Source organism: Parachryseolinea silvisoli, assembly GCF_021190955.1.
Lineage (GTDB): Bacteria > Bacteroidota > Bacteroidia > Cytophagales > Cyclobacteriaceae > Ohtaekwangia > Ohtaekwangia silvisoli.
In genome coordinates this window covers 57672-173014 of the sequence record NZ_JAIOAO010000004.1, presented here as the reverse complement: position 1 = coordinate 173014, position 115343 = coordinate 57672, and the positions used below count along the sequence as shown (strand labels likewise).

100 protein-coding genes and 1 pseudogene (1 of these 101 only partly in view) are annotated in these 115343 nt (G+C 52.3%); 37 read left to right on the top strand and 64 right to left on the bottom strand.

The features are described from left to right. The 3 genes from K7P01_RS23745 to K7P01_RS23735 form a co-directional block, all read left to right on the top strand. A protein-coding gene (locus tag K7P01_RS23745) for an ATP-binding protein (RefSeq protein ID WP_267297075.1) crosses the window boundary here: on the top strand, positions 1-351 show its 3' portion. 1929 nt of this gene lie to the left of the window's left edge; 351 of the gene's 2280 nt are visible here — the last part of the coding sequence; the start codon falls outside the window, past its left edge; the stop codon is at positions 349-351. 103 nt (positions 352-454) lie between these two features. Continuing rightward, a complete protein-coding gene (locus tag K7P01_RS23740) occupies positions 455-1918 on the top strand; it encodes a redoxin domain-containing protein (RefSeq protein WP_267297074.1) in 1464 nt (487 codons plus the stop codon). 185 nt (positions 1919-2103) lie between these two features. Then, positions 2104-2571 (top strand): hypothetical protein, encoded by a 468-nt coding sequence (locus tag K7P01_RS23735; protein WP_267297073.1) that lies wholly within the window; start codon positions 2104-2106, stop codon positions 2569-2571. A 73-nt stretch (positions 2572-2644) separates the two neighbouring features. On the opposite strand, the gene K7P01_RS23730 is transcribed toward K7P01_RS23735, so the two are convergent. Then, on the bottom strand, positions 2645-3619 hold the full coding sequence (locus K7P01_RS23730) for a polyprenyl synthetase family protein (RefSeq protein ID WP_267297072.1): 975 nt from the start codon (positions 3617-3619) through the stop codon (positions 2645-2647). A 113-nt stretch (positions 3620-3732) separates the two neighbouring features. Here K7P01_RS23730 and K7P01_RS23725 point away from each other — a divergent pair, with 113 nt between their 5' ends. Together K7P01_RS23725 and corA are read left to right on the top strand one after the other, a co-directional pair. Continuing rightward, positions 3733-4587 (top strand): mechanosensitive ion channel family protein, encoded by an 855-nt coding sequence (locus tag K7P01_RS23725; protein ID WP_267297071.1) that lies wholly within the window; start codon positions 3733-3735, stop codon positions 4585-4587. Next, a complete protein-coding gene (gene corA / locus K7P01_RS23720) occupies positions 4584-5597 on the top strand; it encodes a magnesium/cobalt transporter CorA (protein WP_267297070.1) in 1014 nt (337 codons plus the stop codon). Before K7P01_RS23725 ends, corA begins: the two co-directional genes overlap by 4 nt. Before the next feature lie 6 nt (positions 5598-5603). Here the strand turns inward: corA and K7P01_RS23715 are convergent, their stop codons facing one another. From K7P01_RS23715 to K7P01_RS23685, 7 genes are all read right to left on the bottom strand, one after another. After that, entirely contained in the window at positions 5604-6917 is a 1314-nt protein-coding gene (locus tag K7P01_RS23715; RefSeq protein ID WP_267297069.1) for an amidohydrolase family protein, read from the bottom strand. 11 nt (positions 6918-6928) lie between these two features. Then, on the bottom strand, positions 6929-8296 hold the full coding sequence (locus tag K7P01_RS23710) for an amidohydrolase (RefSeq protein ID WP_267297068.1): 1368 nt from the start codon (positions 8294-8296) through the stop codon (positions 6929-6931). A gap of 13 nt (positions 8297-8309) precedes the next feature. After that, complete coding sequence (locus tag K7P01_RS23705) at positions 8310-9977, bottom strand: amidohydrolase family protein (RefSeq protein ID WP_267297067.1); 1668 nt, start codon at positions 9975-9977, stop codon at positions 8310-8312. Between the two features lie 107 nt (positions 9978-10084). After that, positions 10085-10435, bottom strand: a complete 351-nt coding sequence (locus K7P01_RS23700; RefSeq protein ID WP_267297066.1) for a translation initiation factor — start codon at positions 10433-10435, stop codon at positions 10085-10087. A 1-nt stretch (position 10436) separates the two neighbouring features. Further along, positions 10437-11228 (bottom strand): J domain-containing protein, encoded by a 792-nt coding sequence (locus K7P01_RS23695; protein WP_267297065.1) that lies wholly within the window; start codon positions 11226-11228, stop codon positions 10437-10439. A gap of 70 nt (positions 11229-11298) precedes the next feature. Continuing rightward, positions 11299-11868 (bottom strand): LPP20 family lipoprotein, encoded by a 570-nt coding sequence (locus K7P01_RS23690; protein ID WP_267297064.1) that lies wholly within the window; start codon positions 11866-11868, stop codon positions 11299-11301. 91 nt (positions 11869-11959) lie between these two features. Then, positions 11960-13327 carry an LPP20 family lipoprotein gene (locus K7P01_RS23685; RefSeq protein ID WP_267297063.1) on the bottom strand — a complete coding sequence of 456 codons (1368 nt, stop codon included), beginning with the start codon at positions 13325-13327 and terminating at the stop codon, positions 11960-11962. A 180-nt stretch (positions 13328-13507) separates the two neighbouring features. On the opposite strand from K7P01_RS23685, the gene K7P01_RS23680 reads away from it, so the two are divergent. Then, complete coding sequence (locus tag K7P01_RS23680) at positions 13508-14026, top strand: hypothetical protein (protein WP_267297062.1); 519 nt, start codon at positions 13508-13510, stop codon at positions 14024-14026. Between the two features lie 76 nt (positions 14027-14102). Here the strand turns inward: K7P01_RS23680 and K7P01_RS23675 are convergent, their stop codons facing one another. Genes K7P01_RS23675 through K7P01_RS23665 form a run of 3 tightly spaced genes read right to left on the bottom strand, consistent with a single transcriptional unit; the run spans position 14103 to position 17525 of the window. Next, positions 14103-14873 (bottom strand): succinate dehydrogenase/fumarate reductase iron-sulfur subunit, encoded by a 771-nt coding sequence (locus tag K7P01_RS23675; protein WP_267297061.1) that lies wholly within the window; start codon positions 14871-14873, stop codon positions 14103-14105. Between the two features lie 9 nt (positions 14874-14882). Further along, positions 14883-16808, bottom strand: coding sequence for a fumarate reductase/succinate dehydrogenase flavoprotein subunit (locus tag K7P01_RS23670; protein ID WP_267297060.1), 1926 nt, complete (start codon positions 16806-16808; stop codon positions 14883-14885). A 33-nt stretch (positions 16809-16841) separates the two neighbouring features. After that, a complete protein-coding gene (locus tag K7P01_RS23665; protein WP_267297059.1) occupies positions 16842-17525 on the bottom strand; it encodes a succinate dehydrogenase cytochrome b subunit in 684 nt (227 codons plus the stop codon). A gap of 648 nt (positions 17526-18173) precedes the next feature. Between K7P01_RS23665 and dnaE the strand changes: the two genes are divergently transcribed. The 6 genes from dnaE to K7P01_RS23635 all read left to right on the top strand — a co-directional run bounded on the left by dnaE (position 18174) and on the right by K7P01_RS23635 (position 27243). Continuing rightward, positions 18174-22367 (top strand): DNA polymerase III subunit alpha, encoded by a 4194-nt coding sequence (gene dnaE / locus K7P01_RS23660; protein WP_267297058.1) that lies wholly within the window; start codon positions 18174-18176, stop codon positions 22365-22367. Positions 22368-22498: 131 nt separating this feature from the next. Further along, a complete protein-coding gene (trxA, locus tag K7P01_RS23655; RefSeq protein ID WP_267297057.1) occupies positions 22499-22822 on the top strand; it encodes a thioredoxin in 324 nt (107 codons plus the stop codon). 424 nt (positions 22823-23246) lie between these two features. Then, complete coding sequence (locus tag K7P01_RS23650; protein ID WP_267297056.1) at positions 23247-23822, top strand: helix-turn-helix domain-containing protein; 576 nt, start codon at positions 23247-23249, stop codon at positions 23820-23822. Between the two features lie 53 nt (positions 23823-23875). Then, positions 23876-25171 (top strand): DUF5690 family protein, encoded by a 1296-nt coding sequence (locus K7P01_RS23645; protein ID WP_267297055.1) that lies wholly within the window; start codon positions 23876-23878, stop codon positions 25169-25171. A 36-nt stretch (positions 25172-25207) separates the two neighbouring features. Further along, positions 25208-26980 carry a chloride channel protein gene (locus K7P01_RS23640; RefSeq protein ID WP_267297054.1) on the top strand — a complete coding sequence of 591 codons (1773 nt, stop codon included), beginning with the start codon at positions 25208-25210 and terminating at the stop codon, positions 26978-26980. Between the two features lie 11 nt (positions 26981-26991). Then, positions 26992-27243 carry a DUF3820 family protein gene (locus K7P01_RS23635; RefSeq protein WP_267297053.1) on the top strand — a complete coding sequence of 84 codons (252 nt, stop codon included), beginning with the start codon at positions 26992-26994 and terminating at the stop codon, positions 27241-27243. Here the strand turns inward: K7P01_RS23635 and K7P01_RS23630 are convergent. Genes K7P01_RS23630 through K7P01_RS23620 form a run of 3 tightly spaced genes read right to left on the bottom strand, consistent with a single transcriptional unit; the run spans position 27185 to position 29358 of the window. Continuing rightward, positions 27185-28474, bottom strand: a complete 1290-nt coding sequence (locus K7P01_RS23630) for an MFS transporter (protein ID WP_267297052.1) — start codon at positions 28472-28474, stop codon at positions 27185-27187. The two genes, K7P01_RS23635 and K7P01_RS23630, sit on opposite strands and share 59 nt — an antisense overlap. A gap of 24 nt (positions 28475-28498) precedes the next feature. Further along, complete coding sequence (locus tag K7P01_RS23625; protein ID WP_267297051.1) at positions 28499-28738, bottom strand: hypothetical protein; 240 nt, start codon at positions 28736-28738, stop codon at positions 28499-28501. 26 nt (positions 28739-28764) lie between these two features. Beyond that, on the bottom strand, positions 28765-29358 hold the full coding sequence (locus K7P01_RS23620) for a TetR/AcrR family transcriptional regulator (protein ID WP_267297050.1): 594 nt from the start codon (positions 29356-29358) through the stop codon (positions 28765-28767). A gap of 155 nt (positions 29359-29513) precedes the next feature. Between K7P01_RS23620 and K7P01_RS23615 the strand changes: the two genes are divergently transcribed. Then, positions 29514-30293 (top strand): NIPSNAP family protein, encoded by a 780-nt coding sequence (locus K7P01_RS23615; protein WP_267297049.1) that lies wholly within the window; start codon positions 29514-29516, stop codon positions 30291-30293. A gap of 106 nt (positions 30294-30399) precedes the next feature. On the opposite strand, the gene K7P01_RS23610 is transcribed toward K7P01_RS23615, so the two are convergent. Then, a complete protein-coding gene (locus tag K7P01_RS23610; protein ID WP_267297048.1) occupies positions 30400-30825 on the bottom strand; it encodes a PRC-barrel domain-containing protein in 426 nt (141 codons plus the stop codon). 211 nt (positions 30826-31036) lie between these two features. Between K7P01_RS23610 and K7P01_RS23605 the strand changes: the two genes are divergently transcribed. The 3 genes from K7P01_RS23605 (at position 31037) to K7P01_RS23595 (ending at position 34473) form a co-directional block, all read left to right on the top strand. Next, positions 31037-32392, top strand: a complete 1356-nt coding sequence (locus tag K7P01_RS23605; protein ID WP_267297047.1) for an acyl-CoA dehydrogenase family protein — start codon at positions 31037-31039, stop codon at positions 32390-32392. A gap of 24 nt (positions 32393-32416) precedes the next feature. Next, positions 32417-32842, top strand: a complete 426-nt coding sequence (locus tag K7P01_RS23600; protein ID WP_267297046.1) for a nuclear transport factor 2 family protein — start codon at positions 32417-32419, stop codon at positions 32840-32842. Between the two features lie 476 nt (positions 32843-33318). Next, a complete protein-coding gene (locus K7P01_RS23595; RefSeq protein WP_267297045.1) occupies positions 33319-34473 on the top strand; it encodes a hypothetical protein in 1155 nt (384 codons plus the stop codon). A 29-nt stretch (positions 34474-34502) separates the two neighbouring features. Here K7P01_RS23595 and K7P01_RS23590 read toward each other — a convergent pair whose 3' ends face one another. The 13 genes from K7P01_RS23590 to dnaA form a co-directional block, all read right to left on the bottom strand. After that, positions 34503-35741 carry a DUF3999 domain-containing protein gene (locus K7P01_RS23590; RefSeq protein WP_267297044.1) on the bottom strand — a complete coding sequence of 413 codons (1239 nt, stop codon included), beginning with the start codon at positions 35739-35741 and terminating at the stop codon, positions 34503-34505. Continuing rightward, entirely contained in the window at positions 35738-38275 is a 2538-nt protein-coding gene (locus K7P01_RS23585) for a DUF2339 domain-containing protein (protein WP_267297043.1), read from the bottom strand. Before K7P01_RS23585 ends, K7P01_RS23590 begins: the two co-directional genes overlap by 4 nt. Before the next feature lie 137 nt (positions 38276-38412). After that, positions 38413-39270 (bottom strand): universal stress protein, encoded by an 858-nt coding sequence (locus tag K7P01_RS23580; RefSeq protein WP_267297042.1) that lies wholly within the window; start codon positions 39268-39270, stop codon positions 38413-38415. Between the two features lie 284 nt (positions 39271-39554). Beyond that, positions 39555-40136, bottom strand: a complete 582-nt coding sequence (locus K7P01_RS23575; RefSeq protein WP_267297041.1) for a hypothetical protein — start codon at positions 40134-40136, stop codon at positions 39555-39557. A gap of 364 nt (positions 40137-40500) precedes the next feature. After that, positions 40501-40815 (bottom strand): hypothetical protein, encoded by a 315-nt coding sequence (locus K7P01_RS23570; protein WP_254083881.1) that lies wholly within the window; start codon positions 40813-40815, stop codon positions 40501-40503. Positions 40816-41064: 249 nt separating this feature from the next. Beyond that, positions 41065-41655 carry an LON peptidase substrate-binding domain-containing protein gene (locus tag K7P01_RS23565; protein WP_267297040.1) on the bottom strand — a complete coding sequence of 197 codons (591 nt, stop codon included), beginning with the start codon at positions 41653-41655 and terminating at the stop codon, positions 41065-41067. 35 nt (positions 41656-41690) lie between these two features. Further along, positions 41691-42224 (bottom strand): adenine phosphoribosyltransferase, encoded by a 534-nt coding sequence (locus K7P01_RS23560; protein WP_267297039.1) that lies wholly within the window; start codon positions 42222-42224, stop codon positions 41691-41693. 48 nt (positions 42225-42272) lie between these two features. Beyond that, entirely contained in the window at positions 42273-43778 is a 1506-nt protein-coding gene (locus tag K7P01_RS23555; RefSeq protein WP_267297038.1) for an NAD(P)H-hydrate dehydratase, read from the bottom strand. 3 nt (positions 43779-43781) lie between these two features. Next, complete coding sequence (locus K7P01_RS23550; protein ID WP_267297037.1) at positions 43782-45002, bottom strand: NADH-quinone oxidoreductase subunit D; 1221 nt, start codon at positions 45000-45002, stop codon at positions 43782-43784. A 14-nt stretch (positions 45003-45016) separates the two neighbouring features. Further along, entirely contained in the window at positions 45017-45499 is a 483-nt protein-coding gene (locus tag K7P01_RS23545) for an NADH-quinone oxidoreductase subunit C (protein ID WP_267297036.1), read from the bottom strand. Further along, a complete protein-coding gene (locus K7P01_RS23540; protein ID WP_267297035.1) occupies positions 45496-46038 on the bottom strand; it encodes an NADH-quinone oxidoreductase subunit B in 543 nt (180 codons plus the stop codon). The genes K7P01_RS23545 and K7P01_RS23540 overlap by 4 nt, the downstream gene beginning before the upstream one ends. Before the next feature lie 5 nt (positions 46039-46043). Further along, on the bottom strand, positions 46044-46571 hold the full coding sequence (locus tag K7P01_RS23535) for an NADH-quinone oxidoreductase subunit A (protein ID WP_267297034.1): 528 nt from the start codon (positions 46569-46571) through the stop codon (positions 46044-46046). A 92-nt stretch (positions 46572-46663) separates the two neighbouring features. Further along, positions 46664-48091 (bottom strand): chromosomal replication initiator protein DnaA, encoded by a 1428-nt coding sequence (dnaA, locus tag K7P01_RS23530; RefSeq protein WP_267297033.1) that lies wholly within the window; start codon positions 48089-48091, stop codon positions 46664-46666. A gap of 188 nt (positions 48092-48279) precedes the next feature. On the opposite strand from dnaA, the pseudogene K7P01_RS32255 reads away from it, so the two are divergent. The 3 genes and pseudogenes from K7P01_RS32255 to K7P01_RS23515 all read left to right on the top strand — a co-directional run. Further along, positions 48280-49332 (top strand): annotated as a pseudogene (locus tag K7P01_RS32255) (methylmalonyl-CoA mutase family protein); the annotation flags it as partial. 42 nt (positions 49333-49374) lie between these two features. After that, entirely contained in the window at positions 49375-51483 is a 2109-nt protein-coding gene (gene scpA / locus K7P01_RS23520; protein WP_267297390.1) for a methylmalonyl-CoA mutase, read from the top strand. A 365-nt stretch (positions 51484-51848) separates the two neighbouring features. Beyond that, on the top strand, positions 51849-52622 hold the full coding sequence (locus K7P01_RS23515; RefSeq protein ID WP_267297032.1) for an SAM-dependent methyltransferase: 774 nt from the start codon (positions 51849-51851) through the stop codon (positions 52620-52622). A gap of 15 nt (positions 52623-52637) precedes the next feature. Here K7P01_RS23515 and K7P01_RS23510 read toward each other — a convergent pair whose 3' ends face one another. Then, a complete protein-coding gene (locus K7P01_RS23510) occupies positions 52638-53609 on the bottom strand; it encodes a cation diffusion facilitator family transporter (protein ID WP_267297031.1) in 972 nt (323 codons plus the stop codon). A 139-nt stretch (positions 53610-53748) separates the two neighbouring features. On the opposite strand from K7P01_RS23510, the gene K7P01_RS23505 reads away from it, so the two are divergent. After that, a complete protein-coding gene (locus K7P01_RS23505) occupies positions 53749-57978 on the top strand; it encodes a CHAT domain-containing protein (RefSeq protein WP_267297030.1) in 4230 nt (1409 codons plus the stop codon). Positions 57979-58057: 79 nt separating this feature from the next. Here K7P01_RS23505 and K7P01_RS23500 read toward each other — a convergent pair whose 3' ends face one another. After that, complete coding sequence (locus tag K7P01_RS23500; RefSeq protein WP_267297029.1) at positions 58058-58540, bottom strand: YkgJ family cysteine cluster protein; 483 nt, start codon at positions 58538-58540, stop codon at positions 58058-58060. Positions 58541-58567: 27 nt separating this feature from the next. On the opposite strand from K7P01_RS23500, the gene K7P01_RS23495 reads away from it, so the two are divergent. The 3 genes from K7P01_RS23495 to K7P01_RS23485 all read left to right on the top strand — a co-directional run bounded on the left by K7P01_RS23495 (position 58568) and on the right by K7P01_RS23485 (position 61901). Further along, positions 58568-59152 (top strand): Crp/Fnr family transcriptional regulator, encoded by a 585-nt coding sequence (locus tag K7P01_RS23495; RefSeq protein WP_267297028.1) that lies wholly within the window; start codon positions 58568-58570, stop codon positions 59150-59152. A gap of 143 nt (positions 59153-59295) precedes the next feature. After that, the gene (locus K7P01_RS23490; RefSeq protein WP_267297027.1) at positions 59296-59823 is read left to right on the top strand and encodes a YceI family protein; all 528 of its coding nucleotides are present in this window, start codon (positions 59296-59298) and stop codon (positions 59821-59823) included. Positions 59824-59984: 161 nt separating this feature from the next. Continuing rightward, complete coding sequence (locus K7P01_RS23485; protein ID WP_267297026.1) at positions 59985-61901, top strand: beta-1,3-glucanase family protein; 1917 nt, start codon at positions 59985-59987, stop codon at positions 61899-61901. Positions 61902-62013: 112 nt separating this feature from the next. Here the strand turns inward: K7P01_RS23485 and K7P01_RS23480 are convergent, their stop codons facing one another. The 4 genes from K7P01_RS23480 to K7P01_RS23465 form a co-directional block, all read right to left on the bottom strand. Next, positions 62014-63780 carry an OmpA family protein gene (locus K7P01_RS23480; protein ID WP_267297025.1) on the bottom strand — a complete coding sequence of 589 codons (1767 nt, stop codon included), beginning with the start codon at positions 63778-63780 and terminating at the stop codon, positions 62014-62016. 51 nt (positions 63781-63831) lie between these two features. Beyond that, positions 63832-64794, bottom strand: a complete 963-nt coding sequence (locus K7P01_RS23475; protein WP_267297024.1) for a PspA/IM30 family protein — start codon at positions 64792-64794, stop codon at positions 63832-63834. 799 nt (positions 64795-65593) lie between these two features. Beyond that, positions 65594-67381 (bottom strand): arginine--tRNA ligase, encoded by a 1788-nt coding sequence (gene argS, locus K7P01_RS23470; protein ID WP_267297023.1) that lies wholly within the window; start codon positions 67379-67381, stop codon positions 65594-65596. Between the two features lie 16 nt (positions 67382-67397). After that, entirely contained in the window at positions 67398-68375 is a 978-nt protein-coding gene (locus tag K7P01_RS23465) for a deoxyhypusine synthase family protein (protein ID WP_267297022.1), read from the bottom strand. Between the two features lie 97 nt (positions 68376-68472). Between K7P01_RS23465 and K7P01_RS23460 the strand changes: the two genes are divergently transcribed. Next, positions 68473-69120, top strand: a complete 648-nt coding sequence (locus K7P01_RS23460; protein WP_267297021.1) for an SRPBCC family protein — start codon at positions 68473-68475, stop codon at positions 69118-69120. Here the strand turns inward: K7P01_RS23460 and K7P01_RS23455 are convergent, their stop codons facing one another. Then, positions 69121-70083, bottom strand: coding sequence for an arginase (locus K7P01_RS23455; protein ID WP_267297020.1), 963 nt, complete (start codon positions 70081-70083; stop codon positions 69121-69123). A gap of 346 nt (positions 70084-70429) precedes the next feature. Between K7P01_RS23455 and K7P01_RS23450 the strand changes: the two genes are divergently transcribed. Next, the gene (locus K7P01_RS23450; RefSeq protein WP_267297019.1) at positions 70430-71821 is read left to right on the top strand and encodes a type III PLP-dependent enzyme domain-containing protein; all 1392 of its coding nucleotides are present in this window, start codon (positions 70430-70432) and stop codon (positions 71819-71821) included. Positions 71822-71898: 77 nt separating this feature from the next. On the opposite strand, the gene K7P01_RS23445 is transcribed toward K7P01_RS23450, so the two are convergent. Then, the gene (locus K7P01_RS23445) at positions 71899-72741 is read right to left on the bottom strand and encodes a DUF4412 domain-containing protein (RefSeq protein ID WP_267297018.1); all 843 of its coding nucleotides are present in this window, start codon (positions 72739-72741) and stop codon (positions 71899-71901) included. Positions 72742-73082: 341 nt separating this feature from the next. On the opposite strand from K7P01_RS23445, the gene K7P01_RS23440 reads away from it, so the two are divergent. Beyond that, on the top strand, positions 73083-73847 hold the full coding sequence (locus K7P01_RS23440) for a polyprenol monophosphomannose synthase (RefSeq protein WP_267297017.1): 765 nt from the start codon (positions 73083-73085) through the stop codon (positions 73845-73847). Positions 73848-73934: 87 nt separating this feature from the next. Here the strand turns inward: K7P01_RS23440 and K7P01_RS23435 are convergent, their stop codons facing one another. Both K7P01_RS23435 and K7P01_RS23430 read right to left on the bottom strand, forming a co-directional pair. Beyond that, entirely contained in the window at positions 73935-74492 is a 558-nt protein-coding gene (locus K7P01_RS23435) for a hypothetical protein (protein ID WP_254083909.1), read from the bottom strand. Between the two features lie 91 nt (positions 74493-74583). Continuing rightward, positions 74584-75804 (bottom strand): ABC transporter permease, encoded by a 1221-nt coding sequence (locus tag K7P01_RS23430; protein WP_267297016.1) that lies wholly within the window; start codon positions 75802-75804, stop codon positions 74584-74586. Positions 75805-75897: 93 nt separating this feature from the next. Between K7P01_RS23430 and K7P01_RS23425 the strand changes: the two genes are divergently transcribed. Continuing rightward, entirely contained in the window at positions 75898-77145 is a 1248-nt protein-coding gene (locus K7P01_RS23425; RefSeq protein WP_267297015.1) for an exo-beta-N-acetylmuramidase NamZ family protein, read from the top strand. Between the two features lie 12 nt (positions 77146-77157). Continuing rightward, on the top strand, positions 77158-77793 hold the full coding sequence (gene nth / locus K7P01_RS23420) for an endonuclease III (protein ID WP_267297014.1): 636 nt from the start codon (positions 77158-77160) through the stop codon (positions 77791-77793). Between the two features lie 219 nt (positions 77794-78012). On the opposite strand, the gene ftsZ is transcribed toward nth, so the two are convergent. From ftsZ to K7P01_RS23350, 14 genes are all read right to left on the bottom strand, one after another. Beyond that, a complete protein-coding gene (ftsZ, locus tag K7P01_RS23415) occupies positions 78013-79617 on the bottom strand; it encodes a cell division protein FtsZ (RefSeq protein ID WP_267297013.1) in 1605 nt (534 codons plus the stop codon). Positions 79618-79712: 95 nt separating this feature from the next. Beyond that, positions 79713-81020, bottom strand: a complete 1308-nt coding sequence (ftsA, locus tag K7P01_RS23410) for a cell division protein FtsA (protein WP_267297012.1) — start codon at positions 81018-81020, stop codon at positions 79713-79715. 42 nt (positions 81021-81062) lie between these two features. After that, positions 81063-81827, bottom strand: coding sequence for a cell division protein FtsQ/DivIB (locus K7P01_RS23405; RefSeq protein WP_267297011.1), 765 nt, complete (start codon positions 81825-81827; stop codon positions 81063-81065). Beyond that, entirely contained in the window at positions 81817-83211 is a 1395-nt protein-coding gene (murC, locus tag K7P01_RS23400; protein ID WP_267297010.1) for a UDP-N-acetylmuramate--L-alanine ligase, read from the bottom strand. The genes K7P01_RS23405 and murC overlap by 11 nt, the downstream gene beginning before the upstream one ends. Continuing rightward, complete coding sequence (gene murG / locus K7P01_RS23395) at positions 83208-84320, bottom strand: undecaprenyldiphospho-muramoylpentapeptide beta-N-acetylglucosaminyltransferase (protein ID WP_267297009.1); 1113 nt, start codon at positions 84318-84320, stop codon at positions 83208-83210. Before murG ends, murC begins: the two co-directional genes overlap by 4 nt. 2 nt (positions 84321-84322) lie before the next feature. Continuing rightward, positions 84323-85513, bottom strand: coding sequence for an FtsW/RodA/SpoVE family cell cycle protein (locus tag K7P01_RS23390; RefSeq protein ID WP_267297389.1), 1191 nt, complete (start codon positions 85511-85513; stop codon positions 84323-84325). A 2-nt stretch (positions 85514-85515) separates the two neighbouring features. Beyond that, positions 85516-86868, bottom strand: coding sequence for a UDP-N-acetylmuramoyl-L-alanine--D-glutamate ligase (gene murD, locus K7P01_RS23385; RefSeq protein WP_267297008.1), 1353 nt, complete (start codon positions 86866-86868; stop codon positions 85516-85518). Positions 86869-86908: 40 nt separating this feature from the next. Continuing rightward, the gene (gene mraY, locus K7P01_RS23380) at positions 86909-88150 is read right to left on the bottom strand and encodes a phospho-N-acetylmuramoyl-pentapeptide-transferase (protein WP_267297007.1); all 1242 of its coding nucleotides are present in this window, start codon (positions 88148-88150) and stop codon (positions 86909-86911) included. 16 nt (positions 88151-88166) lie between these two features. Beyond that, a complete protein-coding gene (locus K7P01_RS23375; RefSeq protein ID WP_267297006.1) occupies positions 88167-89630 on the bottom strand; it encodes a UDP-N-acetylmuramoyl-L-alanyl-D-glutamate--2,6-diaminopimelate ligase in 1464 nt (487 codons plus the stop codon). Between the two features lie 101 nt (positions 89631-89731). Beyond that, the gene (locus K7P01_RS23370; protein ID WP_267297005.1) at positions 89732-91822 is read right to left on the bottom strand and encodes a penicillin-binding protein; all 2091 of its coding nucleotides are present in this window, start codon (positions 91820-91822) and stop codon (positions 89732-89734) included. Next, positions 91812-92210 carry an FtsL-like putative cell division protein gene (locus K7P01_RS23365; RefSeq protein ID WP_267297004.1) on the bottom strand — a complete coding sequence of 133 codons (399 nt, stop codon included), beginning with the start codon at positions 92208-92210 and terminating at the stop codon, positions 91812-91814. The genes K7P01_RS23370 and K7P01_RS23365 overlap by 11 nt, the downstream gene beginning before the upstream one ends. Positions 92211-92234: 24 nt before the next feature. Next, positions 92235-93155, bottom strand: a complete 921-nt coding sequence (gene rsmH, locus K7P01_RS23360; protein ID WP_267297003.1) for a 16S rRNA (cytosine(1402)-N(4))-methyltransferase RsmH — start codon at positions 93153-93155, stop codon at positions 92235-92237. Between the two features lie 2 nt (positions 93156-93157). Then, positions 93158-93601 (bottom strand): division/cell wall cluster transcriptional repressor MraZ, encoded by a 444-nt coding sequence (gene mraZ / locus K7P01_RS23355; protein ID WP_254083924.1) that lies wholly within the window; start codon positions 93599-93601, stop codon positions 93158-93160. Positions 93602-93973: 372 nt separating this feature from the next. Next, positions 93974-94279 (bottom strand): hypothetical protein, encoded by a 306-nt coding sequence (locus tag K7P01_RS23350; RefSeq protein WP_267297002.1) that lies wholly within the window; start codon positions 94277-94279, stop codon positions 93974-93976. A 177-nt stretch (positions 94280-94456) separates the two neighbouring features. Between K7P01_RS23350 and K7P01_RS23345 the strand changes: the two genes are divergently transcribed. Both K7P01_RS23345 and K7P01_RS23340 read left to right on the top strand, forming a co-directional pair. Further along, complete coding sequence (locus K7P01_RS23345) at positions 94457-95170, top strand: response regulator transcription factor (protein ID WP_267297001.1); 714 nt, start codon at positions 94457-94459, stop codon at positions 95168-95170. Next, complete coding sequence (locus tag K7P01_RS23340; protein ID WP_267297000.1) at positions 95167-96501, top strand: sensor histidine kinase; 1335 nt, start codon at positions 95167-95169, stop codon at positions 96499-96501. Before K7P01_RS23345 ends, K7P01_RS23340 begins: the two co-directional genes overlap by 4 nt. 5 nt (positions 96502-96506) lie before the next feature. Here K7P01_RS23340 and K7P01_RS23335 read toward each other — a convergent pair whose 3' ends face one another. Continuing rightward, positions 96507-98939 (bottom strand): ABC transporter permease, encoded by a 2433-nt coding sequence (locus K7P01_RS23335; protein WP_267296999.1) that lies wholly within the window; start codon positions 98937-98939, stop codon positions 96507-96509. Positions 98940-99121: 182 nt separating this feature from the next. On the opposite strand from K7P01_RS23335, the gene K7P01_RS23330 reads away from it, so the two are divergent. Both K7P01_RS23330 and K7P01_RS23325 read left to right on the top strand, forming a co-directional pair. Continuing rightward, complete coding sequence (locus K7P01_RS23330; RefSeq protein ID WP_267296998.1) at positions 99122-100486, top strand: sigma-54-dependent transcriptional regulator; 1365 nt, start codon at positions 99122-99124, stop codon at positions 100484-100486. Beyond that, positions 100476-101840, top strand: a complete 1365-nt coding sequence (locus K7P01_RS23325; protein ID WP_267296997.1) for a sensor histidine kinase — start codon at positions 100476-100478, stop codon at positions 101838-101840. The genes K7P01_RS23330 and K7P01_RS23325 overlap by 11 nt, the downstream gene beginning before the upstream one ends. Positions 101841-101971: 131 nt before the next feature. On the opposite strand, the gene K7P01_RS23320 is transcribed toward K7P01_RS23325, so the two are convergent. Together K7P01_RS23320 and K7P01_RS23315 are read right to left on the bottom strand one after the other, a co-directional pair. Then, positions 101972-102694 carry a LytR/AlgR family response regulator transcription factor gene (locus tag K7P01_RS23320; RefSeq protein ID WP_267296996.1) on the bottom strand — a complete coding sequence of 241 codons (723 nt, stop codon included), beginning with the start codon at positions 102692-102694 and terminating at the stop codon, positions 101972-101974. Further along, positions 102672-103805, bottom strand: a complete 1134-nt coding sequence (locus tag K7P01_RS23315) for a sensor histidine kinase (RefSeq protein WP_267296995.1) — start codon at positions 103803-103805, stop codon at positions 102672-102674. Before K7P01_RS23315 ends, K7P01_RS23320 begins: the two co-directional genes overlap by 23 nt. 247 nt (positions 103806-104052) lie before the next feature. On the opposite strand from K7P01_RS23315, the gene K7P01_RS23310 reads away from it, so the two are divergent. The 3 genes from K7P01_RS23310 (at position 104053) to K7P01_RS23300 (ending at position 106365) form a co-directional block, all read left to right on the top strand. Then, entirely contained in the window at positions 104053-104664 is a 612-nt protein-coding gene (locus K7P01_RS23310; protein WP_267296994.1) for a retropepsin-like aspartic protease, read from the top strand. Next, positions 104661-104867, top strand: a complete 207-nt coding sequence (locus tag K7P01_RS23305; RefSeq protein ID WP_267296993.1) for a hypothetical protein — start codon at positions 104661-104663, stop codon at positions 104865-104867. The genes K7P01_RS23310 and K7P01_RS23305 overlap by 4 nt, the downstream gene beginning before the upstream one ends. 70 nt (positions 104868-104937) lie before the next feature. Further along, entirely contained in the window at positions 104938-106365 is a 1428-nt protein-coding gene (locus tag K7P01_RS23300) for an APC family permease (RefSeq protein WP_267296992.1), read from the top strand. 356 nt (positions 106366-106721) lie between these two features. On the opposite strand, the gene K7P01_RS23295 is transcribed toward K7P01_RS23300, so the two are convergent. The 7 genes from K7P01_RS23295 to K7P01_RS23265 form a co-directional block, all read right to left on the bottom strand. Beyond that, the gene (locus tag K7P01_RS23295) at positions 106722-107366 is read right to left on the bottom strand and encodes a response regulator transcription factor (RefSeq protein WP_267296991.1); all 645 of its coding nucleotides are present in this window, start codon (positions 107364-107366) and stop codon (positions 106722-106724) included. Beyond that, complete coding sequence (locus K7P01_RS23290; protein WP_267296990.1) at positions 107359-108126, bottom strand: sensor histidine kinase; 768 nt, start codon at positions 108124-108126, stop codon at positions 107359-107361. The genes K7P01_RS23295 and K7P01_RS23290 overlap by 8 nt, the downstream gene beginning before the upstream one ends. 81 nt (positions 108127-108207) lie before the next feature. Beyond that, a complete protein-coding gene (locus tag K7P01_RS23285) occupies positions 108208-108861 on the bottom strand; it encodes a hypothetical protein (RefSeq protein ID WP_267296989.1) in 654 nt (217 codons plus the stop codon). Positions 108862-108870: 9 nt separating this feature from the next. Then, the gene (locus tag K7P01_RS23280; protein WP_267296988.1) at positions 108871-109446 is read right to left on the bottom strand and encodes a hypothetical protein; all 576 of its coding nucleotides are present in this window, start codon (positions 109444-109446) and stop codon (positions 108871-108873) included. Between the two features lie 177 nt (positions 109447-109623). Then, on the bottom strand, positions 109624-110163 hold the full coding sequence (locus K7P01_RS23275; protein WP_267296987.1) for a hypothetical protein: 540 nt from the start codon (positions 110161-110163) through the stop codon (positions 109624-109626). A gap of 109 nt (positions 110164-110272) precedes the next feature. Beyond that, positions 110273-111526, bottom strand: coding sequence for an Hsp70 family protein (locus K7P01_RS23270; RefSeq protein ID WP_267296986.1), 1254 nt, complete (start codon positions 111524-111526; stop codon positions 110273-110275). Between the two features lie 120 nt (positions 111527-111646). Beyond that, positions 111647-112489, bottom strand: a complete 843-nt coding sequence (locus tag K7P01_RS23265; RefSeq protein ID WP_267296985.1) for a universal stress protein — start codon at positions 112487-112489, stop codon at positions 111647-111649. Positions 112490-112777: 288 nt separating this feature from the next. Between K7P01_RS23265 and K7P01_RS23260 the strand changes: the two genes are divergently transcribed. Continuing rightward, positions 112778-113398: a cupin domain-containing protein gene (locus tag K7P01_RS23260; protein WP_267296984.1), complete on the top strand. Its 621-nt coding sequence runs from the start codon at positions 112778-112780 to the stop codon at positions 113396-113398. Here K7P01_RS23260 and K7P01_RS23255 read toward each other — a convergent pair whose 3' ends face one another. Then, positions 113399-113902, bottom strand: coding sequence for an SRPBCC family protein (locus K7P01_RS23255; protein WP_267296983.1), 504 nt, complete (start codon positions 113900-113902; stop codon positions 113399-113401). Positions 113903-113970: 68 nt separating this feature from the next. Continuing rightward, positions 113971-114444 carry an OsmC family protein gene (locus K7P01_RS23250; protein ID WP_267296982.1) on the bottom strand — a complete coding sequence of 158 codons (474 nt, stop codon included), beginning with the start codon at positions 114442-114444 and terminating at the stop codon, positions 113971-113973. A gap of 115 nt (positions 114445-114559) precedes the next feature. On the opposite strand from K7P01_RS23250, the gene K7P01_RS23245 reads away from it, so the two are divergent. Next, positions 114560-115312, top strand: coding sequence for an MBL fold metallo-hydrolase (locus tag K7P01_RS23245; RefSeq protein WP_267296981.1), 753 nt, complete (start codon positions 114560-114562; stop codon positions 115310-115312). Positions 115313-115343 lie beyond the last annotated feature (31 nt).

The window sequence follows — 115343 nt, the reverse complement described above, 5'->3', positions numbered from 1 at the left end:
CGGCAACTGTTTTTTAACCTGATTGCCAATGCCCTGAAGTTTTCCGCTCCCGGAAAGCCACCCGTCATCCAAATACACTATACCCGGATGGCCGCCACAGAAACTGGCGTACATCGCATTACACTCGCCGACAATGGCATTGGCTTTAGCCAGGAGCATGGCGAAAAGATCTTCCAGGTGTTTCAACGCCTCCACACGCAGGAGAAATATGCTGGTACCGGCATCGGCCTGGCCATCTGCAAAAAGATCATGGCCAACCACCAGGGCACCATTGTGGCTACAGGCCACGAAGACAAAGGCGCAACGTTTATCCTGGAGTTCCCCGAGATACCCGCCCACAGGCCATTTTAAGAACTTTTTAACACGTTTTTCAGAATCCCCAGTGTTACAAACCCCGGCAGGCCGTCATTAAGGTATTGACCGGAACAGTGGAATTCCGGAAATTTACCCTTCAATGAAACGTATTATGCGCTACCTCGCTTTTGTCTGCTTTCTTCTTACATCCATCTATTGCTCGGCTCAAACCGGCTATAACTTTAAGTTTAAGGTCACCGGTTGGAAAGACACCACCGTGTACCTGGGCCACTATTACGGCGAAAGCACGTACATCAAAGACACCGCGCGCGTGAGCGCCGCGGGTGAGTTCGTGTTTGACAACAAAAAGCCCCTGGACCAGGGTGTATACTTCCTGGTGCTGAACAAAAACAAGATCTTCGAATTCCTCGTGGGCACCAACCAGCGGTTCACTCTCGACACCAAAGAAGAGGACTACATCAAGAACATGAAGACCAGCGACCCCGACAATAAGCTGTTCTTTGAAAACATGCTCTTTAACATGGAGCGGCACAAGGAAGCCGAACCGCTTTTAAAAGTACTGCAGGACAGCACACTGACGGAAGATCAAAAGAAAGACGCCCGTGCGGATTTTAACAAGATCAACGACAAGGTCATGGCCTACCAGGCAGAGATCATTGCCAAACATCCCAAGACGCTCACCGCAACCATCTTCAAATCGAACACGGCCGTCAAAATCCCCGACGCCCCGAAGAAAGCCGATGGCAGCATCGACTCCACCTTCCAGCTGCGTTGGTATCGCGAACACTTCTTTGACAACTTCGACCTGAGCAACGATGCACTTATCCGCATGCCGCGCCCGGTGTACCGTGAGAAGATAAAAGAATATACCACCAAGCTGTTTGTGCCCCAGGCAGACTCCGTCATCAAGGCGGTTGACAAAGTCGTTGCCCTGGCGAAGAAAAACAAAGAAACGTATAAGTACTCCGTTTTTGTATTCATCCAGGAATATCAACAGCCCGAAATCATGGGCCTGGACGCCGTGTTTGTACACCTGTATGACACGTACTTCGCCACCGGCGAAATGGACTACTGGGCCACCAGCCTGAAGAAAACGTTGAAAGAACATGCCGAGCGTCTGCGCAAAAGCATGATTGGCAAGGTGGGGCCCAACCTCATCATGCAGGACGCCAACTTTAAGCCGCGGTCGATGTATGACATCAAAAACAAGTATACCATTCTGTATATTTTCGATCCCGATTGCGGCCACTGCAAAGTGGAGACACCCAAGCTCGCAGACTTCTATAAACAGAACAAAGCGAAGTTTGACGTTGAGGTATACGCCGTGAGTACCGATACGTCCATGGCGAAAATGCGCGAATACATGAAGAAGATGGACATGAAATGGATCACGGTGAATGGCCCGCGTACCTATGTAGGACCTCACAGCGATCTGTACGATTCGCCTACGACACCTACACTGTACGTCCTCGACGATAAGAAAAAGATCATTGCCAAGAAGGTGCCGGCCGAAAGCCTGGCGGAGTTTTTTACCAACTACGAGAAGTTCCTGAAGACCCGCGCGGCCAACCAGGCCAAACCCAAAACGCCCTCTAAAACCTAGGCGCTAGCGGACACCGCTCCGTACGGAAGTGAACAGTTTCTCCAGTTCGTACGGAGCAAAAGCAGCTTTGGAAGCTAAAAAACGGGGTTTGTAACTTTTTGCCCCATTTTTGAGTCTTATATGCAACCATTCACCCGATGCGCGGTATCTAGTGAAGTAGGGACGTAATTTAAACCAATACCTGTATGGCCTTTTTTGATAAACTCCTCGGCAAAAAGAAACCGGAATTGAAAGCTCGCTGCCCCATTACCCGGGAGCCGATTGAAAACGGCTTTGGGTACTTGCTCACCACGTCACAGATCATTGCCTCGAAAAAGTACTGGGATATGATCATGACGGAGCCGGAGACCATGTCGTATACAGTATCGCATTTCAAAAACGTCGCCAGTGGCACGCAAATGCGTAACATGATCTTTGAAAAATACAGCAACATCGATAAACCGTGGATGATCTCCGACTCGTGCATCAACTTGTTTGAGAACGTCGACAAAAAGTCTGCGCGTGAAAATGCACGCAAATGGTGGGAGCACGCCGGCCAGTTTATACCCGAGCAATCCGGCCCCGCCTCGAATGCGCTGGACACCCAAACCTTCCAGGTCTGGAAAGACTATGCGGTGCTGGAAGCCGGCCGCTCAAGAATAGTTTTACAGTAGTTTTAAATAGTTTAAAGTAATGGAAAGGCTGCGCTGAAGAACGCAGCTTTTTCTTTTTTATAGGCTTACCCTATTAATTATTCCGATCGATCGTATACTGCACCAGTTGGATCAGCGAACGCTTATAGCTAGACTCGGGGAAATTCGCTAACAGTACAAGCGCATCCTGGTGGAACTTGTTCATCGCGGTGGTGGCATACTGAATGCCGCCTGACTTTTTTACAAACTCGATTACTTCGCGCACCTTGGCCGGCTTGCTGCCTTCGTTTTTGACAATGCGAATGATACGACGCTTTTCCAGCCAACCGGCCTTTGACAAGGCATGGATCAGCGGCAGCGTCATCTTCTTTTCCTTAATGTCGATGCCCACCGGTTTGCCGATCTCGTCTTCGCCATAGTCGAAGAGATCGTCTTTGATCTGAAAGGCCATGCCGATCTTTTCACCAAACTGGCGCATGAGGCCAACGGTCTCGGCACTGACGCCCGATGAGCTGGCGCCTACGGAACAACACGAAGCAATCAGCGAGGCCGTTTTCTGCCGGATGATTTCGTAATACACTTCTTCGGTGATATCGAGGCGACGGGCCTTTTCCATTTGCAGCAGCTCGCCTTCGCTCATGTCGCGTACGGCGTTGTTGACGATGCCTAGCATGTCGAAGTCGCGGTTTTCGATGGAAAGGTGCAGCCCCCGCGAAAGTAAAAAGTCGCCTACCAGTACCGCTATCTTATTCTTCCACAGTGCGTTTACCGAGAAGAAACCCCGGCGGTAATTGGCCTCGTCTACCACGTCATCGTGCACCAGCGTGGCCGTGTGCAGCAGCTCGATGAGTGCCGCGCCGCGGTGGGTGGACTCGTCGATGCGTCCACAGGTGCCCGCGCTCAGGAAGACAAACATGGGCCGCATCTGTTTACCCTTGCGCTTGACGATGTAGCTCATGATCTTGTCCAGCAGCATAACACGGGTCTTCATCAAGGCCCGGAATTTCTGCTCGAACTCCTCCATTTCCCGCTCAATCGGGGCTTTGATATCGACCAACTTCAAAGACATGGCCGCAATAATACGGAAATAAGGCTCTATTCTCTAATACCCCCGGGCCGATTTAATACAGTTCCGAGGCAAAAGCTATTGACTATTGCGCAGGTACTGCCGTATTTCGGGCCATGGATTTTCTACCAGGATTTTGGGGCTATATACTCTTTTCGGCTATCGTCATGACCGTCGCCGTGATCGTGGCCCGCTCGATACGCTTTATCATGGGCCGGCTCATCCGGGGCGCCTCCACCAAGTTAAAAGTAGACCCTACCAAGTATAATTTCCTGAAAAACGCGGTGGAGTTTATTGTGTACATCATCGCGCTGATTGTACTTTTCAACTCCATTCCCACCCTGAAAAGCTACGGAGCCGCCCTCTTTGCCGGTGCCGGTGTGCTGGCCGCCATTGTCGGTTTTGCTTCGCAGTCGGCCTTCTCCAATATCATCAGTGGTATCTTCATCGTGATTTTCCGCCCCTTCAGCGTCGGCGACCGAGTGAAGGTAGGCTTGCTCTACTCCGGCGATGTAGAAGACATCACCCTGCGCCATACCGTGATCAAAGACTTTGAGAACCGGCGCATTGTCATTCCCAACAGCGTTATTAACAACGAGACCATTATCAATTCGACCCTGGAGAACGAGGTCTTGTGTATGTTTATCGAGCTCGGCTTGTCCTTTGACTCCAACCTGGACCAGGCCCTGCGCATTATGCAGGAGGAGGCGATGAAACATCCCGACTGCCTGGACAACCGCACCGCCGAAGAAATCGAAAGTGGCGTGCCCCAGGTACGCGTGCGGCTGGTCAATATTTCGGAAACGGCGCTCCAGCTACGGGCCGGTGCCTGGGCCAAAGACCCGGCTACAGGGTTTGCCATGAAATGTGATCTGCTGCGCAGCATCAAGCTCCGGTTTGATGAAGCGGGCCTGTCGCTTGCACGGCCGCAGCAAACGGTTTATATTAAACACCAGACACCAGACGCATGACCATAACACCCGCTGCTGCTACCCACGCCGATGGCCGGGAAATTCTCGAGCTCATCTCCTATAACCGGGAAAGCCATGACAAGATCGACTGCATGCCCGTCAACGAGCTTTTGCAGCAGCTCAAGCCGGAGCGCGTCAACTGGATCAACGTCGACGGGCTCAACAACCAGGATGTTATTGAAAAAATCCAAAGCCACTTCTGCCTGCACTCGCTGCTGATCGACGATGTGCTCAGCGACCAGCGCCCCAAAGCAGAAGAGTTTGACGACTACCTGTTCTTTACCATGAAGATGCTCCACCGCATCGACGGCACTGGTATATATTACGAGCAGATCAGCTTTGTGCTGGGCAAAAACTTCCTGGTATCGTTTCAAGAAAAGGAAGGCGATCTTTTTGACGGCTTCCGCGAACGCATTCGCCTGGACCTGGGCCGTGTGCGCAAGCGCCAGGCTGATTACCTGTTATACCGGCTTATCGACATCATTGTCGAGAACTATTACAACGTCCTGGACAAAGTAGGCGACCTGGTAGAAGACATTGAAGAAACGGTCTATGAAGCCCCCACCAACCAGACCTTTCACCGCATCCAGAAACTAAAAAAGGAATTGATCTTTCTGCGCAAGGCGCTGTATCCGCTGCGGGATGCGCTTGGCAAGGTAATAAAAGATGAATCAGAATTTGTACACGAGGAAAATCTGCGATTCTATTCAGACGTATACGATCACGTCGTACACCTCATCGACTCCGTCGATACCTACCGTGACTTGACGGCAGGTCTGATGGATGCCCACATCAACGCCATGAACACACGCATGAACGAAGTCATGCGTGTGTTGACGGTCATCTCCACGATCTTCATGCCGCTAACCTTTATCGTAGGTGTGTACGGCATGAACTTCCATCATATGCCCGAGCTCAGCTGGCATTGGGGCTACTACGGCGTGTGGGGTGTCATGGCGGCGCTGGTCATTGTCATGCTCAGCTTCTTCCGCTACAAAAAGTGGTTCTAGCCTCTCCTATTGTTTCGTCACACCGGGCGTGCGCTGCAGAAACTCATCGTACAGCTCGGTCTGCCGGCTTTTCATCGGAATCTTCCAGCCGTCAATAAACACCTGATGAATGGTCGTCTTCGTCTCGAACGGATCGCCATCACTGATCAACAACGTGGCGTTCTTGCCCACCTCGATCGAGCCCAGCCTGTCGGCCACGCCAAAGATCTCGGCCGGCACGATCGTGACTGCCTTCAATGCCTGTTCACGGCCCAGGCCATACGCCGCTGCATAGCCGGCGTGGTACGGCAGGTTCCGTACATTGCCTCTATCGTCCGTCGTGCCGAGGGCTACTTTTACACCGGCCTTGTGCAAGAGACCGGGATTCGCATAAGCCTTATCATACCGGTCGTAATCGCGTGTCGGCACGGCCAGCACCGGACCGGCAATGACCGGTATATTGGCTTTGGCAATCTCCGTCGCAACGCGCCAGCCTTCGCTCACGCCCGACAGAATTACTTTTTTCACCTTCTTCTCGCGCACCCACGTAAGGGCATTCAAAATGTCCCTGGCAACATCCACCTGGATGATAAACGGACGCTCGCCGCGTACCACCGGCAACAACGCCTGCATCTCAGGATAATAGGTCACACCCTTTGACTGCAGCGCCGAGTCGATCTTATGATACTCTCCGGCTTTCTGCCAGGCTTCGTTCAATTTGTTGATACGCTTGTCGTATTCTCGCTTGATCTCCTCGTCGGTGCGTTTGTCAAAGCCACCGCGACGGCCCGACTGCGGCCACATGATTACGACACCTTCAAACCCGGCAAACATCTGGTCGGGCGTATAGCCGTGCAGGTTGATGAGCGCGGCCGTGCCGGGCATCAGGTCACCTTCCGGTGTGGCGATGACGGTGGTGACGCCACTGACGCGGGTCACGGGTATCAGCACAGAGTTCGGGTTGACTGCTGTCAGCGCCCGCATCTGCGGAACGATGTCGCCCACCTCGTTGAAGTCGCGCGTGCGCGGGTCGGAGGCTACTTCGCTCAGGCCCAGTTTGGTGTTAGCGTCGATCATGCCGGGATAGATCCAACGCCCGCGGCAGTCGATTATTTCGGCGCCGGCAGGTACCGTTACCGAAGTGCCGACGGCGGTGATCTTACCCTGGCTGATGACCACGGTTCCATCCTGGATGACACCCTTCGTTACCGTCTCAATGGAGGCGTGCGTCAGTGCGTACGTAGCGTGTGTGCTTTTCTGGCTTTGGGCAGCAAGCGGTTGAATGGCGAGTGCCAGGGCTACCGTTGCGCTGGTGTATAAAAAGGCAGTGAGTTTCTTCATGACCGGGGACATTAGTTAAGTCCGAAAATAGTATCAAATGCACCGTCGAGGCCTTCCAGGCAGCTGTCGTGATCGCGTTGCTGCAGTTCCACAGCTTCGACCGGCTCGTTGGGGTCGACGGCCAGGCGCATGTCGTCAGCATCCTTCGTGCGGTCAAACCGCACCACACCATCGACGATCGTTACCTGTGGCACACCGTATACCGAGAGTGGGTGATTCTGGAAGATGACCAGGTCGGCGTCCTTCCCTACTTCGATCGAGCCCACACGGTGGTCGATGCCCAACTGTTTGGCGGGGTTGAGCGTGATAAGCGCCAGCGCCTCGTCGTCGCTCAACGCACCGTACTTCTGCGTCTTGCCGGCTTCGTGGTACAGGTGGCGCATCAGCTCCGGATCGTCGGAGTTGATGGAGGTCGTGACACCGTTGCGTGTGAGGATGGCGGCGTTATAGGCTGTCGAGTAGTACACTTCGAACTTGTACGCCCACCAATCCGCAAACACCGAAGCCATGGCGCCGTAGGCGGCCAGCTCGGGAGCTACTTTAAAGCCTTCGTTTACGTGCTGAAATACAATCTTCTTAATGCCGAAATCCTTGCATACCTGCAGCATCATATAGATCTCGTCGGCGCGGTAGCTGTGGCAGTGGATGATAATATTGCCCTTTAGGATCTCCGCCAGCGTTTCAAGGCGGTAGTTATACTCCGGGGGTGCGCCGCGAAAACCTTTTTGTGTCTTGGCTTTAGTATACGTGTCCACGGCAGCAGCATAGGCCTTTGCTTTAGAGAACGCTTCACGCATAACAAACTCCACACCCATCCGCGTACGGGGTACGATGTTGTTGCCACCACCGTGTACCCGTGTGGGATTCTCTCCGAGGGCGAACTTAATGGTGCGTGGCGCACCCTGCATACGCAGTGCCTCCGGTTCCAGGACGCCGTAGCGCAACTTGAGTGTTTGGCACTGGCCGCCAATAGCATTGGCGGAGCCGTGCATGGCGTGAATGGTGGTCACACCGCCTGCCAGCGCGCGGTATAATGCTACGTCAAAGGGGTTGATGGCATCGCCTACCGCTACCTCCGCCGTTACGGGTGCCGTCCACTCGTTGATAGCGTCGATACCCTGGTGTGAGTGCGCATCGATAATGCCGGGCATCACAAACATGCCGGTAGCATCTTGTACAGTATAGCCGGTGGGCGCCGTGAGGCTCTTCCCTACTTGCGCGATCTTTCCGTCTTTGATCAAGACGTCGGTGTTGGCCTGCGTGCCCTTGGTAATCGTCAGCACCGTGGCATTGCGGATCAGCATGTTGCCGGTCTGCTGGCCTAGCGCCGGCAGTGTCACCAACATGACCAGCAAAGTATGATATATAGTTCTTTTCATGTTGTTCACGTGTTTAAGGCTTGGGTTTCTGTTGTCCTTGTACCGGCAGCTTGTCACCGCCATCAAGTGTTGCCTCGCCCTTGAACGTCGAGCCTTCTACCTTTGCTTCTACTTCTACTTTGATATTACGGCCGTCCTGGTTCATCACAAACGAGAACTTCAACACGTTACCTTCGTACGTAAGCGTATCGAGTGTCACCGGTTGCGGTAAGAAATCAGCGGACACAGTACCTGTGAGCTGTGTTCCTTCTTTCTTGATCGTGAGCAACGCTTCGCTCTTGCCCTGCGGTGTTTCAGACGTTACTGTCCACTCACCCTCGAGCGCTACCTTCGCCGCTTCCTTCTTGGCGGCGCCGAGGTCCATTTTATACAGTATACCGTTCACAAACACATAGTGCACGACAGACTTCTCGTCAAAGTAAGGCTTGCGTGTCACGACCAGGTTGGCAACCTTGCCCGCATCGACAGAGCCCAGCAGATCGGATACGCCCAACAGCTGCGCGGGCGTCGTCGTCAGGGCTGCCAGCGCCTGATCTTCCGTAAGTCCGGCTTTGATCATCTTGCGCAAGTTGCCGCGAATGTCACCTGCTTTTACTTGCAGTGCCGAAAAACCAAACGGCACACCGGCCTTTTGAAAGGCCGCGGCCTGGCCGGTATATTTTGCAGCAAACTCTGCCTTGCGTTTATCCAGCGCTTCCTTCTCTTGCGCGCTCATGGACTTCAGCGGCTCGTCTTTCTTTTCCTCCTTCTTTTCTTCGGGCAGCTGCAGGCTGAGGAATACCTTGGCGTTCGCTGCCTTCAGCTTCGGGGCAACGTCCCAGCCTTCTTTTACCTCAGCTACCACCAGCGGAAAACCCAGGCCTTTCTGCAGGTCTAATACACGATGCAAGTCAAGGGCCTTCTCGGCTTGAAAGAGCACCGGCATCTTTTTATCGATCACGGGGTAGAAAGCTTCCAGTACCCGGTCCGTCGATGCAGGCTTCAGGCCATTACGCGCAGAGGCATACGTCGTCGCATAGGCCTTGGCTTGTGCGGCCTGACGGTATAATTCACGCCACTTGGCGATCACACCAATGACCGTGACGGGATACACGCGATCGGCCGTAGCCAGCGTGGAGAAGAATGATGTTTGTGATTGCAGCACCATGTCGTCGGCGGAGCGACCGCCCAGCCACACCAGTGCACCCGTGCCGGGCAGCATACCACCGTGCGGCACGACATGCGCCGTGGTAAATCCTACCGCGCGCAGCTCCTCTACCGCCTTGTCCGTGGGGTTTAGAAAATTGCGCACATCCGTTTGCGGAGCAATGCCGGCGCGATCAGGCGGCGGATTGCCGGGGTCTTTCACGCGGTCGCGGTTTTCGTTGTTGGGTTTGTTTACCCCCACATGCGAAAGGCCGTCGATAAAGCCGGCGTAGACATACAGGCTGTCGCCCTTCAGCACGATGGCTTCGGGCGGCACGGGGATATTCTTGCCGACAGCTTTTATCAGTCCGTCTTTCACGATCACCGTACCTTTGTCGATGGAGCGTCCGGGGCTTTGAATAATAGTGACAGGGGTAATGGCGTAGGTGCCCGTGACAGGCAGAAGCTCGCGTTCTTCCTGAGCCAACAGCGGGCCTGCTATGAGCAGCCACACCAGCGCCAGGCTCAGCCGCGCGGCGACAAAAGGAGTCTTCATTAAAACGTAGGTTAATGGTTAAGTTCTGAGCGGAAAGATAATCAGGTTTTTCGCTGCGCTAAAAGCAGCCTACAGGAAAGGCCTATAAATTGGCTGGAAGGCGCACACTAGCCAATGCGCTTCGCTTTGTATCCTTCTTTTTGCAATATCTGTACAACTTTGTCGCGCACGTCGCCTTGTATGAGCACCTCGCCGTCTTTCTGTGAGCCACCTACACCGCATTTGGATTTGATGAGCTTGGTGAGCGTTTCGAGATCGGCGGCAGTCCCGATAAACCCGGTGACCAGCGTTACCTGCTTGCCGGCGCGCCCGCTCTTGTCGAGCTGCACACGCAGGCTCTGCTGCTGCGGCGGCAACGTTTGAGCTTCGTCGGCTTGCTGATAGGAGAACTCAAAATCGGAATTGGTGGAGTAGACCACCCCGTCGCGTTTTTTCCAGTCGTTGTTCTTTTTGCTCATGCTACAAAATTAACCATAATGTGATTAGCAGCAGCACGGCATTGATAAAACTGGCGTTGAAGAAAAATTCCACGTTCTTGCGATAAACCACCGCTATCAACGACACGATAAACGACAACATTGGAAAAATACCCAGCGCCCGGTACGTATAACCCATGTCCACATGCAGACCTTTATAGTCTAACGACATGGGTGTGCGATAAACCGCTGTTCGCGTATACTGAATGGGAGGTCCCTCTGACAACCCGGCTGTGCCAAACCCATACACCCTCAGCGTGGCACCATTATCCAGGTGCAGTCGGGTGGCGACATAACGGCTCCTTGAAGTCACGATACTATAGCTTGCGACATGGGCGTGTGAGGAAGCATATGGCAGCACGTAGTCCAACGCAAACAGCAAGGTCATTGCCAGTCCCACGTAGTTAACCCACCGCAGGTATGGAATACACATCTTCATCATTTCGAGCCGTTCGCGCCGGGCACTGGTGGTCGGCGCAGGGCGTGGACGATACCGCGGATCACGGTGTCGCGGCGTAGACGGTGCCTGCTCGGCCGCCGTCGCGCCACCTATAAGCTCCGTCCATCCTTGCTGACGACGCAGATCATAGGCAGCCCGGCTGTCCGGATCGCCCAGCACATCATAGGCCTCATTGATCTCCGCCATATAGGCGTGTGCCTGCGGATCGGGATTCTTGTCGGGGTGGTACTGCACCACCAACCGCCGGTATACCCGTTTTATTTCCGCCGCGTGTGCAGTAGAACGTATACCCAGTATAGCGTAATAGTCTTTCATGCCGATAACAATAATAAAAAAGCCACGGCATACACCAGTGGCTTTTTTAAGAACAGGTCTGGCAGCAAGATTACTTGTTGCTCATTTTATCCATTTCTTTTTCGAAAGTCTCTTTAAACTTCTCATAATCGTAGTCGATTTTGAGACGATCGTCTTTCGACATCTTTTCGTTGTAAGAAGCCACCAGGTCATCGGCAGAAAGCTCGATGGCGATATAGGTTTTGTAGCTTCCGTCTTCTGACTTCATCAGCTTTTCGCAGATCGTCTTCAGACCGGTAAGCTTCTGGTCCACGATCTCGCGGTTCAGCTGCTCGAAGCGCTCCTCTACCTCCTCCTTATTGTTCATCTCGCGGGAGTTGGTATAGTTGTCGGTGACAGCTTTTACCGTTGTCTGAATGCTGGCCGCCAGTTCCGCGCGGGCGTTAGCAAGGGCCTTCTTCTTCGACGTTACCTGGTCCTGGCTTTGGCCGATGGAGTTAGCGCGGAAGAATTTATTGGACGTGAAGAAATCGGGGCCTGAGCAAGGAACGACTACTTCGGTCTCGCCCTTGGGAGCCTTGTCCTTGCTGCTTTTACAGCCCGCCAGAAACGCGCCGCCCAGGGCAACCAACATGAGGGTAGAGTAGGTGAACTTTTTCATATTAAAATGGAAATTTTAGTTACAAATTATACGATGCAAATGAGATACCAAACTGATCGATGCGCGAGAAATCACGCATGTATGTTTACACTTATTGAAGCACCGTATTAAGAAGCTCGTTCATACGGTCTTTTTCCAGCGTATCCATCGCTTTGGCGTAGGCATCGATGCTGGATTTGTCGTAATCCAGCCCGTAGCCTTTGATCCGGTCCAGCGTGGTCGCGTATATTTCTTTGTTCTCTTTCACCGTCACGACCTTGATGACCCCCGTCAGATACGTAACATAGATGCTGCCGGTTACAGAGCCCTTTTCGGAATCCGACTGGACATCAAACCACAAATCGGCCTTGCGTTTGTCTTCCGTGAATTCAAAGCCGTTATTGGCCAGCAGGTTGCGGAGCTTGTTGCTGATCTGTACTGTGGGTTTGCTCACACCCAGGCTACGTTCCTGCGCCGTGAGGTATACCAGGGGCCGTTGCACCTTTAGCGCTACTTGCGCCGTGGGCACATTCAGCGTACGCGCCACCAGCGTATAAATGGGCGAGCTTCCGCTGCCGCTCATGGCATCGATATCCACCCGCACGCCCACCGTTTGTTCGAGGTCCTTCGATCCGATCTTATTCAACAGAATCTTCGACTGCCCAAGTTGATCGGTACGGTAGTTCGGGAAAACATCGCCGGCACCTTTCTCAAACGCCGCCAGCAGGGGCAACGCGACCGCCGGCTTGTTGATATCTTTATAGAACGCCTTCGCCATCACCGTCTGTGCGCTTTGCTGCACGCGACGGTTGAGCTCGATCACCGACGGATCTACCCGCAAGGAAATCTTGTCGAGCGTCGATTGAATCGACGCATAGATCTCGTTGGCTAACAATACATCTTTACCATCAATCGTAACCCGTATCGCTTCACCCAGGTATTTTTCAATACTGCGGAAAGCCTGGAAATAATAGCTTACCGCCTGCAGTCGCTCGCCTGCCCGCTCGGCATCGCGCGCCTTCTGTAAATAATCGGTTGCCAGCACCGTGGCGTTGCGTTTTTGTTCTTCCTTGATCTGGCGGTAGCGTGCGATGGAGAGACGATAGTATACCCAGTAGTTGCTGGCATCCTCCCAGGCTTCGACCAGCTCGAACTCTTCGATCTCGTCGGCCGTGGTAGTTTTAATGATCTGCTCGTACTGCTCGGTAAACTTTTTATCGGCTTCGAACTGGCTCAGCACCGAGGTGCTGGACACGTTCACTTTGATATCGGAGATGAGGTCTTCCAGGGCACTCTTTTTGGCCGCCTGGATATAGTTGGTATCATTACCTTTCAGACTGTGGCCGATGCCGGTATAATAACCGTCCTGGTAGGGAACGGTCTTGAGCCAGGCCGGCTTTAAAGACTCGGGGTCCGGCGGCTGCACCTTGGGGCTGCAACCCGCCAACACAATCAGGAGGAGCGTAAAAAGTCGTTTCACAAAATAACTCAAAGGAATTCTCGTTAGACCATAAGCCACATCCGTGCCAAAAAGTACCAGGAACACACCCCAACCCATCACACACGTCGTGGACCACTCAAAACAAATCTACGGGGATAGGCGGTTAAACGACCACGGAAACCCATTTTATTTTAACTTTATCAGCAAATCCGGCCTTTTATGAAAAGAATATTTACGTACGTGGCAGTGGTGGCCACCCTTTTGGGATGCCAGGATCAGGAGAACAGCGCCCCCAGCGATTTTACGGGCAACGAAAGCGTCTACGCCCTGGCAGCACCGCCGGACGCCGCATACGACATCAGCGGCACCGTAACGTTTAAAGAGAAGAAAGACGGCCAGACTGTGATCATAGTCGCCCTCTCAGGCACCGACGGCGACGTGCAACTGCCCGTCCACCTGCACCTGGGCAACATCGGCGCGCCCGATGCCGACGTCTACGCCCTGCTAAACCCCGTGCTCGGTAAAACCGGCCAAAGTGAAACCCTCTTCGCCCACGCCGGCGACGAAACTCCCCTGAACTACCAGCAGCTGATCGGCCTGAACGCCTGTGTGAAAGTGCACCTGGGAGCCAGTGGCCCCGACCGCGATGTCGTCCTGGCCGGCGGCAACATCGGCGCCGCCTTTACCAATGATACCTCCGCACGCGGCAGCTTTTTTGCCAGCTGCAAAAGCGAATAAGATAACACAAGCCCATAAAAAAGCCCCACCCGGAATACCGCGTGGGGGCTTTTTTTATACCCAAAAGGCTGGACGACTATGCGCCGTCGCCTTTCGCTTGTACTTCATACGAAGTCAGGGAAGCCACAAAATACTCGCGGTTCATGCGGGCGATGTTCGTCAGGCTGATGCCTTTCGGACATTCGGCTTCGCAAGCCCCCGTGTTGGTACAGGCACCGAAGTCTTCGGCATCCATCTGCGCCACCATCTTCTCGACACGCTCCTTGCGCTCCGCCTGGCCTTGCGGCAGCAGGGCAAACTGCGATACTTTAGCGCTGACAAACAGCATAGCCGATGCATTCTTACAGGCCGCTACGCAAGCGCCGCAGCCGATACACTGTGCAGCGTCCATCGCCTCGTCGGCAATTTTCTTGGGAATCGGTATAGCGTTACCATCGGGTACGCCGCCCGTATTGATCGACACATACCCCCCGGCCTGTTGGATGCGGTCGAACGCCGTACGGTCTACCACCAGGTCTTTCAGTACCGGGAACGCCTTGGCGCGCCACGGCTCGATCGTGATAGTCTCACCGTCTTTGAACGTGCGCATGTGCAGCTGGCATGTAGTGGTCTGCTGCGGACCGTGTGGACGGCCGTTGATATACAGACTGCACATACCGCAGATACCTTCGCGGCAGTCGTGATCGAATGCTACCGGGTCCTCTCCCTTTACCACCAGCTCATTATTCAACACGTCCAGCATCTCCAGGAACGACATGTCTTCCGACACGTGTTCAGCCTGGTACACTTTGAAGGCACCTTTGGAGGTGTTGTTTTTTTGTCTCCAGACTTTAAGTGTAATCTTCATGGTAGCCTCTTATTTATAACTCCGCTGAGTCGGTTTAACAGTTTCATAGATCAATTCTTCCTTGTGCAGGACTTCGGGCTGATCTTCACCCGTGTATTGCCAGGCGGCAACGTACATAAACTCGTCGTCTTTGCGTTGTGCTTCGCCGTCAGGCGTAGAAGACTCCTCGCGGAAGTGCCCGCCGCAAGACTCGCTGCGGTTCAACGCATCGTCAACCATCAGCTCGCCCAGCTCGATGAAGTCAGCTACACGCATCGCTTTTTCCAGCTCCTGGTTCAGTTCGCCTGACCCACCCAATACGTTGACGTTGTTCCAGAACTCTTTCTTCAATTCCTGGATCTTGCCTTTTGCTTTGCGCAGGCCTGCGTCGGTACGCGACATACCGCAATACTCCCACATGATGTGGCCAAGGTCGCGGTGCAGGTGGTCGACAGTCTTTTTGCCTTTAATGCTCAGCAGCTTACTGATGCGTTCGTTTACTTGCTTTTCAGCCTCCTTAAACTCTGGCAGGTCGGTGCTGATCTTCTCGCCGGCCTTCATGTCCGCCAGGTAATTACCGATGGTATACGGAATCACAAAATAACCGTCGGCCAGACCCTGCATCAGCGCTGAAGCGCCCAGGCGGTTTGCGCCGTGGTCGGAGAAATTGGCTTCGCCGAGGGCGTACAGACCGGGGACAGTCGTCATCAGGTTGTAGTCTACCCAAAGGCCACCCATGGTGTAATGCACCGCAGGGTAGATCATCATCGGCATCTCATACGGGTTGTCGCCGGTGATCTGCTTATACATATCGAACAGGTTACCGTACTTCGCTTCGATCACGTTGCGCCCGTCGCGTTTGATGGCGTCGGCGAAGTCGAGGAATACGGCACGGCCGGTCTGGCCTACGCCACGGCCTTCGTCGCACATATACTTGGCGTTACGCGACGCCACGTCGCGGGGCACCAGGTTACCGAACGAAGGATATTTGCGTTCCAGGAAGTAATCGCGGTCGTCTTCGGCAATGCCGGCAGCGTCTTTTGCACGCAGGCCCGGCTTGGCCACTTTCGGTACCCATACGCGACCATCGTTCCGCAGCGACTCTGACATCAGCGTCAGCTTCGACTGGTGGTCGCCCGTTACCGGGATACAGGTCGGGTGAATTTGTGTATAGCAAGGATTGCCAAAGAAGGCACCTTTCTTGTGCGCACGCCAGGCAGCGGTCACGTTCGAGCCCTTCGCGTTCGTCGACAGGAAGAAGACGTTACCATAGCCGCCGGTCGCCAGCAACACGGCATGCGCGCTGTGCGACTCGATCTTGCCAGTCACCAGGTTACGCGTCACAATGCCACGCGCCTTGCCGTCCACCAATACCACGTCGAGCATCTCGGTGCGGGTATACATCTTCACTTTGCCATTGGCAATCTGGCGGTTCAGCGCCGAGTATGCGCCGAGCAACAACTGTTGCCCGGTTTGACCGCGGGCGTAAAACGTACGCGATACCTGGGCGCCACCGAAAGAGCGGTTGGCCAGGGTTCCACCATATTCGCGGGCGAAGGGCACACCTTGTGCCACACACTGGTCGATGATGTTTACGCTTACTTCTGCCAGGCGGTGTACGTTGGCTTCGCGCGCGCGGTAGTCACCACCTTTGATTGTATCATAAAAAAGACGGTACACACTGTCACCGTCGTTTTGGTAATTCTTGGCTGCGTTGATACCACCTTGCGCGGCGATACTGTGCGCGCGGCGGGGGCTATCCTGGAAACAGAACGCCTTAACATTGTAACCCAGCTCACCAAGCGATGCCGCGGCAGAAGCACCGGCCAGACCGGTACCCACTACGATCACTTCATACTTCCGCTTGTTGGCCGGGTTTACCAGCTTCACGTTGAACTTATGCTTGGTCCACTTTTCAGCCAGGGGGCCTTGCGGAGCTTTTGATTCTAGTTTCATATTAATGACTCGCGAATTGCGCTGATTAATTAATTAGTGAGGAGTCGTCAGGTACATGATGATCGGAATGATCGCGAACAATACCGGAACGATGATCGAGAAGGCTCTGCCAACAACCCGGATCGGCTGGTTGTACTTCAGGTGATTGAGACCCAGCGTCTGAAACGTGCTGGCGAAACCGTGCCACAGGTGAAAGGCCAGGACCATCATACTGACCACATAGATCAATACGATCAGCGGGTTGCTATACGCAAACACCACGACAGAATACAGATCTTTTACCTCCACGCCGTCGTAAACTTTTACCGGTATACCGCCCCAGTGCATTTCATACCAGAACCCTTTCAGGTGGATAACCAGGAAGATCAGGATAAATGTTCCCAGGATTCCCATGTTGCGCGAAGTCCATGCAGAAGAGTTCTTGCTGACGGCATATCCTTCCGGACCGCGGGCCTTACGATTGTGAATCGTTAACAGCAGCGCCCAGATAATATGGATGATGATGCACGCGTAGTTTACGTACGACACGATCTTAATCAATGTATTCGTCGTCATGAACTTGGAATAAACATTGAATGCCTCTCCCCCATCGTTTTTGAGGAGCTGAAGATTACCGGCTAAGTGTACTGCGAGAAAAAGGATCAGGAAAAGACCGGTCAGGGCCATCATTAGTTTTCTGCCGAGGGTGCTCGTCAGAAGCTTGGTAAACCAATTCATATTTAGGCTTTCAGAATTTTTGCGAAAATTAGTTCGCAAAGCCTACTTCACCAAGGCGAACATTACTTTATAAATGTTCTAAATAGGAAATCAACGCTATCCTTCCGTTCGACAGACAGTAAGGTAGTAGATGATTTACAGGCATATACGTACGTGTGTGGCGCACGCGTTGCGGAGGCAGGATGAGTGTCTACATGTACTAATCTAAACGAATTCAAACAATAAAATGATGAGTGCGATGACGACGATCGCCACCAAAAGGAACCATTCTTTGCGGAGAAAAGAGATGACTGCTTTGAGCCAGTTCTTCATAGTTTTACGTTATACACGTCAGGAATACCAACAATCAGGCCCGTCCAACAAGTAGTTGATTATCAATAAAATGACAAAGTTGCGGTAAATCAGTGTCTCAATTAGAAGATCCAAATTTGAACAATATTCCCAATTTGAAACATGTATTATTTCTTTACTCAGGTGCAGGCGTGTCCGCAAACACGGTGTCTTGGGATCGGTCCCGGTGCCATATTCTGGCCCGGCGGGGGTAGTGACTGATTGCATGTCAGGTTTGGATTTGATTTGAAATAAAACTTTTCCCGCCGCCGGGGTGTATTAACTTTACACCTTCAATCACTGAACGATTTTTTGTAGATGTATCTGATCTTCGACACGGAGACCACTGGTCTCCCGCGTAATAAAACGGCCCCCTTATCTGACCTCGACAACTGGCCCCGGCTGGTACAGCTCGCCTGGGAGTTGCATGACAACCACGGCAAGCTCATCGCGCAACAAAATTACATTGTCAAGCCCGACGGGTTCGACATCCCCTTCAATGCTGAGCAGATCCACGGCATCTCGACCCAACGCGCCCTCGAAGAAGGTCACGACCTGTTAACCGTACTCAGCACGTTTATTCAGGACCTCACCCGAACACAGTTGCTGGTAGGTCACAACATTGAGTTCGATATTAATATCATCGGCGCCGAATTCCTGCGCCTGCAGCTCGCGCCCGAGCAGTTCACCTCGCTGGCCCGCCTCGATACCGGCATTTCCTCTGTCGACTTCTGCCAGCTGCAAGGTGGTATTGGCGGCAGGCTGAAAATGCCCAAGCTGATCGAGCTGCACCAAAAACTTTTTGGCGTTGGCTTCGACGCCGCCCACGACGCTGCGTACGACGTAGCCGCTACCGCACGATGCTTCTTCGGCCTCATCACCCACAAGGTTGTCAAGCCCCTCGACGGCACACCGGTCGAAGCGATCGTATACGAAGCCCCCAACCTGGAAGCTGCCAACTTCGCCAAACGCGAAAAGAAACAAGACGCCGGCTACAGCCTGAAAGGGGCGGAGCTCGCACCCATGACGGACAAGCCGTTTGTACACCTGCGTGTGCACTCGCAATACTCCGTACTGCAAGCGACCCCGGACATCAAGTCCATCATCAGCAAAGCAAAAGCGCTGGGTATGCCGGCCATTGCGCTGACCGACCTCGGCAACATGTACGGCGCCTTTAAATTTGTGCGCGAAGCGACCAACCATGAAATCAAGGCCATCGTGGGCTGCGAGTTCTATGTGTCGGAAGAGCGCCGGAAAAACAAGTTTACCAAAGATGCACCCGACAAGCGGTATAACCAGGTGCTGCTGGCCAAAAACAAAAACGGCTATCACAACATTGCCAAGCTCAGCTCACTGGCGTTTCTCGAAGGCCTGTACGGCATCCATGCACGCATCGACAAAGCGCTGATCGAAGAATATAAACAAGACCTGATCGCCACCACGGGCGGGCTATCCAGCGAAGTGCCCCACCTCATCCTGAACGTTGGCGAGAAACAGGCAGAAGAAGCCTTCAAATGGTGGCACAACCTGTTTGGCGAAGACTTTTACATCGAGCTGAACCGCCACGGCATACCACAGGAAGATCACGTCAACAAAGTGCTGCTGCGCTTTGCGGAGAAATACGGTGTAAAATACTTCGCCGCCAACGAGTCGTTCTACCTCGACAAAGAAGAGGCCAACGCCCATGACGTACTGCTGTGTATCAAAGAAGGTGAGTTCAAATCCACCCCTATCGGCCACGGCCGGGGCACGCGGTACGGACTGCCCAACAACGAATATTACCTCAAGTCGCAGGACGAGATGAAGGCGCTCTTCCGCGACCTGCCGCAAGCGGTCGAGACGATCAACGAGATCCTCGACAAGATCGAGCCCTATACCCTCGAGCGCAGCGTATTGCTGCCCAAGTTCGATATTCCCGCAGAGTTCGAAAGCCAGGATGCCTACTTGCGGCACCTGACCTACCTGGGCGCGGCGAAGCGTTATCCGGAGATCACCCAGGAGATACGCGACCGCCTCGACTTCGAGCTGGATACGATTCAGAAGACAGGGTACCCGGGCTACTTCCTCATCGTACAGGACTTCACGTCCAAGGCCCGCGAAATGGGTGTATCCGTTGGACCGGGCCGGGGCTCGGCAGCGGGTTCTGCTGTGGCGTATGCCATCGGCATCACCAACGTAGACCCGATCAAGTACGATTTGCTGTTCGAACGTTTTCTGAACCCGGACCGCGTATCACTCCCCGATATTGATATTGACTTTGACGACGAAGGTCGTGACCGCGTATTAAAATACGTAATCGATAAATACGGCAAGACGCAGGTAGCGCAGATCATTACCTACGGCACCATGGCCGCCAAGTCGTCCATCCGCGACTGCGCGCGTGTGATGGAGCTGCCGCTGGCCGACGCCAACTTGCTGGCGAAGATGATCCCGGAGAAGCCGGGCACCTCGCTCGACATGGCATTCGACGAAGTAAAAGAATTGGCGGACATCAAGAAAGGCAGCGACTTGCGTGCCGATGTATTACGCCAGGCGATAATTCTCGAAGGCTCCGTACGAAGCACCGGTACACACGCCTGTGGTGTGATCATCACACCCGACGACCTGACCAAGTTCGTGCCGGTGTCGACGGCGAAGGACTCGGATATGCTTGTCACGCAGTTTGACAACAGCGTCGTGGAAAGCGCCGGCCTGCTGAAGATGGACTTCCTGGGGTTGACGACCCTCTCGGTCATCAACACGGCAGTACGCAACGTGAAGAAAAGTCGCGGTATCGAAATCGTCGTCGACGACATTCCGCTGGACGATGCGGCGACCTATCAGCTCTTCCAACGCGGTGAAACTACTGGCACGTTTCAGTTTGAAAGTGTGGGCATGCAGAAATACCTGCGCCAGCTTAAACCCGATAAATTCGAAGACCTTATTGCCATGAACGCCCTGTACCGACCGGGGCCGATGGAATACATTCCGGCGTTCGTCAACCGTAAGCACGGGCGCGAGCCGATTACATACGACCTGGCTCCCATGGAAGAATACCTGGCGGAAACGTACGGTATTACCGTCTACCAGGAACAGGTGATGTTGCTGTCGCAGAGTCTGGCAGGCTTTAGCAAAGGCGACGCTGACGTACTGCGGAAGGCGATGGGTAAAAAGCAAAAGGCGGTGCTGGACAAGATGAAAGACAAATTCATCAAAGGTGCCGGCGAGCGCGGCCACGCCAAGGAGATCTGCGAAAAGGTCTGGACCGACTGGGAGGCCTTTGCGCAATACGCCTTTAACAAATCGCACTCTACGTGCTACTCGCTGGTAGCCTACCATACAGCCTACCTCAAAGCCAACTATCCGGCCGAGTATATGGCCGCGGTGTTAACACACTCGCAAAACAACCTCGAGAACGTTACCTTCTTTATTGAAGAATGTCGCAGCCTGGGCATAAAAGTACTGGGCCCGCACGTAAACGAGTCGGGAATCTTCTTTGAAGTAAACAAAGCCGGTGAGATCCGCTTTGGACTGGGCGCCATCAAAGGTGCCGGCGAAGCGGCCGTAGACGCAATCATCCAGGAGCGCGAAGCGCGTGGTCATTTTGAAGACATTTTCGATCTGACGAAACGTATGGCGCAACGATCGGTGAACAAAAAAACACTGGAATGCCTGGCGTTATCAGGCGCCCTGGATTGCTTTGAGGGTGTACACCGCCGCCAGTATGTTTTTGCCAAAGACGGCGACATCAGCCTGCTGGAAAAGGCCCTCAAGTTTGCCCTCAAAACGCAACAAGACGAGCAAAGCGCACAAGCCAGCCTCTTTGGCGGTGGCACCGGTACAGCCATGCCTAAACCGCGCGTGGAGTACGTGGAGCCCTATAGCGAAATTGAAAAGCTCAACCTCGAAAAAGAAGTGGTGGGGATCTATATCTCCGGTCACCCGCTCGACAACTTCAAGTTCGAGATGGACCACTTCTGCACCATTACGTGTAACAAGCTGTCGGAGCTCGACCCGCTGCTGGGCCGTGAGCTGAAACTGGGCGGCATTGTGTCGGGGGTGGAACATCGCACAACCAAGACGGGCAAGCCTTTTGGCAAGTTTACGCTCGAAGACTATACCGGCAACTACTCGTTTGTGCTCTTCAGTGAAGACTACCTCAAGTTTAAAAACTTTATGAGCCTGGGGTGGTTTCTCTTTATAGAAGGGGCCGTCGTGAAGAATAACTGGGGCCAGCAAAATGTGGAGTTCAAAATACGCAACATCGACCTGCTGAACGAGATCGGCGTCAAGCGCAGCAAGGGTGTGAAGATCCGCATGAATACGCGGGAACTGACCCGCGATATGATCGGCAAGATCGAGACGGTCTGCCAGGAATTTTCAGGTAACACCCCGTTGTACCTGAAGCTGACCGACGACGGGGAGCGGATCAACCTGGAGCTGATGAGCCGGAAGTTTCGGGTCAACCCGATAAACGATATGGTTAAAAAAATGAAAAAGGCCGGGGAACTGGACGTAGAGGTGGTTTTTTGAGAAAAAACGTCGGGTGCGGACTTTGAACTAAATAAATTACCTTTGCGTTGGTATAAGTGAATGTGAACCACCTTCTGATAAAAAGAAGACAACACTTATTTAAAGAACATAATTTATAACACATAACTCTCATGGGAAAAGCAATTGAACTTACAGATGCTAACTTCGATCAGATCATAAATTCTGATAAGCCTGTACTGGTAGACTTCTGGGCCGAATGGTGTGGTCCCTGTAAGATGATCGGACCGGTAGTAGAAGAGCTTGCCGGCGATTACGAAGGCAAAGCGGTTATCGGCAAATTGAATGTCGACGAAAATCCCTCTGTAACAGCCCGTTTCGGCGTGCGCAGCATCCCGACCCTGCTGGTGTTCAAAGGCGGCCAGGTTGTTGACAAACAAGTTGGTGCCGTGCCCAAGTCCGTACTGAATCAAAAACTCTCCGCGCAGGTAGCATAAGCTGCCCTCGCTGTACCTATATAAAAGCCGTCCCAGTGATACTGGGACGGCTTTTGTTTTTCTAAATACTGCCCGCCAGTCTAAGACTGGCAACAGTTTAAGGCACAAGAGACGCGCTACGCGCTAACTCTTGCGCCAGATGCCACGATATTTGCTGGCGCAAGTTTTAGCACCAAGCGTTAGCGTAGGTGCGGAACTTGTGCCTGAAACTGCCGGCAGTCTTAGACTGCCGTGTCCGCGGGACGCGGTGCACATTAAACTTCTATTAACGTTTCCGGCCCCCTCTTCCATCCAACCCGCTTTTCCCCTGGCGAAACCCTTTTCAGCCCATAACATTGGTTTAACACGCCGTGCGGCGTGGTTTTGGGAGTACGCGAGCCTGGAAGTATTGTTTATGTTTACCGCCAGGAAACCTCAACCGGGTATGATCGACAATGAAGTAGTGTCACGGATCGCCAAAAAAATACGATCTGTACGGCTCGAAAAGAACTACACCATCCAACAACTCGCCCACCGCTCGAACGTCAGCAAAGGGCTGCTCTCCAAAGTAGAAAATTCGCGCACCGTCCCCTCGCTGCCGGTCTTCATCATGATATTGCAGTCGCTCGATATATCCTTAAAAGAATTCTTTGAAGAAATGGTGCTGCTCAACGGGCGCGAATACCTGCTTGTCAAAAAAGGCGAGTGCACCTCCATTGACCGCGAAGCCGGTGCCGGTTTTCACTACCAATACATCCTCTCGCAGAACATTCCCAACTGCGCCATGGAGGCCATGCTGCTCACGCTCGATCCCGGCGCCCAGGGCAAGCCTACCACCACCGATGGCTATGCGTTTTACTACATCCTGTCGGGCAGCTGTGAGTACCAGATCAACCAGGAAGTGATCCGCCTGGACGAAGGCGACTCGATCTACTTCAACACCTCTGCGCCCCACCTGCCCGTCAACAAATCGCGACGCAAGGTGGTGATGCTGGTCATGAGCTTCCTCGTGTCCAAATAGACTTTACTGAAAAATAGCCATATTGCACCGGGCGCTGACGCGCCGGTATTAGAATGGCTTCCACCCTTGTTGAACATCCGCTCACACGCTGGCTCCGGAACGCCAATACATTCTGGTTCACGCTCTACGCCTCGGTAGCAGTCTTTTGCTTGTATACCTGCATCTTCGCTTTTCGCAAAGCCTTTACCGCGGCTACGTTTGAAGGGCTCGTCTTTGCGGGCGTCAGCTACAAAGTATGGCTTGTCATCGCCCAGGTGCTGGGCTATGCGCTCTCGAAATTTATCGGCATCAAGATCATTGCCGAGCTCAAAGCCCACTCCCGCACCTTCGGCATTCTGCTCATGACGGGACTGGCCAGCGGCTCGTGGCTCCTCTTTGCCGTGGTGCCGCCGCCGTACAACATCGTCTTTATCTTTACCAACGGCTTTCCGCTCGGCATGGTATGGGGCATGGTGTTTGGCTACCTGGAAGGGCGGCGCACCACCGAGGTGCTCACGGCCGCGCTATCGGTAAGCTTTATCTTCTCGGGAGGTCTCTCCCGCTCCACCGGAGCATTTATTATGCACGACTGGCACGTATCGGAAATGTGGATGCCCCTGGTAGCCTGCCTGCTTTTTGCCGTGCCCATGCTCACCTTCCTGTGGCTTGTCGACAAGCTGCCGCCGCCGTCGCCCCTGGACGAAGCGTTGCGTACACGCCGCCAACCGATGGACGGTGCCGAACGCAAGCGCTTTGTGCGTACGTTCCTGCCAGGCATCATCCTCTTTACGCTAACCTATATCTTGCTCACAACCTTCCGCGACTTTCGCGACAACTTCTCGGCAGAGGTGTGGAAGACCCTGGGCTACGGACAATCTTCCAGCATCTTCACGGCGACCGAAGTGCCCGTATCAATTGCAGTACTCATCATCATTGGCAGCATCATGCTGATCAAGAACAATGCATTAGCGTTGATGATCAATCACCTCATCATTGCTGCTGGCATGGTCCTGATCGCAGTGAGCACATACTTGTTTGAGCAGCACACCATCAGCGCCCCCACGTGGATGATCCTGATCGGCCTGGGATTGTACCTTGGCTATGTGCCCTTCAACAGCATCTTTTTTGATCGCCTTATTGCCACGTTTCGTTATGCCGGCACAGTCGGCTTCATCATGTATATTGCCGACTCCTTTGGTTACCTGGGCAGCATCAGCGTCTTGTTCTTCAAAGAATTTGGCTATGCTGAGGTCAGCTGGCTCCACGTATTTATTCAGTCAGGATACATCATCTCGTTGTCGGGCGCTGTTCTCATCCTGGCCTCGATGCTCTACTTCCGCTCGAAGTTTGCGGGTTGGGAGAACCGGTGATCTTTTCTATCTTGCCCTCTTCCAAACGACATAGGAATGATTAAACGTATTCATGGTATCGTCAGTCGGTTCATGTTGTTTGTGCACGAAAAGCTCTCTGCACGGCAATTCTTTGTACTCTCCAGCATCCTGGTGGGTCTCTCGTCAGGGCTGGCGGCAATCGTGCTGAAATATTTTGTGCACAGCATCGAGCGGCTTGTTCACTACTACTCTCACAACTACTCAGAGTTTTTTCTTTTTACATTATTCCCGATTATCGGCATTGGCCTGGCCGTCTTTTATGTGCAGAAAGTACTGAAGGGTGAATTCAAAAAAGGCACTTCCGAGATTGTTTATGCCATCACAAAAAAATCAAGTGTACTGCCTACCAGCCAGATGTATACTCACCTCATTACCAGTGCGCTGACCGTAGGCTTTGGTGGCTCTACCGGCTTGGAGTCGCCGATGGTCACAACAGGCTCGGCCATTGGCTCGAATTACGGACGCATGTACCAGCTCTCGTACAAAGAACGTACGATCATGCTGGCGTGTGGCGCCGCCGCCGGCATTGCGGCAGCGTTCAACTCGCCGATTGCCGGTGTACTCTTTGCCATCGAAGTATTACTGACCGATGTAAGCGCTTCGGCCTTTATACCGCTGATCATCTCCGCGGCCTGCGGCGCCTTACTGTCGAAAATTATTCTGTCACAAGGTGTGCTCCTGTCCTTTGCACTGACCGAGCCCTTTAACTACCACAACGTGCCGTGGTATATCGCGCTTGGAATTCTGGCCGGGCTCTTCTCACTTTATTTCGCCCGCAGTTTCGAATGGGTGACAGATAAGATGAAGGGTATAAAAAATATTGTTATCCGCGTGCTGATGGGTGGCGTATTGCTTATGATATTAATGATCGTCTTTCCGCCGCTCTTCGGTGAAGGCTACGAAACGATCAAGGTGCTGTCACAATTAAAACCGGCCGAGCTGGCGCAGAACAGTATCTTCCAGGACTCCATTTCCTCGGAATATATACTGTTGCTCTTTTTAGGCGGCGCCGCCTTGTTTAAATGTATTGCTGCGGCCCTCACCATCGGCAGTGGCGGCAACGGTGGTACCTTCGGACCTTCACTGTTCATGGGAGCCTATTTGGGCTTTGTATTCGCCCGGCTTATTAACCTGTCAGGCCTGGCACACATCCCGGAGACAAACTTTACGTTGGTTGCCATGGCAGGCCTGCTCAGCGGTGTGTTTTATGCGCCGCTGACCGCAATATTCCTGATCGCCGAAATCACCGGCGGCTATGAACTGATGATCCCGCTCATGATCGTTTCAGCTATTAGCGTTACCGTTGCGCACTACGTCGAGCCATTGTCGATGGAAGCCAAAAAGCTTTCGCAAAAACTGCGCTCGCCGATTGAAGACCGCGATAAGACGCTGCTGAGCCGCCTGGAGATTGTAGACCTGATCGAAAAAAACTTCTCGGTCATCCACTCGAACGAGACGTTACAAGATCTTGTGAAAGCGATCTCTACGTCCAGTCGCAACATCTTTCCCGTGCTGACCGACAATGAGCTGGTGGGGCTGGTATACCTCGACAACGTGCGGAACATCATCTTTAAGCACGACCAGTACGAAAAAATTTGGGTGCGTGACCTCATGAGTCCCCTGCCGGCGGTTATCTCGCCGCAAGACAACTTTCATAGCATTCTTAAAAAGTTTGAAGAAACCAACCAGTGGAGCTTGCCCGTGGTGGACAACGCTACGTATCTGGGCTTTGTATCAAAGTCCAGCATCCTGGCAAAATACCGCGAAGAGTTATTGCAATCAGTATAAGCCAACGACGTATGGAACCCGTAATGCCCCAGGCCACCGACCCCGATATATTAAAGAAGATCGTGACCATGCGTATGCCGTTTGGCAAATACAAGGAAACGATCATCTGTGACTTGCCCGTACATTACTTAGAATGGTTTGCCCGCGAGGGTTTTCCCGCGGGCAAACTGGGCATGATCCTATCCACCATGTATGAGATCAGGATCAATGGCCTTGAGTATCTGCTGGTACCGCTGAAACAGGCGTTCCGGGGACAGCAGTAGCCACGGCGCGCGCGGCGGTCTGTTGCTGCACATAACGATTGACGGAATACATCATCGCGATAGTCAGAATCATGGCGGCGGACACCGTATAGCCCAGCATGTCGTACCGTTCGAGATAACCGCTTGGCGTCTCTATTACAATTAATCCTGCGATGAATGTAGCAATACCTCCCGCGATCTGTTGCACCGATGCGTTGATGCTCATAAATGCGCCGCGATCATGCGGTGCCGGCACGGCCGACAGCAACGCCGATGAAGAGATGATGCGCGACGACACCCCGGTGAACATGATACATGAAATGATCACCACGATCCACAGCGGCGTAACACCGAGGTTACAGTAAATGATCGCCATGACCATGGCCAGTATAGAACCCGCAATAAATACGGGATACTTGCCTTTAGCATCCGAGAGGCGGCCGATGAAGGGACCGGTAGCCATCGAAAAGATGCCGGTGATCATATACAAAATGGGAAGCTGCTTCAGACTGATATGCAGGTTGTTTACACTAAAGGCACTGGCAAACGGCATGAGCATAAACCCGCCGGTAGCCAGTAAGGTCGTAGCCGCAAAGGCACGCAGGTAGTGCGGCTTCTGCACCGTCGTCAGCAAGTGTTGGACGGCGTTGGCCTTTGCCCGCTCTTGCAGGTGCGACGTAACGGGTTTCATATACACCACGATGATGACACCGACGATCGCGCTCACGGCGACAATCATGGTAAACGGTGCGTGCCAGCCCCAATGATTCGCGAGGATCAAGCCGATGGGTATACCTAAGACCTGGCTGCCCGCAAAGGCCATCTGCACAAAGCCCATGACACGGCCGCGTACTTCCATGCGGAACAGGTCGGTAATGATAGCAAAGGCGATCGACCCGATCACACCGGCAAACACCCCTGTGACAATACGGGCAATCAGGAGGTAGTGATAATTGGGTGCCCAGGCGCACAACGCAGTGCCCAGTACAAAGCCAGCGTAAAAGAACAACAGCATTTTCTTGCGGTCGAACTTGTCGGCAAAGCCTGCTGCCAACAGGCCCGCGCCACCGGCACTGAACGCGTAGGCGGAGACGACCATACCGAACTGCGGCGGCGTAATCTTCAGCGTAGGCATCAGAATGGCTCCCAACGGGGAGAGCACCATAAAGTCGAGAATGACGGTAAATTGTATGAACGTCAGGATGGCGATCATAAACACCTCATATCCTGTAAAGATTTTCTGTTTTGTCATAAAGATAATTTTATAGCGGCCGGCTTAGTCGGGTAATTCTTCACACCACAGGCCGGCCTTCAGGACCATGTGGAAGATGTCTTCGTACGTGAGCTCCTCACATTCGATGCGCAACACGTTGTCTACGTCCTGCTGGTCTACATTCCACCGCAGAATACGTTTATCGCCACTCAACACAGGAGCGATTTTGCGGAGGCATGCCTGGTCGGCGATGTTGGTTTTTAACACCAGAATGGTCGGAGTCTCTTGCGGGTATCGTGTCATGGCAGAAGGGTTTAAAGGTCGAAGAATCATGGCGTCAGCGCTTTAATAACAAGTTTGAGTGTTTGTTCCAACATCTTATCATCCAGCACAAACGGCTGACGACCTCCCAACCCACGACCCGCCATGTGCATCCGCACCAGGTTATACAAAGGGGCAAAAGCAATAGACCAGTATACCTCCATCGGCAGTTTCACCACCTCCTTGCGACGAATGCCGTTGTGCACAAACCGCTGCATCGCTTCCAGGAACCGGGGATCCACCTTGTCGATGGAGACGTTATGGTAGGGAGAATGTTTTATCTGTTCTAAAAATTCTGAATTGAGAGGGTTCTCGATGCTGTAGCGTGCCCGGTTCATCCATTGCACGCGCAGGCCCTCGGCAAAGGGGGCATCGGGATCGAAATCTTTCAGTGTGGCATCGATCATTTTATCCATCTCATGCACCCACAGCTGCACGATCAGGTCGTCGCGATCTTTGTAGTAGATGTAAATGGTGGCCGGAGAAACGCCGGCAGCCTTTGCCAGTTTCTGCATACTCAATCCATCAAACCCCTTCTCTACGATCATCTTGAGTGCTTCCTCGCGGATGGCCTCTTCTTTCAGTTCGTCACGTGCTCGCATAACGACACAAATATAAATGAATGTTCGTTCACTTATATTTTCCAACCCATTTTTTTCTTTCTGACCACTGCTCCTGTCTTTTCAGCGATTGATCACATCCCCTTAATTGCGTTATTAAAACGTTTGTTACCTTCGTTCAAACGTAACAACCCTTTATGATGAAACTTCTTTCCCTCACCTGTTTGTTGCTGGCGGGTCTGGCCGTGCACGCCGCAACGGCCCCCAAACGCCAGTTCTACGAGATCCGCATTTATCATATCGGTCAGCCCGACCAGGCCGATCGCCTGCACAGGTTCCTGAAAGATGCTTACCTGCCGGCATTGCATCGTGCAGGCATCGCCCGCGTGGGTGTGTTCACGCCGATCGCCACGGACACCACCTATGCCGGCAAGCGTATCGTTGTGCTGATTCCCTATCAGACAGTAGAACAGTTCACAACCCTTAGCCAAACCCTCGAAAAAGATAAACAATATCAAACTGCCGGTCGCGACTACATCGACGCACCCTACACCTCGCCGCCGTATAGCCGCATCGAGAGCATCCTGCTGCAAGCCCTTGCCGACGCGCCTGTGATGACAATGCCCACACTAAAAGGCCCACAGCCTGACCGTATTTATGAGCTCCGGAGTTATGAAGGACACACGGAGAAAATCTCCCGTAATAAAATACACATGTTCAACGAAGGCGGAGAAATTAAGCTCTTCCATCGCCTTGGCTTTAATGCAGTATTCTATGCAGAAGTATTAGCGGGCGCCAACAGACCCAACTTCATGTACATGACTTCATTTGATAACCGCGCGTCGCGCGAAGAGCATTGGAAGACGTTCGTAGAGGATGCGGAGTGGAAAAAGTTGCTGGCTGCGCCGGAGTATAAGAATAACATGTTGAAGAATACGCAGTATCTTTTAAATGCCGCGCCATATTCAGATATATAGCGGAGAGCCTGTGCGCTACGCGCTTGCATGCTACCGCATATCACGTAAACAAAAAGGCGGCCCCGGTAAACATCGGGGCCGCCTTTCCTTACATCCTATTCTTGCTCTAAGGCTGTGTATAATAGGATGATCCCCAATACATATTTACATCGTTGAAGTACGAGTGGTCATTGGTATCCGGCCAGTGATTTTTGTCAAAGCCTGGAATTTGTTTCAGATACTCCTTACTGCGTCTTACAATAAACAGCTCGCGCTCTTCATCGATGTGCAATTCGGAGAACGGTATAGCAAAGAGCTTACCGCCCATGCCGAGGAATGAGCCGAAATCAATCACCGCATATTCGATGCTGCCATCGTGAAGATTGACCATGAGGTTTTCAATCTTACCGAGGTTGTCGCCTTGCTCATTTTCTACGCGATCGCCGATGATGGACGTCGCCGTCAAACGGCGTACGGGCGTGTTGGCAGCCAGTCCTTCGTGGTTTAACCCGGTGCGGTTATCCACTTCGTAATTTTTTTCTATTGTTGCCATAATGGTATCTTTTTTAGTGGTATTTCCGGGTAAAGATTAAATTTCTGTGCCATCGGAAAAGCGTCGCAAGCGGCCTACAACTCCCTGTAAAACAACATTTTAAAAGCACGACAACACCCTTCCCCAAGGTGGCCGTTTCCAATCTTCCACAGCTGGCGTCAGGCGAATCCAAATTATGGTTACTTTGGCTGTATTCGTCAATATTCTGTATATGTCTATCTTCAAAAAAATAAAAGCCACGGTAGGACTACTCCAGCAACTCGACCTTGACAAGATCGGTACGCTCGCCGCAAAAGTAGACCTGAATAAAATGGTCGGGTTGGTCAGCTCGATGAAGCCGGAAGACCTGCAAAAGCTCATGAAGTTTATGGAAGGCGGTAAAAAGAAACACGCCTTTCCAGAAGTAGACGGCGACTTCTATGACCTGAAGGAATGGCTGACGCCCGAAGAGCGCGCCATTCAACTTCAAGTGCGCGAGTTCATGCGCGAGCACATCGCTCCCATCGCCAACGAATATTGGCTCAAGGATGAATTTCCGCATCACATCATTCCCGAGATGGCCAAGCTTAACATCTGCGGCCTGACCTACCAGGGGTATGGCTGCCCCGGCAAGTCGAACTTGCTCGAAGGATTTCTGGCCATGGAAATGGCCCGTGTCGATTGCTCTACGTCTACGTTCTTCGGCGTGCAAAGCGGTCTCGCCATGGGTTCGATCTACCACTGTGGCTCGGAAGAACAAAAGCAGCAATGGCTGCCGTCCATGCAGCGCATGGAAAAGATTGGCGCCTTCGGCCTGACCGAACCGGAAGTAGGCTCGGGCGCCGCCGGCGGTCTCACCTGTACCTGCAAGCGTGAAGGCGACACGTGGATTCTCAACGGTCAAAAGAAATGGATCGGCAATGCCACCTTCGCCGACCTCGTAATAATCTGGGCGCGCGACCTCGACGACGGAAACGTAAAAGGCTTTATTGTTGAAAAAGGATTCGAGGGCTTCAAGGCTGAAAAGATCCGCGGCAAAATGGCCCTGCGCATTGTACAAAACGCGCTCATTACACTCACGAACTGCGCCGTACCCGAAAGCAACCGGCTGCAAAACGCAAATTCATTTAAGGACACCGCCAACGTACTGCGCATGACCCGTGCCGGCGTAGCCTGGCAAGCGGTGGGCTGTGCACGCGGCGCCTACGAAAGCGCCCTGCAGTACACCAACGAGCGCAAACAATTCGGCCGCACGATCAGCAGCTTCCAGCTGGTACAAGACTTGCTGGTACAAATGCTGAGCAACCTCACCGCGATGCAAACCATGGTCTGCCGCCTGTCACAACTGCAAGACAACGGCAAGCTCACCGACGAACAAGCCTCGCTGGCCAAAGTATTCTGCACGCTGCGCACCCGCGACATTGTCAGCCACGCCCGCGAGCTGTTTGGCGGCAACGGCATTCTCATTGAATACGACATTGCCCGCTTCGTCGCCGACGCGGAAGCCATCTATTCATACGAAGGCACGAAGGAGATCAATACCTTGATAGTAGGCCGCTCGATCACAGGTCACAGCGCATTTGTATAGTTTATACCAACATCTCTATATTCTATGAAACCAAGTATTCTTATTATGCTGATGGCACTCCTCACAGCACCCGCCTGGGCACAAAAGGGCGGCGAGAAAGAAGTAGCCGCTGCCGTGGAAGCACTGCGTGCAGCCATGGTGAACGCCGATCGTACCGCACTCGAAAATCTTACGGCCGATGGCCTGAGCTATGGACACTCCAGCGGTAAGGTTGAGAACCGAGCCTCCTTTGTCGAGACCCTTGCCGGCGGCCAGTCGGACTTTGTCTCTATTACTTTGACGGAACAGCAGATCAGTATTTCCGATAACACGGCGCTGGTGCGGCATAAGTTTCAGGCAGAGACCAATGATAGTGGAAAGCCGGGAAATGTATCACTGGGGATTTTGCTGGTCTGGCAAAAGCAGAAAGGCACGTGGAAGTTATTGGCCCGGCAAGCCTATAAGCTGTAACTATAATTACTGACGCCAACGGCCCCGTCTTGATTTTATCGAGACGGGGCTGTTTGTTTATGTATACCCTTACTTTTCCGGTATAATATAGGCAGTATGTGACCACCCTATACATTCGTTAAAAACGCCAAAAATTTCCCCAATCTTCAAGGGTATACCCCCAGTTGTAAACATTCAACCCACACGCCACATACATCTATCCACATTTTTTTGTGCATAAGTCTTCCTATACTCCTTCGAGAGCTCTGTAGCATACAGGATATCCTACTGATAACACATTTTTAAGCTATTTATACACCACTTATGACCGTGACCTATAGATGTCCGGATCATTTTATGCTCCAGACAAAAATCAAAAAAGTATACATCTACAATTGATAGTCTTTCAACAAACACTCCCTATATTGTCCTCAGAAACAGTTGAACCCCTCGCGACCGTTTTGAAAACCAATCGTTTTATTAACCAATACTGACCAATGGCCTTCTTAGAAGAACTTAAAATTACCGGCAGCATCGGTAACCTCAGCTTTTACAAGATGCGCGGCGTAGACGGAATTGTCGTGCGGCAGAAGGGCGGTGCGCCCAAGGAATATGTAAAAAATTCGCCGACCTTTAAAGTGCCGAGACTCTATATGAGTGAGTTTGGCGGGTGCTCAAAGATGGGTAAAGAAGTGCGTTTTATGATGCACCCCGTGCGAACCCTGGCGGACTATAACTTTAGCGGTTTTATTAACAAGGCGCTCAAGATTGTGCAGAAGCAGGACGGCGCCGGCGAATTGGGGCAACGTTCTATTATGTTATCGAAGCATCCAACCTTGCTGGCAGGCTTTCAGCTGAATAAAAATACCACGTTTGACTCGGTTATTCGTACGCCGCTCACGTATACAGTAGACCGCAAGACTCTTTCGGCCCGTGTGAATATACCGGCCTTGCTACGCGATATCAACTTTCATCCAAACAACAGGCATGCGCGTTTCTGCATCGATGTCAGTTTGGGCATTGTGCCGGATTTCACGTTCGATCCTAAGGAAGGCGCGTATAGGCCTTCCGCCTGGTATACGAGCATGTTTGCGCCGAAGAGTGTGTCGTCACCATGGTTTCCTGCTTTGAAGGGATCGCCTGCTACGTCCCTCGAAATAGCACTTACGGACCAGGTGCCGGCGGATGAATCGTATAGCTTGATGCTGACGGTGGGCGTGCGGTATGGCTCGCCGATGGAGGATGATGTTGTAGAAGAGGTGAAACGTGCCGGGGCGGCGAAAGTGGTTGCTATCGCGGGGTGGCCGGAGGGTGACGGATCGGGAGACAAGCTGCCTGTGAGCGACACGATGTCGGAAGTGGTTAAGGGAGACGGAGAAATGCAGGCAATGGTGCCTGTACAATCTGCGGCGACTTGCACCTATGGCTGGCACTACACTGTGGATACCCGCTCCATTGAATCTATTCAGCCACCTGAGCATTCGCTAAAGGCCGAAACAACGACACCAACACATGCTGAAATAGAAGGATCTTCAGTAAAGGCAGGAGAGATTACTATACCTACCGTGCCGTTCCTAATCGTGGACTGCAAGCAGCTTCAGTCACTCCCGATAGCTATCGGGACCGCACCTGCGCTAACGCTTGGTACTTAAACTTGCACCAGCATATCTTATAATACCCCCTATGACTCCTTCTTAGCGTCTTTTGCCAGACGTAGTGTCATAAAACCGAGTACGCCGATAATCGCTACAATCGCTACCCATACGATATTGCGATTCGTGAAGATCGTGGGCGTTGCGTCCTCCACAACAGGTTTGCGCAGAGATGTAATGGGGCCGACGGCCATCAGGCCGGGGTTGTCGGGGATGCTGTCGCGGAAGTAAGCGAGGTCGTAGCCGGGCATGGCCAGGTCGTCCGGGCCGAACTTCATGGTGTATGTTTCGCCTTTCTTTAGCCAGGCGATCAGGTAACGGTTTAGCTGGCTGGCTTTGGCGGTCGCTACCGTCAACGGCGGGTTGTTTCCATTGTCAACCGCGATCATCAGTTCGGATGTCTTTACGGCCTCCAGGTATACTTCCGATGCTTGCTTGGAGCTAACCTCGAAATGCGTTACCGGCTGGTAGTAGTCTATGTCTCCTTTCTTCGTGGCGCGTGTTTGTCGCGCGTACACTGTTGCCTGCCGCAGGAAGTAGGGTGCGTTGGTCATTGTCAGCATGACCTTGTCCACCACGTGGAGCGTATCGAACACTAATCGGATATAGGTCTGCTTTTTGGCCGTCGTATCGGTTACCAGCATTTGTTGCACGGGAACTTCTGCATACGCGCCGGTATACGTCAATACGTCATAATAACCTGCCTTCAGGATGTTCAGGGGGCCGCTCGTCGAGTCGGCTATCTGCAGACGATAGTACGCATAGTCGCTCAGTGGAAAGTTTACGGCTTTGACTTCGGCCGTGCCGTTTGCATTGTCCAATGCGGTCAGCGTAAACCGGTCGCGAATGACAAACCAGTTTGTGCGATCGTCACTGCCTGACAAGATCGCCTCCTTGCTTACGTCGGCATTGCGAATCTGCAAGCTGATGTTGTTGATCGGTCGGCGATCCGGGTTGCTTAGGATCAGGGATGTACAGCACTTGGGTTCCTGTGTCTTTTCGACGATGGTATACTCCCGGAATTGCTGATGCGAATAGCGCGGCTGCTCTTCCTGGAAGACATACGGCACCTCCCGCCCTTGCGGATCATGGACGCGTGCATTGGAAAACGTGCTATTGAGATACGGCGTTACCGCGGGAGACAGCTGTACCCGGTAAAAACCATCGTTGGGTACCGCGGGTAGTGTCGCCACGGCTTTAAACTCCTGCGCGTGGGCGGCAATGCCGATCAACCACCCTCCTATCAACGCGCCTACAAACTTTCTCATGCGTTCTCTCCTTTTATTTCTGTGCCCGGTGTCGCTTCATTTCCGGAAGGTGCTGTGGGCGCCGCGGGCGCTACCGCCTCATCCGTCAACAGCAGTTTTTTGAGGCGTTGGTACATGAACGATACTACCAGCAGCAACACACCCAGCGAAATGAACGCGGCGATCTTGCCTCCTTCGGAGATGCCCTTCAAATCGAATATGACCAGCTTGAGCAAGGTCACGAGTAGCAGCGTAAGCGAAATGATCCGCAGGTGCTTCTTGCGTTGACGCATACCCAGGTAGATCAGCAGGAAGGCGCCCAGGCCCCAAAGGATGGGGTAGCCGATCTTGTGGTTCTGGTGGAGTATGTGGTCCAGATTAGCTTGTTCCGTTGGCTGCGCCAGCATCAGGACGCTGTGATCGAGCTCGGTGCTTGCCAGGAATAGAAAGAAGAACACATAGAGCCAGGCATGCAGGTTGTGGGTCTGTTTCGTAAAGCCCTCGATCTGGCGCACTTCACGCAGGGTGATGATACAGACCACGAGCAACAATGCTACGTATACATAGTGGAATATAAATCCAGTGGACGAAAAGTCGCCCAGGAGGAAACCGTCGCGGGCATCGATGATCTGGTAGTGATAAAATATCAGGAAGGCGAACATCGCCACCGGTCCCCAGATTGCAAAGGGCTGCTTGACCCGGTCGGGATACGGCGAGCGTTTTACCGCCAGTAACAGGCCGACGAGGAACAGCATATTGTACGCGCCTATGATGATCAGCCCCGCGCTTTCGGCGTCCACAAAGCGATAAATCTGGTAGTGCAGCTCCAGGTATTGCGAAGCGTATAGCGCCAGCGTGCCGCTAACGATCAACGCCTGGCGATACGGCCCGATATAGTCGGCATCGCGTTCGTCCTTCTCAAACCGGAGGAAGTATACCGTCAAGGCGATGGAGATGAGCGACACCACGCTGGTGATGTAGGCTTTGTTCAACACGACCGGCATGTAGTCTGCCGTCTGTACGTACAGTTGCTCCCAGTCCATGACCAGGCTGCAGCCCATCAGGATCATAACGAGTACCGAGCCGACCTTCATCAGGCGAATGCCTGACTTCTGCGACAGCCACAACAGCAGCACGCCTTCGGCCGCCCAGAAGAGTGTGATATAATTTCCTTCGAGCTGCACAGGCGCTGCTAAGCTGATGAATGTCAGCACCAGGCCGATCAGCAGAAACACCAGGTTGCGGTCGACGCGGGTGTTCTTATACAGGCTATAGGCGAAGATGAAATTGAAGATGGCGAGTGTCGCGGTAAACAACCCGCGGAAGTCGCTGGCGGGGGCCTGGTTCAAGATAATCATGCCGGCGGTGTAATACAGGAATGTATTGCTGAGCAGCAGGCTGATCTCGATAGCCTTAAAGGTTGTACGCTGGCGCAGGTTGTTGATGATGTTCATGAGGAAGAACACGATATAGAACAACGTGGCGAAGATCAATGCCCCGGCGACCATGCTTAAATTTTCGCCATCGAAGCTTTTGCCGAGCCAGGCGAAGTACAAGATCATCGTAAACACATACGACACAATGTTGACCAGGTTCCACTTTTTATAGTACGCCAGCACCAGCATGCCGATGTCGAGCACCAGGATGTAGGTAAACAATACGACGTAATTACCTTCGCCGGTGCTGACCATGAGGGGTGTGGCAAAGCCACCCAGGATGGCCAGAATGGCCAGCTCGATACGATCGTATCCCAACGAGAGTACGATGGCAAAACCGGTGATGACGACCATGAGCAAAAACGCGGCAGTCTGCGAGAAGATGTGATAGTCGTGAAAGGCTATACCAATGGTAAAATATAATACGGCAATACCACCCCCTACCAGCACGGAGCTAAAGGGCGCAAAGGTCTTGCGCAGGCGGTGCGCCACGCCCAATAATATACCTCCACAGAGAATGCCGATGAATACGCGGCCGATCTCGTTGATCCATTGCTGGTCGATGGCATACTTCACGAAGAAGCCGATGCCGAGTACCAGGATGCCGATACCGATCTTGTTGGCCAGGTTCTCGCCGATGAATTTTTCCAGGTCGGGGTTACGCTCGAAGAACCCGGGCTTGGGTGCCGGGGGCACGTACGCCGGCGGGGGCGTTGTGGGTTTCGGGGCGTCCGACAATGGCCGTACCGTTGTGGTCGCGGCTTCCTGCCGCACCGGGGGAGCTACCGTTTCGGGTTTAACCGGCGGTGCAGGTGCCTGTACGGGCGGTGCGACCGGTGGCGGCACCGGCGTAGGTATGGGCGGCGGCGTGACGGGCCGTGACACAGGCACCGGCGGCACGATTGGAATAGCCGGCTGAGGTTTTACCTCCTCGCGGGCCGTGACCGGAGCAGGCGCTGCGCCTTCCTTGAGCCGGGCTTTACCCAGTTCGGTTTTGAGATCGTCGATCTTAAACTGTAAGACGGTGATCTGGTTTTGCAGCTTGGTGCGAAGGTTGGCAATCAGCACAACAATAATGACCAGGGTAATAAAGATCAAAAAGCTAAAAAACTCTTCCATGGGCAGGAATCCGTGTTTTTATTGGTTAGACAGGGCAAAGGATTAGCAATTTAATCATTTTCAGGAAACGATTGATTCATTAAAAAAGGCCACTCCCGCCGTGGAAGTGGCCTTTTAAGCCAATAGCCTCGAAATTCTTATTTACGACGCTTGGTGACGAACGTCATCACCGGGCGTTTGGAGTGGCTTACCACGTCTTCGGCAATGCTGCCTGCCAGTACGTGGGCGAAGCCCGTGCGGCCGTGTGTCGCCATGGCGATCAGGTCGGCGTTGATGCTGTCGGCAAAATATATAATGCCTTCTTCTTCGCTCAGGTCGTTGAATACGTTGATGGTATAGTTTTTCAATTGCAGCTTTTTGGCGAAGTCTTCCATATATTTTCTCACGACAATGTCGCGCTGGAAGTTGCCGGGCGTGTTGACGCGCACCAGGTGAATGGTGGAATTATACATCTCCTGCGTGCGGCGTACAAAGCGCGAGAAAATCTCCTCGTCTTTTTCCATGGCCGTGGCGTATACGATGTTCTTAAATTCTTTGCGGCTGGGTTTGTTGCGTACAGTCAATACGGGACAGTGCGAGTGGCGCACCACTTTCTCGGTGTTTGAACCGATGATCATGTCCTCCAGCTCGGTGCGGCCTGAGCTGCCCATCACAACGAGGTCAACTTTGCGCTCGGTGATGATGGCATTCATACCGTGAAAGGCCGTGCCCACACGCAGCTCCTGGCGTACTTTTACACCTTCGAACTTGGCGTCGCCCACAAGCTTGGCCATTTGTTTCTTAGCTTTCTCAATAAGCTTCAGGGTAAATACTTTATCCTCCCAACTTCCTTCATACGTTGCCTCGCCTTCTACGCTGAAAGAGCTTTCGCTTGCTTCTTCAATTACGTGCAGCAGGATGAGCTCGGCACCGGCACGCCGGGCGATGTCGGCGGCGACTTCTGCGCTAAGATTAGCTTGTTTGGAAAAATCGGTTGGAACAAGAATTTTTTTCATACCGGTAGGTTTATCGTTTGTGATAGGGTAAAAGTAGCGATTTCGCGTAAAAATAAAAACCTGCGCTTTGGCAGGCGGGCCTGCCTTCGTATGAGACATGCTTCGGCAGGTAAGTGTATTTATCGTATAAGCTATATGCGCTACCGGCTGGATTGAGGCGATGGGTGGTTCAACGGATGATTCTTTCGGCGGGTAGCCCCTTTAAAAACACAAAAGCCCTCCCGAAAGAATCGGAAAGGCCTTTGTTTCATATCGCGTATGAAACCGCTTGACGGGACCGTCGCTTAGAAGCGAACGGTCTTGGTGTTACCGGCGTTGTCGGTTACTTCGAAAGTCAATGCACCGTTTACATTTTTTACTGTATACAGTTGCGCGAAGTTACCGTCTACGGTTTTTGTTTCGCTGTGCACCAGGTTGTTGGCTGCATCATAGATTTTTACGCTGATCTGCTCGTTGCCTTGCGCTGCTACAGACACCAGGTACTTGCCGTTTTCTTTGGCCAGTTTCGAGATGTGTACATTTTTCGCGGCGGCTACTGCAGGCTTGAAGCTAACTTTCTCAGTCTTCTTGCCTGTTGCATCAATCAACTCAATGGTATAATCACCGTAAGCCAGGCCAGTGAAGTTCAGCGGGCAGATGAAACCATCTGTGCCATTGAATGATTCAGTGAAGACCAGTTGTGATTGCGTATTGTAGATATTCAGTTTTACCTTACCGGCAGTTTCGCCTTTGTAGATAACTTTGAATACTTCGGCTCCCTTAACAGGTACTACAGCCAAACCTCTGTTGCTTGGCTCTTCCTTTCCAAAAGCTGCTAAAGACGCTGCTGCGAAAAGTGCTGCGATGAAAAGTGATCTTGCTTTCATAATTGTATTGTGTTTGTGTTTTGATTACTGTACAAATATACGGGCGGGTTGCGCGGAAGGCCGGAGTTTGTAAGGAAACCTGATTTTATTCTACAAACAACGTTTGCGTAAAATTTCCTTCGCGAAATGCTCTAAATGATCGTACAAACCGGGGTGCAAACGCTAACAGGAGAATTTTATTTAGTACAACGTTTGCAATAGACAATATCGGCATCCCCGGGCTAAAACACAGAAGGCGCCCTTCGAGGAAGGACGCCTTCAATATAATTCTGTAGAATGATATTCTACCTGTATTTCAGTAGCAGTAGCGCAGTCGTTACAGAATATTATTGCAACAGCAAACGTTATCTGCTTGTCGTGACGATTAGATCGTTACGTGCTCCAGCTCGCGTACAGCACCGTCAATTACTTCGACTGTGTAGTTGCCTTTGCTTAATTGAGACAGGTTGTAAGGTCTGATAAAACCATCCACTTTCCGGATAGTCTCTTTATAGATAAGACGGTTTGACTCGTCATAGATAGAAACCTTCACGTCGTTTGACTCCACTCCTTTGTAGAATACCTTCAAAGTAGTACCGAATTGCATTACACCTACGCGCTCAACAGGAACAGGATTTTCTTTTGCTGCTACAACGCCCGCTACCAGAAACATACCAACTACCAGTGCCAAATTTTTCATAACTCGTTTTTTTATAAAGTTTTGGTACTAACACGTAGTAGGGTTGTATAAAGTTTCGCTGCAAACGTTATTGAATCGTTAACGGAGGCCTTTTGCGCATAGCCAGGTTACCTGTGCACTTCTTTTTATTCGCCGGCATGCAGGCCTTACGGAACAAAAATACTTCGCGCCATGGGAGCAACGAATAAACCCCTGCCTAACGCCCGGTTGGCCGATGTAAGGGTTTTAACAATAAATTAATAAAGAAATTTAATTGAGGTGGTAAAAATCCTTGCTCTTCTCTTCTTCTTCGAGCAACTGCTCCTGGTAGCGAATACGATTCTGTAGAAATGTTTCTTGCCGGCTTTCAGCTAGCTGTAAGAACTTGTAGCGGTCGCGCAGATCGAGGCTTAGCTCTTGTGCAATATGATATATGCTAAACGGGGCAACTTGCCGTGTAATATTCCGGCGTTGCATGTATAGGGTGAACAAATCATACAGGATTGTACTCGGCTGACGCGCAGTATCTATATGGTGATACCGCACATAGCCACCGGGGTATAGTTTATTACTGTCGAATGTGCGTTGTAACTTATCGGTTTCGAAGGTGTCCAGGCATCGTACAATGATATCCGACTCGCCGCCGGGATATTGTTTCAGAACGCTTTCCAGGCGGACCAGCGAGCCAATCCTGGCCAGGTTCATGTGATGCGAAAGGTAAATACCGAAAGAGACATCCTCCGCGGAAGCATCTTCTAACAACTGGCGATAGCGCGGCTCAAAAATATGCAAAGGTACCCACTCTCCAGGCAGGGGTAGAATAGAAAGTGGAAACATCGGTATATGGATGACATCTTCCATAGTGCGCTGCACCTGGGATTCATCCCACCTCGTTATCAATAGGTCACCAGGTACTGAGGATTAACTCCAAACTGGTGTAGAAGGTTTAGCTCTCCAGGCAAAAAGCTCAAATTAATAATAAAGGAAAAGCCCACCAGCTCGGCGCCGGCATGTCGCACCAGGTTGGCGGCAGCCCCGGCAGTACCGCCGGTGGCCAGTACATCGTCGTGCACCAATACGCGCCAGCCCGGTTGCAGGGCATCTTCGTGCATTTCAATGGTGGCGGTGCCGTACTCCAGGCTATATTCCTGCCGGATCGTTTTGTAGGGCAGCTTTCCGGCCTTGCGAATGGGTATAAACCGAACGTTGAGCGCGTGGGCCAGAATGGCACCAAAAATAAAGCCCCGGGCCTCTACCGCCGCAATGGCATCGAGCTGAAGCCCTTTCAGGTCCGTTTTCAGCTGGGCGATCATTTCGTTCATCAGCTGCGGGTCCGAAAGTATGGGGGTGATGTCTTTGAATACGATGCCCGGTTGGGGGTAATCGCGCACGTCGCGGATCGTTTGTTTGATCTTGTTGGATAATTGCATGCCGGGCAGTTTTTTGAGGCACTAAAAATAAGCGCTTTCGCGAGGATTTCAGGGTTTACGGCCGGATACTTTCAGGAACGCCGGAGGCAGGTACGTGACAAGGTCGGAGGCGATCAGCGAATCTTCCCCCAGGTCGTGCGCCGCCAGGTCGCCCGCCAGGCCGTGTAGGTACACCCCCAGGATGGCGGCGTCCAGCGACGTATAGGATTGGGCCAGAAGGCCCGTCAAAATGCCCGTGAGCACATCGCCCGTGCCGCCGGTAGCCATGCCCGGGTTGCCCGTGGTATTGAAGTATACGATGCCCCCGGGGCTGGCAATAGACGTATACGCGCCCTTCACGATCACAACCGACCTCAGCTGCCGCGCCAGTTCCTTTTGTTTTTCCAATCGCTCAAACTCATTTGCCGTCTTCCCGGCCAGCCGCTCAAATTCTTTGGGATGGGGCGTGAGGATACTGCCGGGCGGCACCAGGGGCAGCAGCTCGCGGTGGGCCGCCAGGATGTTTAGGGCATCGGCATCGATTACCATCGGCTTGCGGTAGGTCTCCAGAATCTTGCGCATCATTTTTACAGTAGCCTCTGCCTGGCCGAGGCCGGGACCCACACCGATGACCGAATATCCATCAGTCGATGGCAAGGTGCTTGCATATTCTTCCAGGGGATCGACGCTGACCATGGCCTCGGGTACGGCTTGCTGTAATATAGCATAACCACGCACAGGGGTGTGAATCGTCAGCAACCCTACGCCTGCCCGCAGCAGCGCGCGTGCCGCCAGTATCGCCGCGCCTGTCTTACCATAGCTACCTGCCACGAGCAATGCATGACCGTAGGTGCCTTTATGACTAAACCTGGCGCGAGGCTTCCACCGCCGATGTACATCATCGTCGCTGAGGTAATAGTGGTTGGTTTCTGTCTCTTGTAACAATCCCTTGTGCAACCCTATCTCCACGATATGCCATGTGCCCACATACGGCGCATTGGACGCAAAGAAGAATGCCAGCTTGGGCACTTGAAACGATACGGTGTCATGCGCCTGGACGATCGCACCTTGTGACGGCGCGTCGGCGCGCAGTCCGGAGGGAACATCTACCGCCACACGCCAGGCAGCGGCCGCGTTGATGCGTTCAATGACGGCAGCATATATACCTTCGAGCGGCCGCGACAGGCCTGACCCGAAGAGTGCGTCGATCACAATATCGCATGTATCAAAGATCGTCGACGGCGGTATATCCGCGATCATCTTTACTATTGCATTTCCAGGCAGGCGTGTGCGGTTGGCTTCAAAGTCTGCGGTTGGCTTTCCTCCTACCACCACCCATACCGTCACGGCATACCCCCGGGCCAGCAACATGCGGGCAATCCCCAGTCCATCGCCGCCGTTGTTGCCCGTGCCGCAGACAATGCCGATGCGGCGCGAGGTGTCGGCGCGTTTGATAAACCACTCCACAAAAGCACAACACGCGCGCTCCATCAGGTCTATGGACGCGACAGGCTCGTGCTGAATGGTATAGGCATCGAGCGCGCGGATCTGGTCGGTTGTCAGGATCTTGGTCATGCTTTAGCGATCTACTTCCCCCATCACTACATCGATCGAGCCGATAATAGCAATAAGGTCGGCAATGAGTACGCCTTTGGATATTTCGGGCAACACCGACAGGTTGACAAAGCTACACGAGCGACACTTGCACCGGACCGGCACGTCATTCCGGCCGTCGGTTCGGAAGAAGAATCCAAGCTCGCCTTTGGGTATTTCGGCCCGCACATAAAAGTCTTGCGCTTTGGGTCGGATCTTTTTCGGCACCAGCGCCTGCGGATCAAAATCGCGTGAGCGTTTGTGATCACCCGTAAGCTGTGCAAGGCACTGCTCGATGATGCGGAGGGACTCGTGAAGCTCCTGGTAACGCACGGAGGTGCGGTCCCAGCAGTCGCCCACTTTACCCATCTTGCCCTCTCCTACAGGTATATCAAACTCCAGTTCGGGATATACCGAGTAACCATCGACGCGACGCAGGTCGTAGCGCAAGCCCGAGCCTCGCAGCACCGGACCGGTAACGCCCGCGTTAATGGCCAGGTCGAGCGGCAGCACACCCACGTTGGCCGTGCGGTCGACGAAGATCTTGTTTTGCAGGAGGACATTGTCCAGCTCCTGCAGCTTTGGTTTTATATACTGCACAAATTCGCGGCAGCGGTCTTCAAAGCCTACGGGCAGGTCGTAAAACAATCCACCGATCCAGATGTAGTTATATAGCAGCCGCGCACCCGAGGCCCATTCCAGCAATCGCAGAATATGCTCGCGGTCGCGCATGACCCAGAAGAACGGCGTAAAGGCGCCGATGTCCATGCCATAGGTGCCGATGGCAATGAAGTGCGAGGCAATGCGGTTCAGCTCGGCCACCAGCACACGGATATATTCGACGCGTTTGGGGATCTGGTCGGCAATGCCGAGCATACGTTCTACGCCCATGGCGTACGCGTGCTCGTTGTTCATCGAGGCCACGTAATCCAGGCGATCGACAAACGGAATGATCTGGTTAAAGGGCAGGTTCTCGGCGTGCTTCTCAAAGCAACGGTGCAGGTAGCCGATGTGGGGCACGACTTCTTGCACGATCTCGCCGTCGAGCAACACTTCGAGGCGAAGCACACCGTGGGTGGACGGGTGCTGCGGACCGAGGTTGACGATCATTTCTTCCGAGCGCAGGTTCTCCGGCCGCAGCTTGTTCGGCACCGATCGCGACAGGTTGCCTTCTTTGTATTTGTATTGTACCGTGGTTGGTGTCATGGGCAGCGCTACGGTCAGTATTCAATTTTAATATCGCGGTAGTACTGCGGATTCTGATAGTCTTTACGCAGCGGATATCCTTCCCAGTCGGCGGGCATCAGGATGCGGCGCAGGTCAGGATGATTGGTAAAATGAATGCCGTACATATCAAACACCTCGCGTTCCAACCAGTCGGCCGTGCGCCATACGGACGCTACCGAGTCTATCTCCAGCTGTTCGCGTGGCAGAACAACCTTCAGCATCAGGTGCAGGTTGTAGGGTATCGAGTATAGATTATAGATCACCTCCATCGTGTTGGTCTGCGGGCCATTGTCCAGCCCGGTGACACACGATAACATATCAAAGTATAGCTCGGGATGTTGGTGTACTGTTTTACAAACTGACAGAATCTGCGCACGGTCTACGATCAGCGCCTGCGGCGTGGCATGGGTGTCGGGTTGCAGCGTTATTTCGCCGAGCGCACCTTTGAGGATCGAAACGATTGTATCGAGGGTCATACCGGTGAGGCTTGTACTTTTTCTTTTTCCGCCAGTAACCTGGCTACTGCCGTCGGTGCCATGAGCGTTTCCTGGCGAATCTTCTCTTGTAATTTCAGGAAGCCGCCGATCAGCGCTTCGGGGCGCGGCGGGCAGCCCGGCACATATATATCTACCGGGATGATGCGGTCTACACCTTTTACCACGTGATAGCCATGTTGCCAATAGGGGCCGCCGCAGTTGGCGCACGAGCCCATGGAGATCACGTAGCGGGGCTCGGCCATTTGTTCGTAAAGACGCTTAATGCGATCGGCCATCTTAAATGTTACCGTGCCGGCAATGAGCATCACGTCTGCCTGACGGGGCGATGAGCGCGGCGCCATACCAAAACGTTCCATATCGTATACGGTCGTGCCGGTGCTCATAAACTCGATCGCACAGCATGCTATACCAAAGGTCATCGGAAACATAGACGACAGCCGTGCCCAGTTGAGCAGGTCGTCCAGGCGTGTAACGATCACCCCTCCTTGTTCAAACTTCTGATCCAGTAGTCCCTTCATACACGCTATTTTTCGGTTGACGTGATTTCGCCCGGTGTGGTGCTGCGCGCGGAACGGTACCGTTCGTTTACGCGGTCGTAGAGTGCACCCGGCACCGGCGATTTATACTCGGTCGGTCTCGGATTCGGCTTGATCCAGTCCAGGTGCCCGTTGACCCAGGCGTACGCCAGGCCGAGGGCCAGGATGGCTACAAACAAAATCATTTCTATCAGTGAGAACCACGCCCACGCGCCATTGGTTTGCGCGGCCAGCTCTTTATTGGCAAATACAGTCGCCCAGGGGAATAAAAAGACGATCTCTACTTCGAAAAGCAGAAAGATAAGCGCTACGACATAGAAGCGCATGTTGAACTGCGTCCAGGCGGCAGTGATGGGCTCTTCGCCGCTTTCGTAGGTGGAGAGCTTTTCGGGGTTCGGGCGATGGGGACGTATGAATCTGGATACCAGTAGGGTAACTACAATGAAGATGATCCCTGCGAGTGTGTAGAGTAGGATTTCTCCGAATGCTGATAGATAATGATCCCGATCGGCCATAACGGAATCAAAGATAGGAGAAGATGGGTATTTCTATTAAGAAAGTAGTGATTGTTAGAAGACTTGGGCGACTTGCGCCAGCAAACCCGGCGTTACGACACGCGCAGTTTGAGTTTTTTGCCGAGCTCTTCTACGGAGCTGCGGAAGTTGGCGTCGGTCTTCATCATGTCTTCGACTGATTCCAGCGCGTGGATGACGGTGCTGTGGTCACGGCCGCCGAAGTTCTCGCCGATGAGGGCGAGCGTAAGTTGCGTGAAGCGTTTGCAGAAATACATGGCCACCTGGCGGGGGATCACGATCTCGCGTTTCTTCACTTTGCCTTTCATGGCGTCGAGGTCGACTTTAAAGTACTCGGCAACAGTCTTTTGGATGAAGTCGACGCTGACGTCGGACTGAATTTCCTTGATGATATTCTTCAATACCTCTTTGGCGAGGTCGAGGTCGATCTCTTTCTTGAGCAGCGTAGCGTGGAAGATCAGCGAGTTGAGTACGCCTTCCATGTCGCGCAGGTTGGTGTCGACGCTATAAGCCAGGTACTCCGACACTTCGGTCGGGATCTGGATGCCGTCGGCCAGCATCTTGCGGTTGATGATCGCCAGCTTGGTTTCAAAGTCGGGCTCTTGCAGGTCGGCGGTGAGGCCCCACTTAAAGCGGGACAGCAGACGCTCCTGGAAGCCTTTCATGTCGCGTGGCGGGCAGTCGCTTGTCATGATGATCTGCTTGCCGGATTGGTGCAGCTGGTTGAAGATGTGGAAGAACATCTCCTGTGTTTTCTCGCGGCCGGCGAGGAACTGCACGTCATCCAATATCAGCAGGTCTACCTGCAGGTAATAGTTCTGAAACTCCTGCACCTTGTGGTTTTGCAGGGCGTTGAGGAACTGCGTGGTAAAATCGTTCTGATCAATATACAGGGCCACTTTGCCCGGCATGTTGTTTTTGATCTCGTTGCCAATGGCTTGTACGAGGTGGGTCTTGCCTACCCCTACGCCACCGTATAGCATGAGCGGGTTGAAAGAGGTTACGCCGGGCTTCTTGGCTACCGCGAGTCCCGCGGAGCGCGCCAGGCGGTTACAGTCTCCTTCTACAAAGTTGTCGAAGGTATAGGTCGGGTTTAAGCGCGAGTTTACCGTTTGCGGATTGAGGGCCTTAAAGGTAAAGGGCGAATAGTCGTCGTTGCCGAAGCTGCCGTTTACACCGCTGCGGCGATTGGTGATCGTACCGTTTACAGGGTAGTTAACCGACACGGCGGGCGCTTGCTTGTTACCGCTGTCTACTACTACGGAATATTCCAGACGCCCTGTCGGGCCCAGTACGGTGTGTATAGCTTTCTTTAGCACGGGCACATAGTGCTCTTCCAGCCATTCGTAAAAGAACTGCGAAGGCACCTGTATGGTCAGTATGTCGCCTTCCACACGCAGTGGCACGATGGGCTTGAACCAAGTGCTGAAATTCTCTTCGCCAACATTCTCGCGAATGACTTCCAGACAATCGTTCCATACTGTGCCACAGCTAACTTCCATGAGATCTGAATTTGTTAGGATTTTGAGTTCCCCGTCGGGGAAAGGGAGACAAAGATGTGAAAAAAGAGATTAAGAAAACAAGCACCTTTCTCCTTGATTTTCCGGAAAAAAATGTGCTTCCAAATTTTTAAAATAAAAACGCAAACGGTTGAATAAAACTTAGCTAAAATTGAGTTGAATTGCATAGCATGGCTGAAAAAACGTTTCAGGAGTTGTTGCAGGAGGCCTTTCCCAAAACCGATCAGGCCGACTGGTATCGAATAGCGTCACAAGAACTTGACGGAAAAAATCCCGACGAAACACTGGCCTGGGCCACCGAGGACAATTTGTCTTTTGGGCCTTATTATGGCCCGCATAACCTTCCGGAGGCCCTTCCGTTCAGCCTTCCACCATCTTCCGATCCATACGCCGGCGCCCGGCATTGGTGGAATCAGCCTTTAATCACTGTTTCCGACGCCCGCGCCGCAAACCAACATGCGTTAGAACACTTATCGCAGGGCGCGGATGGAATTTTATTTAAGCTGCCGGAAGCATCGCCCGTTGACATGGCCGTTTTACTGGCGGGCATTGACTGGCCCTATTGCAGCGTAAGCTTCTGGCTGTCAACGTCTGAGCACTTCGCTGCGGTGACCTCTTATATAGAGCAGCAAGCCTATGCGCCCGATTCGCTGACGGGCGCCATCTTTCTCCCACCTGCTGTTGCGGTGACGCCTGTGGCGAATCAAAACAAGCTTCGCACGCTGGGCATGATCATTCACCGCACGACACCGGTACAAGAGATTGTCGAAGCCCTTACCCGCGCAGCAACCGCCATCGATGCGGCTGTGCGCGCTGGAAATACTACTGCCAGCGCGGTGCGCCAGGTAGCCTTCTCGGTAGAGACTGAAAACGACTTTATTATAGAGGCCGCCAAGCTCAAGGCATTGCGCTATTTATACCTTGAGCTGGTGAACACCTACGGTATACATGATCTGCCGTTAGACACCCTACATGTTCATGTGAGGGCAGAAGCGTTTGCTGCCGAGGCCTATGCTCCGCATGGTACCATGCTGAAGGCCACCGCGGCCTCGCTGGCCTCTATATTCGGAGGCTGCAGCGCGCTGTCGGTGCTTCCCGAAGATGAGCACAATGCCACCTACCGTCGTATTGCGCGCAACGTCGGCAGCATCCTGCGCGAAGAAAGTCACCTCGACAAAGTCGCCGATCCGCTGGCAGGCTCGTATACGGCCGAGGCCGCTATACAGGCTATCATTGTGGAAGTAAAACGACTGCTGCCGCAAAAGTTGCCGGCGCAAGTATATACTCCCGTCACGCCCCTGCCGGCCGGTAAAGATAAGCCCTGGCTCAGCCCCGAGAAGATCGCCGTGCTTCCGGCGTATGCATCGGAAACGGTTAACAACCTGATCCACCTCGACTATCCTTCGGGCCTGCCCCCCTACCTGCGCGGCCCTTATGCCACAATGTATACCACGAAGCCGTGGACCATCCGCCAATATGCGGGCTTCTCTACGGCCAAAGACTCCAACGCCTTTTATCGTCGCAACCTGGCCGCGGGACAACGCGGCTTGTCGGTGGCGTTTGACCTGGCTACCCACCGTGGTTATGACTCCGACCACCCACGCGTAACGGGCGATGTGGGCAAAGCCGGTGTGGCCATTGATTCCGTGCTGGATATGAAGATTCTCTTCGACCAGATTCCGCTCGACAAGATGTCGGTGTCGATGACGATGAACGGCGCGGTGCTGCCCATCATGGCATTTTATATTGTCGCGGCAGAAGAGCAGGGTGTAGCCCCCAAACAACTGAGCGGTACCATTCAGAACGATATACTGAAGGAGTTTATGGTGCGCAATACCTATATCTATCCACCGGCGCCGTCGATGCGCATTGTGGCTGATATCTTTGCCTATACCTCGCGCCACATGCCCAAGTTCAATTCCATCAGCATCAGTGGCTACCACATGCATGAAGCCGGTGCGCCGGCGCACCTGGAGCTGGCCTATACACTGGCCGATGGATTGGAGTATATCCGTACGGGCCTTGCCGCCGGCATTGCCATCGACGACTTCGCTCCCCGCCTGTCGTTCTTCTGGGGCATTGGCATGAACTTCTTTATGGAGGTCGCCAAGATGCGCGCAGGCCGGATGTTGTGGTCGTACCTGGTAAAACAATTCCAGCCCACGAATCCAAAGTCTATGGCGCTGCGCACGCACTGCCAAACGTCGGGGTGGAGCCTGACGGAGCAAGACCCGTATAACAATGTGACGCGTACCTATATTGAAGCCCTTGCTGCGATCAGTGGCGGCACGCAGTCGCTGCATACCAACTCGCTCGACGAAGCCATTGCCTTGCCGACCGACTTCTCGGCACGCATTGCGCGCAACACGCAGTTGTTCATTGAAAAAGAAACAGGTATTACGCGTACGGTCGATCCGCTGGCGGGCTCGTATTACCTGGAGAACCTCACGGCGGAGCTTGCCGAGAAAGCGTGGGAACTGATTCAGGAGGTGGAAAAACTTGGGGGCATGACGAAAGCGATTGAAAGTGGCTTACCCAAGATGCGCATTGAACAAGCCGCCGCGGCGAAACAAGCGCGGATCGACGCGGGCAAGGATGTGATTGTCGGTGTGAACAAATATACTGTTACCGACAAAACCGACTTCGATATTCTGGAAGTCGATAACGTTGCCGTACGGCAAGAGCAGGTGGATCGCCTGACGGAGCTGAAAGCCACACGCGACAATGCAGCGGTAGAAGCGGCGCTACAGGCGTTGACGACGTCCGCTACGACAGGCGAAGGAAATCTGCTGGCGCTCGCAGTCGATGCCGCGCGGGCACGGGCTACGCTGGGTGAGATCTCGGCGGCGCTTGAAAAAGTATTTGGACGTTATAAGGCTAGTGTACGTTCTATTACCGGTGTATATGCAGGAGAAATGAAAAATCAGCAAGTTTTTGAAGATGTGCGGGCGCTGTCGGACCAGTTTGCTGCACTCGATGGCCGCCGGCCACGCATTCTCGTGGCGAAGATGGGGCAGGACGGTCACGACCGCGGGGCGAAGGTGATTGCTACGAGCTTCGCAGATCTTGGCTTTGATGTTGACATTGGGCCGCTCTTTCAAACTCCGGAAGAGGTGGCCATGCAGGCTGCAGAGAACGACGTGCATATCGTTGGTGCTTCGAGCCTGGCCGGTGGCCACAAGACGTTGGTGCCGGAGCTGATACACACGTTGGCGAAGATTGGACGCGCCGATATAATGGTGGTGGCGGGCGGTGTGATCCCACAACAGGATTATGACTTCCTGTACAAAGCCGGCGTGTCGTTTATCTTTGGGCCGGGCACTGTTATTACCGATGCTGCGAAGGAGATACTGGGAAAACTAATGAAGTCGTGACGACCGTTGGTCTGTCAGAACACTGCGCCTGTAGAGAATAATACACACGGGTGATTTTCCCTTTCGCGTCGGGACATTCGTGATTTCATATTATCTTTGTTACCATACCGGTGGACAGTACTATCTACCCTGTACCTGTCGTATGCGTCTGTTCGCCGGATGTGGTCTTGCCCGTAACCTCTTGTGTGATGCGCTCAGCATCCATTCTACCACAGAGATTCGGGTGCGCCTTTACAATCATCCCGTACGAGTCCTGAGTTGGTGGCCCTGCCGCATGCGATAGCCTGCGCGTTGGGTGAGCCTGTGTGGTTGTGCGCTGTACGCACGACATGTCTTATTGTATACGTAACCAAAAAACAACCCCCATGTTGACGGAAGCTCAGTTTACTGAAGGAGTGGCCTATGCCCGGAACAATTTTCAAGCAGAAGATTCTCATCTAATTCTCGACAAAGCTCTTATCAAAGACAAGTTCGACCTGACCGGCATGAAAGTGCTGGACTTCGGCTGCGGTATGGGCGGCATGACGCTGTGGTATGCCAAGAACTGGAATTGTGAAGTGACGGGTGTGGACATTGATAACCACCACATCACGATTGCGCAACACTTGCAGCAAGAATTGCATATCGACAATGCGCGGTTTGAAAAGCGTAACATCATGACCAACCCGTTCGCTGAAAAATTCGACCTCGTTTTTATCAACGACGTGGTGGAGCACATTGAACTCAATTTACTGCGGCGGCTGTTGGCCAGTGTCAAAAAATCACTCGCCAAGGGTGGCAAAATCTTTATCAGCTATCCGCCGTGGCGCAGCCCGTATGCGTCTCACCTCACGCATATTATCAAAATTCCCTGGTGTCAATTCCTTCCCAAACCCATTCTGAACAAGATGCTGGAAGAGCGGAATCACATCATCGTGGGCGAAGAAGAAGGCACAATTAAAGAGGTTTATACGAATCTCAATCATCTGACGCATACCAAGCTACAAGAGATTCTCGATGCCAACGGTCTGCGTACGCTGTTCCGCAAAAGTCACACGATTCTGAACCGCGCGACCCTGCTGAAGAAGTATAACATCAACTTCTTCCCGTTCGACTTCCTGGTAACAAAAGAATTCTTACTGGTCGAGCCTCAGACGTAATATGGATTTTGGCGGCTAATGTACTACCGGCGTGGTGTCGCACGCCGCATAGCCTTTTATTTCGAATTCAATGGTGGCATGCTGAATGCCGATGGTTTGCAGTTGTTTTTTGATGCGTGTTTTTAATGCTTCGAGCGGCGCGGTATCCAGCGGCTGCCGGAGTACAATGTGCGTCGTCAAAATATTGAAGGCGCCATCGAGCGTCCAAATGTGCAGGTCGTGCAGCGCTTCCACCTCCTCGAAGGCGGCAAGCTCTTTGCGTACCCGTTCTTCGGGTATATTGTGCGGCACGCCTTGCAGCATGATCTGAAAGGCGCCGCGGATGTTGCGGTATACGTTAAACAGGATGATGCCGCCGATGATCATCGACAACAACGGATCGACGATGGGCACGTCGGCAAACTTCATGACGATGCTGCCGATCAGCACGGCTACCCAGCCCAACACATCTTCCAGGAAGTGCAGCGACAATACTTTCTCATTGATCGATTCCCCTTTCTTGAGGCGCAGCATGGCGGCGCCGTTCACCAGTATACCGATGACGGCAAAGATCAGCATGCCGGTCGTATCGGGCTGTTCGGGGTGCCACAACCGCTTGAAGGCCTCTATGAGAATGAAGATGGAGCCGACGGTAAGCACCACGGCGTTGATAAACGCGCCGACGAGCGAGAAGCGTTTATACCCGTAGGTATATATTGTATCGGGCTGCTGGTGCGACTTGCGCTCGAAGAACCACGCGGTGCCCAGGGACAGGCTGTCGCCGAGGTCGTGCAGCGCGTCTGACATAATAGCCACCGAGTTGGTATACAGCCCGCCCACCAATTCGAGCAACGCAAACCCCAGGTTTAACCAAAAGGCTACCGCTATGTTGCCGCCACTGTGGTGGTGATGGTGGCCGTGCGCATGGCTATGCCCGTGATCATGTGCATGATCGTGGTCGTGCGGATGGTCGTGGTGATGATGCCCCATGGCCTCAAAAGTCGACACAAAACGGCTGCAACAGGAGTGCAGATACCGTATTTTTACCCTTTCTGCAAGGGTGCTGCATAAACTGCACCGGTAGGGTTACGATAGTGCCGGGGAATTTGTAAATTTATAAGCCCAAAAAAATCTAACATCCCCTACCATGATGAAAAACGGGATCCTCCTGTTGGTTGCACTGTTCCTGGCGTGTGCTCAACCTGCACGCTCACAAAATAAAAAGTATGACAAGTCGCTCGCCAAGATCGATGCGTCCTATGCCGGAGGTAGCTTCGAGAAAGCGGAAAGCTCGCTGGCCAAGCTCAAAAAGACGATTACGGCCAACATGGGCCCGCAGAATGCCTACATGCCGGGGATTTACTTACGCGAAGCCCGCATTGGCCTGGCGTTGGGGATGTTGGGCGGCTTTGACAAAGCGCTGGAAAACGCGCAAGCCGCCAGCCTGGCCGTGTTTGGTGAAAACAGCGCCAGTTATGCTACCACGCAGATTGACGTCGCCGAGATCTATAATGCTTACGGCAACTACCGCATCAGCCGTGAATATATTACCAAAGCGAAGGAACAACTGACCCGCACGGGACAGATGACCGACCTGTTGAAGGCTCGCATTGCCCTCGTGGAAAGCGAAGCCCTGATCGGTCAGGGGTTTTGTAACGACGCCCTGGGAATTATGCACGAGCAGGAAAGCTTCTTTGCCAGCCGCGCAGTAGAGAAAGAAACCAAAGTGGAAGGTGGTGTGATCAAAACACAGCGCGTGCCGGAAGCCGAACTGACGCAACGGTATGGCGACTATGCACGTCTTCTAACTCAGGTTGCCATGGCCTATAGCCAAAAAGGTAGCCTCATTAGCGCGGACTCTGCTTTCACCGCCGCCCGTACGTGGCTCAGAAGCAAAAGAAATTACCTCGGCGAAACCGATCTTTCTGCGGAGCGTAACAACTATCAATGGGCTATTAGCCTGATTGAAAACGGCAACCTCACGCTGCCGAAGGAAATAGAGCTCAACCGCACCCTGGACGATCTTAAGAAAAAAGTAAACCCCACCAACACCCTCGCACAGGATATCTATATCGCTTACCTGCATAAGCTGCTGGTGGACGAAGAAAAAAACCGCTACGTAAATACAAAAGCAGAATTTGAGAAAGTGCTGAGCAAGTATTTCTCGAAAGGCAGCGTGGTGCGTATCAACTTGCAGGCGGTAGAGTTCGATACCAAGCTCGGGCGCGATAAAACCAAGAACGTGGAGGGTGACGCGCTGGGCGTACTCAATACCAAGACCTTGCCGCGCAATCACCCGACGGCGCTGAAGATCCTGAACTTCCTTTATAATGCCGCCATTGCGGAGAAACGCTATACCAATGCAGAAAGCTATCTGAATCAACGCCTGGAGATCGAGAAGGAGCTGTACGGCGAAACTTCGCCGGAGTATCACCTGTCACGCATCTTTGCCGCAAACTTTTACCTGGATTATACCAACAAGTTTGAAGAAGCCGGCAAAATCTACGAAGAGAGCTATAACAAAATCGTCGCCCCCCAGATCGGCGACCGCCACAAAGACTTGCTGGATATTCTCAATCACCTCGCTACGTACTACGAAGCGGTTGATTCGTACGCCCGCGCCTCTAAAACGCTGAAGGCGGCGCTGGAAGCTGCCCGTGTTAAATACGATTATAAAGATATTTTGTACGCTGCCGAGCTCAATAAGATTGCCTACCTGCAACTAAAACTGGGCGAATATGAAGAAGCGGAAAAAGGGTTGACGAAGTCACTCGAGGTCATCGACATAAAAGACAACCGCGACTACAAAGAGTGGCGCCCCACGTATATCAATGCGTTGGAAACGCAGGCTAAGCTGTACGGCATCAAAGGTATGTTTGACGAAGCCGAGAGCAACCTGGAGCGCTCGCACAAGCTGGTCACACGCTCCAAGACCGACATCAACAGCGAGCTGTCGGCGGAAGAAGAGCTAACGTCCCTCTTTATCCAGCTGGGCCGCTTCTCTGAAGCTGACCGCCTGGTGGCCGACCAGATACCCGAGTCGGAAAAACTGTACGGCAATACTTCCCGCCGTCTTATCGACCCGCTGGTGAACAGAGGCCGCCTGTTACTGGCCAAAGGCGACTATACCGAGGCCGAGCGCACGGCGACTCGCGCCAACCAGATCGCGGTCAAGACGTACGGTATGACCTCCACCAAAACGGCACCCACGCAAAAACTACTGAGCGATATATACTATACGCTCGGTGACTACGAAAAAGCCGAAGAGAACATTACCAAGGCCCTGGGTAGCCAGGAGAAACAGTTCGGCCGCAACCACATTGAAGTGGCCCGCTCACTGGCGCAGCTGGCGCTGATTAAATTCTACGAGGGCGACAATGGCAAGGAAGTAGAAAAACTGATGCTGGAGGCCCGTACGATCATTGAGACCCGCCTGGGCAAAGACAACCCGCAATACGCCGAGATCCTGAAGAACATGGCCGTGTTGTATATCTCTCAAAAGAAATTCGACATTGCCTTCAATTCGTTGACGGTAGCCGAGACCATCTGGCGTACGAAGACCGGCACAAAAAACAACATTAACGCTGCCGGCATTTATACCCTGACAGGAGACGTTTATTACCAGCAGAAAAATTACAAGAAGTCGGAAGAGTTTTACAACCAGGCGAAAGCCCTGTACGAAAAATTCTTCAGCCGCACACACCCGGAGTATGTTAAAGTGCTTTCGAAGCTCAGCAAGGTGTATTACATGCAGCAGGACTACAAGCGCTCGAAGAATATGATCGAGGAGTCGCTGAACAACTACGAGAAGTTCATCAAAGAATTCTTCCCGGCCCTGAGCGAGCGCGAGAAAGCTAAATACTGGAACACCATTAAAGGCGACTTCGAGTTTTACAACACGCTTGCCTTTAGCAATCTTGACGACTTTAAAGACCTGGCCGGCAAGATCTACAACTACCAGTTGCTCACCAAAGCGCTGCTGCTAAGCTCGTCTATTAAGGTACGTGAGCGCATCCTGAACAGTACAGATGAAGAGCTCAAGACCCGCTATACGACGTGGGTGCAGAAAAAGGAACTGCTCACGCTGGCCCTCTCGATGAGCCCTGCTCAGCTGACCGAGAACCAGATCGACCCCGCGGGGCTTCAACAGGAGGTAGAACGCCTGGAGAAAGACTTGAGCCAAAGCTCTGAGCTGTTTGGCCAAAGCTTCGACGACAAGCGCATCACGTTTGAAGATATCAAGAAAATTCTAAAGCCGAACGATGTGGCGATCGAGATGGTACGCTACCGTCACTTCAATCACTCCTTTACAGACTCCATCATCTACGCCGCACTGTATATCAAGAAGGATATCGTGAAGCCAAAGGCGGTGATGCTCAAAGACGGCAAGAAGATGGAGACGCGTTTCTTCAAATTCTACCGTAATGCCATTGTCGGCAAAGTGCCCGACACCTACTCGTACGGCGTCTTCTGGGAACCTATTGCAAAAGAGATCGGCCAGGCCGCTACGGTATACCTGTCGGCCGACGGTGTCTATAACCAGATCAACCTGGAGGCCATTCCGACACCCGATGGTAAATATGTGATCGACAATGCCAACATTGTATTGGTCAGCAACACCAAGGATTTATACCTGCGCAACATCAAGACGCGCCCCTCCGCCACGGAGAACACGGCTACGATGTTTGGCAATCCGTCGTTCTATGTCACGGCATCGGCTGACCAGCGTATTTCGGCACTGCCCGGTACGGAAAAAGAGGTAACGCAGGTGCAGTTTATGCTGAAGCAAAAAGGTTGGCTCACGGCGGAGTACATGGAGAAGATGGCGTCGGAAGAAAAAATCAAGGAGCTTAAAAACCCCAAGATCTTCCACATTGCCACCCACGGTTTCTACCGCCCGTCGATGCAGGTGAACCTGGAGCAGGAGATTGAAGGCAACGAGGCCATGTTGACCCAGAACCCGCTGATGCGTACAGGCCTGCTGTTGCGCGGTGCCGGCGACCTGATGGACAAGACCCAGTATAATTTCAACATGGAGAACGGTATCCTGACGGCCTATGAAGCGATGAGCCTTAACCTCGATAAGACCGACCTGGTAGTACTCAGCGCCTGTGAGACGGGCCTCGGCGATATGGAAGCCGGCGAAGGGGTATACGGTCTGCAGCGCGCGTTCCTGGTGGCCGGCGCAAAAGTTTTGATCATGAGTATGTTTAAGGTAGACGACGAGGCCACGCAGAAGCTGATGCTGAAGTTCTACCAGAAGTGGCTCAACACAGGCAACCTGCGCGAAAGCTTTATTGGTGCCAAGAAGGAGTTGCGCATGGAGTACCCCGAGCCTATCTACTGGGGTGCGTTTATCATGATCGGATTAGAATAACAATTAGAATAACACAAGAAAACAACAGCTAACAGATACGCTGCGCGGAGATTTGTAACCACTTCGCGCAGCGTCTGTTTTAAAAGATCTTCTTCAGACGTTCCGTCATTTCCAACACCGCGGGGCATACCAGCGTGTTCTTATAGGTTAATTCCAAAATTTGCACCATCTTCTTGCGGTCAGTGTGCGGGTACTCGCGACACGCCTTGGGCCGGTCTTCGTAGATGCTGCAGTAATTTTCGTGATCCAGAAAGGGGCACGGCGCCGTTTGTAATACGTAGTCTTTGTCTTCGTCTATCCGCAAGTATTTCTCCACAAAGTCACCCGGCTTCATGCGCAGCGCTTTGGCGGCACGCTCAATGTCGTGCTGGTAGAAGATGGGGCTGGTGGTTTTGCAGCAGTTCGCGCAGGTCAGACAATCGAGCGTTTCGAAGACCTCTTCGTGGGCCTGGTGGAAATGGTCGTCCACCAGACGGGGGTCCTTGCGTTTTAGCCCTTGCAGAAACTTCTTGTTCTCGGGGGCGCGTTTTTTTGCCTGCTCACGAAACCGCTCTACATCCATTCCGCAAAGTTATTATTTTTACCGTCCATGACCACGGCTACGATTCTTTCCGCCATTCAGCGCCATGTCACCCTGACCGATGACGAAACCGCCTTTTTTACCTCCCTCCTGCTGCCCCAACGGGTACGGCAGGGCGAGATGATCGAGCGGGAAGGCGAGCCTACCCGGTGTTTTATCTTTGTTAACGCCGGTTGCCTGATGACCTATTTTACGGATAAGGAGGATGTCGACCACGTCATTCAGTTTGCCACAACGGGCTGGTGGACGGGCGACCTGCACAGCTTTACCAAACAGGTCCCGTCTATTTACACGACCAAGGGCCTGGCCGACAGCGAGGTATGGCTGCTGCCCAAGGCCAGTATGGAGCAGTTATTGGAGCGTGTGCCGCGTTTTGAGCGCTATTTTCGCATTATTTTCCAGAACTCGCTTATTACTCAGCAACACCGAATTATCCAGAGTTACTCAGCCACGGTCGACGAGCGTTACCTGCAATTCCGTGAAAAATACCCGTCGTTGGAGCAATACGTGCCCCAGAAGTACATTGCCTCCTACCTGGGCATTACGCCCGAATTCCTCAGTAAGGTGCGCCGTCGGCTGATGGAAAAGTCGTGACGACACCCCCGATCTTAACCTAGTTCAATAAACTATCCATTCTTTCTTGTTCTATGTCAAGCAATCTCTGTTGGGAGAGCGGCTACCTTTGTATTGTCAAAACGACGGAAAAACATTCAAACACAATAAAAACTTTAAAGATTATGGCAACTATCTGGAACATCGATCCTACCCACAGCGAGGTACAATTCAAAGTAAAACACCTGGTGATCTCTACCGTAACGGGTGCTTTCAAAAAATTCTCGGGTAGCATCGAAGCTGACGGCGAGAACTTCGACGGTGCAAAAGCACAGTTCAGCCTGGACGTGGACAGCATCGATACCAACCAGGCTGACCGCGACGGCCACTTAAAGTCTGACGACTTCTTTGCTGCTGCACAACACCCGACTATTACTTTCAAGAACGGTGTGCTGAAGAAAAAATCTGCCGAGAGCTATTCACTGACTGGCGACCTGACCGTACGCGACGTAACAAAGTCTGTTGTCCTCGACGTTGAGTTCGGCGGCATCATGAAAGATCCCTGGGGCAATATCAAAGCTGGTTTCGAGCTGAATGGCAAGATCAACCGGAAAGACTTCGGCTTGAGCTGGAGCGCCCTGACGGAAGCCGGTGGCATGGTCGTAGGTGACGATGTTAAACTGCACCTGAACGTGGAAGTAGCGAAGAGCTAAGAGCTCATAGAAGGTATAAATAGCAGAGGCCATCTCATATTTTTGAGGTGGCTTCTGTTTTTTCTGCCTTTTAATAACTGAGCGGTACCGTTCAATCAGTCGACCGGTGTTCCTGTGGCTATTCCCGTAGCTTTGTGTTGCACCCGAAAACCACAACGTTTATGAACACTTTACTACACCGCCGATGGAATTTCCGTCTGCCCGCGATCATTGCTATCACCTTTATACTGTATGCACAACAGGCCTGGAGTCAGGCCGCGATACCTTTCACGCTGAACAACCGCTCGGCTTACGCCGATGCCAATGTGTATGTGGCCGTGGTGGGTATCATCAACGACAATCACGTATGGATCGACACGCGTACCGGCGCGGTGCGGACGATGAGCACGGCAGACAATACTGTGCAGGGGCCCGTAAACAATGGCGACCAGGGGCCGGGAGGCAATGGCAAGTATGCTAATTGCTTTGCACGCCTCAGTGAGATCCCGAACAAAACCATTCAAGTACCCGGCATTGTTGGATGCCGGATCCTGATCGCGTTCAACTCTCAGTTATATCTATATTTCTTCGGCGCCACGGGCGGTTACGCTGCACCGAACCTGGCCAACCCCAATGATCCCAACCAGGGTGTTCGCTATGAGATTATCGAGCTGGCCAATGCCACCAATGGATTATGGGCCAACACGACGCGTGTCGATGCCTATCAATATCCCATGGGCCTGGAGGTGTGGGGCAACAATGGCTTTTACAAAAAAGTGGGCGAGCTGAAAACGCATGCCGACATTCTGGCGCAGTGGCAATCCACCGCTCCCGCGGCCTTTGCCAGCTGTCTGGATGCCACCAAAGGCATTATTCATTGCCCTTCCAAAACCCCGGCCTTTGCGCCCGGCGGTGCGCAGGGTAATTACCTCGGCGGGTATATCGATGCGATCTGGTCGAAGTATACTTCCGGCGACCTGGTGTTTAACGGCGGCGACGTCGGCACGTGGCGCGGCCGCGTATCCGGACAGACCTTTACATTCACCCGCAGTTCCGACGGGGCGATCGCGACCATTACGCGCAAGCCTACCACCATCGAAGCGTTGGAAGGCAGCGGCTCACTGGCCGCGGGCAGTGGATTGGACAAGGCCGTACAGACACAAATCTGTGCCGCCATCAACCGCCATGCTATCAATCTCAATCTTGCCACCGGTGCCACGCAGGACTTCTCTCCTGCTTCCGGATATTACGGCACGTCGCCCTACAACTGGTATTCTAAATTCTGGCACGGTACTGATATCAGCCACGAAGGATTCTCGTACGGCTTCTGCTATGATGATGCTTTCGACCGGTCATCGACGATCAATGCTTCTTCGCCTATACGTGCTACCGTTACCATCGGTGGTTTCGCCGGCACAACGGGCGGCGGGTTCAGCACGGTGATTCAGGCAGAATCGTGGGCCTACATGGCGGGCGTTCAAACGGAAGCCACCACCGACGCTGGCGGCGGTCTGAACGTCGGCTGGATCGACGCAGGCGATTGGCTGGCCTATAACATTACGATACCCCAGGCCGGTACATACCGCATTACATACCGGGTGGCATCGCCTAACAGCAATACCACGCTTAAGCTCGAAAAAGATGCCGGCGCCACCCAACTGGGCACGGTGACAGTTCCTAACACCGGGGGCTGGCAGAACTGGGCGAATGTGTCACACGACGTAACATTGCCTGCCGGTACATACTCCGTCGGCATTGCCACCACCACGGGTGGCTTCAACCTGAACTATATTACTGTCGCCAGTACCGCTGCCGTCAGCGCGCGAAGCCAGGCCGAAAACAAGACAGCCGCTACGGTAACATTGCGTGAGGAGAATGCAGTCGTGCTATCGCCCAACCCTGTGCGCGACCTGCTGTCGATACACCATGCTGAAACTGTAAAACGCGTGAGTATTTATGCCGTGGACGGCCAAAAAATAATGGCTGTGGAGAATCCCGGTAGCGCGATCTCTGTGCAGCAACTGAAGCCCGGCATACACATCGTCGTTGTCGAACATCACGATCTGACGATACGCAAAGAGAAAATCATTAAAGAATAATCATAAACCTGAACCTGGATCTGCCTTCGCAAAGGCTTCGGCAGACAAATAAGGCCGTCCCCAAGGGGACGGCCTTTCTGTTTCATTCATTCTTGTGTTTGATCCGGTTTCCTTATTCACCCAATACAATTTGCACACGACGGTTCTTGGCGCGGCCGGCAGCCGTAGCGTTATCAGCAATCGGTTTGGCGGGGCCAAAGCCTTTCGACTCGATACGCTGCTCGGTCAGGCCTTTGCTCACGAGGTAGCGTTTTACCGCCGCCGCGCGAGCTTCTGACAGCTCCTGGTTGACGGCAATGCTACCGGTGTTATCGGTGTGACCGTAGATGCCTACTTTCAGGCCTTCGGCCACCACCGAGCTGCTCAGAATCTCGTCCAGCACCTGGTACGAAGCAGATTTGATCACGGCGCTTCCGGTCTCAAACTGGATTTCGTACGTACGCGACGATACCTCCGTCGTGATCTCCGCCGAGTAGGTCTGCTTTAACGCCTGACCTTCCAGGAGCTCGGGATGGTTGACCAACACCGACTGTAGGAATGATTTGTCCACTACAGTAGCGTACGCCGGGTACGTGGCCATGTATTCCGGGTACATCCTGGAAAGTATGTCACCGAACGTGGTGTATACAATTTTATAGCGGTCGATGCCGTCTTTACCCAGGCCGAACATGTTCGCAGCGTCTTGCAGATTGAAGGCCATGGAACCACCCAGTGACACCATGTTACCCTGACGGTCTTTCTCGGTAATACCGTTGTAGTATTTCAACCAGTAGTCGGCCGTCTGCTCATCATATACCTTCGCGGAGACCTTCGCGGCAAACACCTTGGCTTCTGTAAAAGAGCGCACCTGGTCGCCCGCCTGGCCCAGCATCATGATCAGGTTTTCGATGTCGGTACGGTGGTCGTAGGCGAACTTCTTGATCGTGATCGTAATGTTTGGCATCTGCGACGAGTACTGCCTGGTGGTGGCGATGGATACCAGGCCACCTTTTTGCTGGGCGACGTTCACGTCGGCCGGTGTCCAGGTCGATACAGCGTCCACACCTACTGTGATCTCTTCGCTTACTTTTTTACCATCCTGAATGAGCTTGCGGGTTTCCTTGTAGCCGGTGATGTATTTGTTGGCCGCATCAAGGAAGTCGTTGGCTGCAATCAGGTTGATTGCGTTCTTGTCATACGTCGTTTCGTCGGGGTTCACTTTCAGGTTGTTGTCACCCGCCCACTTCAGCAGAATGTTCATGTCGCCGTCGCGCAACACACAGGCTACTGTTTTACCCACAGCCGACGCAGGATCTTTTTTCCATTCCACGGGACCCATCAACTGGTCTTCGCCGTACGATTTACCCATGGCATAGAATGCTATCGGCTGATACTCGGGGCCCAGGGGCTCCAGCTCTTTGGAGAGCGCTGCGAAGAAGGCCGGCATACCGTCGCCCATAAAGGACGCAAACACGCCGGGCGCGTCGGGGTTGTTTTTATAATCCTGCGCGAACTTGACGATGTCGGTAATCGACTTAAAACAGTCGTCCTGTCGCACGATCTGGATCTGCAACCTGGACTTATCGGCCAGCGACCCTTTGGTGGTGTTCGCACCACCGTTGGCATAGAGCAAGGGGAACTGCGCGTTCCACGCCATGATCTTCCACACGATGCGTGTACCACCGTTTACCGATTCCTCCTGGGAAGGTAATGGCAACGCTATCGCGTTACCCGCAAGCGAGGCTTCCGGTGCGTCGGGCAAGGCCACGCGACCGATGTCGTGTGAAGCCTTTGCTTCCTGCGGACGTTTGTCATACCAGTAAAGCTTGCCAAAGAGGATGAGCCCCAGGGTAAGAACAATCAATATGATCTTGCCCGATGATTTTAATTTAGTTGCCATGGTAAATGTAGGTTTGTTGTTGTTCGTTGGTTACGTTGTTTATTATACTGTTTATTTTAAGAGGTTCTGGAATTCAGTGCCTTCACCCGATTCTTTTGTTGTATTGCCCGTGGTAAGCTTAAAAGCGTCCTCTCCGTTGAAAGACTCGAGCATTTTAAGGCCTTCTTTTTCATACGTGGCATTGTCGAGGTCGATCGATTTCATAAAGTCGGCCGAATAGGTAATGGCCTTTTTCATGTTGGCGAGCTTACCCGCGATGTCATCTTTGAGGTATTCCATAGACTGTTCTACCAGCAGCTTCTTCTCGGGGTCACCTTTGAAGATCTTGAGGGCGGAGTTCAGTGCACGGTTACCCGACGTGACGGATTTATACAGGTCGCGCTTCAGCTCCAGCTCATTGCGCGCGTCTTCAATGAGGTAGGCACTGTTCTGGTGAATGCGGGTGAGGTACTCACCAATGCGCGACAGGTTATCCCGGATCGGCGTCAGCTGTTGGATATACTCTTTCAGTCGGCCGATCTGCCGCGTCATGTTGCCAAGCTCCGGCAACATGTTTCGCTCGCGCGCCACTTGTGCCTTGGTCATGAACTTATTGATCTCGCTTTCCTTTTCCTTAATCTTGAGATCGATCTTCTCCTTCTGACCATCGACTTCGAGCGATTGCTTGTATAGCTTCTCGCGCTCGTCGGTCATGTCGCGGATATAGTCCTCGGCAATGATGAAGGGGTCCAGCTCGATCACGATGCCCGCGAACTTCTTCATCAGAATCTCATAGAGGTAAAAGAGGCCCAGCCTGAACTTTCGATGCGTGACCATGTAGAGGAATGCACCCAGCGATGCCAGGGCAATACCAAAGTTTACCGTGTTCCATACGACCTTGGTCAATACTGGCAATACATAGTAGCCGGCCGCTACCAGTAAGCCGATGCCTACCAGGGTACCGAACTTGCCACCGGGACGCTTCCAGTACGACTTAAGCTGTTGCGAGTCTGCAGGAAAGAATTGTGTTTCCATAGTTTATACCATTGTTTGTATTTGGGTTATGTGGTCGTTGATCTTTCGAAGCATGGCCTCGCACGCCGTTGTCCGGCTATCTTTTCGGATAGCCAATGCGTTGCCATGTCCTCCGCGAATTCCACGAGGAGGCCCATGGCCTTTTTTGAAAATCCCAGCCATTGTTGTTTTGGTTTATGTGAAGAAATCAGGGAAGCCGAGTAGACACAGCAGTGTACTTTCTTCGGCGATGCTCCGTGAAGGCAATAGAAGGACTTGGTTTAAGTTTTTAAACCTCGTTTGTTGTTCGGTACGTCAGGGGAAATAAACCAGCCGTCTAAGAATGCCTTTCTGCAGAGAATTAGAAAGTAGCGGGGGGGTTACTGGTCATGTTCGTTGTTGAGTGCTTGTTAATGCGTTGTTCGTGGGAGAATAAACGTAGCCGTTACAGTTTAGTTGAGATTTTGAAAAGGTTGCGTTAAATAAAAATATAGTATAGTACTTGGAAGTTGTTTAGAATATACATTATGAGGAAATTTGACATATAATTATAGTATAGTAACGGTTGGTTTGGATGGCAAAATATCCCCCTAAGAGACTGTAAATCATGACACAAACGTGTTTTTTTGGGTAAATGAGCCCTTGCGGTGTTTGCGGTACGGCTCCACGCCAGTCTAAGACTGGTAGCAGTCGCCGTCACAAGTTCCGTCCCTTCGGGACTTAAACTTGCGCCAGCAAACCCGTTAAGATCAAATCCTTGTATAAACAAAAAGGCCACCCAGAGCAGGCGGCCTTTTCAATAGTATCAAATGATGTCAGTCTACATGCGCTCGGGCACTTCAATGCCCAGCATATGCATCGCGCGTTTGATGGATTTGGCGATGGACTGTGACAAGGCTATGCGAAACTTCAGCTTGTTTGTGTCGGTCTCGTTAAAGATCGGTATGTTCTGATAGAATTTGTTGTACTCCTTCGCCAGGTCGTAGGCGTAGTTGGCAATGATGGAAGGAGCGTATTCGCGGGCAGCTTCCTGTACTTTGTTTTCAAATACACTCAGCACCTGCAGCGCTTCGCGTTCAGCGGGCTCGAGGGCAGTCACACCGTTCAGGTCGCCGGCCGATACCTGTAAGCCCATGCCCTCGGCCTTGCGAATAATGGAGCGGATACGTGCGTGAGTATACTGTACAAACGGGCCGGTAAAACCTTGCAGCTGGATGGACTCCTGCGGATCAAACATCATCCGCTTCTTGGGATCTACTTTCAACAGGAAGAATTTCAACGCGCCCAGGCCGACCATTTCAAAGAGACGTTTCGCTTCGTCGTGGCTCATCTCGTCCAGCTTGCCCAGCTCACGCGACTGCTTTTCGGCGTCTTCGTACATTTCCTGCATAAGCTCGTCGGCATCCACTACGGTGCCTTCGCGCGACTTCATCTTACCGGTGGGCAGGTCGACCATGCCGTAGGACAGGTGGAAGCATTGTTTGGCCCATTCGTAGCCCAGTTTGCCCAGGATCAGGAACAAAACCTTGAAATGGTACTCCTGTTCATTCCCCACGGTATATACCTGACCCATGATCTTCGGGAAATCGCGGAAGCGCAGGATGGCGGTACCGATATCCTGCGTCATGTATACGGAGGTGCCGTCGGAACGCAGCAATACTTTTTGGTCCAGGCCGTCGGCCGTCAGGTCTACCCAGACAGAGCCGTCGTCTTTCTTAAAGAATATACCTTTCTCCACGCCTTTCAACACTTCGTCGCGGCCCAGCAGGTAGGTGTCGGATTCGTAATACAGTTTATCAAAGTCTACACCCATGCGGGCATAGGTGGCGCTAAAGCCTTCGTACACCCAGCCGTTCATGGTTTGCCAGAGAGAAACCGTGTCGGGGTCTTTCTGCTCCCACTTGCGCAGCATGTCAGATGCCAGCTGCATGATGGGGGCCTGCTTCGAGGCCTCCTCTTCGCTGGCGCCTTTGGTGATCAGGGCTGCCATCTGCGCCTTGTAGGCCTTGTCGAACTCGACATAATATTTGCCTACGAGGTGATCGCCCTTCATATTCGTGCTCTGTGGCGTTTCGCCATCGCCGTACAGTTTCCAGGCGGCCATCGACTTACAGATGTGTATGCCGCGGTCGTTGATGATCTGTACCTTGCGTACGGTATAGCCGTTGTTTTTGTAAATCTCGCTTACGCTCCATCCCAGGAAGTTGTTGCGCAGGTGACCCAGGTGCAAGGGTTTGTTGGTGTTGGGCGACGAATACTCGATCATGATCTCCTGGCCGTTGTCCGGCAGTTGGCCATAATTCGGGTTGGCGACAATTGCGCGCAGTACGTCTACCCACACCTGGTCGCTCAGGACCAGGTTCAAAAAACCTTTTACCACATTGTAGCGGCTTACGATGCCAGCATGTTGCACCAGGTAGTCGCCTACCAGGCGTGCCGTTTCTTCGGGGCCTTTGCGCGACAGTTTGGTGAGGGGGAAACACACGACCGTGTGCGACCCTTCAAACTCGGCGTTTGTGGGTTGCAGTTGTATAGCTGACAGCGGCTGACCAAACAGGGCTTCTGCCGCTTGTTTGACCGCTGTGCGAAGTGACTGATCTACGTTCATAATAAAGATACCCGCCCTACCACTCGAGTATGTAGGCAAACATCAGGGGTGCGACAATGGTCGCGTCTGATTCAACAATAAACTTAGGTGTTTCAATGCTCAGCTTACCCCACGTGATTTTCTCGTTGGGTACTGCGCCCGAATACGACCCGTAGCTGGTAGTCGAGTCGCTGATCTGGCAGAAATAGCTCCAGAAGGGCACGTTGGTACGCTCCAGATCCTGGTGCAGCATAGGCACCACACAGATCGGGAAGTCACCGGCGATACCACCACCGATCTGGAAGAAGCCGATACCGTCTTTGCCGGCGTTTTCTGTGTACCAGTCTGCCAGCCATACCATGTACTCGATACCCGACTTCATGGTGCTGGCCTTCAGCTCGCCCGTTAGTACGTACGACGCGAAGATGTTCCCCATCGTGGAATCTTCCCAACCCGGCACAACCATCGGCATATTGCGTTCTGCGGCGGCGATCATCCAGGAATTCTTCGGATCAATTTCATAATATTGCTTCAAGTCGCCGCTGTTGATCATGCGGAACATAAATTCATGCGGAAACAGACGCTCGCCCGCGTCTTCCGCATCTTTCCACACCTTGAACAGATGCTTCTGCAGACGGCGGAAGGCTTCCTCTTCGGGAATACACGTATCGGTTACGCGGTTGAGGTGGTTTTCCAGAAGGCCCCACTCCTGCTCGGGCGTGAGGTCGCGATAGTTGGGAATGCGCTTGTAGTGTGAATGTGCCACCAGGTTCATGATGTCCTCTTCGAGGTTGGCACCGGTACAGGAAATGATGTGCACCTTGTTCTGGCGGATCATTTCGGCAAAGCTGATGCCCAGCTCGCCGGTACTCATGGCGCCAGCCAGTGTTACCATCATTTTTTTACCTTCGGCAAGGTGTTTTTTATAGCCTTTGGCGGCATCTACCAGCGCAGCTGCATTAAAATGCAGAAAGTTTTTCTCAATAAACGACGATATTGGTGTGTTCTGGCTCATGGCTTGTGTTATTCAAATTACGGGGCGAAATTAAGAAAAACAGGGATTTACGCGTTATGAAAAGCAGCGGCCCGATTGGTAAATTATTAAAAAGCTTATGAAGATGTACGTTTGGGTGTTTTGTAGTTTCATGGCCCTCGCCACGAAAGCACAGGACGACGAGGGGTTTGAACTGGTTAAAAAAGATGGGGATATCAGCATTTACGAGCGCTGGATTACATTTTCCAAGGTCTCACCGCCCGTAGAGGCCCGCGAAGTAAAGGGGGAGTTTTTTTTCAACAACACGGTATATGAAGGGCTGCGCATTATTCAGGACCAAACGTTGGTTGAGCAATGGCAAAGCCATGTGAGCGAGTTTAAGATCTACAAACAACGCGGCGACACTACTACCTGGTTCGAATATTCGTACCACGATATTCCCTGGCCCGTCGCCGACCAGGATAGCTACCTGATCTATCGTCTCTCCAGCCCGGGCCCCGGCATTCTCTTTATTGCCTTCGAATCGTACGTCGACGCTACACGTGCTCCCGTGCGTAAAGGTGTTACCCGCCTGGAGCTGGCCGGCAGCTGGCGCCTGGAGCGGCTGACGCCCGGACGCACAAAGGCCACCTATCGCATCTTGTCCAAACCGGGAAGCATACCCAAGTTTATCACCGACCCGATCATCCGCAATAACATGATGACGACGATCCGCGAGTACATTGCATTACTCGAGGATCCGTCACGCTACAATAATAAAAAATGATTATTCCGCCAATACGGGGCGGCTGGCAATAGCCTTGGCAGTGGCCTCCAGAATCTCGAATGCGCTTTCCGCCATGCGGTTTTCTGTGTCCAGTGTCGGGTTTACTTCCACGATCTCCCAGGCACAAACCTTGGGGTCGCGCGCCAGCTCGGTGTTAAGCGCCTTTGCTTCCGCTACAGTCAGGCCGTTGGGCGACGGTGTGCCGGTGCCGGTCGATACATGGCTGTCGAGACTGTCGACGTCAAACGACACATAAACATAATCGCAGTGGTCGAGCATCGCCGACGCTTTGCGGGCAATGGCTTCCGCGCCTTCGCGCTGCACGTCTTCGATCTCGATAAAGTTGACGTTGTATTTGTTCAACAGGTAGTTCTCGGGCTTTTCCAGTTCGCGTACACCGATATAGACAATGTCTTCCGGGTAGATCTTCGGGCCGGGCATGCCCACGTTCTTAAGTTGCTCCCAGTATTCGAGCGTCTCGCCGAGCGGGTCGTTGATCTTACACTCATAATTGTCAATGCCACACGCCATGGCCAGCGCCATGCCATGCATGTTGCCGGACGGGGTAGTGAACGGTGTGTGGATGTCGGCATGGGCGTCGATCCAGATCACGCCGAGACGTGCTTTGGGATGTGCTTTTTTAATGCCGGCAATGGTGCCATAGGCGGTGCTGTGGTCGCCGGCCAGTACCAGCGGAAAAAACTCATCAAAGATGGTTTCGTATACTTCCAGGCAAACGCGCTCTTCCATAATCATGACGCCGTCGATGAACTTGGCGTGTGCATGTTGGGCGCCGTCAAACAGGAGCTCGTTGACGTTCTCTACTTCTACGGACTCGTGCTGCTTAAAAAAATCCGACTGCAGGTCGAGGCTGGCGATCTTCATGGCTTCCACGCCCATGCTCGCGCCGCGGGTTCCGGCACCGATTTCGGACTTCACTTCAATGATCTTTAGCTCTTTCACGACAATGTCTATTAAGGTTTTATGAATTAGTGGTTAACCGCAGGAATAAGTTAAAAAAACGCGCTTCCGTCCGCCCTTAGAGGTCGGGCTGACCGGTGTAGACCGGAACAATCAGATCGGAAAAACGATTAACCATGGGTTCCAAATGAATTATTGCAAAGATGGCAAATTTATCCCAATATTGCACCCTTTGCCAGAGCGTTCGTCACTATCTGGTCGTTGCAACAGCAGCAATCGGCCTGTAGTAGACTACTGACAATAAAAAGACCGGCGCAGGAAGCCCTCCGCACCAAACTAAAGTCATTACTTTTCAAGACGTTCAACAGACTAACAGACAACGGAGTAAATGAAGAGCTACCGCGAACTGATTGAGCAAACTTTTGAGTTTCCTCAAAAAGAATTTAAGGTCCGCGACCACGAATTGCTGTTTAACGATGTCCCCGTGATGGACATCATCAAACAATACGGCACTCCCCTCAAGCTAACCTACCTGCCCCGCATCAGCGAGAATATTCGCTCTGTACAGGCTCTTTTTAAGGCTGCTCTGGAGAAATTCAAATACAACGGCAACTACACATATTGCTACTGTACCAAGTCTTCGCACTTTTCTTTCGTTCTGGAAGAAGCCGTGAAGAACGAGGACGTACACATGGAGACCTCGTCGGCATTCGACATTCCCATCGTGCGGTCTCTCTACGCCAAAGGCAAGATCACCAAGGATACGTACATTTTGTGCAACGGCTTTAAAATGCCGCTGTACACGCAATACATCTCCGACCTCCTCAACGACGGTTTCCACAACTGTATTCCGATCCTGGACGAGATGGGAGAATTCGAAGAATACGAAAAGAATGTCAAGACCCCCTACCGGGTAGGCATCCGCGTCGCAGCCGACGAAGAACCTAAGTTCGAGTTTTACACCTCGCGTCTCGGCATTCGCTACAGCGACATCCTTCCATTCTACCGTGAGAATATTGAGAAGAGCGAAAAGGCGTCGCTCAAGATGCTTCACTTCTTCATCAACACGGGCATCAAAGACACCGCATACTATTGGAGCGAACTGAGCCGCTTTGTTTTCAAGTATTGCGAAATGAAAAAGATTTGCCCGTCGCTCGACTCGATCGACATCGGCGGTGGTTTCCCGATTAAGACGTCCCTTACGTTCCACTTTGACTATAAGTACATGATCGAACAGATCGTGGAAAACATCAAGTGGATTTGTGATAAGAACAACGTACCTGTGCCGAACATCTTCACGGAGTTCGGTAGCTACACCGTGGGCGAAAGCGGCGCGGTGCTGTACAATGTTATCGATCAGAAACTGCAGAACGACAAAGAGCTGTGGTACATGATCGATGGTTCGTTCATCACCCACCTGCCCGACGCATGGGGCCTCAACCAGAAGTATGTGCTACTGGCTGCCAACAAGTGGGACGACCCTTACCACAAGGTAAACATGGGTGGCCTGACGTGCGATAGCATGGATTATTACAACTCGGAAGCTCACACGGGCGAGGTGTTCTTGCCCATGATCAACGACGAAGAGCCTTTATACATCGGCTTCTTCCACACGGGCGCTTACCAGGAATCACTGGGTGGTTATGGTGGCATTCAACACTGCCTTGTACCGGCGCCGCAGCACGTCCTGATCGACCGCAACGAAGACGGTGAGATCACGACCCGGCTATTTGCTGCGCAGCAGACTGCGGAGAGTATGCTGAAGGTATTGGGATATTAAGATAACGCCAACAGAAATAAGAAGCCCGCATGTATACATGCGGGCTTCTTTGTTTTTTACTGTTATGCTCTCGGGGATTACCGTCCGAACATCGACAGCTGCGTCTCTTTATATCCTGTTGGTATAGCGAAGTCTGCTGCCGGCAATGCGTGGCGCTTCAAAGACGTAACTTCCATGGTCATGTTGCCTTCGGGAACGGTCATCTCGATGCGCAACGGCACTCCGTCGATCTTCTCATAGAACAACAGCTGGGGATGGTTGCCAAAACGTTGCTGCGCCATACTCTTCATGTCGAAGTCCTGAATAGCCGTGGTCGTCCAGAATATCTGCGTGCTTTTTTTTCCTTCATAGGTGGTCTCTGCAACGTACTTGGTACAGGTGTAGTCCAGGATCTTTTTTGTCTCGGTTGTTTTGGTGACTTTCACCTCAGGCGTCTTGGTTTTATCATCCTGATTTTCGTCGCCTTTGGGCAATACCGAATAGGTCTTGCTTTCGCGGTCGATGCGGTAGGATTGATTTTTATCTTTGAGATAGAGTATTTCCATGTTAGCCATGATACCACCTTCCATCTTGGTCAGTGCGTTGCCATTTTTGGTCTTTTGCTCAAGCCCCGTCGGTATGAACGAATTAATGTTACCACCTTTCGCTGCCTTGAGCATCGCCTCCATTTGTGTCTTCATCTGGGGGTTTGCGTCCATCATCGCCTTGAATTGGGGGTCGCTCATTTTTGCTTCCAGCTCTTTCATTTGCGCCTGTGTAGCCGGGTCGTTCATTTTCTTTTGTGCTTCTTCCATCTTGGCTTTGGTGGCCGGATCGGTGATCACAGCTTCCATCTTCCAGCGGATCGTGCCTTCGAATAGTTGCGCGTGACCGGGTAAAACCAGGAGCAGCAACAGGGCGGCGAAGAATAGTTGTTTCATAGGATGTTTATAAATTTTAAAGGGGTTTTATGCCAGCGTCTTGTAGTACGATTACCGTGCCAGTCAGGTTGTCCGTTGCGCCGGATGCGGCGCCGAACGTTGCCAAAGTAACAGATTCTCCGCCAATCCAAAAATCGGCCCCTGTGCGCCTTCCACCGTATGTTAAATTTTACGGAGTATGGCCGGTGAATAAAAGAGGGAAAACTGCTCTGATGCGACACAATCGCGACCTGGGCACCATCGCAATCGACAACACATGGTAAAAAATCGACGCCTGGCACGCCGGACGAATTGTATAAACGCAGGCTTTTTTTAGTTTTGCTATAATCCAAAAACCAGTCGTGAATAACGCCATCGTCATTGTTCCCACGTATAAGGAACGCGAGAATATCCGCGCGATCATCGATACTGTTTTTGCACTGCCCAAGGATTTTGACATTCTCATTGTAGACGATAACTCTCCCGACGGCACGGCCGAAATCGTCGAACAGCTTCAGCTTACCTACAACACAGCAGTTACCCGGCTTCACTTATTAAAACGTCCGGGAAAACAAGGATTGGGTACTGCCTATATCACAGGCTTTAAATTTGCTCTGGAGAAAGGCTATGAATACATCCTGGAAATGGATGCCGACTTTTCGCACGATCCGAAAGACCTGGTAAATCTATATCTCTCGTGCACGGAGCACGGCAGTGATGTTTCGATCGGCTCGCGTTATGCTACGGGGGTAAATGTTGTGAACTGGCCCATGGGCCGGGTGTTGTTGTCGTACTTTGCCAGTAGCTATGTGCGCATGATCACGAGCATGCCGATACGCGACACGACCGCGGGCTTTGTTTGCTACAGGCGTGTGGTGCTGGAGACCATTGCGCTGGATCAGATCAGATTTGTGGGATATGCTTTCCAGATCGAGATGAAATTCCTCGCCTGGAAGTTTGGCTTTAAGCTAACAGAAGTTCCGATCATCTTTACCGACCGCACGCGCGGAGAGTCAAAGATGTCTCCGGGCATCTTCAAGGAGGCCTTCTTCGGGGTCTTGCAAATGACCATTCAAAGCTGGTTCAGAAAATACATTCCCAACCCAGCCGTTACAGCGGCGCGCTAAGCATTAAAGGTAACTAACATAACATCCAACCCGTTGATTCGCGGACAAGGTGACCTACCCGCGAACCAACGGATCAAATCACGTCAGCTAATCCTCCAGGCCAACAAAAGTGATCGGACCGACGTGTGATTTCACCAGCTCGAGATCGGGCTCGGTAATTTCCACTTCGTAACCGTCCTCTTTTAGCATGTTGAGGATGTCTTCCGCAGCTTCACGCTGTTTGTAAATGTGGTAGTCTTCGCGGGCAAAGACCGGGTACCGGCCTAATTTCTGCTCGCGGTCAACAAAGTTGAAACCACACAAAAACAGCTTGCTACCTGCGTGCTGGATACGATACAAAGGCATTTGCGGATACTGCTGTAGCCATTCTACAACTTCTTCGCGTGTACCTTGTACGATCTCTGTCAGCTTAAAAATGCGCATAACTTCTCCCTGGTTGGGCTTATCCAACATACGCAGGTCAAAGTTGTGTACATAAGCAGACAGTCCTACGCATCCGCACAATACCATGAGCGGATTTTGAGCGTCGCCGTGCAACCGCACATCCAGATTCTTGGCGTTAAAGAACGCCTGAAGCCGGCGGTTGCGCTTCTGGATAGTTGAGGTCAGGTCAGGCCTGACCGGATTTTTGAATTTTAATTGCATAACATTAAAACATTTCGATATAAGGTGGGCTCCTTACATCAACAAAAATAGGAAATTATTTGAAGTTTAAACGCTTATAACCACGGATTAACTAATCAAAACGAATGGCTTTTATGGGCCGGATACGAACAATAACCTCGGTAGGGATAATCAGGACCGCGGTAACAACCATGAGTGTCAATAAATTAAGCATCCAGACAGTCTCCCAGTGCCAGCTAATGGGCACAAAGCTCATGTAATAGTCATGAGGATTCAGTTTAGCGATTTTAAAATAATACTGCAAGCTGCAAAGCCCCAATCCAATCAAATTGCCTAAAAACAGGCCTTTTATTACAAGACTGAAACCCTGGTATATAAAGATTGAACGCACCAGGCGGTCGTTGCCTCCCAACGCTTTTAACATACCGATCATTTGTGTTCGCTCCATCACCAAAATCAACACGATTGAAATCATATTTACACATACCACGGTTAGTATAATGCATAACAAAATTACTACCTGACGGTTCACCAGCCCAAGCCATTCAAACACCTGTTGATACCGCTCGCTGATCAGGTCTATACGCATATCAAAATCCGTCGATTCTGCCAGTACTTCGCGGGCTTCTTCCGCGTGCTCGGGATCATATATAAACACTTCTAACCCACCGCTTACACCCTCCGCCCAATCGTTTAACCGTGCGATCAGGCGAATGTCACCGAGAATTACTTTGCTGTCAAAATACTCCGATAAATTCGTCTCATAAATACCGGCGATCTTAAGTTTGCGAAAGCGCGGCGGATTTTGAAAAAAGTGTACAATAATAAAATCGCCAACCTTTGCTTTCAACTTATCGGCGATGATTTGACTGATAACAACCTCGTTTGAGTGACTGGAGTCGGGGAATTGAATAAACTTTCCCGCGATCAGGTTTTCCTGAAAGGCCTTTTGATCAAAGCTTTTACCGACACCTTTAAACACGACGCCCAACACTTCATCTTGTGTCTTTACCAATCCGGTCTTATGCGCATACTCCTGCATGTGGCGGATATAGGGATATCGCTCGGGGTGATCGTACGCGTCGACGTGAAAGTCCATCGGCTCCTCGTCCACGGAATTGCTGGGGGTAAGCTTGGTGATGAGCAGATGGCCGTTGAAGCCGTATATTTTATTCTGAATAGTCTCCTGAAATCCCTTCATGATCAGAAAAGAGACGATGGCGGCGCCCAGCCCAATGCCGATACTGACAATGGCGATCTTGTGGATCGTCGAGGCAAAACCTGACCGCTGCTCCCGGCTGATTCTTTTAGATATGAAATACGAAAGGTTCAAGCCTAATTATTACCTTTTCAGCTAAAATGTGGCCGTAAAAGTAGGACTTGAACGGCCCATAACCAACTGTCCGTAAAACAACCGCCCGTTCCTATGAAAGTCCGCACTGCTGCCATCCGAACCGCCTTTTTGCTCCAACCGAGGCTGTTCGTCGTTTGCCTGCTGGGGTTGGTACAATGCCACGCCCGGCCCACAACGCCGGCAACGGAGTTTCCGGCCGCCGCGCAGACCCCTGCCCCACCCCCCGGAGTCGTTGTCGGGGCCGCCCGGCTCGATGTCCTGCTGCCCAAGCTGACCGGCAAGCGGGTAGCCCTGGTCGTCAACAATACCGCGCTGATCAATAAAACCCACGTAGCCGACACCCTTAAAAGCCGCGGTGTGAACCTGGTGAAGATCTTTGGCCCCGAGCATGGATTTCGCGGCAATGCCGCCAATGGGGAACATGTGCAAGATAGTATCGACCACCAGACCGGTGTGCTCGTGGTATCGCTCTACGGCAAGAACCGTAAGCCTACACCCCGTCAGTTGGCCGATGTCGACGTCGTGATTTTTGACATCCAGGATGTAGGCGCCCGCTTCTATACCTATATCAGCACGCTGCATTACCTCATGGAGGCCTGCGCCGAAAACAAAAAACACCTCATTATTCTCGACCGCCCCAATCCCAACGGCAGTTATGTCGACGGCCCTGTACGCAAACCCGAGTTTAAATCGTTCCTGGCCATGCACCCCATTCCTGTCACCCACGGTATGACGCTGGGCGAAATGGCGGGCATGATCAACGGCGAAGGCTGGCTGGACGGCCAACGCAAATGTGACTTCGAAGTAATTCAGTTGTTGCATTGGAAACATACCGACGATTATTCACTGCCGGTCAGGCCTTCGCCCAATCTGCCAAACGACCAGGCCATACGCCTGTATCCCTCAATCTGTCTCTTTGAGGGTACCGACATCAGCCTCGGCCGCGGTACGCCGATGCCCTTCCAGATACTGGGCAGTCCTGCGTTAAAGAATGTGCCCAACATGACGTTCCAATTCACCCCGGTGGAGATCAAAGGCACAACGATGGATCCACCGCACGAGAACGAAACCTGCTATGGAATAGATCTGCGCCAGGTGCCGGTAGCCCGCAAGGTAGACCTGCAATACCTCCTGAAGGTATATAAACTGTATCCCAATAAAGAGAAGTTCTTTATCAAGTCTTTCAATGTGCTGGCCGGCACAGAAGAGCTGCAGCAGCAGATCAAGGCGGGTATGACCGAAGAGCAGATCCGCGCCAGCTGGCAACCCGGCCTGGACGCCTTTAAAGAAAAACGCAAGCAATACCTGCTGTATCCCTGACCGTATCGTTCCATGACCAAAGCCGAAAAAGTGGCGGATATACTCGCCATCCTCGAACACTATTTTCCCGCCCCTGAAATACCACTGCAGCACAAAGACGCCTATACCCTGCTCATCTCGGTGCTGCTCTCGGCGCAGTGTACGGATGAGCGCGTAAACAAAACTACCCCCGCCCTCTTTAAGCAAGCCGACAACCCGTACGATATGGTAAAGATGAGCGTGGAAGAAATCCGCGAGATCATTAAACCATGCGGGCTGTCGCCGATGAAATCAAAAGGTATACATGGGCTCTCGCAGATCCTGATCGACCAATACGACGGCGAAGTGCCCGGCACATTCGAAGCGCTCGAAGCGTTGCCGGCGGTGGGGCACAAGACGGCCTCCGTCGTGATGACTCAATGGTTCGGGCTGCCGGCCTTCCCCGTCGATACACACATTCATCGCCTGGCCTACCGGTGGGGCCTGACCAACGGCAAGAGCGTCGAGCAGACCGAGCACGATCTGAAACGCCTCATCCCCCAGGAGAAATGGAATAAAGCTCACCTGCAGATTATCTACTTCGGGCGAAAGTTCTGCCCGGCCCGCGGCCACGTGTGGACGAAGTGTCCGATCTGTTCTAAATATATGCGCAAAGACCTGCGCGACTAGAAAAGCAAATGCCGGACGTGGTCAACGTCCGGCATTGCCTTGCGCGCATCTGCTGAATAAAAAGCTGCAGACAAAAAATGCGCGCTATTCTTCAGTTAAAAAATTGGCATCCGGTACCGGCAAAAAATATTTACCACCAACAACCACTACGAATGGAGTAAATGACCTGTCGCACCGGAATGCCATATCTTTACCTACAGGCAACCGCCTGTAGCGCTGTTAATCTACATTGTCATGTAAAAACTTATTATTGCCCAGAATGCTGTTGTCATCATTCAGGTTATACTTTGAAATGAACGGCTCCGAAGAGTGCGGCACGTCCGTCATCTTTACACCACGACGCAGGTACGCAGGCAACGCCCACTTTTCGTTGAACTCCTCTTTCGTCATTTCGTTCTTGCGCGCTTGCTTGAGCTTGTCCTGGCGCTCGCGAGCCTGTTGCTGCAAACGCTGTTTGGTGTTGCGCAGCTCCATCATGCCGTCATCGTTGATGATCTGGTCACCATACTTCACAGACACGTCGTCAAACTCGTCGTCGCGGAACAAGCCTTCATCGCCCTCGTCATCGTGACGCACGACAGGTTCCTGCTGCTTGTTATTGTTGAACGGGCCGGAGAAGGTAAACTCACGTTCTGACGAACGGTTCTCTTCCGGACGCTCGGGCTTTATTTCCGGCTTGGCTTTCACGTCGAAGTTGCGCTCGTTTACCGAGTTGTCGCTATGCGTCTGCGTGCTGTTACCGTTGAACAACCAGCCTTGTTGGCGCTCGATGCTACGGTCCAGATCGTGCACTTTCTTGGTATCTTCTGCCTTCCTGGGCGGCGAAGTAGTAAACTTCGTTGACTCATGGTTAAAACCGGTAGCAATTACCGTTACACGAATGCGGTCGCCCAGGTCGGAGTCTACACCGTGACCGAAGATCATTTCGGCTTCTTCGCCGGCCTGCTCCTGGATATATTCGGTGATCTCGGTAAGCTCGTCCATCTGCAACTCGGCTTCTACACCCGAGATAATGGACAGCAAGATTTTCTTTGCACCCATGATGTCACGGTTGTCCAGCAACGGTGACGACAGGGCGCCTTCGGCAGCTTTCTTGGCGCGATCTTCACCGCGCGTTTCGCTGGAGCCCATCACAGCCGCGCCTGCATTGAGCATGACCGTGCGTACGTCCTGGAAGTCTACGTTTACGTAGCCGGCCAGGGTGATGATCTCGGCGATGCCTTTAGCACCGGTAGTCAATACGTTATCGGCTTGGGCAAAGGCCTGGTTGATCGAGAGGTTACCGTAGATCTCGCGCAGCTTATCGTTCAGTATGACCAGTACTGTATCGCAGCTTTGACGCAAGGCACCGATGCCCAGCTCGGCCTGTGCCATTTTTTTCTTTCCTTCGAATGAGAACGGCGAGGTGATGATGCCGACCGTCAGGATGTCCATATCCTTGGCGATCTTGGCAATGACGGGCGCCGCGCCGGTTCCTGTACCACCGCCCATACCGGCCGTGACGAAAACCATTTTGGTGCCTGTCAGCATCTCGCGAATCTGCTCCTTGCTTTCAAGGGCAGCGTTCTTCCCTACTTCGGGGTTTGCGCCGCAGCCCAGCCCTTCCGTGAGGTTCAGGCCAATCTGCAGCTTGTTCGGTATCGGGCTCAGGTTCAACGCCTGAGCGTCGGTGTTGCAGACGACAAACTCGACATCTTTAATGCCTTGTTTGTACATGTGGTTCACAGCATTGCTTCCGCCGCCGCCCACGCCGATCACTTTGATGATCGATCGCATGGGGCTCGTCTTAGGAACATCAAATTTGTAGGATCCTGTTTCGAACATGTGTATTACTTTTAGTGGTTGTTGCTTTTTTTGTGACCGGCAAAAATATCGTTCCGAATCTCAAGTGCCAATACTCTGGTGCCAGTTCTCTGTATTTAATATTCGTTCTTACCGTCCAGGTCATCGATCAACAGGCTCTTGGTTTTGTTCAAGATGTCGTTGAAGAAATTCCTCGATGCGACGGGCTTCTTCGCTTTGGGGGCTACTCTGACCACCTCGCGAGCTTCCTTGTAGCGCGATTCCCGCTCGTCCAGCGAACGGAACCCCGATAATACCAGCCCTACCGCAGTCGCATACATCGGGCTCTTCGCCGCCTCGATCTTCGTCTTGCCCAGGTGCTCATTCGGGTAACCTATACGGGTATCCATTCCCGTCATATACTCTACCAGTTGTTTCAGGTTGGCCAGCTGTGAACCGCCGCCGGTGATGACGATACCACCCGCCAGCCGGTTTTCAAATCCCGACGCGATGATCTCGGCGTGTGCCATTTCGATGATCTCCTCCATGCGCGCCTGGATGATGTTCGACAGGTTCTTCACGGAAATCTCCTTGGCCGCACGGTTGCGGATGCCGGGGATCGACACGATCTCGTTCGGGCTTGCCTCTTCGGCAATGGCCCTGCCGAAACGGGTCTTCAGCTGCTCGGCTTGCTGCGGCAACACCATCAACCCTTGCTTGATGTCGTTGGTAATGATGTTACCTCCGAATGGGATCACTGCCGTGTGACGGATGATGTTGTCATAGAAGATTGCAATATCGGTCGTACCACCACCAATATCGATCAGGCAAACGCCGGCTTCCTTCTCTTCGTCGTTCAGCACGGCCAGGCTGGACGCCAGCGGTTCCAGGATCAGGTCTTCAATCTCCAATCCTTTGCGGCGCACGCACTTGTTGATATTGTTGATGGCGTTGGTCTGCGCGGTAATGATGTGGAAGTCCGCCTCCAGGCGCACACCCGACATCCCTACCGGCTCTTTAATGCCGTCTTCGTAGTCTACCATATAATCTTGCGGCATGACGTGGATGATCTGGCTGCCCGGAGGCACGACCATGCGATACATGTCCTGCGTCAGACGCTCCACGTCGTCGATCGTGATCTCATCTTCTTTTGAGGAACGCGTAATACCACCATGTTGAATAAAGCTGCGGATATGTTGACCTGCAATTCCCACGTTTACCACACCGATGTCGATACCGGCCTGGTCACCCGCTTCCTTGATCGCCTTTTCGATCGCGTGCACGGTTTTGTCGATATTGAATACGATACCTTTCACCACGCCCTCCGATTCAGCCTTGCCCATACCGAGGACTTCCAGCTTACCGAATTCATTCTTACGACCGACAATCGCACAGATCTTGGTTGTGCCTATGTCCAATCCGACGACTATTTTCTCGTGTTCCATGGTAGTAATTCTATTTATAGTGGTTGTGTTGTTCTTTTTTTATTACTCCGCGACAATCTGCCCTTCGTACTCCAGGTTTACCCGGTCGTATTTATTCCATCCCATGCGCGGCAGGATCTCTTTATAAAAGACCCGCAGTTTCTTAAATTTTACTTCCGGGTTATCCGGCCGGCCGAACTCGATGCGCTCATCGCCTACTTGCGAGTACATCGTGATGCGTGCCTTGCTATCCATGTCAAGCTGAGCGATCTGGGCATTCCAAAATTCGTCTTCGCGAATGGCATTGATCAGTTCGATCAATTGTTTGCCTTCTTCTGTATCGTTAACGTTCTTCTGCTTCAATAATTGCCGCACAAAACCGCCGCTGATCAGCACCACCCGTGAGGTAAACTTCTCCGACACCGGCATGATCGTACCGTCCTCGGCGATATAGCCATCAGGCCCATCGTTGCGGACAATACGTGCAATCGGTCTGCGAAGTTCCACGCGAATGACCATATTTCCTTTCAGGTCACTATAAAGCTCACCTTCTTTCACAAACGGCTCGCTCTTTACACGCTGCTCGATCGCTTTCAGGTTGACTTCGTTCAGACCTGTACCCCGCAGGTTCTCGAGGTTCAGCTGCATGAGCTTCATGACATCGGCCTCGTCCAGGAAGTGGTTCTCCTGCTCATTCTCGATCTTTACAGTAATGTCGCGTACGGTGATATCTCCCTGCCGGCGTTCGGTAAAGGCAATAAATATCGCTACCACGATGACCGCGGCGATGATCTTTACTTCGCGCTTCAGGTTAAACTTAACCTTCATACTTTGTCTCCACGAGCTTTTTAATGGGCTCAATAAAAGTGTCTATATCCCCGGCACCTACTGTCACGACTACGTCGAGGTCGAGTGACGCCAGTTTTTCCATCAAATCATTTTTGTTGCAGCGGATCTTGACCGGGCTGGTGATGTCTTTCATCAGCATATCAGAATCTACTCCCGGTATCGGCAACTCCCGCGCCGGGTAAATGTCCATCAGCAGCAGCTCGTCGGCCAGGCTCAGGCTGGCGGAAAAGCCTTCCGCGAAATCGCGTGTGCGGCTGAAGAGGTGCGGCTGGAAGATGACCGTCAGCTTCCGCCCGGGGTACATCGACTTCATAGACCGCAGAAACGCCTCGATCTCGGTGGGGTGATGGGCGTAGTCGTCTACGTATACCACTTTCTTACCGCGCACGATAAACTCAAAGCGGCGCTTCACGCCTTTGAATGAACCCAACGCTTCGACAATCGTCGCCGTTGGAACACCGCATAGATGTGCTGCCACCGAAGCGGCAATCGCATTTTCGATATTATGAAAACCAGGGACACCGAGCCTTACGTGTTCAACCGATCCAAGTCCATGGAGGTCGAACTCAAAAAATCCGCTACTAGCGTTAATGTTGCCGGCAAAAAATTGTCCCCGGCTCATGCTGTATACATATTTGGTAACGTGATCCATGCCTGCCGTCAGTTGCTCGGCAACAGACTCATGGATGATCAGCGCACCGCCTGTGTTGATCTGTTTGATATAATCCCGGAACGAGGTGATCAACGCGTCATGGTCACCATAAATGTCCAGGTGGTCTGCATCGGCAGAGGTGATGATCGCGATCTGCGGAAAAAGCCGCAGGAAGGAACGGTCAAACTCATCGGCCTCCACCACCACTGTCGTGTCTGGCGTTACCTCGCCCTGCATGATCAGGTTCGAGCTGTAGTTGGTGGTGATCCCGCCGAGGAAACCCACCATGTTGCGGCCCGCCACGTGCAGGATATGCGACACCAGGGACGATGTGGTCGTCTTGCCGTGCGTACCGGCCACACCAATGGTTTTGTATCCTTTGGTAATCAGGCCCAATACTTCCGAGCGCTTCAGGATGGTATAGCCTTGCTCCTTTAAATACGCGTGCTCCTGGTGATCTTTCGGAATGGCGGGGGTAAATACCACCAGCGTTTTGTCCTTCTGGCTCCGCACTTCGGCGGGGATAGACTGGACGTTGTCGTCGTAGTGAACCACCATGCCTTCTGCTTCCAGCGCTGCCGTGAGCGCTGTGGCCGTACGATCATATCCCGATACCTTCAGGCCTTTTTTCATAAACCACCGCGCCAGGGCGCTCATACCAATGCCACCGATGCCGAGGAAATAAATATTATCGTATTGCTCTATCTTCACTTGATCAGCTTTTCAATTTGTAGTACAATGTCTGCCGTCGCATCCGGCTTGGCCAGCCGGCTGATGTTTGCCCGCAAGCGGGCCGTCCGTTGTTCGTCGAAGAGCAGTTTCAACGCTGTCTCTACGAGTGTCGCATTTGCGTCTTTGTCGGCGATCAGGATGGCTGCATCCTGTTCCGATAGCGCCTGCGCATTTTTTGTCTGGTGATCTTCCGCTACGTTGGGGGAAGGCACGAGGATACTCGCCTTGCCGGCGACACACAGTTCGGATACCGACAGCGCGCCTGCGCGGGAGACTACTACGTCGGCCGCCGCATAGGCCAAATCCATCTCGCGCACGAAGTCGTGCACGCGAATCTTGCGCAGATCGTACTTGCCCAATTGGGCTTTGTACGTTTCATAATATCCTTTGCCTGTCTGCCAGATTACTTGCACCCCTGCATCGATTAACTTTTCGATGCCGTGCAGAATGCTCTCGTTGATGGTGCGGGCACCCAGGCTACCACCGATGATCAGCAGCGTGCGGATGCGGCCATCAAACCCGAAGTGGCTCAAAGCCTTATCACGTTTCGTCGCCACGGTGAGGATATCCTTCCGTACCGGGTTGCCGGTAAAGACGATCTTCGCTGCCGGAAAGTATTTTTCCATGCCGGCGTATGCTACGCATACCTTCGACACTTTGCCGGCCACTTGCTTATTCGCCAGGCCGGCGTAGGAGTTCTGCTCCTGAATGAGCGACGGTACACCCAGGCGTGTTGCCGCCAGCATTACCGGGCTGCTGGCAAAACCGCCGGTGCCGATCACTGCATGCGGTTTAAAGTCTTTCACAATGCGACGGGCCTTTATCAGACTCACCAGCACTTTTAGCGGGAACAAGAGGTTCGTCAACGTCAGCCGACGCTGCAGTCCACTGATCCACAGGCCTACTATTTTATAGCCAGCCTCCGGCACACGGGTCATCTCCATCTTGCCCTGCGCACCGACGAACAGGATATCCGCATCGGGATGCCGTTCGCGAAATGCATTCGCAATCGCTACCGCGGGAAAGATGTGGCCACCGGTTCCGCCGCCGCTAATAATGAGTCGATATGGTGATGACTTCGTTGTCATGCTTACGCCGCTTTGGCTGTCGGTACGTTCCTTGGTTGTTTCTGTTGTTCGCGTTCTTCGCTGGGCTCCGCATTCTGTTCCCAGTGGGCATCTTTCTCACCGCGGCTTACGCTGAGCACAATGCCCAGGGCCAAGCCGGTAAAGACCATCGATGTACCCCCCATGGAGATCAACGGCAACGGCTGCCCCGTGATCGGCCCCAGGCCTACCACGACGCCCATGTTTACCATCGCCTGACACACCGTATCGAAGCATAGCCCTGCCGACAGTAATCCGCCAAAGGCGCGCTCGCTGGCATACGAAGCTTTCATGCCCCGGTGCAACAACAGCAGGTATAAGACCAACACTACGATCCCTCCTACCATGCCATACTCTTCAATGACGATGGCATAGATAAAGTCCGAGTACGGGTGCGGCAGAATGTTACGTTGATCACTGTTACCCGGGCCTTTGCCAAGTATACCCCCCGTGGCCACGGCAATGTGTCCTTGCACCGCCTGGAACGGAAGGTGTGTGCCTTCAATAAAGCTCGTGATCCGGCTCCTGGCAGTTTCCCCCCGAGAACCAAACTTAAGCGCCAATGCCCCGAACAGCAACCCGACAAATACCAGCATGGCGAGGTACTTGGTCGGAACCCGGCCGATAAACATGATCAACATGCAGGTCACCAGCAGCAATACGGCTGTCGACAAGTTTGTCAGGGCAATCAACCCGCAGATCACGCCGCACCAGAACAGGATCGGGATAAGCGACTCTTTAATATCATCGATGTTCTGCTGACGCTTCGAGAGCATGCTGGCCAGGTTTACGATCAGCGCCAGCGACGCAAAGTCCGAAGGCTGGAATGATCCTACGATGGGAATATAGATCCAGCGCGCAGCGTCGTTCAGCGACACACCGTTGGTAAACGTATAGATTAGTAATGGAATGCTGATCCACAAGGCAAACTTGGAGAGCTTGGAATAATACCGGTAGTCCACACGGTGGGCAAACCACATCGCCGCCAGACCGATGAATACGTGCATGGTGTGCGTTAATAAAATACGCTCGGGCATGGTCGAATGTTTGTAGGCCAGCGTACCGATGGAGCTATAGACCACCAGGATGCTGATCGCCGACAATGCAAATACAACCGCCCAGATGACTTTGTCACCCTCGAGGTATTTGTCCGCCCACTCTTTAACCTTGATCATCATTACCCTTCTACTTCTTTTTTCAAATCCAATACTGCCTTCCTAAACTGATCACCCCGGTCTTCATAGTTCCGGAAAAGATCAAAGCTTGCACAGGCGGGAGATAACAATACCACGTCGCCGGGTTTTGCCTCCTGCAGGGCCATCTTCACAAGCTCCGGCACGCTCTGTGTCTCCCGTACCACGGGCACTACGTCGCCAAAAGCTTTCTTCAGCTTCTCATTGTCCTTGCCCAGACAAATCAGGGCACGAACCTTCTGCCGCACGGCGTCTTCGATCAGGCCATAGTCATTGCCTTTATCGACACCCCCGGCAATCCACACCAGCGGCTTGTCATAGCTGCCAAGTGCATATACTACAGAGTCCACGTTAGTGGCCTTCGAGTCGTTTACAAAATCAACACCTTTAATTGTAGCCACCGGCTCCAGGCGATGCGGCGCATTCTTAAAGGTTTTCAGTCCCGCGCGGAGGGCTGCTACCGATACACCGGCCAGGTAGGCGGCCGATACGGCTGCCATGGTGTTGATCAGGTTGTGCGGACCTTTCAGCGTGGTGTCTTCCTGTGCAATGCTAAAGTGCTCGCCCAGGTCGAAGCGCATCACCGAACCATCGTAATACGCCGGCGCTGCTTTGTCGCGCTGCAACGATACCGCCACCTGCTTGGCTGCGATCTCGCGTTTCTTCAATTCAGTCGAGATGACCACGTCGTCTGCATAGTAGATGAAGTGGTTCGGGGTCTTCATATTCTGAATCAGTCGGAACTTCGAGTCTACGTATTTCTGCATGGTATACTCGTAGCGGTCCAGGTGGTCCGGGGTGATGTTCAACAACACACCGATGGCCGGTGAAAAGTCACACGTGCCATCCAGTTGGTAGCTGCTCATTTCCAGCACATACCAGTCGAACTTTTCCGTTGTGATCTGGCGTGCCAGGCTAAAGCCTACGTTGCCCGCCAGGGCTACCTTGTGCCCTGCGCTTTGCAACAGGTGGTATGTCAACAGGGTTGTCGTGGTCTTCCCGTTGGTACCGGTAATCCCAATGATCTTACCATCGATGTACCGGCATGCGAACTCGATCTCGTCGATGATCGAGATGCCGGCTCCCTTAATCTTTTTTATGATCTCGGCCTTGTCGGGAATACCGGGGCTTTTGATCACCAGGCTGGCCAGCAGAATCTGCTCTTCGGTATGTTTGCCTTCTTCGAACGGAATACCGGCGGTGGTCAGCTCAGCCTTGTATTTATCTTTGATTTGCCCCTGGTCCGATACGAATACGTCGTACCCCTTCGCTTTCGCGAGTATGGCAGCACCCGTTCCGCTTTCTCCTGCACCTACAATGGCAATCCGTTCAATCATTTTTTACTCTTTATACTAAGCTGTTCTTTTCAATTTAATGTTAGCGTAGCTTCAAGGTGGCCAGCGTCAGGATGGCCAACAAGATGCCACAGATCCAGAAGCGCGTCACGATCTTTGCCTCGTGTATGTTTTTCTTCTGGTAGTGGTGGTGCAGCGGCGACATCAAAAAGATGCGGCGCCCTTCACCATATTTCTTCTTCGTGTACTTGAAGTACGACACCTGAATGATCACCGATAGGTTTTCAACCAGGAAGATGCCGCACAATACCGGTATCAGCAGTTCTTTGCGTACCGCCAGCGCCAGCACGGCAATGACACCGCCCAACGTGAGACTCCCCGTGTCGCCCATGAATACCTGCGCGGGGTAGGCGTTGTACCACAAAAAGCCCAAACATGCTCCCACGAAGGCCGTACAGAAAATTACGACCTCTGCCAGGTTGGGAATGTACATGATGTTGAGATAGTTACTAAAGTCTATACGCCCAGACAGATAGGCTAAGATTGCCAGCGCCAACCCGATAATTCCGGACGTCCCCGCCGCCAATCCGTCAATACCATCCGTGATGTTCGCACCGTTCGACACTGCGGTGATAATCAGGATCACCACCAGTACGTATAGCACCCAGGTATACTCCCGCAGCGCCTCCGGCAGGATCTTGCTATAGTCCAGCTCGTTGTTTTTCACAAACGGCACCGTAGTAATCGTTGTCTTCTTGTCTTTATAGTGCACCTTGTTGGTGGTCGGCCCGGTCTCCTGCTGAAAATCCTGTACCTCGGACGTGGTAAGCGAGGCAGCATTGTCAACTTCCCGTACTACGACAAAGTCGTTAAAGTACAGCGTCAGCCCGACAATCAACCCGAGGCCTACCTGACCAACGATTTTAAAGCGGCCTGCCAGCCCCTCCTTGTTCTTGCGAAATACTTTAATATAGTCATCCAGGAAACCGATCAATCCCAGCCAGCATGTGGCAATGATGAGCAGCACCACGTACACGTTGTCCAGCTTTGCGAACAGCAACGTAGGAATCAGGATGGCGGCAATGATGATGAGGCCGCCCATGGTGGGTGTACCCTTCTTCTGCAACTGACCTTCCAGACCGAGGTCGCGAATACTCTCACCTACTTGCTTGCGGCGGAGGAAATTGATGAGGTTCTTGCCGAATGTGATCGTGATAAGCAATGACAGGAATGCCGCCATGCCCGCACGGAATGAAATATACTGGAATACCCCGGCTCCCGGGAAGTTCAGCTCATTCAGATAATTAAAGAGATAGTACAGCATTCCTCAATCAGTATCGCTAGTGTGTCATCAATTTTATCATACGGGCCACTACCTCGCGGTCATCAAACGGATATTTCACCCCTTTGATCTCCTGGTAGTCTTCGTGTCCTTTGCCGGCCACGAGTATAATGTCGTGGTCTTTGGCCATCATGCAAGCCGTTTTGATTGCCTCCTCGCGGTCGGCCATTACCAGGGTCTTGCGTGTTTCCGTAGGCGTTACACCGGTCTGCATCTCGCGGATGATCTCCATCGGATCTTCGTCCCGCGGGTTATCTGACGTCAGCACAACCTTGTCGCTGAAACGGCAAGCAATAGAAGCCATCAACGGCCGCTTTGTCTTGTCGCGGTTTCCACCACAGCCCACGACGGTAATGACTTGTTCATTTCCCGTGCGGAATTGGGCGATGGTTTCCAATACATTTTTCAAAGCATCGGGCGTGTGGGCGTAGTCTACAATGGCCGTCACCTTCGCGCCCGGCATCACCAGCTCAAAGCGGCCGGGGGCACCTGTCAGCGACGAAAGCTGTGTCAGCACTTCTTCGGAATCTTCGCCTAACAGCATTGCGGCGCCGTAGACGCCCAGCAGGTTGTAAGCATTAAAGTCGCCGACTATTTTAAACCATACATTCTTGCCGCCGACTTCCAGCTCGAGACCTTCAATGGAATTGGTAATGATCTTGCCTTTGAAATCGACCATCTTCTTCAAGCCGAATGTATGCTTGGCTGCGCGTGTGTTTTGCAGCATAACCATGCCGCGCTTGTCGTCGGCATTCACCAGCGCAAACGCGTCGCTGTTCAGATCGTCGAAGAATTTCTTCTTGGCTTTGATATAGTTCTCGAACGTTTTGTGATAATCCAGGTGATCGTGCGTGATGTTGGTAAAAATCGCGCCAGCGAATTTTACGCCAGCAATACGCTCCTGGTCTACCGCGTGCGAGCTCACTTCCATAAATACATGCGTGCAGCCTTCCTCTACCATCCGTTTCAGCAGCTCGTTGAGCTGGATCGGATCCGGCGTAGTATGCGTGGAAGGAACAACCGTGTCATTAATACGATTCTCCACTGTCGAGATCAACCCCACAGCGTAGCCCAGCTTGGTAAAGAGCTGGAACAATAATGTCGCCGTTGTTGTTTTACCGTTGGTGCCGGTCACACCGGTTAGCTTCAGCTTATCGGAAGGGTTACCATAAAAGTTTGCCGCGATTATCCCGAGTGCATGGGCACTGCTCTTGACGGTTACATACGTAACGGTTTCAGAGATCATCTCGGGCAGCTTCTCGCATACAACGGCCACGGCACCTTGCGCAACAGCCTTCTCGATGTACGCATGTCCATCGGACTGCGTGCCGCGCACGGCCACAAACAAAGTACCGGGCGTTACTTTGCGGGAGTCGAAGCAAAGATTCGCGACTTCCACGTGCATGTTGCCATAGCTGGAAGTCAGTGAAACTTTGTATACGATGTCTTTGAGCTCTGCCACGTTTATAACCCGGTATAATTTTCTATTTCTATGGTCTCTCTTGAAGTATACTCCTAAAAGTTATCCACAAATTCTATACACATTTCCACATTGGGCATGTTTTACCCCAGGCGTATATAAATTCTATCACCTCTTTTTACGCGTGCCCCGCCCGTTATCGACTGTTGCTGAACACGTCCTTTGCCTTCGTAAAATACATTTAAGCCCGACTTCTCCAGGAGAAAGATCGCATCGCGAAACGTCATGCCCATGACATCGGGCACCAGGTCGCGGCCCGCCGCAGCCTTTTTCCAATCCACCCCGTCGCCTGTGCGAGACGATCGCACCCACTCCTCCTCTGTCTGGGAGTGGTTTGAGATACCCAGCTCGTTGCAGAGCATGGTCAGCTCCTGCTGATTGCCCGCACGGATCACCGGCAGCACATCAGTTTTGGCGAACTTTCGCACGTCCATCGGCTGGTGCAGGTTGATGTCGCGTGCATAGATATTGTCGGCAATTTCCTTAAACACCGGCGCGGCCACGCTGCTACCATACTGGTACCATCCCCGTGGATTTTTGATCAGCACAATGGCGCTATACTTCGGGTTGTGCGCCGGGAAGTAGCCTACAAAGGATGTGATATACTTCCGTGTGTAGCGGCCATTCTCCAGAATCTGCGATGTACCTGTCTTACCCGCGATACGGTAGTGTGTACCTTTGATGTTCTTGGCTGTACCCTTTTCAACAACACCCTCTAACAACAGATGCAGCTTATCGAGTGTTTTGCCCGAGCAGATCTGACTGTTCAATACCTCTGTTTCAAACTTCTCCTCCTCTTCGTCTGCGCGGCTTACCGAGCGGACAAATACGGGTTTGATCATTTTGCCTCCGTTTGCTACCGCATTGTACAGTGCGAGGGTATGCAGCGGCGTGATCTCAAAACCGTAACCATAGGCCATCCAGGGTAAGCTGATACCGCTCCATCCTTTTTGTCCCGGGCGTTTGATCTTCGGCATGGGCTCCCCTACCAATTGCACGCCCAGTGGTTTTGACAGCTTCAACTGGTCTATATAGTCTACAAATTTCTGCGGTTTCAGACCAAAGTGTTTGTCGACAAGTTTGGCCATCGCTACGTTCGAGGAGTGCTCGAACGCTTCCTGGATCGAAACACGTCCCAGACCGCCTTCTTCGTGATCTTTTACCGTGCGGTTGTAGAAGGTATATTCACCATTGCCAACGTCGATCGTATCGCTCAGCTCTATATTCGTATCTTCCAGCAGGGCGATCATCGTCACCAGCTTGAAGGTAGAACCGGGTTCGAACAGGCCACCCGCCGCGAAGTTGAATTTCTCGTAGAAGCTACCCTGACCGTTGCTGCTCAGGTTGGACACGGCTTTGATCTCGCCCGTGCTTACTTCCATCACGGCTACCAGTCCGTCGTCGGCATTGTGCGCCTTCATCGCTTTGAGTAGTGCAGTCTCGGCTACGTCCTGCAGGTTAATGTCAAGCGTCGTTCGCAGGTCCAGGCCATTCACGGCTTTCACGTTGTTGGCGTCTTGTACCGGCATCCATACACCACCCGCCAGCTTCTGATAGTAGGCATAACCATCTGTTCCACCCAGCTGTTTATTGAAGCTATATTCCAGCCCGGCGCCGGTTTCGTTCTCGTTGATAAATCCGATGGTACGGCGGCTCAGGTTCGAGAACGGGCGGTAACGCACATCGATCTTTTCAAAGATCGCACCACCCGCCTGACGTCCCTCGCGGAAGATGGGCCAGCTTCTCATGATCTTCTTTTCCTGGTAGTCGATTTGACGACGGTTCAGGATAATATATCGTTTGTGCCCCGCGCGTGCATCTTTCAAAATGCGGCGATACTCTTCGGCAGACTTGTCTTTAAAGAATCGGGACAGTTGCAGTGCCAACGAGTCTACGCCTTTTTTGAAGATCTCTTCTTTCGGCACAGTGGCATCAAATGCTACCTTATAAAAAGGCAACGACGTAGCCAGCAGGCTGCCATTGTCAGAGTATATGTTCCCGCGGGTGGCTTTTACTTTTTTGTAATCGAACGAAATCTTTGCGCCCATCTTCGCCCACTTCTCCCCCTCCACAAACTGAATATGTCCGGTCTTGATCACCACAGCAATGGCGAACAGGACGACAAACAGGAATGCGATCCGTACTCTTAATAATATGGACTTTTTAATATTCACCTTTCTGTACTACTATCTTATAGGGCGGTGTCAAACTTTCTTGTAATCCGTAGTCGTTCACTTTACGCGCTACTTCCGACTGTTTGCTGGAAAACATCAGGTCGGCTTTCAATGTGGTATAGTCGGCGCGCAGGTCTTCTACTTCTGCCTGTATGGCATTTATGCCGCGCACGGTCTTTTCCGCATAGTGTGTGTTACTGATATACAGTATGCCGAGTGCCAATACGAACAGAATCTTCGGCAGATACTGCACCGGGAACCCTTCTTCGAAATAACTCTCCAGTCTGATGCGGCGCTCCAATACAGCAAACAAGCCACCACCGTTACCGGCGGTCGCTTCGCGACTTTTGCTGCTACTGGGGCGAATCTTAAATTTGTTCTCGCTCATCGTGCTCCTGCCTACTCTATTATATTACTTCCTGTCTACCAGTCTTTCGGCGATCCGCAGTTTTGCGCTGCGTGCCCGCCGGTTTTGTTCCGTTTCTTCCTCCGACGCTTCGATCGGTTTGCGGTTTACCGCCTCAAAGGGTTTCAGCTCATGGCCGTAGAAGTCTTTTTCTACGTCACCAAAAACTTTCCCTTTGTTGATATAGTTCTTTACCATTCTGTCTTCCAGCGAGTGATACGACATCACCACCAGTCGGCCTTCGGTATTCATGACTTCGCCACATTGGTGCAAAAAATTTTCAAGTGCTTTCATCTCTGTGTTCACTTCAATGCGTAGTGCCTGAAACACCTGGGCGAAATATTTATTCTCCTTGCCGCGCGGGGCAATGCTTTGCAGCGCTGCCTTTAAATCTTCCGTACGGACAAAGGGACGATTGGCGCGTTGTTGAGTCACCATCTTCGCGGCGGTCCGGGCGTTTTTAAGTTCGCCGTACATGCCGAAGATCTTGTGCAGGTCTTGCTCTGTATATTCGTTCAACACGCCCGCGGCGGTAAGCGCCAGATTTTGATCCATGCGCATATCGAGGGGGCCGTCAAAGCGAGTAGAGAAGCCACGTTCCGGCGAGTCGATCTGGTGTGAAGAAATGCCGAGATCGGCGAGGATGCCGTCAACTTTGGTGATACCGTTGATCTTCAGGTACTTTTTTAAGTACATGAAGTTTGCCTGACAAAATGTGAAAGAACGATCCGTGATGCTAGCGGCTTCACGCTTTGCGTCTTCATCCTGATCGAAGGCAATCAGCCGGCCACCCTGGAGCTTTTCCAATATTGCCTTACTGTGCCCACCGCCACCAAACGTCACATCGACGTAGGTGCCTTCTGGCTGAATACGCAGCGCTTCGATACACTCGCGGAGCATGACAGGGTTGTGATAACCTTCTGTCATAGCTACTCGCCCAGGTACTTCTGCGCCAGAGTCGACAATTCACCTGGATCTTGAATCAGGTGCTTCTCGTACAGGGCAGGGTTCCATACCTCTACTTTGTTTCCCATACCGACCAGGATAATGTCCTTTTCGATCTGAGCGTGCGCCAGGTATTTCTTGGGGATCAGGATACGACCGTTGTTGTCCATTTCTACTTCCGTAATCCCCGCAAAAAAACTGCGCTGCAGCGGTACAGCCTCTTTGTTAAACTCATTTAACCCCGAAATTTTCGAGAAGACCTTGTTGAACTCCACCATCGGGTAGATTATGAGGCAAGGGTCGAGCGACTTACGGATCATAAGCACATTGCCGTCAGTCTCAGGCAACTGCGCTTTGATCCGCGCAGGCAGGACAAGTCTGCCCTTCGCGTCAAGTTTGCTCTCATATTCGCTGGTGAAGAAAGTCATAGACGTGTAGTGGTTGTCTTTTTCTCCTAAGCAAACATAAGTATTTTTGCTCCACTTCCAACCACTTTCTCCCACATTCTTGCATTATTAACGAAAAAATGTCCAAAAAGGCACTTCAAATGTCACTTTTGATGGCTAAACGACACCAGGAAAATATTTTCAACCCTGCGTTTTTGAGCAAGACGGTGGGTTTTCGACGGGCAAAGACGTCATGGTGGAGCAAAGTGGTTGAAAAAGGGAAGGCCAGGCCATAAAAAAAGGCCGCCTCACGTTGTGTGAGACGGCCCTTACCTAACCTCTGCCCCTTTCGCGAAGGGGCTCTAACCAAACCTAAAACCTAAAACTATTTATAAGCATTTGCGCGGCATATGGCTAACGTTCAGCCTGCATGCGGGCTACGCCCTTCGATACGACCCATGACGGCGTGCCGCCGGTAACAACACGCACAGCAGGACGCGCCGTACGACGCGCGTTGACGGCAGCCACTCCCTTGGAGACCACCGAAGCGGCAGTTCCCGTGGTGACAACGGCAGGTGTGTATCCCGTTTCACGGAACTGCAATCGTTGTACGTCTTTCGAGATCCATATTGGCGCGTTATCATTTTTCTCGCCAGTTTGGGCAGATGCGCCAACCGTTACACAGCCCACCAGAAACATCATTAACCCTAGCTTTTTCATATATATTTGATCGTTTGTTTTCTTGCTCAAGTTTACGAGGTCCGCGGGGAAAATGATATTAGGATCCACTTATAACCTCATTAGATTTATATTAGAGTATTAGAAATACATTAGGATGTCGGTATTATCCCGTGGTGATTCGTATAAAATTCCGAAACCGTTTATTATAGGGGTATTATGAAGATATTGGTCGTTGAAGATGAGACAAAAGTCGCCGAAGTATTAAAGCGCGGCCTTGTGGAAGCAGGGTATGAAACCGATGTGGCCTACGACGGACAAATCGGTCTGCGTTTAGCGAAGAGCGGCAGCTATGATCTTATTGTACTTGATGTAAATCTCCCTTTGCTCAATGGACTGGAGCTCTGCAAACAATTGCGTGAAAAAGATGAGCTTACACCTGTGCTGATGTTAACGGCGCTCGGCATGAGCGACGACATTGTTGCCGGGCTGGAAGCCGGCGCAGATGACTATTTGCCAAAGCCCTTTCGCTTCAACGAGCTGTATGCACGCATTAAAGCCCTGACACGTCGCCGGAGTGTGCAGACACTACAGGCCGCTGCAACCGATAGCGCCACGCACGCAGAAGAGAAACTTGTGTTGGCCGATTTGGAAATCGATTTCGACGCGCGCGAAGTTAAACGCGCGGGTAAGCTGCTGCAGCTTACAGCGAAAGAATATGCTTTGCTGGAATACCTGGCCCGCAACGCGGGGCGTGTACGCTCGCGGTTGGAAATTGCCGAGGCGGTGTGGGGGCTGAACTTCGAGACGGGTACTAATTTTATCGATGTCTACATCAACTACCTGCGCAACAAGATCGATAAACCTTTTACGCCAAAGCTTATCCATACCATCACGGGCTTCGGCTATGTGTTAAAACTACCGGAGTTGTGAAAATAAGACAGCGCCTCGCCCTGCGTTTTATGATCGTTAGCGCACTCGTTACCGGTGCTATCCTGATCTTTATTTATCTTTTTACCCGCGGCTTCGTACACGCCGACTTTGTAGACCGTCTGACGCAACAGTCGAGCCTCGAAGTATTGCACTATGCGACACCACAAGTGCGTGATGTGATGCCGGCGGGATCCTTTAACCTCGTAAACCCATCCGTATCGATTTATACCCGTGACGGAAAAAAGTTGTATGGTCGGGGTGAATATAACATCCCTTCTACCTGGCTCACATTCTTGAAACAAAACGATGTCTTTAATGCCGAGCGCGGCGAATATACCACAGCCGGGCGCAAGCACGAAGTAAATGATGTGTTGTACTTTGTGTTTGTCTCCGCGAAAGATCTGCCGGGCGAGCGCGAGCTGACGTTCCTGCTCAAGGCTACGATTACTGGGTGGATCATGAGTCTGATCCTCTCCTATTTGTCTGGCGTATATTTTTCCGGAAAAGCGTTACAGCCGGTAACACGCGTGGTGGCTGAGGTAAATCAGGTTACCGAAGACAACCTGAGCCATCGCCTGGAGCCCGATCGCAAAGACTCTGCCGTAGACGAGATCGACGAGCTGATCCTTACATTCAACGCGCTGCTGGGACGTATCGAGCGCGCGTTTATAAATCAACGACGGTTTGTACAAAATGCCTCGCACGAGCTGAAGACACCGCTTACCGCGATCATGGCAGAAGTAGAGCTGGCGCTTACCCGCGAGCGGCCACCCGAAGAGTATCAACGTACACTGTATGTGGTGTTGCAGGAAACCGAGCGGCTGGCCACCATTACGCAAGGGCTACTGACACTGGCACGCCTGGAGGAAGGGCCGATGAAGACGGAAATGAATAACCTCGATGTATCGGAGCTTGTCGATCGCACATTGGCCGCCTTCAGCCTCCACCACCCCGAGCGCACCGTGATACGGGAAGGAAAGCTGGGACCATCGCCGCTGCAAGGCAACTTTCACCTGCTGCAAACGGCATTGCTCAACATATTAGACAACGCCTATAAATACTCATCCGACAAAATTTCGGTCATTCTCAGCAGCACGGACCACGACGTGACCATTGTGATTCAAGATTATGGCATTGGTATTCCGCCTGACGATCTGCAGCGAATACGTGTACCCTTGTTTCGCGCGTCGAATGCCTGGTCTATTCCGGGCGCGGGGTTGGGCCTGTCGCTGGTCGACCGCATTGTATCCGTACACCGCGGCAGCTTTCAAATTACCAGTGAGGAAGGCAAGGGCACCCGCTGTACGATGCGGCTGCCCCTGGCCTTTTGATTTCCTTACTCCGCTGCCAACACCTCGGCCGGGTTGGTAACGGCCGCGCGGATGGAGCGATAGCCTACTGTTAGCAGCGCAATGACCAGCGTGGCAACGACCGCCAGCAGGAATACCCACCACGGCATATCAATACGGTAGGCAAAACCCTGCAGCCATTTATCCATAAAGTAGTATGCCAGCGGTGCGGCCAACGCGAAGGCTATTAGAATGAGCTTGATAAACTCCCGCGCAAAAAGCATAACGATGCTTGTTACCGAAGCACCCATGACCTTGCGAATGCCTACCTCTTTCAGCTTTTGGTTGGCCATGAACGAGATCAGACCATACAGGCCGAGGCAGCCGATAAAGATCGAGATGCCGGCAAAGATCTTAAAGAGGATAAAGGTGCGCTCATCTTGCCGGTATTGCGCGGCGACTTCCTGATCGAGGAAAGTATATTCAAAGTAGAAGTCAGGGTATACGCTTTCCCAGGCAGCTTTAACAGCGGCGATCGTCTGCGGCAGGTTTTTGCTGTTCACCTTGATACCGGCATCATAATAGAACTTAGGAAAGGTCATCATGATCACGGGCTCTATGGATTCGTGTAGCGACGTGGTGTGATAGTCGGCTACGACGCCGGCGATTTCTGCCTTGATACGGTATACGCCGGTGATGATGGTTTTGCCGATGGCGGCTTGCGGGTTGGGGAAGCCCAGCCGCTTGATTGCCGCTTCATTTAGGATGTATACATATTGCCGTTGCTCCAGGGGCAGGTCCATATCTGTTTGTCTTTCATCTGCATCGGTGAGCCAACGGCCTGCCAGCAACTTGATGTCATACGTGCTCAGGTAATGCCAGTCGACGGGTTTTACGCTGGTGCTATATCCTTCGCTCGATTTTTCGTACAGCTGAAAATTAGTCCTGAAAAGATTGTCCGACGTAGGCGGCCCCAGCGAAAGCGACATGTTCTGAACTTCCGGTATAGCTTCCAGCCGTGTACGAAGCGACGCCAGCGTGGCCTTCTCATTACTGGGGAGTGGTACATTGATGATTGCATCTTGACTAAAGCCAAGCGGCTTATTGCGGAAGTATGTCATCTGCCCGGCGATCACCAGCGTGCAGATAATCAGCGCCTGTGCGATAATAAATTGAAATACGACCAGCACTTTTCGTACACCGGCGCCTGACGTGCCCTGTGCCGTTACTTTACTTTTCAATACCGTGGCTGGATTAAAGCCCGACAATATGATGGCCGGGTAAAATCCCGAGAAGAGTGTTGTGAAGAGGATCAGCACGAAGAGAAAAGCCAGTAGCATGCCATTGGACAGTAAGTTCACGCGCAGGCTCTTTTCGAGAAATCCGTTCAACCAGGGCAACGTCCACTCGGTGACGCAGAGTGAGATTAATACCGCAATAAGTGTAATGAGAAACGTCTCCCCTAAGAAATACAACGTCAATTGGCTGCGGCGGGCACCAAGGGTTTTGCGTACGCCTATTTCTTTCGCCTTGCGTATGGCCAACGCGGTAGCCAGGTTGATAAAGTTTACGCAGGCAATCATTAGAATGAACAACCCCAATACGCCCATAACCCATAGATTGGACGAATCGATGGCTTTTGTTACCGTTGCATGGTCTGTAAACCGGGTATCAAAATGTATTTCATCCAGCGGTTGTAGCTCGAAGGCCCGATCGCGGGTTGATTCCTTCTCCTCCTTGCGGTAGTATTTTTCAACAAAGCCTTTCAGACCCTGCAATACTGTTTCAGCCTTCATGTTTTCCGGCAATACAAAATACGTGTAACCTGATGCCGTCATTTCCCATGAGTCGGTGGAAAAGCCTCCGAATACGTTGTTCTTCAAAGAGGCCATGGAGATGATCATCGAAAATTGTATGTGCGACTCTGGGGCGGGGTCTTCTATGATGCCTGCTACTTCCAGATCTTCCACGCCGTTGAACCGGATAGTACCGCGGGTCTGGCCCTTCAGTAACTTGTCAGCCGTTGATTGCGTCAGAAATACTTTCCCGGGCTCGCCCAGTTCAACCTTGGGGTTACCGGACAGCACTTTAAATTCAAACACTTCAAAGAACAGTGAATCGGCGTAGACTATATCTTTTAGCATACGCTTATCATCTCCTACAGCTACCAGGCTTTCGTCTTGCAGGTGAATCTGTGTAACCAGCGGTATTTGAGAGAAGTCGTTGCGAAACGCTTTCGCAATAGGATATGGCGTCGCGGCGTTGAGTTCTTCGCCAGAAGACGAACGGGTGCGTTGGGTGATCCGATAGATGTGGTCGTAGTGTTTGTGAAAACGATCAAACCGCACCTCGTACGAGATCAATAAGAAAATGATGATGCAGGCCGTTAGGCCGATCGTCAATCCCAGCACGTTGATGAGCGTATAACTCCGGTTGCGGAGGAAGTTCCGAAAGGCGAGCAACAGATAATTCTTGATCATAAAAGCAGAAAGTTAGTGATCCTGATCATCCAAATGCAGTGCCACACTTATAATCATCTATTTTTCAACGAATTACAATTAACACTACTCAATATTGCACCATAAAGTGTATCGATTCCGATACACCCGCTTGGTTGTTTCCGATACAATTCTCTACCTTTCCCCGCACTAAAAGACGGCGTATGACCACGGCTTCGGTATTGATTGTCGACGATGAACAGGACATTCTGGACACGGCGCGAATGTTCTTAAAACAGGAGCTAAGCACTGTGCATATCGAAAGCGATCCCACACAGCTGCCGGCGCGGATGAAGGCGACAGACTACGATGTGATCCTGCTCGACATGAATTTCACACGCGGTGTAAACGACGGCGAAGAAGGATTTTATTGGCTCAGCGAAATTCTACGCCTCGATCCGCAAGCCGTTGTCATCCTCATCACGGCGTACGGCGAAGTTGATCTGGCGGTAAAGGCTATGAAGAATGGCGCGACTGACTTTGTGCTCAAGCCATGGAAGAACCAAAAGCTGCTGGGCACCGTCCTCTCGGCCCTGCAACTGCGCAGTTCTAAGAAAGAAGTGCTACGGCTGAAAGACACACAGGAGAAGCTCAGCGGCGACCTCGATCATCACTATCATGAGTTTATTGGTACATCACCGGCGATACAGCGTGTGCAAGAGCTTATCACGCGCGTGGCGGCTACCGATGCCGATGTGTTGATTCTCGGCGAGAACGGTACAGGCAAGGAATTGGTGGCGCGGGCCATTCACCGGCAGTCGGTACGACGCGACCATGTGTTTATCAGCGTCGACCTCGGGGCTATTAGCGAGACGCTTTTTGAGAGTGAGCTATTCGGACATGTGAAGGGTGCTTTCACAGATGCCCGGCAGGACAAGGCGGGGCGCTTTGAAATTGCTGCGGGTGGCACCATCTTCCTGGACGAGATTGGCAACCTATCGCCCGCCTTGCAGGCAAAGTTGCTGACCGTACTCCAACACCGCCGCATACAACGGGTAGGTTCGGCAAAAGAAATTGCGGTAGACTTCCGGTTGGTATGCGCGACTAACATGCCGCTGCACGAGATGGTCTTTGACAAGAAGTTCCGACAGGATCTGCTGTATCGCATCAACACGGTAGAGATCCGTGTACCGTCGTTGCGCGAGCGGGCCGATGATATTCCCTTACTGGCCGAGCGCTTCCTGGCGCGCTATGCCCAGAAATATAAGCGACCGGGTATAAAGTTCGACAAAGCAGTATTAAGCCGCCTGAAGAAGTATGCCTGGCCCGGCAACATCCGCGAGCTGCAACATGCCGTCGAGCGGGCAATCATTTTGACCGAAGGAAAAGTTATTGCTTCCGAAGGATTGCTCACGGGCGGTGGACTGCGCCAGCCGGTTACCGCTACCCCGCAGACGCTGGATGAAATGGAGAAGTTATTTATTCAACAGGCCCTGGCCAACCACCACGGCAATGTAAGTACCACGGCCCGAACGCTAGGCCTCACCCGCACAGCACTTTACCGCCGAATGAAACGCCATGGCATTTAATCAGAATTTTACCGTACAGGTGGTCGTGCGTACCGCGTTGCTGCTCGCGACCATGGTAGCCTTTGCCTGGTTGTTGCAACATCCCGATCTACGCTTTAACCAGCTTACGGTCGGGCTGCTGGTGGTGCTGCAAACCGGCGGCTTGATTTGGTATGTACAAAAGACCAACCGCGCGCTGGAACGTTTCTTCCTGGGCATCCGCCACGGCGACTTTACCATGACGTTTCAACAGACCTCGGGCGGCCGCGGCTTCCGGAGCCTGGAAGCCAGTATGCAGCAAGTACTGGAGGGGTATCAGCAGGTAAAGATCGAAAAGGAAGCGCAGTATCATTTTCTGCAAATGCTCGTCGGACAATTGCCCATCGGCATCCTGACATTCGCCGACGGCGAGTTGGTGCTCATGAATCAAACGGCCGCCAGCTTGTTACAGGCGGATGACACCCGCGATTGGAAGCGCTTGCAGGCACAGCACCCCGGCCTGGTCCAGGCCCTCGAAAACCTGGGCGACCACGGGCGTACGTTGTTAGCGCCCGGGCAAGAAAGTGGTACGGGGCACCTCGCGGTGGCCGTGAGTACCACTGTCATTCTGGGCAAGCCCCACCGGTTGATCAGCCTGCAAGATATTCGCACCGAGATCGAGCAACAAGAGATTGAAGCCTGGCACAAGCTGATCCGAATCCTCACACACGAGATCATGAACTCCGTGACGCCCATCGCGTCGCTCACAGAAACATTACAGGCCATGCTGACCGATGCCCAGGGACACCCCAAACCCTACACCGCCGTGACGGCCGACAACCTGGACGATATACGCTTCTCGCTTAATACTATTCACAAGCGGAGCGAGGGTCTGCTGGGGTTTGTTGACAAGTACCGCACGTTGTCGCGTGTGCCGCGTCCAGCGATAGACACCGTTCACCTCCGGTCGTTCCTGGAACATTTGAGTACACTCCTCACGCCGGATTTACAACGTCAGGAGATCACACTTGCTACCGCTGTGGATGATCCGGCGTTGACTATTGCCGGCGATGCAGCGCTTATTGAGCAAGTCATTATCAACCTGGTGAGTAATAGCACGCATGCGTTGCAGACGACGCAGCAGAAACGAATTTCGATTCGTGCGTATACGGCCGAGCGACATATTGTTATAGAAGTGACAGACAATGGTAGAGGTATACCGCCCAAAGAGATCAACGATATCTTTATTCCCTTCTTCTCCACAAGAAAGGAAGGGATGGGAATTGGGCTAAGCTTATCGAAACAGATTATGAGTCTGCATGGCGGCAGTATTCGAGTACAATCGGTTACCGGGCAGGGGGCAACTTTTTCACTTTACTTTAAGAAACAATCTTAACGCGAAACTGGCGCAAGTCTTAGCCCCGCCCCGGGGCGGAGATCCCGATAGCTATCGGGAGTGCCTACCATCGTGACAGTCTTCAGACTGGCGAGAAACCCGTCAGCTGGCTCCGCCTACTCGTTGTGCTGTCATTGCAACACATTATCGCGGTGCAATACCTTCAGTGTACTGTTTTTATAGTTCCTACCGATGGGGATCTCCAGCCCTCCTACCCGCACCGAATGTACGGTGAACGACGAGACGTGATCGCAGGCTACGATGAACGATCGATGTATTCGAACGAACTTGTTTTCGGGGAGCTTCTGCTCCAGGTAGCTGATCTTCTGATAAGTAATGATCTGCCGCTGCTCGGTTTTGATGCGAACGTAATCCCGCAGGCTTTCGATGTAGAGTATATCTTTTAGAAATACTTTAATCATTTCGCGATCTTCTTTTACATAGATGTATGCACCATCAAAGGATTGTACCCCGGGTAATACATCTTCGTTTTGGGTGATGGGCTGGCGGAGCTGGTATATTTTGCTGATGCTGCGTAAAAAGCGGTCGAAGGAGATCGGCTTTAGCAGGTAGTCTACCACGTCGAGGTCATACGCTTCAAAGGCGTATTCGCGGTAGGCAGTGGTGAGGATGACGCGGGGGCGCTGCTTGAGCGACCGGAGCAATTCGATGCCGGTGATCTGGGGCATCTGTATGTCCAGAAAGATGAGGTCGACGGGCCGGTTCTGGATTACCGTGAAGGCGTCGATGGAGTTCTCGGCGCTTTTTACCAGGGTCAGGCCGTTTACGCCGGCAATGTACCGCTCCAGCAATTGCCGGGCCAGGGGTTCGTCATCCACGATAAGACATTTCATACGCTTCGGGGCTAGGGTTCATTTCTGCATGGGCATTTTCTTCGAGGGCCAATCGCAATACGACTAAGTAGGAGTCTTCTTCGTCCAGTACGTCGAGGTGGTAACGGCCGGGGTACATCAGGTCGAGCCTTTTCTTCAAGTTGTCCAGACCAAAGCCTGAATGAAGGTTCGAGTGATAGAAGCGCTCGCTTTCCGGGGGCTTGCTGTTCTCCACTTTGATAATCAGCACGCCGTCGTGAAAACCAATGTCAATACGGATCCACGCACCTGCCAGTTGGTGGCTGACGCCGTGCTTGAATCCATTTTCCACAAAGGGTAGCAGCACGAGCGGTGCAACCTGTAAGTGGCCCACGTCATCATATATATTAAAGGCCACCTCCAGGCGGGCGTCATAGCGGATCTGCTCGAGTGCGATATAGTTGCGGATATAGTGGATCTCGCGTTCCAATGGCACTTCGGCGTGATTGCCTTCATAGAGCATATAGCTCATGAGGTTGGACAACTTATAGACGATCTCCGGTGTCTTCTCGGATTGCTGAAGTGCCAGCACATATAAGTTATTCAGTGTGTTAAAAAGAAAATGCGGATTGATCTGTGACTTGAGCAGCTTGAGCTCGGCCTCGAGCATTTCTTTTTGTAATTGCTGCCTGACGTCTTCAAGAGCTCTTGTGGCCTGCTCGTGTCGATACCATTGTCGCACCAGGTGAAAAGATGCCAGGATCCCCACCACGGAATAAATGGAGAAGATGGTGATCAGGATCTTGGGTGTAAAAAATACGCCCACGCCAAGGGCCTCGGGATAATACATGGGGTAGATGACATAGTACCCCACCACGCGGGAGATGATACCGAACACCGTCATCGACAACAACAGCAAAAAGACGAAGCCGGCATACCGGCGCTGAATGAAGAAGCGATCGATCAGTACGTAGAGGGTATAATAGGCTGCGGCGAGCTTGACGGGCAGATCAATCAGGGAGCAGACCAGGCGCCGGCTGTAGTCCCCGTCGACACGGCCCCACACAATGCCCTCGTAAAAGACGTAGGCCATCCAGAAGATCACGTGCAGCCAAATGCGGTAGCGATCTTGCCGGAGGTCAAAAAAGGACATTTTTTTATCCATGGCAGGCTGAGTCTCTCAGCATATACTGTGAATGTCTGAAATAGGTTATAGAACTGCATTCTTTTTAGACGAACGACACAACGGGCCATACAAACGACTTTCATCGACCGTTGCGGGCCCTGGTGCGGTACAGGCGGTATGTAACGTCGTCTTTGTAACCTTAGTCTAATAGGTCGGTACAGTAAGAAACCCGTTGCCTTTCTTCGCAGTACAATCGCTCATAAACAAACTGTGTATGGCATCGACTCTTTACTTTCATAATTCCAGCAAGTGGCTCCCGGGGCTAATGCTGATGGTATCTATCCTCGCGAGCTGTGCACCGCAACATACAGGTGTTGCCCGGAAGGAAGAGGCGTATGTTTCCTTTCGCATGGTCAACCGCATACCGGTGGTGAGCGGTCGTATCAATGGCAAGTCTGCCTGGTTTATTATCGATACGGGCGCTTCCGTGTCGGTGCTGAACGCTGGCGAAGCCCGGCACTTTGGTTTTCATGTAGCCAATACGGTATATCACGAAGCGCGATCGATCAATGGCCTGGGCGGACGCAGCAACATCTACCAGGTGTCGGGATGTGACCTCGAAATCGGACAGCTCCCGCTGAAGTATATCGCCTGGCAAGGTCAGGATATGCACGCACTGTTCCGGGCGATACACGATAACGAAGAGATTCGCATTGCCGGCATCATCGGCTCCGATGTATTGTCGAAGTATCGCATCAGCATTCACTACAACAAGCTCGCGTTGTCTTACCGGCCGCCACGCCACGTTGTCCCTGCGCCCATAACAACCGATACCCTTTCGATCGCGCCGACGCTGACATCACTCATCACACCCCACCTGCCATGAACCCGACACGTGATTCTGGCACGAAACACACGACGGACACACTGGAGCAAAAGCTGCAGAAAAAGAAGGCTCAGCTTCGCCTGGCACAGACACGGCTCAAGGCAGCCCGGCAGAAGCTCAGGAAGCTAAAGGCCATTGTGTTTTACCAACGGCAGCGTATCCTGGAACTATACCGCGAAAAAAACACCACGGACGACAAATAGGACTGTCGGCCCGGGTAGCGGGTTGGATATTTGAACATAATTTCCCGTTCTTTGACGCCAACCTGAAACTATGGCACAACCATCTTCCTCACAAGGACAGCTCGTCCGCTCACTTGGGCTCTTTTCCGCCTTCATCCTGACCGTAAGCTCTGTCATCGGCTCGGGCGTATATAAAAAGGTAGCACCGATGGCCTCCGAGCTACACTCGGCGGATCTTGTCCTGATGGCCTGGATACTGGCCGGTCTTATTACGCTGTGTGGCGCGCTTAGCAACGCAGAGGTTGCCGGTCTGCTGGCCGACTCGGGCGGTGAGTTTGTGTATTTCCGGAAGCTATACAATCGCTTTTTTGCGTTTCTTTTTGGGTGGACCACCTTTACCGTCATTCGCTCTGCGGCGGTGGCGTCCATTGCCTATGTCTTTTCGCAATCGTTTAATGCCCTGGTACCGCTGCCCGTACTGCCGGCGGAGTGGGCCACGATTTCAATCGGGGGTGTCTTTACTCCCTTCGATAATTTTGGCGTGAAGGTACTGACCGTCGTACTGATCATGGCCCTGTCATATAACAACTACATCGGATTGAAGTTCGGAGAAGGTCTGAGCAAAGCCGTACTGATCATTGTAGTGTTCAGTATCGCTATGATCGTCATTCTTGGACTTACCATAGGTGGTGGCAGCCTGGAGACGTTTCAAACGCCTTCGATTAACTTCCAACCGCGGTCGTGGCTGAGCGCATCCTTTATTCAAAGTATGTTCGCGGCGTTGCTCGGTGCCTTCTGGGCATACGAAGGATGGAGTGCCACGGGCTACATCGGTGGGGAGATCAAGAACCCCAACCGTAACCTGCCGCTGGCACTCGTGTCTGGAGTAATGTTTGTAATGGTGGTATACCTGTGCATCAACTTTACCTACCTCTACATCCTGCCGGTAGATCAGATTATCGCTTCCAAAACCTCGCAGAACACGATTGCCGCTGTCGCGGTCGTGCGTCACTTCCTGGGCGAGCAAGGTGCCTTCTTTATTGCTATCCTCATCCTGCTGACAACGTTTGGTTGTACCAACACCACACTGTTGGGGCCGCCACGATTGTATTATGCGATGGCCAAAGAGGGTATGTTCTTCAAGGCCGCATCGTATATTCACCCCAGGTATAATACACCGTCCAAGGCTATTTGGATCCAGGCTGTCTGGTCATCCATCCTGGTGTTTTCCGGCAGCTTCGACCAGTTGACCGATATGCTCATCTTTGCAGCTTTTATCTTCTACGGTGCCACTACACTGGGCGTATTCGTCTTGCGCTACAAGATGCCGGATGTACCACGCCCTTACAAAGCATGGGGATATCCGGTTGTGCCGGCCATCTTTATACTTTTCTGTATAGCGTTGATTGTTGTCACACTTATCGGCAAGCCGCGCGAAGCGCTGATCGGATTAGCCCTGATGTGCAGCGGGCTGCCCTTCTATTGGTACTGGAGTCGTCAGGAAAAGAAACAGGCCTAAAAAACAGAAAGGTGTCTTTCGACACCCTTTCTATTAACCTAGAGACCTAAACCAACTACGACATATAAAGACAGATATTTTAATTACGTGTTTGATATGTCAAAGGTACTACGTCATATAGGGGGAGGTAAGAGGAGAAGTACCCATGCTAAAGGGGAAAATCACCCTTGAAGCCAGGGGGGTACATTCGCCATCTTTGTAACACGCAAAGAGAATCCCTCTCTCGAAAGCACAGGCCAAGGATTTTGTAAACCCCACAGTTGCAAATCTTTGGCCTCGTTTTTTTATAGGAGCTGGCTGGTAGGAAAGATGTGCCGGCACGGCAGCTTTGCTGGCGCCAGCAGACGCATGGAGTACTACTCCACCTTATAAACCTTGTTCTTAATGGCGTAAATGACCAGTCCTACGCGGCTTTTGATCTGAAGCTTTTCAAAAAGCGCCTCGCGATAACCATCGATGGTCTTAGGGCTAAGAAACATGTCGGCAGCAATTTCCTTGTAGGTCTTCTCGGAGCAAACGAGTTTAAGGAACTCAATTTCGCGGTCCTTCAGGACTATTTCCTCTTCAGCCCGGTGCAGGGAGCTGAGGACGGTGTTGGTGATCTTATCCGAATAATAGAAACCTTTTTCCAGTACGTCGCGGAAGGCGTCTTGCAGCACGGTAGGATTAATGTCCTTGAGCAGGTAGCCATGGGCACCGGCCCGCAGCATTCGGATCACGGTCGCCTCTTCGTCGTCCATGGACAGTGCCAGACCCTTGATCTGCGGTTTGTGGCGGGTAAGCCACTGCATGGTCTCGATGCCATTCATGACCGGCATGTTGATGTCCAGAAGGCAAATATCCGGTATGTTCTCGGGCGATTTCAGTTTTTCGATCAGCTCTTCGCCGTTCTTGACGTGATAGAGTACATGATACTTGTCAAATGTATTGATAAGAGTCTTTAAAGCTTGGGCGAAAAGTGCGTGGTCGTCGACAATTACAATAGAGTATTGGTCAGGCATGCGCCATTTTTTTAAAAGTGTACCCTAAAGATAGGTGAACGCCGCGATTTGGGGAAGTTTCGAGGTCATAAGTAGCACCAATGAGGGATGCCCGGCGCCGCATATTGTCGAGGCTGGAGGTACCGAGCACACCCCGGGTGCCGTTGTGGTAGGCGTCTACATGCAGGCTATCAGCCTGGTAGCTAAGGGTTACCTGCAATTTGCTGGCACCGGATTGCTTGACAACGTACAGGAAAAACTCTTGCAGAATGCGGAATAAAATGATCTCCTCCTCGTGCTCAATCGAGGTCTCCTCTCCGATAGTAGTCAGATTGGCGTCCAGGAATTTCAGCCGGTTAAAGCGCTGCAGCTCAATATTGATGGATTTGATCAGCCCGGCTGCCCCAAGTGCCTCGGGGCTGAGGGTTTTCGACAACAGACGTATTTCTCCCAGGCTGGCGCCGATCAGGTTGTTGACCTCCTCGACATACTGTTTGTCTTCTTCAGACAGCCGCGATTGCAGCATGCTCAGCTGTAACTTGGCAATGGACAGCAGCTGGCCCACGTGGTCGTACAGCTCCCAGGACACATTTTTCAGGCCCTGCTCGCGAATCTCCATTTTTGATTTTGCCAGCTCATCGGCCAGGCGCTTCTCCGCTTCGATGCGAGCCAGGATGAACTGATTCTTTTTGCTTTGAAAAATGACAAAAAAGATAATGATGATGACCACCAGTGTAATCAACGTAAGCGTTGCTGCTAAAATAACTTCGCGTTCCATCATCGTTTCTCTTCTTTAATCTCTCCTCACTTCCGCTCTAAAAAAATGTGCCGTGCCGCCGGACTGTGTCCGCAGCCGGTAGCATTAATCCGTATACGTGTTGGCTAACGCGAACCCGGCGATAAAGCAACTATACATCACCAGGTTCAGTGTAAAGAATATAATTGACAACATGTCCGAGCTCAGCAATAGGGGCATAAAGTTCACACCCACCATAAACGGAATGATCCCTGTATAAAACAGGAACAGCCCGATGCTGATCCAGAACATGAGGTAGCGCTTAAAATACAACACCTTCTCGGTATTCAATATTTCGGCAAAGAATAACCCAATCGTTACCATCAGCAAAATAGCGCCCAGGGTAAAGGTATAGGAATGAAACGGTGCCGTGAGGGTTAGCCGCTGCATCCACAAAAAATTGATCGTTACGGCTATGGGAAACGCCACCAGAAAGCCTGCCACGATCTTTTTGTACCGATGAGTCTTCAACGTATAATAATACACGAAAAAGAAGTATACATATTGTACCGACGTCAGGAGGTTATATAGAAAATTATTTTGCACGACTACTCCAGCGTAAAAATGCTTCACAGCGGCCATCACAAATTCGATGGCAGCCACACCCCACAACAGGTACACAAAGTGCCGCAGGTGTGACGTCGCATACTTGCGATAGTACAACAGCGCCACCAGGGCTGCCAGCAGCTCCAGGTATTTAATCAGTCCGAAAAGGCTCATGACCGCCTGTTACTCCGAACAGTTCGGCTTACACATCTCACCCATATTTCCAACCGAGCCAGGCGCTACCGACATCAGCAAACCTGCCTTCAGAAACATAGCTTCTTTGCTTTCACCCTTGGTGATCAGGTCGTGCACCGGTATAGGTTTACCGGCATCGTCCAGGTACAGCGGGTCAAAGGCAATATGTTTATCCTGTTTTTTGTCGTAGTATGTGGGGAGGTATATAAAGGTCTGGTAGCCGCGCTGATCGCCGGACTCGGCATCCTCCGGATACGCTACGTAGTATAAGCGCAGGCCGGAGACCTCCACACCAATCTTTTTACTTTCATCTTCGAGGTAGGCAATGTACTCTTTGTAGTAGTCCAGCGAGTGCCAGCCGTAGCGGGCGTCTTCGTTGCCATCGCGGAATTTGGTAACGGCGTCAAACCGGGGCTGGTAGGCCTGGTACATTTCGCGCGCACGTTTTAAACTAATAAGCCCGGAGGGCTTTGGCGGGTGACCGTGGTCTTTCTGACAACCGATAGACAACATGCAGATCACGAGCACAAACGGGAGGGTCCCCGTAAAACGTCCAGTTTTCATGATATAGCCGTTAATGAGTTAGCTGTGTTTAACGACTAAACTATGCAGAAAACCAGCACCAGAAAACTAAGGGTACCCGAAAGGGTATTTTTCCCCCTTCTCCCCCTATCCGCGGCAGGAAAAGGGCGCTAATTCGTACAAAATCAAGGGGGCACGGATTACCGACATGCGCCCCGGCTACTCCTCCATCATATCCAGTTTGCCCTGGTAGTAGCCTTTGAGCTTAGTATATATGCGCCCGTTCAGTTCCAGATCGTATGATATAGTGTACACATCATTATCCTTTTGTATGCGCATAAGCCCTCCCTTAACCAAAGCTTCACGCTCATCCATATTCGCCGCGTTGGCCCATATGCCTTGCACGATCTGACCCCAGCCACCTTCGGCATGGTTCAGTTGAAGAATGTAATTATTGGGTTCCAGCGTCTCACTGCGGGTGTTTAGCCAAAAGTCGACTGTTTCACCTTCGCCTGTCACTGCGTTATTGACATAGCTATAACCATCGTCCCAAAACTTAATTCGATGCCTGTAAAATGTACTCCCGGAAGCATTCTGCATTTGAATGGCGGGACCTATTCGTGCTGCGAGCGTTACCGGATGTTGCTGAGCACCCGTCGTAAAATAGTTTTCCCGGGCATCGTCATCATCTCCACACGACGTAATGACCAGGACGGCAAATAGGGACAGCGATACCGCGGTTAGGATTTTACTTTTCATATACATACACGTAAAGATTAACCAGAACGTTTCTGGAAACTTAACGCTCAATATCGCTCAATCGTATAAAAGTGTATGTGTAAAATTAGTTGTATAAATCGGCGGCTGGCTAGCCAAATTTATTGCGACTATCGTACGCCAGGCCCAGTCCTACACTGGAAAGTTTATTCTCGTCTGCCAGCGCTGCGTTGGGAAACAACCGGCGAAACTCCTCTTGTACCCGAGGCACCTCTGTAGAGCCGCCCGTCAGGATCACCAGCTCGATGGCGGCAGCGCCCACGCCGGCGTCATGTATACACTGCGTGGCCGCCTGTGCAATCTTCTCAATCTCCACGCGAATGGATTCTTCAAAAAGTTGGCGGGGCACATCGATAAAAAAGCCCGGCTCTATAAATTCAAATGGCGCCTGATACGTTGCCGCCGACGTTAACGCAATTTTGGTTTCCTCCGCAGACGCGAGCAATGCATGGCCCGTCTCCTGCTCCAACACCGTGAGCAACCGGCCGAAGCGTTTTTTATCGTGCGACTGGTATAACAACTGGCGCGTTTGCGCCACCGTCTTGGTGGTATAGAGAACGTTTACTTTGCTCCACTCGGCCAGGTCGTGATACGGTTTAAGCGGCACCTCCAGATGTTTCTCTCCGTAGGTACTGCGGTAGCCCAGTTCGGGCAAAATGGCCGACAAGCTCAGATCTTTGTCAAAATCGTTTCCGCCGATGCGCACACCGGTGTTGGCCAGGATGTCGCTGGTGCGGTCGGCCTTCTTTACGTAGGCGTTTGAAAGACGAATGACGGTAAAGTCGGACGTACCACCGCCCAGGTCGGCCACCAGCGCCAGCTTCTCGCCTGACACGTTTGCCTCGTGCGCAAACGCAGCAGCGATCGGCTCGAACTGAAAGTCTACGTATCGAAAGCCTACGGCTTCTGCCATCGCTTTTAGCTCGGCTTGCGCGCGGCTGTCGGCGTCGGGAGCGTTGTCTACAAAGTGCACGGGCCGGCCCATCACCACGTGTTGCAGGTCGAGGCCGCTGGTGGCGTCGGCCCTGTCTTTGAGATTCTTGAGAAAGGGCGTGATGATCTTTTCAAACTTCATCACTTTCCCGTTGACCATGGTCCCCTGCTTCATGAGCGAGGTGCCCAGCACACGTTTTAAACTGCGCATAAAGCGGCCGGGGCGACGGGCAAAAAACATCGACACAGCCTCCCGGCCGTATGTGGGCGTATTGTCTTTGGCGCCAAAAAACAGGGCACTGGGAATGGTCACATGCGTGCCTTCTACGGGTGCCAGCCGTATGCCCTCCCGGGTAGCCAGGGCAACGCTGGAGTTGGACGTTCCAAAATCAATTCCGCAGGAGGCATTCATGGGACAGGCCGTTTTTTTAGCCTGCAATTATCTGTGAATTTTTCTTCCCCTCCTACTCCTTCTTTTCGCCGGGTAATATTTCCCGGCACAAAACATTTTTCTGCGTTGCGTTTCGTGGGCCTAGTCGTGATCCTTCAACGTACTGGTCCAAATGATCCGGTCGGTGTGATTCGCCACCGCCTCCGCCAGGCTGCCATTGACGATATGCGCCAGGCCCGTACGGCCGTGCGTGCCCATAGCGATCAGCTCGGCGTCCGTCTCCCGCACAAACTGATTGATGCCTTCTTCCACATCGGCATGGTTGTACACATTTAGTGTGTAGTTGGTAAGATGGTGCTGCTGCGCAAACCGGTTGAGTCGCTCGTGCGTCACCGAATCGTCCAGGAAGTTGACAGGTGTATTGATATATACCAGGTGGAGCGTGGCCCGAAAGAACTCTTGCAGCTCTTTTACTTTTCTGATCAGGTCATCCTGCAAGGTGGGCTCCAGTGTGTTGGGGAAAGCAATGTTGCGTACGGTACCCAGAAACTTGTCTTTGATGACCATCACGGGGACGGTGGCATGGCGAATGATCTTCTCGGCCGTAGAGCCGATCAACAGCTCGCGCAGCCCGCGGGCACCATGCGAGCCCATGATCACTACATCAATGCCGGCGGTCCGAATATATTCAAGCAGCGACGTTTCGGGCTCTCCGTACGCCAGTTTCGCTTCAATACGTATACCGGACGACCGGTGTTTGTCTATGATCTTGCGAAACTCCTCTTCGGCTTTTGCCTCCAGATCATTATACAAGGTCGCGTCGGCGGGCATGGCCGGCACAAAGGCGGCATCGTATACAACGGGCACATCGATAACGTGCACCAGATGAATAACCGCTTCCGAGCGCTCCGCAACATCGAGTGCAAAAGAAAAGGCGTTGAGCGCCGTTTTGGAAAAATCGCAAGGCACCAATATGGTTTTCATAATTTTTATCGTTAGGGTTATACACAGAAGACCAGGAGGGTATATGGCATTATCCGCTCCCAGGGCTAAAGTATAGCGTTGCCATAGGTAAAAATATGAACTACCTCAGGTGGCGTCGTGACTTTCATCAGCCTGGGCACGTGCTTTTAAGCATAATATTATTAGCTTTAACGGCCTGACGCCTGCGCACAGTTTACCGTGTTGCTATAGAGGAAGGCAGTTATCCCATTAAAGCGTTTTGTAGAATTGCCCAAAGCGGATGGCAAGTTGGAAAATTGGACTAAGAGGATGGAACCGAACGAACTAGTACAGTCGGGATTGTTAGAGTTGTATGCACTTGGGCAGCTGGAAGGAGCCGCCCTTGACGTAGTGCAACTCGCCATTACCCAGTATCCGGAGGTTGCCCGCGAGCTCGAACAAATTGAAGAGACACTATTTCTCCTGGCAAAGACACAAGCCATCGCGCCTCCGCTTACCGCGAAGCCGCTGCTGATGGCCAGGCTTGATTTCCGCGAGCGTGTACGCGGGGGCGAAGTCCTGGAACCCGTCCCGCTATTGAGCCCCAAAACTAAAATAGAAGACTTTGAAAAATGGCTGGTGCGCAAGGACCTGGACGCCCCCGAAGGGTTTGGCGCCATGTTTCTAAAGATCATTGGTCACGATCGCGAAAAGACCACCGGCCTGCTGTGGCTGCGCTACGGCGCACCCGACGAAACACATACTGACGAGTTCGAGCATTTCCTCATTCTCGAAGGGACGTGCGACATCACCGTGGGCACCGAAATACACAGCTTCCAGCCCGGCGACTATTTCGCCATTCCGTTACACATCAATCACAATGTGCGTGTAACGTCTTCAACGCCTTGCAAGGCAGTTTTGCAGCGCGTACTCGTTCAGCCTACGCGCTAATTATACCGGCGATTTGGCTAACTCTTTCTTCAACAGCTCATCTAACTTTTCGTAGCCGTCGTTCACACCCTTCTCCATGCCAGATTCGATCATGCCGTCGCGGTCTTCGACAGATTGAAAAATGGAATGTGTTGTTACACGGGTGCGGTCGTGGGGAAGGATTTCGAAATTGACCGTGTCCAGGCATACGTGGCCGGTCTCAGGCATACCCTCAAATTCAAATGTCTGGATGATGCGCACGGGGTCCGACACTTCATGAAAGGTGCCACGAAAAGCATACTCTTCTCCTTTCGGGCCAATATGAATATAGCGATAGGCGCCGCCACTGTGTGCATCAAATTTCTCAATCCGCATATCATAGCCGCGCGGCGACAGCCATTGCGTTAACCAGGCGGCATCGATGTGTGCTTTAAAGACCAGTTCACGCGGTGCCTCAAACTCGCGTATCATCGTAAGATCATACTTATCCGGTTCCGCGACGAGGGTAATTCCTTTTGGTGTCATACGTGTTGCCGTTTAACTAAGCCGTAAACTCGTACGATACCAAAACTTCGTGCCTGCGCGGGGAGGGATTACACCTCTGCGACGCGGCTGGAAGGCTTGTGGTAAATAGGGAACTTGCACGAATTGGCAATAAAACAAAGGCGATTGGCTTCGTGGTGCAAGGCTGTTGCCTTGTTGATCATGCTTGTCTCCTCTACGGTTACAACCGGATACAACGTCATTTCGGTAAAATGGCCGCCGCCGTCCTCGGTCTCTGTCATGACACCGGTAGCCTGATCATGGTACGCCGTCACGACGACACCAGCTTCGGCGCAGAGGTGCAGGTACCACAGCATATGACACGAGGAGACCGATGCCAGGAAAAGCTCTTCGGGATTATAGCGGGTGCGATCGCCGCGGAAGCTTGGATCGGACGAACCGGGTATAACCGGTTTCCCGGTTGCCGTCACCGTATGGTTACGCTCGTATGCACGATAATTGGAGGTTCCACTTCCTGTATTACCCGTCCAGGTAATGTCGACGTTGTAATGATGTTCGTGCATGGCGATCGTAAGTGACTAGATGCTGACTTTCACGAATTTTCTCTAAAATAGTTGTCGATTTGTGCAAAAACCGAAATGCTCTACCTTTGGTATCAACTCCAAAAATTTCATGCTTATGAAAACGACACTGTATATTTTCCTGATGCTGTTTGCCACCGCTGTTTTGGCGCAGCGCGCGCCGGCCGATATACTCCAAACTTCAAAGGGCCCGCTCACCATCCAACCCCTGCACCATGCTACACTCGCCCTTACCTGGCAGGGCAAAACGATCTACGCCGATCCCGATGGCGGCGCCGAGGCCTTCCAGGGTATAGCACCGCCCGACCTGATTCTGATCACCGATATTCACGGCGATCACTTTAATCCCGCCACACTCGAAGCCATTCCAGCTTCGAAAGCAATTATCGTCGCACCCCAGGCCGTCGCCGATAAAATGCCGGAAGGATTAAAAGCAAAGGTTGTCGTGCTGAATAACGGACAGACCACCAATCAGCTTGGCATTTCCATCAAAGCCATTCCCATGTATAACCTGCCGGAAGCTGCCGACGCCAAACATACCAAAGGACGCGGCAATGGTTATGTCCTTACCTTCGGCAACAAGACCGTCTATCTTTCGGGCGATACGGCAGGCATTCCTGAAATGCGTGGTCTGAAGAATATCGATGTAGCCTTCGTGTGCATGAACCTGCCCTATACGATGGATGTACCGGAAGCGGCGGCGGCCGTGTTGGACTTCAAACCTAAAATTGTATACCCCTATCACTATCGCGGTGCCAATGGACTGAGCGATACAGAGCAATTCAAGAAACTTGTGCAGGCTTCGGACAAATCGATTGACGTGCGGACAAGAAACTGGTATCCGAATTGACGAAACGTTCACCAGCGCGAACAAAGAGAAG

Bases quoted from the DNA above. Each gene is read 5' to 3' on its own strand.
- K7P01_RS23740 (WP_267297074.1), top strand. From the start codon at position 455: ATGAAACGTATTATGCGCTACCTCGCTTTTGTCTGCTTTCTTCTTACA.
- K7P01_RS23735 (WP_267297073.1), top strand. From the start codon at position 2,104: ATGGCCTTTTTTGATAAACTCCTCGGCAAAAAGAAACCGGAATTGAAA.
- K7P01_RS23730 (WP_267297072.1), bottom strand. From the start codon at position 3,619: ATGTCTTTGAAGTTGGTCGATATCAAAGCCCCGATTGAGCGGGAAATG.
- K7P01_RS23725 (WP_267297071.1), top strand. From the start codon at position 3,733: ATGGATTTTCTACCAGGATTTTGGGGCTATATACTCTTTTCGGCTATC.
- corA (WP_267297070.1), top strand. From the start codon at position 4,584: ATGACCATAACACCCGCTGCTGCTACCCACGCCGATGGCCGGGAAATT.
- K7P01_RS23715 (WP_267297069.1), bottom strand. From the start codon at position 6,917: ATGAAGAAACTCACTGCCTTTTTATACACCAGCGCAACGGTAGCCCTG.
- K7P01_RS23710 (WP_267297068.1), bottom strand. From the start codon at position 8,296: ATGAAAAGAACTATATATCATACTTTGCTGGTCATGTTGGTGACACTG.
- K7P01_RS23705 (WP_267297067.1), bottom strand. From the start codon at position 9,977: ATGAAGACTCCTTTTGTCGCCGCGCGGCTGAGCCTGGCGCTGGTGTGG.
- K7P01_RS23700 (WP_267297066.1), bottom strand. From the start codon at position 10,435: ATGAGCAAAAAGAACAACGACTGGAAAAAACGCGACGGGGTGGTCTAC.
- K7P01_RS23695 (WP_267297065.1), bottom strand. From the start codon at position 11,228: ATGAAAGACTATTACGCTATACTGGGTATACGTTCTACTGCACACGCG.
- K7P01_RS23690 (WP_267297064.1), bottom strand. From the start codon at position 11,868: ATGAAAAAGTTCACCTACTCTACCCTCATGTTGGTTGCCCTGGGCGGC.
- K7P01_RS23680 (WP_267297062.1), top strand. From the start codon at position 13,508: ATGAAAAGAATATTTACGTACGTGGCAGTGGTGGCCACCCTTTTGGGA.
- K7P01_RS23675 (WP_267297061.1), bottom strand. From the start codon at position 14,873: ATGAAGATTACACTTAAAGTCTGGAGACAAAAAAACAACACCTCCAAA.
- K7P01_RS23670 (WP_267297060.1), bottom strand. From the start codon at position 16,808: ATGAAACTAGAATCAAAAGCTCCGCAAGGCCCCCTGGCTGAAAAGTGG.
- K7P01_RS23665 (WP_267297059.1), bottom strand. From the start codon at position 17,525: ATGAATTGGTTTACCAAGCTTCTGACGAGCACCCTCGGCAGAAAACTA.
- dnaE (WP_267297058.1), top strand. From the start codon at position 18,174: ATGTATCTGATCTTCGACACGGAGACCACTGGTCTCCCGCGTAATAAA.
- trxA (WP_267297057.1), top strand. From the start codon at position 22,499: ATGGGAAAAGCAATTGAACTTACAGATGCTAACTTCGATCAGATCATA.
- K7P01_RS23650 (WP_267297056.1), top strand. From the start codon at position 23,247: ATGATCGACAATGAAGTAGTGTCACGGATCGCCAAAAAAATACGATCT.
- K7P01_RS23645 (WP_267297055.1), top strand. From the start codon at position 23,876: ATGGCTTCCACCCTTGTTGAACATCCGCTCACACGCTGGCTCCGGAAC.
- K7P01_RS23640 (WP_267297054.1), top strand. From the start codon at position 25,208: ATGATTAAACGTATTCATGGTATCGTCAGTCGGTTCATGTTGTTTGTG.
- K7P01_RS23635 (WP_267297053.1), top strand. From the start codon at position 26,992: ATGGAACCCGTAATGCCCCAGGCCACCGACCCCGATATATTAAAGAAG.
- K7P01_RS23630 (WP_267297052.1), bottom strand. From the start codon at position 28,474: ATGACAAAACAGAAAATCTTTACAGGATATGAGGTGTTTATGATCGCC.
- K7P01_RS23625 (WP_267297051.1), bottom strand. From the start codon at position 28,738: ATGACACGATACCCGCAAGAGACTCCGACCATTCTGGTGTTAAAAACC.
- K7P01_RS23620 (WP_267297050.1), bottom strand. From the start codon at position 29,358: ATGCGAGCACGTGACGAACTGAAAGAAGAGGCCATCCGCGAGGAAGCA.
- K7P01_RS23615 (WP_267297049.1), top strand. From the start codon at position 29,514: ATGATGAAACTTCTTTCCCTCACCTGTTTGTTGCTGGCGGGTCTGGCC.
- K7P01_RS23610 (WP_267297048.1), bottom strand. From the start codon at position 30,825: ATGGCAACAATAGAAAAAAATTACGAAGTGGATAACCGCACCGGGTTA.
- K7P01_RS23605 (WP_267297047.1), top strand. From the start codon at position 31,037: ATGTCTATCTTCAAAAAAATAAAAGCCACGGTAGGACTACTCCAGCAA.
- K7P01_RS23600 (WP_267297046.1), top strand. From the start codon at position 32,417: ATGAAACCAAGTATTCTTATTATGCTGATGGCACTCCTCACAGCACCC.
- K7P01_RS23595 (WP_267297045.1), top strand. From the start codon at position 33,319: ATGGCCTTCTTAGAAGAACTTAAAATTACCGGCAGCATCGGTAACCTC.
- K7P01_RS23590 (WP_267297044.1), bottom strand. From the start codon at position 35,741: ATGAGAAAGTTTGTAGGCGCGTTGATAGGAGGGTGGTTGATCGGCATT.
- K7P01_RS23585 (WP_267297043.1), bottom strand. From the start codon at position 38,275: ATGGAAGAGTTTTTTAGCTTTTTGATCTTTATTACCCTGGTCATTATT.
- K7P01_RS23580 (WP_267297042.1), bottom strand. From the start codon at position 39,270: ATGAAAAAAATTCTTGTTCCAACCGATTTTTCCAAACAAGCTAATCTT.
- K7P01_RS23575 (WP_267297041.1), bottom strand. From the start codon at position 40,136: ATGAAAGCAAGATCACTTTTCATCGCAGCACTTTTCGCAGCAGCGTCT.
- K7P01_RS23570 (WP_254083881.1), bottom strand. From the start codon at position 40,815: ATGAAAAATTTGGCACTGGTAGTTGGTATGTTTCTGGTAGCGGGCGTT.
- K7P01_RS23565 (WP_267297040.1), bottom strand. From the start codon at position 41,655: ATGGAAGATGTCATCCATATACCGATGTTTCCACTTTCTATTCTACCC.
- K7P01_RS23560 (WP_267297039.1), bottom strand. From the start codon at position 42,224: ATGCAATTATCCAACAAGATCAAACAAACGATCCGCGACGTGCGCGAT.
- K7P01_RS23555 (WP_267297038.1), bottom strand. From the start codon at position 43,778: ATGACCAAGATCCTGACAACCGACCAGATCCGCGCGCTCGATGCCTAT.
- K7P01_RS23550 (WP_267297037.1), bottom strand. From the start codon at position 45,002: ATGACACCAACCACGGTACAATACAAATACAAAGAAGGCAACCTGTCG.
- K7P01_RS23545 (WP_267297036.1), bottom strand. From the start codon at position 45,499: ATGACCCTCGATACAATCGTTTCGATCCTCAAAGGTGCGCTCGGCGAA.
- K7P01_RS23540 (WP_267297035.1), bottom strand. From the start codon at position 46,038: ATGAAGGGACTACTGGATCAGAAGTTTGAACAAGGAGGGGTGATCGTT.
- K7P01_RS23535 (WP_267297034.1), bottom strand. From the start codon at position 46,571: ATGGCCGATCGGGATCATTATCTATCAGCATTCGGAGAAATCCTACTC.
- dnaA (WP_267297033.1), bottom strand. From the start codon at position 48,091: ATGGAAGTTAGCTGTGGCACAGTATGGAACGATTGTCTGGAAGTCATT.
- K7P01_RS23515 (WP_267297032.1), top strand. From the start codon at position 51,849: ATGTTGACGGAAGCTCAGTTTACTGAAGGAGTGGCCTATGCCCGGAAC.
- K7P01_RS23505 (WP_267297030.1), top strand. From the start codon at position 53,749: ATGATGAAAAACGGGATCCTCCTGTTGGTTGCACTGTTCCTGGCGTGT.
- K7P01_RS23500 (WP_267297029.1), bottom strand. From the start codon at position 58,540: ATGGATGTAGAGCGGTTTCGTGAGCAGGCAAAAAAACGCGCCCCCGAG.
- K7P01_RS23495 (WP_267297028.1), top strand. From the start codon at position 58,568: ATGACCACGGCTACGATTCTTTCCGCCATTCAGCGCCATGTCACCCTG.
- K7P01_RS23490 (WP_267297027.1), top strand. From the start codon at position 59,296: ATGGCAACTATCTGGAACATCGATCCTACCCACAGCGAGGTACAATTC.
- K7P01_RS23485 (WP_267297026.1), top strand. From the start codon at position 59,985: ATGAACACTTTACTACACCGCCGATGGAATTTCCGTCTGCCCGCGATC.
- K7P01_RS23480 (WP_267297025.1), bottom strand. From the start codon at position 63,780: ATGGCAACTAAATTAAAATCATCGGGCAAGATCATATTGATTGTTCTT.
- K7P01_RS23475 (WP_267297024.1), bottom strand. From the start codon at position 64,794: ATGGAAACACAATTCTTTCCTGCAGACTCGCAACAGCTTAAGTCGTAC.
- argS (WP_267297023.1), bottom strand. From the start codon at position 67,381: ATGAACGTAGATCAGTCACTTCGCACAGCGGTCAAACAAGCGGCAGAA.
- K7P01_RS23465 (WP_267297022.1), bottom strand. From the start codon at position 68,375: ATGAGCCAGAACACACCAATATCGTCGTTTATTGAGAAAAACTTTCTG.
- K7P01_RS23460 (WP_267297021.1), top strand. From the start codon at position 68,473: ATGAAGATGTACGTTTGGGTGTTTTGTAGTTTCATGGCCCTCGCCACG.
- K7P01_RS23450 (WP_267297019.1), top strand. From the start codon at position 70,430: ATGAAGAGCTACCGCGAACTGATTGAGCAAACTTTTGAGTTTCCTCAA.
- K7P01_RS23445 (WP_267297018.1), bottom strand. From the start codon at position 72,741: ATGAAACAACTATTCTTCGCCGCCCTGTTGCTGCTCCTGGTTTTACCC.
- K7P01_RS23435 (WP_254083909.1), bottom strand. From the start codon at position 74,492: ATGCAATTAAAATTCAAAAATCCGGTCAGGCCTGACCTGACCTCAACT.
- K7P01_RS23425 (WP_267297015.1), top strand. From the start codon at position 75,898: ATGAAAGTCCGCACTGCTGCCATCCGAACCGCCTTTTTGCTCCAACCG.
- nth (WP_267297014.1), top strand. From the start codon at position 77,158: ATGACCAAAGCCGAAAAAGTGGCGGATATACTCGCCATCCTCGAACAC.
- ftsZ (WP_267297013.1), bottom strand. From the start codon at position 79,617: ATGTTCGAAACAGGATCCTACAAATTTGATGTTCCTAAGACGAGCCCC.
- ftsA (WP_267297012.1), bottom strand. From the start codon at position 81,020: ATGGAACACGAGAAAATAGTCGTCGGATTGGACATAGGCACAACCAAG.
- K7P01_RS23405 (WP_267297011.1), bottom strand. From the start codon at position 81,827: ATGAAGGTTAAGTTTAACCTGAAGCGCGAAGTAAAGATCATCGCCGCG.
- murG (WP_267297009.1), bottom strand. From the start codon at position 84,320: ATGACAACGAAGTCATCACCATATCGACTCATTATTAGCGGCGGCGGA.
- K7P01_RS23390 (WP_267297389.1), bottom strand. From the start codon at position 85,513: ATGATCAAGGTTAAAGAGTGGGCGGACAAATACCTCGAGGGTGACAAA.
- murD (WP_267297008.1), bottom strand. From the start codon at position 86,868: ATGATTGAACGGATTGCCATTGTAGGTGCAGGAGAAAGCGGAACGGGT.
- mraY (WP_267297007.1), bottom strand. From the start codon at position 88,150: ATGCTGTACTATCTCTTTAATTATCTGAATGAGCTGAACTTCCCGGGA.
- K7P01_RS23365 (WP_267297004.1), bottom strand. From the start codon at position 92,210: ATGAGCGAGAACAAATTTAAGATTCGCCCCAGTAGCAGCAAAAGTCGC.
- rsmH (WP_267297003.1), bottom strand. From the start codon at position 93,155: ATGACAGAAGGTTATCACAACCCTGTCATGCTCCGCGAGTGTATCGAA.
- mraZ (WP_254083924.1), bottom strand. From the start codon at position 93,601: ATGACTTTCTTCACCAGCGAATATGAGAGCAAACTTGACGCGAAGGGC.
- K7P01_RS23350 (WP_267297002.1), bottom strand. From the start codon at position 94,279: ATGAAAAAGCTAGGGTTAATGATGTTTCTGGTGGGCTGTGTAACGGTT.
- K7P01_RS23345 (WP_267297001.1), top strand. From the start codon at position 94,457: ATGAAGATATTGGTCGTTGAAGATGAGACAAAAGTCGCCGAAGTATTA.
- K7P01_RS23335 (WP_267296999.1), bottom strand. From the start codon at position 98,939: ATGATCAAGAATTATCTGTTGCTCGCCTTTCGGAACTTCCTCCGCAAC.
- K7P01_RS23330 (WP_267296998.1), top strand. From the start codon at position 99,122: ATGACCACGGCTTCGGTATTGATTGTCGACGATGAACAGGACATTCTG.
- K7P01_RS23325 (WP_267296997.1), top strand. From the start codon at position 100,476: ATGGCATTTAATCAGAATTTTACCGTACAGGTGGTCGTGCGTACCGCG.
- K7P01_RS23320 (WP_267296996.1), bottom strand. From the start codon at position 102,694: ATGAAATGTCTTATCGTGGATGACGAACCCCTGGCCCGGCAATTGCTG.
- K7P01_RS23315 (WP_267296995.1), bottom strand. From the start codon at position 103,805: ATGTCCTTTTTTGACCTCCGGCAAGATCGCTACCGCATTTGGCTGCAC.
- K7P01_RS23310 (WP_267296994.1), top strand. From the start codon at position 104,053: ATGGCATCGACTCTTTACTTTCATAATTCCAGCAAGTGGCTCCCGGGG.
- K7P01_RS23305 (WP_267296993.1), top strand. From the start codon at position 104,661: ATGAACCCGACACGTGATTCTGGCACGAAACACACGACGGACACACTG.
- K7P01_RS23300 (WP_267296992.1), top strand. From the start codon at position 104,938: ATGGCACAACCATCTTCCTCACAAGGACAGCTCGTCCGCTCACTTGGG.
- K7P01_RS23295 (WP_267296991.1), bottom strand. From the start codon at position 107,366: ATGCCTGACCAATACTCTATTGTAATTGTCGACGACCACGCACTTTTC.
- K7P01_RS23290 (WP_267296990.1), bottom strand. From the start codon at position 108,126: ATGATGGAACGCGAAGTTATTTTAGCAGCAACGCTTACGTTGATTACA.
- K7P01_RS23285 (WP_267296989.1), bottom strand. From the start codon at position 108,861: ATGAGCCTTTTCGGACTGATTAAATACCTGGAGCTGCTGGCAGCCCTG.
- K7P01_RS23280 (WP_267296988.1), bottom strand. From the start codon at position 109,446: ATGAAAACTGGACGTTTTACGGGGACCCTCCCGTTTGTGCTCGTGATC.
- K7P01_RS23275 (WP_267296987.1), bottom strand. From the start codon at position 110,163: ATGAAAAGTAAAATCCTAACCGCGGTATCGCTGTCCCTATTTGCCGTC.
- K7P01_RS23270 (WP_267296986.1), bottom strand. From the start codon at position 111,526: ATGAATGCCTCCTGCGGAATTGATTTTGGAACGTCCAACTCCAGCGTT.
- K7P01_RS23265 (WP_267296985.1), bottom strand. From the start codon at position 112,489: ATGAAAACCATATTGGTGCCTTGCGATTTTTCCAAAACGGCGCTCAAC.
- K7P01_RS23260 (WP_267296984.1), top strand. From the start codon at position 112,778: ATGGAACCGAACGAACTAGTACAGTCGGGATTGTTAGAGTTGTATGCA.
- K7P01_RS23255 (WP_267296983.1), bottom strand. From the start codon at position 113,902: ATGACACCAAAAGGAATTACCCTCGTCGCGGAACCGGATAAGTATGAT.
- K7P01_RS23250 (WP_267296982.1), bottom strand. From the start codon at position 114,444: ATGCACGAACATCATTACAACGTCGACATTACCTGGACGGGTAATACA.
- K7P01_RS23245 (WP_267296981.1), top strand. From the start codon at position 114,560: ATGAAAACGACACTGTATATTTTCCTGATGCTGTTTGCCACCGCTGTT.